The following is a 93,278-nucleotide window of genomic DNA, read 5'->3' as shown; positions in this document are numbered from 1 at the left end:
TTTTTTATTTTTCTTAAACTTTTTCTTCCAATTTGATAGCTGGCAACATTTATTTGTTTTTGTTAAAGAAGTTCCCATAGCCAAAAATACAAACATTTAATTTTAGAAATGTCATATGAGATGGATATAATTATTAAAAAAAGGAAGCAAGTAACGAGAAATTAACTTATGACTTCTTTACTTTTAGGAAGATGGTGGCTGATATTTTTGAAGTCAGTTGGTTCAGCTAAACAAGTTTATCTTATTGTTACCTTAACTAAAGCAAGAAAAACTATCAATCCAACCTTTTCTTTGGCTTATCAAAATGATAATTTCACCACTTTAATGATTAAATTTAATCGGAAAACACTAAAATTTTACAAAGAGAAACCAATCTACACTCTTGACGAAAACGATTTTTTAGGATAAAATAATAAACGTTGTGGCGGTATAGCCAAGTGGTAAGGCACGGCTCTGCAAAAGCTTGATCGTCGGTTCAAATCCGTCTACCGCCTTTCAGTACCTGACTTATCAGGAATTAACCGAATGAAAAGCCCGTAAAGTCGGGCTTTTTTATTTTTTTGTTCGGTTAAATTAGGTCAAATATAATGAAGTTGGTGGATGAATTTGAGGCAAACATTTTCAACAAGAGTTTATTTTTCATCAAAATAGCACAAAAAATGAGCCAAAACCAATAACTATAAAAATTGATTTCTAGCTCACTTTTTGATTATAATTCAGCAATTTGGTTTAGATTTACTTCGGCAACTGTATCATTCCCGAATAGCGAAATAATCATTTTCACTTTGTTGTTGTCAATTTCGGTGATTTTACCCGTATAATCTGCAAAAGCGCCGTCAATGATACGTACGGTATCGCCAACTTTCACATCAATATCAAATTCTTGAACGGTTTGTCCCATTGAAATCAAGATTTGGCGAATTTCCTCTTCCAAAAGCGGTGTTGGTTTAGAGCGGTTTCCATGTGAGCCGACAAAGCCTGTTACGTTTGGTGTGTTCCGTACGACGAACCATGCTTCGTCTGTCATCACCATTTCTACCAAGACGTAACCTGGGAAACGATTTTCTTCAACTTCTTTGGTTTTTCCGTTTTTCTCCACTTGTACCGTTTGCGTTGGAATTTCTACGCGCAAAATATTTTCCAACATATTATAGGTTTGTGCACGTTGTAAAAGATTTTCTTTTACTTTATTTTCATACCCTGAGTATGTCTGCAAGACAAACCAGCCTTTATCAAAACTGTCCATGAGTTCTTCCTTTCCTAAATAAAAAAGCCTGTGGGCTTCGGTTTCTTTCTAGCCCTATTATACCATAAAAATAGCCAATGCAACCTTTTAACTGCTATTTTTTACAATAAAAACCTACTTGACAAATAGCAAGCAGGTTAAAAATTAAAAGATATTTAACAATCGTACTAAACCTCTTGTAACAAAGAGATCGAAAAGATAAATAATAACAACAAAGAAAGCGGTGTATTCCATGACTGAGATAAAATCTATCCAGCTTTGCTTTCTAGTTGGCCAAGTTGTATCTTTTAACACTTGAAATGTATCTCTGATGAATTTCACAACTTTCTCCTATCTAGTTTCTTTATGAATTGTATATTTACTGCAATGTTTACAATATTTATTTACTTCCAGACGTTTTGGTTTTGGCGTACTACTCAATTTGATTGAATAGTTTCTCGATCCACAAACCGTACACGCCAGACTCGCTTTTTTTAGTGCCATAACGCCTCCATCTTGTTTATTATATCAAGAAAGCCCATTTTTGACAAGTCTATTGGAACCAACTCTTAACCGTGTCCCAAAAATTCTGTGCTTTTTCAGGAATCTTAGCATCGTCAATTGCTTTCTTAGCTTGGTCAACCAAATTCTTAGCTTTATCTTGCACATCTTTCAAGACATCTGAACGATTGTCACTTTGATTCGTAGTGTTATTTGTACCACTCGTATCAACCGGTGCAATACCATTTTTTGCATAGGCATTTTCATCACCGAACTTCGTACCCTTTGTATACGGTAAGATACTATTTGCCACACTTCGGAAAATAGCTGAAGCTTCATTGGCACTTGTGCCTGTCAGATAATGATTTTCATCTGTCTTTGGAAAACCTAACCACTGACTGATAACCACATCTGGCGTGTAACCAATAACCCATTGGTCTCCTGATAAATCTGGGTTAAAGTCAGTCTCTGTCGTCCCTGTCTTCCCAGCCATGTCATAGCCGTAAGGAGCTGCATAAACACCTGTACCATTGGTAAATGTTCCCAGCATCATACTAGTCATTTTTTCTGTTGTTGAGCGGTTGAGCACTCGGGTCGAGGTGGATTTATGAGTTTTAACGACTTGTCCACTAGCATTTTCAATTTTGGTAATCAAATGAGCATCATTCATAACACCATTATTTGCAAAAGTCGAGTAGGCTTGTGCCATTTGTAGCGGATTGGTTGTTACGCCACTACCGAGAGCCACCCCAAGAGTCTGATCCACTTTATCCATATTCAAGCCAAATTTTTTACCATATTCAAAAACTTTTTTCAGTCCCAATTCATTAGCAGCAGCAACCGCTGGAATATTTAAGGATTGCGCTAAAGCCTGATACATTGGCACAGTCGGACTGGATTGAATCCCAGCATAGTTATTCACGGTGTAATTTCCATACGTTGTTGTACTATTATCCAATTCTTTATTGATGGACCAACCTGCTGCAACTGCAGGGCTGTAAACCGCCAAGGGCTTAATGGTAGAGCCCGGACTTCTTGAAGATTGTGTGGCATAGTTAAAACTTCTAAAACCAGCACTGGTACTATTGATTTGGCCGACAAGAGCACGAACACTACCTGTCTTTGGATCAAGTGCTACACTTCCTGATTGAGCTCGTGTACCATCTGCTGCTTGTGGAAATAAATCTTTACGGTCATAAATGACTTGCATGCTAGCTTGGTAATTTTGATCGAGCTCTGTGTAAATGCGATAGCCGTTATTGACAATATCAGCTTCTGTTAAGCCATAATCTCGCACTGCTTCATTGATAACCGCATCAAAGTAAGACGGATAACGATAATCTGCCGATTTTCCTGTATAAGTATCTACCAGTTGACTACCTAAACCATTTGCTGCTGCTTGGTTTGCAGTATTTTGATTGATATAACCTGCTGCTACCATATTTTGTAAAACGGTATTGCGTCGATTCGTTGCGTTTTTTATAGAAGCAAGCGGATTATATAGTTCCGGTCCTTTGAGCATTCCTGCTAAAGTAGCAGATTGGTCGAGGGTCAACTGACTGGCAGATACGCCGAAGTACTTTTTAGAGGCATCTTCTACACCCCACACACCATTCCCAAAGTAAGAATTGTTGAGGTACATAGTGAGAATCTGATTCTTACTATATTTCTTGGTTAACTCTAAGGCGAGGAAAAATTCCTTTGCTTTCCGCTCAATAGTCTGATCTTGAGACAAGTAAGCATTTTTGGCTAATTGCTGCGTAATGGTGGATCCACCACCCGAACGTCCCACTGTCAAAATCGCCATGATAAAACGACTATAGTTAATCCCACTATTTTTATAAAAAGAACGGTCTTCTGTCGCAATGACAGCATGTTGCAAATTCGGACTAATCTGGGACAACTCTACGTAAGTTCCCTTTTGCCCTGACAAACTTCCAGCTTTTTTGCCGTCCTTATCATAAATAGCTGTTGTTGCTTTCAAAGCATTCTGCAAATCATTCACATTAGTGGATTTGGCAACATAAAAGAGATAGCCTCCTGTCACCAAACCAAAACCAAGTCCCAAAATCAAGACAATCTTCGTCAGGTGATAGCGACGCCAAAATCGACGAAATGGGTGTTGAGAAATCGGCTTTTTCCGACTTTTTCCAGACCGGCTCAAATGTGATTCGCTTTCTTCCACCTCTGTCACCTCTTGATGGTGGCGCTCAGGACTGTCCTTTTTAAAATGATTCACTACTATTTCAAATAATTCACTCAATTTTTTCATATCCCTATTCTATCACCTTCTCCATATCCAGACAAGAAAGGACCTCTTATCAAGCGTTTCGTTTAGAAAACTTTAAGAAATTGTTCAAGAGTTAGCTGACTATTTGCAATCATCTACTATTTTGTTACAATAAAATCATGCATTTTACAATTACGATTCCACAAGGTCTACCAGAGATGACAGTCAAAGAACTGCTGGAAGAACATTTTTTGATTCCACGGAAGATTCGCCATTTTTTGCGTATCAAAAAACATGTCTTCGTCAATCAAAAACCGATTAACTGGCAGAGCATTATCCACCCACATGATAAAATTACATTGATTTTTGACGAAGAAGATTATCCAGAAAAGTCTATTTTAATGGGCAAAGCTAATCTTGTGGAAGAATTATACCAAGATGAACACATCATCATTGTCAATAAACCTGAAGGTATGAAAACACATGCCAATGAACCGGCAGAGCTGGCACTTTTAAATCATGTCTCTGCTTATGTTGGAAGTACGTGCTATGTCGTTCATCGCTTGGACAAGGAAACTAGTGGGGCTGTCCTTTTTGCTAAAAATCCTTTTATCTTGCCAATCTTAAATCGGTTGCTAGAAAACAAGGAAATTTCGCGTGAATATTGGGCTTTGGTACAAGGAGTATTCCCCAAAAAACGTCAAATCTATACAGATAAAATCGGGCGTGACCGTCACGATCGGCGAAAACGGCTAGTGGATAACAAAAACGGTCAATACGCTGAAACGCAGGTCAATAAGCTCAAAGAAATTGGAAACAACACCCTTATCAAGTGTCTACTTAAAACTGGGCGAACTCATCAAATCCGTGTACACCTTGCTCATCATGGGCATCCTATCGTTGGCGATCCATTGTACAATCCGCAAAAAGCAAAACGTCTCATGCTCCATGCTCATCGCTTAACGTTCACACATCCTTTTACGCTTGAAAAAATTAGTGTCGAAGCCAGCTCTCAGAGCTTTGAGAAAGGATTGATTTAAAAATAATGGGACTACGAACTAAAAATTGAAAATTTTTAGTTCGTAGTCCCACCCCCGCAAGAGTGCTTAAACAGTTATCAAGCTGTTTAAGGTTGTAGATGAAGAAAACGAAGTTTTCGTCAAACGTACTCTTCCGAGCTTGAAAAGCGAACAGCTTTGATACTTGCTTCGCAAGTTTTATCTGCCACCTCAAAGCAGTGCTTTGAGCAATCATAGTGGCTTGCTGTGCAAGGCTGATTTCCCGCCTTCAACAATTCAGTGAATTGTTGAAGCTACGTTATTCGTTTATTACTAATTCTAATAGAAACTGGGACACTTTTTGCCCAGCCTCATTTTTCTATGCAACAGTAACAACTTTATAAATTGTTTTAGCAAGTGCCACCTGATAATCTTCTGCACTGTGAGTGTGATCGGTCGTGACAGTAGCAACCTTTGTATCTAAATCAATTTGGACATCCGATACACCTTCTAATTTTAGGAAGTGCTCAGTGACGTGTTTTACGCAATTTTGACAAGATATATTTTCTAAAGTAACAATTTGTTTCATGATGAGCTCCTTTTATAATTTTATTTTAAAGCGCCGCAAACGTAGTGCATTGGTAACGACAGAAACAGAGCTAAAGCTCATGGCAAGGCCGGCTAGCATAGGATTAAGCAGCGGACCGCCAAATACATATAAGAGACCCATTGCGATTGGTATTCCTAAGGTATTGTAGGCAAAAGCCCAGAAAAGATTTTCTTTGATATTTTTAATCGTGGCTTGACTGAGGCGAATGGCTGTCACCACATCTAAAAGGTCGCTGTGCATCAAAACAATGTCGGCTGAGTCAATAGCCACATCCGTTCCAGAACCAATCGCAATCCCGACTTCAGCTTGCACCAGAGCAGGTGCATCATTGATCCCGTCACCCACCATGGCAACCTTTTTCCCCTGCGCTTGCAAATTCTTGACGATATCTGCTTTGCCGTCCGGAAATACTCCTGCAATGACTTGATTGACACCAGCTTCTCTTGCAATGGCTTGAGCTGTTTCCTCACGGTCCCCTGTCAGCATCACCACTTCTAAGCCCATTTTTTGCAATTCAGCAATAGCTTTACAGCTATTTTTTTTGATTTGGTCAGCGACTGCTATCAGCCCAACCAATTGTCTATCCAAAGCAACAAACATAGCCGTCTTTCCTTGATGCGATAAGAAAATCAAGTCAGAGATATATTCTCCGAGCTCGACTTGGTATTGTCTCATTAAGTTTTCATTCCCAATTAGAATTTCTTGAGCTTTTACTTGAGCTATAATCCCTTTACCTGAAATCGCTTGAAAATCTGTTACCGATGCTAATGGTATAGCTTCCGCTTTAGCGACTTCTAAAATAGCAATTGCCAGCGGATGTTCTGAATGTTGCTCACTACTTGCAAGCGAATGTAGCAATTCTTCCCGTGTGACATCACCAAAAGTCAACGCATCCGTCAAACTTGGCTTCCCTTCTGTAATCGTACCTGTCTTATCCAGAACGACAACATCTACCAAATGAGTCGCTTCAAGAGCCTGCCCCGACTTAATCAAGACGCCATTTTCAGCACCCTTCCCCGTGCCGACCATAATAGCCGTCGGAGTAGCTAGCCCAAGCGCGCAGGGACAAGCAATGACCAACACCGCAATAAAGATAGAAAGCGAGAATTGCAAACTTTCTCCCGCCAGAAAATACCACAACAAAGCTGCTAAAACTGCCAAACTCAAGACAATTGGTACAAAATAGAGCGAGATCTTATCTGCCATAGCCGCAATAGGCGCTTTCGAGCCTTGCGCTTCCTCTACCAAATGAACAATCTGAGCTAAAGTTGTGTCCGAACCGACTTTAGTTGCTTCATAGTCAATAGAACCCGTTTGATTCATAGTGGCACTGGTAATCACATCTCCGACATTTTTTTCGACAGGAACACTTTCACCTGTCATCATGGACTCATCTACATAGGTCTGTCCAGAGATAACCATACCGTCTACCGGCATACGTTCTCCCGGTTTAATCCGCACAATATCTCCAACCTTGATGTCTTCTGTATCAATTGTTACGACTTCGCCATAGCGAATAACGGTCGCTTGGTCGGGTACCAAACTCATCAAACTTTGAATCGCTTGTGAGGTTCGACCCTTGGCATTGGCTTCCAGATATTTCCCCAGTAAAACAAGAGTGATAATCACACCAACTGATTCAAAATACAACTGGTGTACAAAAGTATGATGCCCCAGTAAAACTTGAACGACCGAGTACAAACTATACAGAAAGGCTGAACTCGTTCCTACAGCAATCAAACTATCCATGTTTGGATGCCGTTTTACCAAATTCCGAAAACCACGTACATAAAAACCGCGACCAACCCAAATCGCTGGCAAAGTAAGGAAAAATTGCGCCAATACAAAGGCAATGGGATGCGTCATGTGATCTAAAAAGGAGGGTAACGGCAAGCCAATCATGCTCCCCATTGAAATATAGAGGAGTGGCACGGTCGCTCCTGCCGCAAACCAAATCTGACGCGCCATTTGGCGCACATTTTCTTGCTTTTCAGTGACTTGCTTCGCATAATCAGACTGCCTTTGTTCTCCCTTTTCTGTCGCTTGGTAGCCCGCTTCTTTCACAGCGTCTAAGACTTGCTCGCTTGCAAATCCTTCTTTTGGAAAAACTGTCAATTTTTCCGTCGCCAAGTTCACCATGGCTTCTTCTACTGTTGACAAATCGTTGACGACCATTTCAATGGTCATCGCACAAGCTGCACAGGTCATGCCGGATAATTTATACTCTTTTTTGTCTTTTTCCATTTCTTACTCCGCCATTTTCGATTGATTCGTGTCATCTTGACAATGCGCACCACAAGTACATTGACCTGGTGGACAATTGCACTGAATCGTCTCCGGCGCTTGTACCTGCTTTTCTTTTACAACATCTAGGATTCGAGACAAATCTATTTGACTGAATTGATTGCTTTCTAGTATTGAAACTACTAAATCGCCATGCTTGGTATTGCACATATTACCAAGCAAGGTACGCCAACTATTTTCCAAGTGTTCATCTTCTAAAATTAACGCATCATAGTAAAATTTCCCCTCAATCTTTTCCATTGAAATAAACTCTTTGGTTTTCAGACGATTAAGTAAGGTTTTAACAGTAGCCGGTTTCCAATCAAAATCAGCTTCTAAACGCTCCACCACCTCAGTACTTCTGCTATGAGGATACGCCCACAAAACACGCATAACTTGCCATTCTGCCTGACTAATATTTTGTTGTTCCATTTTGTTTCATCTCTTTTTTGATTACAATTGTAATTTTCGATTCTTTTATAGTTTACATCTGTAATCAGAGTTTGTCAAGCAAAAAAATCGAGAAGATTGCTCAACTCGATTTTTCTCTTTCTGTATAAAAATTTGTGGTTTTATCAATGCGCAAGCATTTCTTGAGCGATTTCTTGTCCACTTAATTTCGTTGGGTAGTAAGTTGGCCAATTTTCTAATTCGTTAAAGAGGGCTTCTTGGCTTTCACCGCCGTAGAAGATATGGAAATGCGCTGCTTTCGTTGGTGCAATATTATGGTCGCTAAACTGAACATATTTATACTTACCTGCATCTGGGTCTGTCGCTTCAAACATGAAACGCACGCCTCGGTTTCCTTTAGAGTACGTCAATGTATGCTTACCAACATATTTATAAGTATATTTCTTCTTTTGTCCGTTGACTACAAATTCCATAGTCTTATCTGTGATATTGATATGAGACACATCTGTCTTGTAGCCTTTTTCATAATACGCTTTGTACTCAGTAGCTGTCATCTTACCGCTTAATTTTGCTTTGTAATCAAAGACTTGGTCTAAAGTTCCATCTTGCAAATATGGATAAACGGATTGCCATTGACCTGCATAGTCAGACAACGTACGGTCTTTGACAGCACTATCTTCAAAGTAGCCATTTTGTACAGTCTTTGTATTTTTTTCTTTTTCAGCAGAAATTTCAGTACCAGCTTGATCTGTCGTCTTTTTCAAAGCTTTCAAGTTTGATTGCATGATGGAAATGTAGTCTGCTCCATCTTTTGTTTGCTTTTCAGTTAAACTTTCAAGCGGATTAAGCACATCTAACTTCACACCCGTTTCTTTTGCCAAAGTAGATGCCAGTGCTTGAGAAGCATTTTCTTCAAAGTAAATGTACTTGATATTGTTTTTCTTAATATATTTTGTCAATTCAGCCAAACGTGCCGCTGAAGGCTCACTATCTGGTGAAAGTCCTGAAATAGGCACTTGCTTCAAACCGTAGTCTAACGCTAAATAACGAAAGGCTGCGTGCTGTGTCACAAAGCTCTTTTGTTTGGCATTTGCCAATCCCGCTGTGTATTCCTTATCCAGAGTTTCTAATTTCTTAATGTAAGCTGCTGCGTTCTTTTGGAAAGTCGCTTTCTTATCGGGATAGCGTTTACTTAAGCTGTCACGAATATTTTCCACCATTTTAATAGCACGTTTTGGTGATAACCATACATGAGGATCGTATTCATGATGATGTCCTTCTTTACCATGATCATGATCTCCTTCCTCTTCTGTACTAGGAAGTAGCAACATCTTCCCAGTCGCCTTCACCACATTCACTTTACCTTTTTTCAAGGTTTTAAGCAATTTTGGTACCCAAGTTTCCATATTTTCATTTTCATATACAAAAGCATCTGCATCTTGAATCGTTGCAACTGCTTTGGCAGAAGGCTCGTATTCGTGCGGTTCTGTTCCTGCACCAATCAAGAGTTTGACATTGGCAGTATCGCCTGCTACTTGCTTGGTAAATTCATAAACTGGGTAAAATGTTGTGACAACATTTAATTTCCCATTTGCACTTTTTTGATTGGAACAAGCCACTAAAAAGAGACTTAGTAAGCTTGCTACTAATAGACCAATTTTCTTCATTTTTCACTCCTATTTGATAAATTTTTTTAATAGATTCACTATTAAAAATACACCGACAAAAATAATCGTAATACTTGCACTGGCTGGCGTTTCAGCATAGTAAGAAATATACAATCCAGCAATCATACCTACAAATCCAATAAAATTCGCTAATAAAATGACCGACTTGAAATTTTTCCCAAGTCGCAAAGCAATACTTGCCGGCAACACCATAATGGTCGATACCAACAGCGCACCTGCCGCTGGAATCATGAGAGCAATGGCAACACCTGTCACGATATTAAATAGAATAGACATAGTACGCACAGGTAGACCGTCCACAAAGGCTGTATCTTCATCAAAGGTCAAAATATACATTGGCCGAATGAAGAGAAAAGTCAACACAAGTACAATCGCCGCAATAACAAACAGCGAAATCACCTGCTCCGTACTAATCGTAACAATAGAACCAAACAAATATTGGTCTAGGCTCATGGAACTGGAGCTTTTGCCCCTGCTCATCACAATCAAAGCAATAGCAAGTCCTGTCGACATTAAAATGGCTGTTCCGATCTCCATGAAATCTTTGTAGATAGTGCGCAAATATTCTAGAAAAACTGCCGCAATCATCACGATAATGACTGTTGAAATTGTAGGTGAAATACCCAATACCAAGCCAAATGCAACTCCTGAAAGCGACACATGACTAAGTGTATCACTCATTAAACTTTGACGACGTAGAATTAAAAACGTTCCTAACACAGGTGAGAACAAACTCATAGCAATCACAGCCAGAAAAGCCCGTTGCATAAAATCATAAGTTAGTAAATTAAACATGGCTCACCTCCTGATCACTCTCGTGAACATTGAAGCACCGCCATGGCGAATCTTGATTTCGCACCAAATGAATATTGCGGTCCGCATATTTTCTAACTTCCTCTGGATCATGCGTAATCATCAGCACAGCCTTGCCGTGCCGATGCGCACTATGGTGCATTAAATCATAAAATTCATCCTTGCTACCAGCATCCATCCCCGTTGTCGGCTCATCCAAGACAAAAATATCCGGATCCGAAGCAAACATTCGTGCAATGACCGCCCGCTGCTTTTGCCCACCCGAAAGCGAGCCAATCCGCTTGTCTCGATGTTCCCACATGCCAACGGCGCCCAGACTGACCTTGATATGTTCTTCATCATGCGCATTCAAACGACGAAACCATCCTTTACGCGGATACCGACCTGATTTAACAAATTCATAGACGGTGCTTGGAAAACCCGCATTAAAACTAGCGATTTGCTGCGGCAGATAAGCAATCCGCAACTTCTTGCCAGCTGTATTCGTCTTAGAAATCGTCACCTTACCAAATCGAGGCTGCAAAATCCCAAGACTAGCCTTGATCAAGGTCGTTTTTGCTGCTCCATTTTCACCTGTCAAAGTCACAAACTCACCACTATCCACATAATAGTTAATATGCTCCAACACAGGCTCTTTGTCATAATAGAAGGACAAATCTTCAACTGTGATATATCTCATTTTCCGATTTCTCCTACTAAGGTTCCCAAGAATTTTTGAATGGTTGCTTGCTCATTAGGAGTGTATTGATTGGCGATTTTTTCGTAAATTTCCAATGTATGCTGATGATGCTGATGATGCTCCGCGGCAACTGGCTTCGCTAATTCTGTCAACCGATAAAAAATAACACGCGCATCTTTCTGATCCTTGAAGGGTTCTAGCAGTTCTTGTTTGATGAGCGATTTGATAGCCTTTGTTACAGCTGCCTGACTGACGTTTAAGCACTTTGCTAACTCTGAGTTTGTCAATGACTCCTCAGACAGCAACATTAAGATGTGCTCTTGGGTATTTGTCAAAGGCATTTCACTTGTACAAGAACCAATCAAAATCTCATGCTGATTCTCGGCTTTTAAAATGATTTCATTTAAGAAATGATCCATTTCATGTGCTAATTGACTCATGTTGCTCCTTTTCTGATTAACCAGTTAATTCTTTACTAGTTAAGTATATCATAAAGAAAAAAAGAGTCAAGTGAAAATTTCAGCTTCTCTCCTATCAAAAAAGGCTTGAATATCATTTCAAACCTTTATATAGCTTCTTTCGCGTTCGTTTTTTCCACGAAAATGGCTCTGAATCTTCTTTAGGATGCTTCAACCCTTCAAATCCAGTACCTTCTAAACTAGTAACTCATTTATTTGCCAAGCTTTTGATATAGTCTTTCGTTCCATCTCGGATAAATTCCTGCGGTGACGCACCATTCAACCATAACAAGTTTGTATGTGGCTGCCAAACAAAGTAATACGAAACACCCGTTTCCACCGAACGGTACTGCAAAAAATGAACACTCTTCTTACTCACCCAGCTATTTACTAATAAATAGAGCTGCTGCCGATACAACATCTTCTCACCTTTATAAAAGATTTTCAAAGAAAGAGTTGAATAATAAATCGTCTGACTCTCTGTTTTCCGAATGAGAAGGTAACTTCCTATCGGAGAATCCGTTGAATCCGTCGGAAAAATATAAGGTAAAAGGAAAAATAAAGCCGGATACAAAACAAAAATGGATAGCACACGCCACATCTCACATAAAATACTTCTCCGAAACACAAAAGTTACAACACGAGATAGACTGATAGAAGTCAGTGCTATGACTAGTACCGAAAGAACAAACTTTTTCAATACTCGCAGTACATTTCCAATCTGAATTCTCAAAGAATGAGTTCTTACCATCACCTGGGAAGCAAGCAATATCTTTTGTTGGTACAAGCCATATCGTTTTAAACATTCATCATGCGTATGATTTCCCATATAAAGAATCAACCTTGTTTGATGGAGCGTATCAGCGTAGTAAACGTGACTCTGATATGACTAAAATAAAGGGTGAAAATTTGTCTGATGGTTTTGAAGAGTAAGTTAAAAAAGTATCGTGCTAGATATAATTTAAATCAAGAAGAATTAGCAAACAATGTTGGTGCTTCTAGGCAAATGAAAAGTCTTATTGAAAGAGAAAAAATTAGACTTGTTCGGTAACTCAAAAGTGGTATACTAAAGCTATGGAAACAACATACGAAAAAGCCTTAAAATTAAACTCAGAGAATTTCAAATTGTTGATAGGTGTTAAAAAAGCGACGTTTCAACTGATGCTTGATTGTCTCACTGACGCTTATCAAGAGCAACACCGAAAAGGAGGACGCCCACGCCGTCTAAGTATGGAAGACCAACTTATCATGACCTTGCGCTACTTACGCTATTACCCCACTCAACGCTTGTTGGCACTTGATTTTGGTGTAGGTGTGGCAACTGTCAATGAGACCATTACATGGGTAGAGGACACCCTTCGTTCTTCAGGTCTCTTTGATTTAGACCACTTGGAAGCACCTAGCGCCACTGTTGCCATTGATGTCACTGAAAGTCCTATTCAACGCCCTAAAAAAACCAAAGCAAGAATTATTCTGGTAAAAAGAAAAGACATACCATAAAAACTCAAATCATGCTTGATTTGACTAGCCATCGTGCTTGTCAATTGGCTTTTTCAGATGGCCATACGCATGATTTTACCCTTTTTAAAGAGAGTATTGGCTATAGTTTGCCCCAAAATACCCTTGTTTTCGTAGATTTAGGGTATTTAGGCATCTTGAAATTTCACGAAAATACCTTTATTCCTGCTAAGCGTTCTAAACATCACCCCTTAACCCAAGAGGATAAGCAGTTGAATCGCAAGATAGCTAAAATGCGTATTGAAGTTGAGCACTTTAATGCAAAATTTAAAACCTTTCAAATCATGGCACAGCCCTATCGTAATCGTAGAAAACGGTTTGAATTAAGAGCTGAGTTGATTTGTGGCATCATCAACCACGAGATGATGTAGTTACCAAACAAGTCTAATTTTGGAATGACAGGCTAAAAACTTCCGTTGGAGGTTTTCACTCCTCAAATCAAGTCACAAGCATCTGCGTTTAATTTTCAAAGAGGGTTATTTATGAAAGGTCACGGTCATTTTAGTTCCTAATCCTAGCTGACTTTCCATCTTAATATCGGCATGATGTTGATTGACCGCATGCTTGACAATGGATAGCCCCAGGCCAGTGCCACCCAACTTCTTCGAGCGACTCTTATCAACCCGATAGAAACGCTCAAAAATACGTTCCTGCTCATCTTTGGCAATCCCAACTCCTGTATCTTGTACCGTCAGAACAATCTTGTCCTCATTCGAGGTGATACCGACAGTCACATCTCCCTTATCACGGTTATAGATAATAGCATTATCACAAAGATTATAAATCAAGGAATGAATAAGGGCATGATTACCGGTAATATAAGCTGGTTTCCCTAATAAATGCAAGTTGATATGACGTTCATTTGCCTTAGCAGATAGACTCTCTAAGACTTCCTCTGATATCTGATAGAGATTAATGGGTTCCATAGCTAACTCTTCTGACTCATCAAGATGTGACAGTTTAATAATATCTTCTACCAACTGAATCATACGTTGAGACTCACTGTGGATTTTCTCAGCGAATTGTGGAACATCTTTTTGCGCAACAACATCACTAGCCAACATTTCAGAATACCCAGAAATCAGATGCAAAGGTGTTTTCAGTTCATGAGAAACGTTTGCTGTAAATTCACGGCGCAGCTGCTCTGCCTGAAGTTGCTCTGTGACATCAAAGAAAAGAAGCGCTAAACCAGTCACCTTATCCTCAGACTGAATAGGACGCACCATAACTTTGTAATGCGAGTCATCTAATTGCAAAATCCCTTCTTGCTTGCGACCTTGAAGACCTTTTTCAAGCCAATTATTTAGTGATAGGTTACGGATAATTTGTAACATATCTTTTCCCAAACACGTTCGATCAGTCTGTAAAATATCCTGTGCTGCTTGGTTGATACTGATGATGCGACAGTTATTGTCTAACAAAATCATGCCTTCTTTAATTTTAGAAATAATGGTGTCAAATTCTGATTGACGTTGCTCTATCACAACTTCTCGCTCAGTGACTTCCTTTTGATGTCTGGCAATCCGTCTTAGAAGGGGGGAAATTTCTTCATAGGCATCATTTTCAAGTGGATGATCAAGATCCAGCCGATTCAATGGTTCCACGACACTCTTAGCAATAGAACGTGAAAGCCATAGAGAGAGGAAGAAGGCCAATACAAGAATAAGAGCTAAAGGCTGGACCATCCGAAACAAAAGCACTAAAATACTATGTCTAGTCACAGATAAACGAATAACAGTTCCATTATCCAAGCGCTGAGCAGAATAAAGAGACTGAGTGGTTAAAATTTTCGAGTAGCGAACACTCTCACCGTAACCATCTTTCAAAGCTTCTTTGATTTCTTCTCGATTAGCATGATTGTCCATGGTCTGTGCATCGGACTCATTATCATAGAGAACCTTTCCTTGATTGTCAACCCAAGTGATTCTGACATTTGACATTTTGAGCTCATTAAAATAATCTTGGCCTTCTAGAGAAACCCCTTGAGCAGCTAAGGCTGTCTCCGTCTGCAACTGCTCCTTTTGTACTTGAGTAAAATAACCATAAAGCAAGCCAACAACCATAAATAGGGTCACCAGAAGAACGCCTAGCGTGGCAAAAAAAGTTGAACGAAAGATTTTCTTAATCATCTGTTACCTCCAAACGATAACCAACGCCACGAACTGTCTTAATCAGATGACTAGCATCTCCAAGTTTCATGCGAAGGGTCCCAATATGGACATCAACTGTTCGTGTTTCTCCGATAAAGTGTTCTCCCCAAACTTTATCCAAAAGTTCCTGCCGTGTAAAAACACGGTCAGGATTTAACATCAATAAAGATAGCAGTTCAAATTCTTTCAGAGTTAATTCGATTTTTTGCCCATTTTTTCTAACCGTGTAATTTTTTGAATCCAGAGCGAGATTTTTTATTGTCAAATGAGTTTCCTGTTCCTGATTGGATGTACGTCTGAGGACTGCTTTAATGCGAGAAATCATTTCCATCATACCAAAAGGTTTAACCAAGTAGTCATCTGCGCCCAAATCTAATCCTTTGACTTTATCGAATTCTGTTCCTTTGGCAGTTGTCATGATTACTGGAATATCTTTTGTCATGCCATTTTCGCGTAGGGATTTCAAAATGGTCAATCCATCATCTATAGGCAGCATGATATCTAACAGTATAAGTTTTGGTTGCTCTTCTTCCATGGCTTTCCAAAATAGAAGGGAGTCAGGGAAACCCTGAGCCTCAAACCCTGCTGTTCGTAAAGTATAAAGCATCAGTTCTCGGATATCATCATCGTCTTCAACGCAGTAAATCATGTTTCTTCTCCATTCAGTTCACCAGTGATTGAAAAAATTACCCACTTAGCGACATTGACGGTATGGTCACCAATTCTTTCCAAATATTTGGCAATCATCAAAACATCAATAGTATATTCACCATCATTTCCAAGTTCAGCAATATGGGCAATTAAACTTGCCTTTATTGTATCAAATTCTTTGTCCACTGTGACATCTTTTTGGATAACTTTTAAAGCTAAAGCCTCATCATCATGGACAAAGGCATCCACACTGTCTGTTACCATATTGACAACGTGTTTAACCATTTGCTTGAGATGGCGAAACTCAGCTCCTTCATGAACATGACCATCACCAATAATATCAGCAATTTCAGCAGATTGTGCACCAATACGCTTCATATCATAAACCATTTTCAAGGCAGCTGAAATACGTCGCAAATCCTTGGCTACTGGCTGTTGACGAAGCAATAGTTTAAGACATTGTGATTCAATATCTCTTTCCATCTGCTCAATTTTTTGATAGGTTTTACTGACATCATTGACCAGATGCTGATCATTTTCACTGATGGGCATTAAGGATTTTGAAATGATATCTTCACATAAAGACCCCATCAAAATTAAATTGGTATTGAGTGCATGCAGTTGATTTTCAAAGGTTGAGCGTATCATCCGAATCTCCCTGTTATATAATTTTCTGTGCGTTCGTCTTGTAGCATTGAAAATAGTTGGCTTGTTTTGTTGTACTCAACAATTTCTCCCAATAGGAAGAATGCTGTCTTATCAGAAATTCGCACAGCTTGTTGCATGTTGTGGGTCACCATGACGATAGTATATTTCTTCTTGAGTTCAATAACCAAATCTTCAATTTTTGCTGTTGAAATCGGATCTAAGGCACTTGTTGGTTCATCCATGAGGAGGACGTCAGGTTCAATGGCCAAAGCTCTAGCAATGCAAAGCCGTTGCTGTTGACCACCAGACATTCCAAGAGCAGATTTATTGAGGCGATCTTTGACTTCATCCCAGATAGCGGCTTGTTTTAAGGAACGCTCCACAATTTCATCCAATTGAACTTTATTGTGAATGCCATGAGTTCGAGGCCCGAAGGCAATGTTGTCATAGATACTCATCGGAAATGGGTTTGGTTTTTGAAAAACCATACCTACTTTTTTACGAAGGACATTGATGTCCAAATCGCGATACACATCTTCTTTATCTAATGTGACCTCTCCAGTAATGCGGCAATTTTTCACCAAATCGTTCATTCGGTTAAGACTTTTCAGTAAGGTCGATTTTCCACACCCTGATGGACCAATGAAAGCTGTAATTTCATTGCTGGCAATTTCCAAATTAATGTTTTTTAAAGCCTTAAAGTCTCCATAGTAGAGATCCAAATTTTTAATTTCTATTTTATTCATCGCTTGTTTTACTTCCTAATCGTCTAGCAATCAAACCCGACACTAGATTAATGATAATAACTAATACTAAGAGAACAACTGCTGTAGCATAGGTTTGATTGACATAAAGTCCCTCTCCTGAGATGGCATACATATGCACAGCCAAAGTCCGTGACGAACTGAAAACACTCTTAGCCACTTCAGCAACCGTACCTGCCGTAAAAATCAAGGCAGCCGATTCTCCCACAATTCGCCCGATCGCTAAAATAATTCCTGAGAAAATTCCCGGCATGGCGCTAGGAAGGACAATTTTAAAAATTGTTCGAAGTTTGCCCGCTCCAAGTGCAAAAGCCCCTTCACGATAAGAGTCTGGTACCGAAAGCAAAGCTTCCTCTGTTGTTCGCATAATCAGAGGCAAAATCATGATACTAAGTGTAACAGCTCCTGACAGCAAGGAAAGTCCCATGTGAGCGAACTTAACAAAGAAAAGGGCACCAAACAGTCCATAGATGATGGAGGGAATCCCAGAGAGCGTTTCGGTTGCGATCCGAATAACACTAACAAAAGGGTTATCCCGGCGCGCATATTCTGCCAAATAAATAGAAGCCCCTATACCAATAGGTACGGCAACACTTAATGCCAATATGGTCATAAAAATCGTATTGATTAAGGCCGGTAACAGAGAGACATTCTCACTATTGTAAGTCCAAGCAAACAAACTCATGTTTAAATTGGGCAAGCCTTTAACCAGAATGTAGCCTACCGTGAAAGCAATACCTACAAAAGTTGCCAAAGCAGCCCCATAAACTAAAAAGTACAAAATTAGTGACACCAGATCCCGCCGACGTGACTGCCAATTTTGCTTGAAACTGCGGTGATTGATATTTTCCATACTCACTCCTCTTTATGTAACAACGAAAAGCTGATATTAATGATTAGGACAAATATAAAGAGAACAACAGCTGTCCCTATGAGAGCTTCTCTGTGAAGACCACTAGAGTAACCCATCTCCATAACAATATTGGTTGTCATAGTTCTGACTCCTGATGTCAAGGAATCTGGCAAGACAGCTTGGTTACCTGCAACCATGATAACTGCCATAGTTTCTCCGATTGCACGTCCAACCCCTAAAATGACAGCCGCCAAAATTCCTCGCTTCGCTGCTGGCAGTACCGCAAAAAAGATGCTACGCTCATGGGAAGCCCCCAGAGCTAAACCACCTTCATAATACGACCTGGGAACAGCACGAATAGCAGCCTCAGAAACACTGATAATAGTTGGTAAAATCATCAAACCAAGCAAAATCGAGGCGGTAAGAACCCCCATGCCAAAGCCACCGATGTTATCACGAACAAAGGGAACTAAAACAACCAAACCAAAGAAACCATAAACAACCGATGGAATTCCTGCCATGAGGTTAATAGCCGCCTTGAGTGGTCTGTAGATGACTTCAGGACAAAAAGAAGACATAAAAACTGCTGTCAAAACTCCAACGGGTACTCCAACAATAAGAGCCCCTGCTGTCACATAAAGTGAGCCTACAATCATTGGAAAAATACCAAAAAGATTATTAGCCGGTCTCCATACCGTCCCGAAAAGAAAGTTACCTAAGCCAATTTTGTGAATAGCAGGAATCCCACTCGAAAACAAAAAGAGGCAGATTAGTAGTACGGATAGAACAGAAATGCAGGCGGTAAGGAAAAATACCGCTTGCATCATTTTTTCTTTTGTATGATTCATTCATGACCCCTTAGTCTGAAAGACCGTCCCAGCTTGTTGTCTTACCTGTAAAAATAGTCTTGACTTGTTCGCTTGTTAAGCCATCAACTTTGTTATCTTTATTAACAATAACAGCAATACCATCCATCGCAATAACTGTTGAGCTGACTCCTTTAGAGGTTTCTTCATCTTTCAAATCACGTGACGCCATTCCAATATCAGCTGTTCCCTCAATAGCATTTGTGATACCAGTTGAAGAGTCGCTTTGTTGAATTTCTACTTCAACCTTAGAATTGACTTTGCTATAAGCTTCTTTTAATTTTTCCATAACTGGTGTGACAGAGCTTGATCCTGAAACGACAATCTTGCCAGAATCAACTGAAGATTTATAAGCTTTGGTATCGTCAAGTGGAATGTAACCATTTTCTTCTACGACAGCTTGACCACCAGAGCTTAAAATAAAGTTGATGAAATCTTGAGCAGCTTCACTTATCTTATCTTTGGTAACAATGTTAAATGGTCGAGAAATCTTGTAGCTTCCGGATTTAATATTGGCAACACTTGCTTCAGTACCATCAATTTTCAAAACCTTGACGGTATCATCCAAAGAACCTAGCGAAGCATAGCCGATGGCTGACTTATCTCCAGCTACTGTCGTTAGCATAACAGAGGTCGAGTTAGTAACAATGGCTTTGTCCGTTGTCAAATCAACCTTTTCACCATTTTGCTCTTCTTGGACTCCGAAAAGTTCAACAAAGGCGCCGCGCGTCCCTGAACCATCTTCACGGGAAACAACGCTGATATTACCAGATGCAGATGAAGAAGCAGACGAAGAGCCCCCGTTTGATTTACCACAAGCTGAAAGTCCCACTAGAGCCGTCAAACCAGCTAAAGCCAGTACTGAAAACAATTTACATTTTTTCATGATGTTCTCCTTTAAAATCTTTACAATGACCATTATAGAGAGCAAACATCAAATCTATTACCATACTTTTGTAAAGTTTTTGTAAAATCAGCACCAAACGCTCGCTGTTCTCACACAGTTAAATAGGCAGTTGCTTTAAAAAATGCTATAATAAATGAAGCTTTAAGAAATACCCAAAAGGCAAAATAAGGCAACGAAAATTTAACCAGAGAGTCTAAACCCTTGATACGAAAGGAATCTTAAAAATCTTATGATGAATATGCAGCAAATGATGAAGCAAGCACAAAAAATGCAAAAACAGCTAGAAAAGAAACAAGCTGAGTTGGCAGAAACAAATTTCACTGGTAAATCAGCTCAAGAGCTCGTTACCGTAACTTTCACAGGTGATAAAAAACTGGTTTCCATTGATTATAAAGAAGCTGTCGTTGATCCTGAGGATGTCGAAACCCTACAAGATATGACTGCACAAGCCATCAATGATGCACTCAGCCAAATTGACGAAGCAACTATAGTAGATTGAAATAAGATGTGAACAAATTGATTAGGAAAGTCAAATTAATGTATAGAAATATTTTAGCAACCATGGCGTACTGTTCTAGATTCAATCTACTATAAAAAAACAATGGGAGCATTTGCAGGTAAATTACCATTCTAGAAAACAAAAATGGATTGGCAGAGCCAGTCCATTTCTATTTGTCATGATATGGTTTGATTTTCATTGAGTATTAGTCCAAGGGATCTACAAACCAAATTGTAAATTGAAGAAATTCTTTTTCTTGCTCCAATCGGTAACAAAAACCTTGTTTTTCCAGAATTTGTTTGACCAAGTAAAGTCCTACCCCTGTCCCCCCATCTTCTTTAGCTCTGCTAAAATCTGGACGATAGAACGGAAGAAATAATTTGTCTAGTTCTTCCTTGTCAGGTAAATGCTCTGCTTGATTTTCAATTCGTAGATAATGCTCCGTTAAACTTACTCGGATAGCCCCTCCTTCCTTTGTATAACGAAAGGCATTATCCAAAAGATTCTTTATTGCTTTTACAAAATAAGTTGAATTAAGGCTGACCCATACTGGCTCAAGATTTACGATGAATTGGTAAGAATGGACTTTTGTAAGTGCCTCATAGGGCGTCAAATACTGCTCTATCAGTTCTTTCAAATCAACTCGCTCTTGCTTAACTTTCAAACTGAGATCCAAATTTGTGGCTTCCAAGATGGAACAAACTAACTGTGATTGCTCTTGCAAAATGTCTCGACATTTCTTCAAATAAGTCTCGTGATCTTTAAACTCTCCGACGTTATAAATCATGCCCTCTACAAGACCTAACATACTAGCAATGGGCGTTTTTAACTCGTGAGCAGTTATTCGCAAAAAATCAGCCTGCTCCTCTTCACGCGCCGCCCTTTTTACATTTTCAGCTCTTAATTCTTCAATACTTGTCAGGGTTCTGTTGCAAAGTTTTAAATCTACTATCAAATAAGGTAGAATAATAGAAAAAGATAGCAGGAGGAATGACGATGAATCATTTTAAAGGAAAGCAATTTCAGCAGGATGTGATTATTGTAGCCGTGGGCTACTATCTTCGTTATAACCTTAGCTATCGTGAAGTTCAAGAAATCTTATATGATCGTGGCATTAACGTTTCTCATACGACGATTTATCGTTGGGTGCAAGAATATGGCAAACGACTCTATCAAATTTGGAAAAAGAAAAATAAAAAATCCTTTTATTCATGGAAAATGGATGAAACGTACATCAAAATTAAAGGAAAATGGCATTATTTGTATCGAGCCATCGATGCAGATGGTTTAACCTTGGATATTTGGTTACGTAAAAAACGGGACACACAAGCAGCCTATGCTTTTCTTAAGCGGTTAGTGAAGCAGTTTGATGAACCGAAGGTTGTAGTCACAGATAAAGCCCCCTCTATTACAAGTGCCTTTAAGAAACTAAAAGAATACGGCTTTTATCAAGGGACAGAACATCGTACCATTAAATACCTGAATAATTTGATTGAACAAGACCATCGTCCAGTAAAGAGACGCAATAAATTCTATCGAAGTTTACGCACTGCCTCTACCACGATTAAAGGTATGGAAGCCATCCGAGGATTATATAAGAAAACCCGAAAAGAAGGCACTCTCTTCGGGTTTTCGGTCTGTACTGAAATCAAGGTATTATTGGGAATCCCAGCTTAAATCATAGATACCGTAAGGGATTTTATTCTTTATTTAAAACTTTGCAACAGAACCCTATCACTCTTTCTATTGTAGAATTATTTCTATTATATATTATAGCACAAACTATTAACGGTGGTTAATTTATATTTTTATAATGGTTAATATTTGGTGCTATTTAAACAATAAAATGCTTAGAATAGCTAAAATCGCAGGTCCGCCCTGAGTCAAGATGATTTTCTTGTTAGCTGTGGCTGCACCATACTCTGCTACCCCGATAACAAACAAAACAAAAACGGTCACCATTTCTAAATTATGTGACATATACAAGCTATATAGTAGGAAAAGAGCTAAAAAGGCATTGTAAATCCCTTGATTTTTAAACAAGGAAGTGACGGACGGGCGAGATATTTCTTCCTTTGTCATATTAAAGACTCGGCTGGTGCTGTCTGACTGGGTAGCGATAATTTCTAGATAAAAGATATAGAGGTGTTCCAGTGCGACAATTGTAGCTAATATAGTAGTAATGAGTGACATACATTTCTTCTTTCTAATATTTTTCTACAGTAATCTGATCTAAGCCAGATACAAGTTTTTCTAATAAAGTGCTCAGCGTCCTTTGCTCATCATCCGAGAGAACTTTTTCTATTTGCTTTTTGACATTTACATGATAGGTCGGTGGCTCATGCAAAAGCTGCTCTTTTGCAACATTCGTTACACTCACTAGAACCTCTCGTTGATTTTTGGGATTGCGGCTCCGTTGAACATAACTGCGCTCTTCTAAAAGTTTGAAATGCCGAGTTAAGGCTGCAGGATCGATTTTTAAGACCTCTTGCACAGCAACTTGACTGCATGGAGCATTGTCCAATAAAAAGGTCAGTATCTCGTACTGCGTTAAGCTGATTTCTAATTTTTGCTCAAAGAGTTGCGTGATAGCTTGATCAGTTAAATGCAATTGGTACAGCAGGTGATGAATGGCAACCATATATTCTCCTTTCTATTTTTTGTTGACTAGTCAATTATTGATAAATCAATTATAGAGTATCAAAAAAAGAAAAGTAAATATTTTGCCTTTCTTTAACAGATTATCTGTTTAATCTCTAGTAAATGGTTGATTTTGTGATTAATGTTTGGTCGGTAATCACAGAAATTGATTGATTGAATACCGCTGTTAAAAGCAACATCCACATCCAGCGTTCGATCGCCGATATAGTAAGTGCTTATCTTATCCAGCTGGTATTTCTCTACAAGATAGTTCACACCTTCTGGGTCGGGCTTTCTTGCAAATCCATGAGCAGTAGTCACAATTTCTGTAAAATAATCCAAAATCTCTAAATCCGCCAAAATTTGGTAAGCATTTTTCCCCTTGTGGGTATAGACAAACTGCTGAATATCTGCTTCCTGCGCCCAAGTAAGAATAGCCTTAGCACCATCCATGAGCTGAATGTGAGCATTTTTCTCTTGCAAACTTTGACCTCGAAAACGGTTCATCTCTTCAGCATCTAAACCTTTTTCTGCTGCGACTTTCTCCAGCAATTTCTGAACAGAATGCTGCAAAATATAAGCACGAATGACCTCTCGGTCAAAGTCTAATCCATAATGAGTATAGGTTTCTTCAATCCCCGCCAAAATTGCATCATAAGAATCCAGCAAGGTTCCGTCCAAATCCCAAATAAAAGCTTTTCTCATGTTATTTTCCTCATTTTCCGTTGATAGATAATTTGTAAAAAGACCCAGCGAAAGCCATTGTCCAAAAGGGTGGCTGTCCAAACTCCGGGCAAGCCTAATCCCAGAGTTACCCCCAGAAAGTAACCCGCCACAATGCGAATCAGCCACATACCAACCGTCGTGGCATAAAAAGGTAACTTCGCATTTCCCAATCCTTGCCAAACAGCCGTGTAGATGACTGTTCCTGCTGTCATAGGCACACCCAAAAGTGAAAAAAGAATGACCGACAAGCTAGCTGTTACAGCGCCGCTATCCTTTGTATAAAGATGTGTTAGTGGCTGTCCAAGTGCAAAAATAAGCAGAGCCACCGCTAGCATGAGTCCAAGAGATAGCCAGTAGGTCTGCTTCGTCAGCTTTCTAACTGTTTGAAAATCTGCCTGCCCCACCGCATGAGCCACTAACATAACTGTTGCAGTAGCGACTCCAAAGCCCGGCATGTAGTTAAACTGGGTCAGAACCTCTCCAATTGCATTTCCCGCAACAGCATCTGTCCCGAACTTAACGATAATAGCAATAATCACCACGTCCCCAGCCCGCATCATCAGCCGCTCTCCAGCAGCTGGCAGAGATAAACGCAACAAGTCCCAATCCAGCCTCCAACTCCAAGGCGCTAAAGGCAGAGACAATTCTTTCCATAAAATCAAAACGCCTACCAGACGGGCTAAAATGGTGCCCAGCGCCACTCCAACAATTCCCATGTGGAAAATAAAAATCGCAAGACTGGAAAAAATGACATTGAGCAGATTGCTTAAAAAACTGATATACATGGGCATGCGAGGGTTGCTAGTTGCCCGAATCAAGGAGCCTAGCGTAGTCATCAGACCCAAAAGGAGAATCGTTCCCCCGATTAAAGCCAGATAAAGACCACCTGCATTGGCGACGACAGGCTCCGTTCCCAGCCAAGCTAATATCTGGCGTCCAAAAACAAGCGAGAAAAGTCCTAGAAAGACGCTCAAAATCAGAGTTGATTTAATGGCTTCGCTAGTGTGATAAGCCAGATTGTCTCGATCTCCTTCTCCCAAACTCTTGGAAATGAGACTGGATACTGCTGCTCCCAGCGCAATAAAAATAGCTTGGTAAATCGTAATAACATTACCAGCAACCGAAACTCCTGAAATAGCCACGAGACCGAGACTCGCTACCAAATACGAGTCCACCATTCCCATTAGCATCTGCAAAAAGTTTTCGACCATGGCTGGTAGGGCAATATTTAAAATCTTTTTATAAGTGGTCATACATCATGAAACTCCTGCTTTTGATTATACACTTTTCTGGCAATATTTTGTTTACACCCTGTTGCAATCTGAAAACACTCAGTTGGCTACCAGCTGAGTGTTTGTTACAAAAATTTATTAGATTATTAAAGTCCTAAATAGCTTTCTACTGCTGCCTGCATCTGGTCAGCAGCGACAGTCGTTTTATGGCGAACTTGTGCGGTTTCTAGGTTAGCAACTGCAGAAGGCACTGCAACTCCTGAAATCTCGTGGAGTTTTGTTAAGGCTTCAAAGTCACTAAGACAACTTTGTCCCATTACAGCTTCGACTGCCACAACTGGGAATTTGTAAGGACTGGCGGTTGAAGCAATAACAGTCGTAGTCTCATCACCTGTAGCTGTCCGGTATTTTTGATAAATAGCTGAAGCGACCGCTGTGTGCGGATCTTCAATGTAATCAGACGCCTCATAAACTCGTTTGATTTCAGCTGCTGTCTCAACTTCGGTGGCATATTCTGCCGCAAAGAGTTCTAAAATAGCTGGGTCAAAATCAGTCAACTCATACTGACCATGCTGATTGAGAGACTTCATCAAATCCGCTGTCTTTTCTGCACTATTTCCTAACAGGTGGAAAAGCAAACGCTCTAAGTTTGAAGAAACTAAAATATCCATAGACGGACTAGAAGTTACCTTAAAGCTGCGCTTTTTGTCATAAACATGTGTCTTAAAGAAATCTGTTAGGACATTATTTTCATTAGAAGCACAGATCAACTTGCCCACCGGAAGACCGATTTGTTTAGCATAGTAGGCTGCCAAGATGTTGCCGAAGTTTCCAGTTGGAACAGCAAAATTAACTGCTTCGCCTGCTTGAATCTGACCAGTCTTAACCAACTGTGCATAAGCATAGACATAGTAAACAATCTGTGGCACCAAGCGCCCGATATTCATGGAGTTAGCAGAAGAAAATTGCAACTGATGTGTAGCTAAACGCTCACGAAGAGCCGCGTCATTAAACATACGTTTAACATTGGTCTGGGCGTCATCAAAATTGCCCTCAATAGCTACCACGTGAGTATTGTTCCCGATCTGAGTAGTCATCTGCAACTCCTGAACTTTGCTGACACCATCTTTAGGATAAAAGACGATAATTTCTGTTCCCGGAACATCCGCAAAGCCTGCCATAGCTGCTTTTCCAGTATCACCAGAAGTCGCTGCCAAAATGACGATTTTATTTTTCAAGCCATGTTTTTTCGCTGATGTCGTCATCAGATGCGGGAGGATAGACAAGGCCATATCCTTGAAAGCAATCGTAGCACCATGGAATAGTTCCAAATTGTATTGCCCATTCAGTTTTACCAGGGGAGCAATCTCTGGCGTGTCAAACTTGCTGTCATAGGCATTGTTAATGCAGTTATCCAGCTCTTGATCTGTAAAGTCATCTAAAAAAGCGGATAAAATCAATTTTGCAACTTCCTGATAAGAAGCGTCTTTGAGTTTTGCAAAGTCCAATTCTACCTGCGGATAAGAAATCGGCGTAAAGAGACCACCGTCCGTTGCTAACCCCTGCAAAATAGCCTGACTGGCTGTCACCGTATTGTTTGCATCACGCGTTGATTGATAAACTAAAGTCATGAATTTCCGTCCCTTTCGTGTAGTCTATTCTATTATAACATGATTTATCAGAAAATTCCCGCATTTTATGGGAAATGTGAGAGAGTGGAGTTGGAGATTTTTATTGTTTATATAGCTACCTCAAAAAAACAAACGGACGTGAGTTCATAGAATCCACCATCCGTTTTGTTTTTATTTCACCTTCATTACTCTCACTAGACTAGCGCGCTCGGCTTCTTCTAGCTTCATCTCGATATAATGAATGGTCTCTGTGAGATCTGGAATGGTTGCATACTCTAAGCCATTGACCCGACGGCGGGTCTTTTCAATCTCATCTGCCATCAGCTGGCAACTCTTTTCAATTTCTGCTAAGCGTAGGAGGTCGGGCAATAGGTTGCCCATATCCTCAATCGTCTCATCCATCTGGCTGTTAGAAGCCACATAGCTATAAACCACATCTCCCTCATCATCACCATAAGGATTATCAATATGAGCATGCATTTTTGGCACCTGCACACTCATGATATTCTCCTGTTCGATATGGAGGTTGACTTCTCGCATAGGGACAGCAAAAATCTCTTCTACCATGAGGTCACTTTCCAAGGTTTTCGCCAATACAAAATCCTGCATGTGACTAACCAGAGCTGTTTCAACTTTTTGGCGAAGGCGGTTGTTTTCGCGAACAGCTTCAATGAAACGACGCATCAGTTCATCTCGCTTATCCTTGAGAAGTTTATGACCGCGAGTAGCTGTTTTCAGGCGCTCTTTCAGGTTGTTCAGCTCCATTCGGGTTGGTTTGACATTTAAACGAGCCATTCAGATAACCTCCTTAGGCTTGCTGTTTACTTTCTGGTAAATATTGATCAATCATGTCGTCCTTGATCCGCTTAAGCTCCGTCCGTGGCAAAATAGACAACAATTCCCAGCCTAAATCCAAACTTTCTTCAATCGTCCGATTGGTATAAAAACCTTGATTGATATATTCTTTTTCAAATCGATCGGTAAATTGAACATAGAGCTTGTCGGTGTCAGATAAGGCTGATTCTCCTAATATAACCGCTAATTCTTTGGCTTGTTTGCCTTGTGCATAAGCCGCAAAGAGCTGATTCATGGTTGCTGCATGGTCTCCCCGAGTCTTTCCTTCGCCAGAACCCTTGTCTTTGAGGCGCGAAAGAGACGGCAGTACGTTAATCGGTGGACGATACCCACTGTTGTAAAGGTCACGCGACAGGATAATCTGGCCTTCGGTGATGTAACCCGTCAAATCAGGAATGGGATGAGTGATGTCATCCTCAGGCATGGTGAGAATAGGAATCTGCGTCACAGAGCCTTTCTTCCCCACCAAGCGCCCCGCCCGTTCATAAAGGGTGGAAAGATTGGTATAGAGATAGCCCGGATAACCTCGACGTCCCGGCACTTCTCGACGAGCTGCGGATACTTCGCGCAAGGCCTCGCAGTAGTTGGTCATATCTGTCATGATGACGAGAACATGCATGTCTTTTTCATAAGCCAAATATTCAGCAGCAGTCAGGGCAATCCGCGGTGTCGCAATCCGCTCAATAGCAGGATCATTGGCTAGATTGATAAAGAGGATAGAGCGGTCAATAGCTCCCGTTTCTCGCAAGTCATTCATGAAAAACTCGGCTTCTTCAAAGGTAATCCCCATGGCCGCAAAGACTACTGCAAAATTTTCTTCTGAATTGAGCACCGTAGCTTGACGAGCAATCTGGGCAGCCAATTCCTTATGGGGTAGACCCGCCCCAGAGAAAACTGGCAATTTTTGTCCTCGAACTAAGGTATTGAGGTGATCAATGGCTGAAATTCCAGTCTGGATAAACTCATCGGGATAATCTCGCGCGACTGGATTGATGGCTTGACCGTCAATATCCAAGTATTTTTCCGGCAAAATATCTGGTCCACCGTCAATAGGCTTGCCCATACCGTTGAAAATTCGTCCTACCATATCTTCTGACACTGGCAATTCAAGCGGTCTGCCGGTAAAACGAACCTTGGCTTTTTCTAGATTGATACCGCTGGAGCCTTCAAACAGCTGCACCATCGCCTTGTCTTCCTGCACTTCCAAGACCTGTCCCTGACGCTTGGTTCCGTCATGGAGCTGGATTTCCACCAGCTCATTAAAATGCACACCTTCGACTTGCTCCACAATCATCAAGGGACCGACAACTTCACTGACGGTACGGTATTCTTTAATCACGTTCATTGATTGCTCCTCCTTAGGCAAGAATATCATGCAGTTTTTCTCGAATAGCGGTATCCAAACTGCGAATTGCTTCCAACTGATCCTCTGGGATAAATTTAGAGCGGGCAATCCGATCGCGTAGCTCCACAGTACCATTCATGACTTCAGTAAAGTAAGCACCTAAATTCAAGGCACGATTGGCTTCCTCATCAAATATTAGGATATTAGTGAGCAGAGCCACTTGCTTTTTAAAGGAAGTGTAGGCATCAACCTCATCAAAAGCATTCTGCTGCAGGTAATCCTCACGAATCATCTTTGCTGTATTCATGGTGAGACGATCCCTTTCAGACAGAGAATCCAGACCAACCAGCCGCACAATTTCCTGTAGCTCACTCTCTTTTTGGAGAATGTTCATCGCCTTGGTCACTTTTTCCGACCAAGCCAACTGCTCATGCTGATCGATATATTGACCCACCTCGTCTAGATAAAGCGAGTAAGAGCTAAGCCAGTTAATCGCAGGGAAATGGCGACGTTGTGCCAACTGAGCGTCCAAGCCCCAGAAAACTTTGACAATCCGCAGAGTGTTTTGCGTGACTGGCTCAGAAATATCTCCACCCGGAGGGGAAACAGCGCCGATTGCGGTAATGCTTCCCTCACGCTCGTCACTCCCTAAGGTTTTAACCCGACCAGCTCGTTCGTAATATTCAGCAATACGGCTGCCCAGATAGGCTGGATAGCCTTCGTCGCCCGGCATTTCTTCCAAACGCCCGGACATTTCCCGCAGAGCTTCTGCCCAACGTGAGGTCGAATCTGCCATAATGGCCACAGAGTAGCCCATGTCTCGGAAGTACTCAGCAATTGTAATTCCTGTATAAATAGAAGCCTCACGCGCCGCAACTGGCATATTGGACGTGTTAGCAATCAGAACAGTTCGCTGCATGATAGACTGACCAGTTGCTGGATCAATCAACTCTGGAAATTCATTCAGTACATCGGTCATTTCATTGCCCCGCTCACCGCAACCCACATAAATCACGATATCCACATTGGCAAATTTAGCGACCTGGTGCTGAACAACGGTCTTGCCTGCTCCAAAAGGACCTGGAACAGCAGCCGCACCGCCCTTGGTCACGGGGAAAAAGGTATCAATCACTCGTTGGCCCGTCACCAAAGGCTCCTCTGGAATCAGCTTTTGAGCAAATGGGCGACCTCGGCGAACCGGCCATTTCTGCATAAGACTGCCAACAAAGATAGAGCCATCTGCCTGCTCAATCTCATAGACAGGCTGATCGACAGTATAACTCCCTGCTTCTATCTTGGTCACACGACCACTGACACCAATTGGCACTAGAATGCGGTGGACTACCAGCTCGGTTTCTTGAACCGTACCCAGAATATCTCCGGCTGTTACCTCTGCTCCAATCTCCAGACAAGGCACAAAGTTCCACTTGGTCTCACGATTCAGATGAGGCAGCTGCACTCCGCGCACCAGAAAATCACTCTGCGTCACCGCTTGAAAGCGTGCCAAAGGCCGCTGAATTCCGTCAAACATTTGCGAAATCAGCCCCGGTCCCAATTCTACCGACAACGGACTCCCCGTTGTTTCCACTGGCTCTCCTGGTCCAAGCCCAGAGGTTTCTTCATACACCTGAATGGAGGCCTCATCTCGACGCATCTCAATGATTTCCCCAATCAAGCCCAAATTGCCCACACGACAAATATCCTGAATATTCGCTTCCTGCATCCCAGAGGCGACCACCAAAGGACCCGAAACTTTTATAATCTTTCCTTGACTCACAATCTTCCTCCATTCTTTGGGAGATTTTTGCTTATTTTCTATCCTTGCCGTGAGCTTGAAACCCTTCTTAGCTATCTCTACAGCAAAAATTGATACTTCTTATTTTAAAAATCAGACAAGGCTTTTATTTGTTGCCCATTTTCATCGAAATTATCTGGGCTTAGCCATTTTTCTAAACGAATTTTGACCGCTGGCCAGTCCTTGTCAATCATGGCTAGCCAGTCAGTGTCTCGGTTACGCCCTTTATAAACAACTGCCTGACGAAAAGTGCCTTCGTAGATAAAACCAAGCCTTTCTGCTGCGTATCTTGAAGGTTGATTGAGTGCATCGCATTTCCACTCGTAGCGGCGATACTCCAGCTCCTCAAAAACGTAGCGTGCCAACAGATATTGGGCTTCTGTCGCCAGTCTGGTTCGTTTCAATTGGGGCGAATAGGTCACAGACCCTACCTCAATGACACGGCTACCACGATTGATTCTCATTAGAGCAAAAGTGCCCAATGCCTTGCCACTCTCCTTGTCTACAATGGCATAGTAAAAACGATCCTGAGCTGTCAACATCTGATCTAGCAAGGCCGACCATTCTTCCTGACTTTGAACAGGATTTTGAAAGAGATAAGTCCACATGTCAGCAGGAGAATCCGGACCATAGACTTCATACAAATCCGCCCCATGTTTGTCCTTGGACAGGCATTCAACGATAACATACCGTCCTTCTAGTCGCTCCATCTTGGGCAAATCTCCCGGTTTGAAATTCGGCAGGGCATCTCCAATGGGCTGGCCTAATTCATTTATTTTCATAAAAACCTCACAATATATCCTGTCCAACTGCTTTTTCTACGTTCTTACGAATACGTCTCTGTCCTAATCCTGTTACTCCTTTATGAGTCGGGATTAAGATAATCGCTGGCAACACTTGCTTATCATAGTAAGCCAGCGTTTCAGGGATTTCAGCAGCCATGTCTTCTGTCAAATAAATAATAGCAAAATCTTCTCGGCTCAGTCGTCGTAAAGTATTCACCACATCGGTCGCTTCGGTGACTGGAAAAGTCTGAAAACCAATCAGGCGAAAAGGCAGAATGGCATCGCGGTTCCCCACCACACCAATTTTATAAGTTTTACTGGCCATAAATCGGTCTCATCCTTTCTTTGATGATCTCTACTGGAAGCTGGTTCGTCAAACCAGTCAAAATAAGTCGAAGATTCTTCACTTCCAACTCTTTTCCAAATAAATAACGAACCAGCAGAAGCGGACCACTTGTTTCAAATCGCCCTTGCTCTAAGAGCTTAAACTGAACCAAGTCTGCTAGATACTCCAGTTCAAGATTTGTCAGTTTACCCGAACGCAGTTTTTCTTCATAAATGCTTAGTTCTGCGTCAAATTCTAGTGGATTAACTTTGGAAAACCAGCTAGCGAGATGACCTTTTTCTGCCAATTCAATCCACTCCGCATTCGTCAAAGTGCCTTCATCAGATAAGAGTTGCGTCATAAAACTGTGCGGTTTTTGGTGCCGAATCGCTCGCTGCACCGTTACTGCATTATAAAAATCAATCGTCAACTCCACCAGTTGCTTGAGCCGCTCGTCTTCAAATGTAGACTCCAAGCTTTTTAAGTGCTTGAAATAAGCCAGATCCATTCCAATTTCCAGAACGCGTACATCTTGATAATCTTGATATTCCGCCCAAGTCGCCGCCATTTCATCCGCCATCAATTTAGGACAATGTTCAGCAGAAAAGGTGGCAACCAAATGCTCCAAAATATCTAAAGGATAAGGTCCAACAGAAATCAACAGATGCTTTAAATTCAAACCTGTCGCCTTGTGCTTAAGCAATACCTTAAGATTGTGATAAGTATATTTGAGCGTAAAAAACTCCACCAAAGCAGATTCTGGACTAACTTCAAAAGCCCAAGCATACTCTGCAAACAAATGTTTCATGAGAAACCTCTCAATCGCATTTAAGTCTGTTAGTTGCTCATAATCCAGATTATAAACCGTTCCTTCCAAAGCCGTTGACCGACTTTCAGAAGTCGAAGCTCGCAATAACTGCTCGTATTGCGCTAGGCTTAAAAAGCTATTCTCATGAATGCTAATTTCTGTATTCACTTGAGCGAAGGTCTTTTCATTCATAGAACGCCTCCTTAGTCTGCTTCATCTTGGAAAATCGTCTGAGCAAGCTGATAACTCTCCTCCTGCCACAAAGAATCTACTAAATTGCGATAGAGGTAATTATCGTCAATATTGCCTCGCGAAAGGAGAAAACCTGCTTCTCCATTCACAGGAGAGGAAGCCAATCTTACGTGCGGATAGCGCTCTAACAATCGTTCCAATTGTCCAGCCGAATATTTAACCAATGTCCGTGAGCCAATTGTCAAAACAAGCTCTTCTTGCGGATACTTTTTTAAGACCTGCTCCAAGAAAGCCTGCTCCTGCTCGATCGACCAAACCGTCATTTGCTCATAAGCCCCCGCAAATAATTCTTTCAAAATCCCTTCCTTAGTCGCCAAAGTAGACTGACGTTTTTCATTTTCAAGCTGCTGCACTTCACGCTGTACCTGACGATTGATCGCCTTTATTTCTTGCTCACGCTGTTGCAGTTTTTCTTGTTTCAACCGTGCTTCTTGCTCTTTGGCTTCACGCTCAATAGATTCTTTCGCATCGGCTAATAGCTGCCGCCCATTTTCATGCGCTTGCTCCAAAACCGAATCCCTCAAATGAGATTCAAATTCCATATCTGCCTCCTTCTATGAAATCTTGTTTCAAGACATTGAACCTGTCTCATTTTACATTCAAAACCATCAAAAGAGATACAACAAAGGCAAGGATAGCATAAGTTTCTACCATGGCAGCAAGGATAACCCCTTTCATGACATCTTCAGGTCGCTTTGCCAAAATCTGCATGCCAGCGGTTGCTACATTTCCTTGGTATTTAGCAGAATAATAACCAACGATTCCGATTGGAAGTGCGGCAAAAAAGAGGGCTAGACCTGTTTGAAGAGCCATCTCAGGTTGAATTTTAAAGAAAATCAAAATCCCGATAACAAAACCATACAAACCTTGCGTACCTGGCAAAAGTTGCAAAATCAAAGCACTGACGAATTTCTCAGGTTGCTCTTTTAACAGGGCTGCTGCAGCCTGACCGGTTGTTCCGACATTACGTGCAGAGCCAATACCGCTGAGGAAAATCGTAAAAACCACACCGAGTGCTGCGAAAAAAGCACCACCATAAGTTGAAAAATAAGATGAAAAAGCTTGCATGAATAAACTCCATTTCTAATAGTAAACATTATTTATTTGGTAATTTTGTCAATGACATAAAACTTCTAGCTGAGCTGCTAAAATAATTTCGCTGTGTTATTTTTTGTAGCGGACATATTTTTCTGCCGGCTTCAAAGGTTTAAACGCTTTTCCGCCACCGTCATAGAATTTCCCAAAAAACTCAACAAAAATCAAACGCGCTCCGTGCACATAGCCCGACAAAAAGGAGAGAAACATGTTGATACCGTGGAGGGCGAGAAACAACACAATCCCAATACTAAAGCGAGCAAAAGGCGGAAAGAGACTAACAATTAAGTTAAAGGCTGAGCCAATGCTCGCACCAGCAAGCCCCAAAGCCATAAGTCGCGTAAAGCTCACCAAGTCTCCCACATAGCTACTGATATTGTATAGATTAAACAGTGCAGGACCCAAGCCTTTCAAACTTTTAGCGCTGATAATAGAAACCAGTACAATGCCCACAGCATTTACAGTAGCCAGCCATTCTCCGATAAAGCCGACCATAGCAAGATCTGGGAACAGTCGCCCCGCTGCTAGCAAAGCCAACCCGATGAGAATCAACATCCAAGCAAAACCCGAATTATAGGCTGCCGCATAATCCTTCATGCGGATATTCTTTTTACCACTGAGGAAAAGTCCTGTCATGACTGTCACAAAGCCAATCACGACCGAAATAATCAAAATAGTGATCACATCTGTGCTGGTATCAATGAGCGCAAAAGGCAATTTGAAGCCAAAGAAAGAACCATAAATCACTCCCCAGAGTGCAACGCCGATTCCTAAAATTCTAAAAAAACGTAAATTCTTTGCTAGACTTGGCTTGACATGTAAAGCCTTCAAAGCCCAAGTCGTTCCGCCAAAAAGCAACAAACCATAGCCAATATCAGCCGCCATCATGCCAAAAAAGATAAAGTAGAAGACCGAAACAACGGGCGTTGGATCTTTATCTTCGTATTTCGGCAGCGAGTACATTTCTGTCACCAGCTCAAATGGCTCAATCAGAGCATTATTTTTAAGTTTTATCGGGACTCGCTGTCTATCAGCTGCCGCCATTTCATGAATTTGAAGCAAGACAGCCCCACCAAATTGTTGCGCAAGACCCATTTTCAAATCTTCTATCTGCTCTTGCTCAATCCAGCCCTCTAAAGCAACCAAATTCTGTGTACTAGCAAGAGCTTCCTTGCTTTCTTGACGAGAAGTTAAATTCAATACATAATCCAACTGACACTTGAGTTGTTTTAATTCTTCATTTGAAGACGCCAATTGTATTTTTGTTGAAGTTATGAGTGCTTCTTGCTCTTTTATCGTCGCTTGTAATGCTACCAAACGCTCCTTTGGCAATTCCTCAAAAGCATATTCAAACAGCTTGAAACCAAGTTCTGTCAAAACTGCTTGGGTTTCTTTAGCAACTTCTGCTTTACATAACACAAGGATTCCTTTTTCTGTACTGCTAGTAAAAATCTCTCGAACTTCCAGATTAGGATAATCCTGCAATCGAATATTGAACTGATTGTTTCCACTGGTTGGAATGGTTCCCACAAACGCACGAAAATGTTTAAATTGCTTAAATGCTACTGGAGTAACGTCTAAGCTTGCCCATTTTTCCAACTCCGCTACTTCCGACTGAGCCGTTTCTTTGACTTCTTGTGCTCTTGCCAACACTTGAAATTGTTGCTGAATCGCCACAAGAAACGCTTCTTCGTCACGCGCTTGCCCCACCTGTTCTAAACTGACAAAGCTTGTTTCCAACGGAGCTTCCTTCAATGTTTCCAGCATTTTTTTCTTAGGAACAAATGCTTGCAGGTTTTCAATCATACGTGCGAGTTTTTCCTGCCGCCGAGTCAAAGCTTGAAGGTGTTCCGAAAAAGATGTATCAGGATTCCACACTAACTCTTTCTCAAAAGCACCTTTCCAGGTCTCTTTTGTTTGTAAATCCTGAATTTCAACCGATTGGAGATTTTGCAGATAGGAAAGGATTTCATCCAACAATTCTCTTGGCAACAGCAGCGACAACTCCTGCATTTGACTAATTGCCATATTTTTCTACCACCCTGTCTACAATCATTTGCAGTAACGCCTCTTTTTTATTTGACAAAGCTGCTTGGACTTTTTCTTCGTTCTCTTGTTTCGTTTTTTCCAAGTCTTGTGTCAAGCTAGCAATCTCTTTTTCAGATTGTTCCTTTAACTCAATAAGCAACTGTTGTTTTTCTTCATCATAGGCTCGCCCTAGCTGCTTCAAATCCCTAGCAGCTTGGTCTTGCAACTCCCGAATCTGATGTTGATAACCAGCTAGCACTTCATCTGCTGCTCGCTCAATTTCTTGCATTTGCTCAAGAGTAGCGTTCGTCATATCTTGCACCTCCTTTGTATTATACAATGGCTGTAACGTTTACTTGTGTAAATTATAACACATTTTCAAACCATTCGTCACAGAGTTTTATTCCTTTTCTGCGCTTAATTGAAATCATTTCACCGTGTGCTATTTATCAAGCTACCCAGCGTCTTATTTTGTAAAACTATGTTATAATACAAATAGGTTTTTCAAAACATTTGTTCTATATCACTACAAGTAAAGAGAGTACATCTATGAAAAATACGCGACATATTATGGCGAGAATCGAAAGCCATTTTGACAGCATGACCGACTTAGAAAAGCGGATTGCAAACTACTTTTTAAATCCTTCTAGTATCTACGACGACCTTTCTTCGCAAAAAGTTGCGCAAACTCTTTACATCTCCCAGGCGGCACTTACTCGCTTTGCAAAAAAATGTGGATTTAAAGGTTACAGAGAGTTTAATTTTCAATATATTCATCAATTGCAAAATAATGTAGAAGAAACCAACCACTTACAACACGATGTGTCCCGTAGAGTTTTGCGAAATTATACTCAAATTCGACAACAGACAGAGGAATTGATTGATGAAGAAAAACTGTTGCGTGTGGTGCAGTTTATCGAAGAAGCGGATCGAGTGTATTTTTTTGGTATTGGTAGTTCAGGGTTGGTAGCTCGTGATATGAAACTGCGCTTCATGCGGCTTGGGGTCATCTGCGAAGCTTTGACAGATCAAGACGGCTTTGCTTGGACGACCAGTATTTTAGACAAAAATTGCTTGGTGATTGGTTTCTCTTTATCAGGACAAACCCAATCTATCATCAATAGTCTGATGGATGCCAAAGCAATGGGAGCTAAAACTGTATTGGTAACAGGCCAATCAGACAAAGTTGACCAACAATTTACGGAAATCATTCCTGTTGCCATTCAAAGCAAACCAGAGTATATTTTGCGCATCTCAGCTCAATTTTCTATGTTGCTGGTGATTGACTTACTCTATGCCTTTTTCCTTGAAATTGATCGGGAGAAAAAAGAAAAAATCTTCAACAGCTATTGGGAAAATAAAAAATTAAATGGTTACTACCAACGACATAAATAACAAAAGAGCAAGTTGAGTTCAGATTTTCCTGAGAACCTCGCTTGCTCTTTTTATCTATTGTTGTTTATTTTTAAAATGATAATAGGCACCAAACATTCCTGCTGTATTTTGATAGTAAGCGAAAGCGAGCTTGGTTTTTTTAGCGATACTTGGTACCAAGCAGGCTTTCATAGCAGCCTCAATTCGAGGACGAAGAACGGCCTCTTGCTCCATAATGCCGCCACCTAAAATCACCACTTCTGGATTAACCACATAACAGATATTAGCAATCCCTTGTCCCAGATAGTTGACCATGCGGTCAATACCTTGGATACAGCGTACATTTCCTTCTGTTGCTTCCTTGAAAATGCGCCTTCCATTCCACATAGTAGGTTCTTCGTCGTGAAGTTCTGCTACATAATTGACCAAGGCCGTCGTTGAAGCCACATCTTGGAATGCACCATCTGATAGATACACATAACCGACTTCACAGGCTGAATTACTAAAACCGTGAAAAACCTGACCATCCACCAGCAAACAGCCACCGATACCCGTCCCAATCGTCAAACAAATCGCAATACTCGCTCCCTTGCCGCTGCCTGACATGACTTCCGACAGACCAGCACAATTGACATCATTTTCAATTTCACAAGGAATGGAAAATGCTTCTTCCAACACTTTCTTGAACTGAGTACCTGCATAGTTCGGAATCTGAGGGCCAGCATAAAAGATTTCTCCTTTATCTGGATCGACCATTCCAGCTGAGGAAATACAAATCCCAGCAACCGAAGTCTGCTCTAAATAACTTGCTACAATCCCCTTCACCTTGCGCAAAATTTCTGGACCGCCCTTATGGGCCTCTGTTGGTATTTCATGCGCTTCCAGCAAGGTGTCGGTATTATCAATCAGACCATATTTGATATTTGTTCCACCAATATCAATGGCAATGTATTTTCCCATAATCCACCTCTTTTTCTATGATAGGAATGTTTTCTTAGCTGCACGAATCAAACGCGCCGCTTCTTCTACAATCGGACGATCCGCGCCTGTCACTGGTGTTAATGGAGAACGGACAGAACCAATGTTTAGATTTTCATTGATTTTCAAGACTTCCTTGATGACAGAATACATATTTCCATAAGCAGCAGTTAATTTTCCGATAATAGTGTTGATGGTAAATTGTAATTCTTTTGCTCTCTCCAATTCTTTGTCGGCAATCAATTGGTTGAGCTTTAAGAAAAGTTCTGGCATAGCCCCATATGTTCCGCCGATACCTGCTCTTGCTCCCATCAGGCGGCCGCCTAAAAATTGCTCATCTGGCCCATTAAAGACGAGGTGGTCTTCCCCACCAAGTGCTGCAAAGGTTTGAATGTCTTGGACAGGCATGGAAGAATTCTTCACGCCAATCACACGTTCATTTTTGAGCATTTCTGTATATAAACTTGGCGTTAGAGCTACACCTGCCAACTGCGGAATATTGTAGATCACAAAGTCTGTATGTGGGGCAGCTGCGCTAATATCGTTCCAATATTGAGCAATCGAGTATTCTGGCAAACGAAAATAAATCGGTGGTATGGTCGCAATAGCGTCCACTCCCAAGCTTTCTGCATGGCGCGCTAACTCCATACTATCCTTGGTGTTGTTGCAAGCGACGTGAGCAATAATAGTTAATTTCCCTTTTGCCACTGCCATTACTTCTTCCAAAATTAATTTTCTATCAGCAACACTTTGGTAGATACATTCACCAGATGAACCATTGACATACAATCCTTGAACTCCTTTGACGAGAAAATATTCTACCAAAGCTCGCACGCGCTCTGGACTAATCTCGCCTTGATCATCATAGCAAGCATAGAAGGCCGGAATGACCCCTTCATATTTTTTTAAATCTCTCATATTTTATTCTCCAAGTTAATTGGTTTTATCGTTTATACTTATTAAAAATAGTTTCCATAATAGGCAATTGCAAAAACCCTAAGGCTGCAAAGCCAACTAATACAAAAAGAGTAAAGCCCAGTAGCAATACAAATCCTGAACTAGAGAGTAAAAAGACAATTACAGCTAATAAGGCTATCATCAAAAAGAACCACAGAAAATGCAAACTCACCATGATCAGTCCTGTTTGTAAGAGATCTTTTACCGTCATTTCAAACTTAGCTGCCAAAGGATAGACACATAAAAATAGCAAACTAGCAAAAATGATGACGCCGATACAGGTTGCTTTTAACATGTGAAACGGCATGGTTTCCTGCCTCCAAAAAAGCAGGAGGTCAAATAGACTGATTCCTACAATCAGCAGCTCTAGCAAACTAAGTTTTAAACCGACCTTCCAATTTTTCCTAAATGCTTGTACATACGTTGCTGTGACTTTTACACGACGTGCACCCTTGATTGCAAACAAGGTCTGATATAGACTAACTTTTGCAATGCCAATCGTGACAATCGGCAGACAAGACAAAAGAAAGATGAGGTTCACAGTCACCAAATCTAATATTTTCTCACATATTTTCATAAAGAAATTATCTGTATCAAATATACTTCGTATTAACTGAGAACCTCTCTTTTCCATGGTTCTACCTCCTAATCAATTAGTTTAATCATTGAGCAAAACTTTTACGACACATTTTTTGACCTTATCACCTTTAGCAGCAAATCTATTGGGCTGATGTGGTTCGTTGGGCAAAAATGCAGCAAAATTCTGCTTGTCCAAATAAAGTGGATAGAGCTGCTCACAAATCACAAACCCAATATCCTTCTTTTTATCATACGATTCTCTTACTTCTTTTACTCTTGTGCCATATTGAATGACTTCATGCCCTTCCAAGAGAAAATGCAAATCCAGATAAGCTTGATGAAATTCACATTCATCTGTCACTTCGGAACTCAATTCATTTTCCTGCACAAACAGAAAGGATTTTTCTCCGTCAATCTCATACCGTCCCAACTCACAATCGTTTAAATCGTGAGTCAGGAGATAATCAATGGCACAATCCAAATTCTCATAGATACCTTTGTAGTGGGCGAGATTTTCCAATTCATCGAAAATCATTTGGTCAGCCTCCTTATCCTTTCACAGCTCCCATAGTAATACCTTGCGTGAAGGATTTTTGGAAGACAAGAAAGACGGTTACAATCGGAACAGCTGCCATAGCAGCACCAGCCATAATCAAACCGTAGTTGGTCGCCATTTCCGCCTGCATCGTTGCTACCCCTAGTGAAATCGTTAGATTCTGCCGCGATGTCAGCATGACCAATTGCATAAAGTAATCATTCCATGTATTGATAAAGGTAAAAATGGCAAGGGCAGCAAAACCTGGTTTTACAATTGGAAAAGCTACATTCCAAAAAGTCCGAATTTCACCACAGCCATCAATCTTAGCAGATTCCAACAATTCCGTTGGGATATTTTCACTAAATTGCTTCATGAGGAAAACCCCAAAAGGCCAACCGACAAGAGGCAAAATAACTGCAGCTAGTGTATCATGAATTCCCATAAAATTGACAATACGAACCAGAGGAACCAGCACAACTTGCTTAGGCAGAGCCATGGCAGCGATAAAAGTTGCAAAAAGGATTCGTTGACCATAAAAGCGTTTCTTCGCTAAAACATAACCTGCTAAGGAAGATGTGATACAAACCAAAAACATCGTTGCTAGTGAAATAAAGACACTATTCCACATCCATTGCAGGGCTGGGTTTTGCACCATCAGCTGTTGGAAATTTTCTAATGTTGGCATCTTAGGCCACCATTGAGGTGGAATGACAATCGTATCTGGCTGCGATTTGAAAGCCCCTGTTAAAATCCAATAGAAAGGAAAAACAAAGAGAACGGTCAACACCAAGAGAATAATCGTTGAAATTACCGTAAAGGCACTCATTTTTTTCTGTTTCATCTTGTCTCTCCTTTCTTTAATATTCGACGTCATTTCCAAGAATCTTGAATTGTGCAAAGCTAATCAAAGCAATCATGACAGCTAAAAATACCCCCATGGTATTGGCATAACCATATTCAGATAACTTGAAGGCTTTTTCATACAGGTAATACATCAATGTACTGGTTGAATAGTTTGGCCCTCCAGATGTCAATAGCTGAATCAAGGCAAAACATTGGAAAGAATTGATTGTTGTAATGATCGCAATATACAGAGTTGTTGGCAAAAGACTTGACCATTTAATCTTCCAGAAAACTTGCAGTTCTGTCGCTCCATCAACACGCGCAGCTTCTACCAATGAATTGTCAATATTTCCCATAGCAGCAATATAGAGAATAATAGGCTGCCCGACAGAAGTTGTCAGCAAAATCACAATAATCGCCATCAACGCCCAATGCTTATCACCCAGCCAAGAAATATTCTGGTTGATAACATGACCTGATTTCAGTACGAAATTCAAAATCCCTGACAGTGGGTCGTAAATCCATTTCCATACAACCGTTACAGCTACACTCCCTGTCACCACTGGCAGGAAGAAGACGAACCGATAAAATGACCGTGCAATCGCATTCTGACTATAGGTTTGAGAAGCCACAAACAAAGAGAACAACACAACAATTGGTACCGAACCAATAACAATAATCACCGTATTAATGAGAGATTTAATAAAGACTGGATCTTTAAACATTCGTGAGTAATTGTCCAATCCAACGAATGAAAAGGATGTCATAGAATAATTAAAGAAACTCGTTACAAATCCCATCACCATCGGTGCCAATACAAAGACAATAAAGAATAATAGAACTGGTGCCAAAAAAGCATAGGAAATCACCGTTTCTCTCATTCTTATTTTATTCACTTTCACATTCAACACCTCATTTAGCTAGAGGAGATACTGACCTCCTCTTTTTGATAAAAAATTCCCTTTTCCTATTTTATGAAACCAACAACAGAAAAAGGGAAATCGTTACATTATTTATTTTTTACTTTTTTTAATGGTTTCATTTGCTTTTTCTGTAAAGGTCTTCAAAGCAGATTCAACTTTTTCATCGCCATTTGAAACAGATTGCAACATTGGGAACCAGAGTGTTCTCATTTCTGCAAATCCATCAATCGTGTTGTAATATGGTGAATAATATTTTGTCCAAGTGTTGATTGTTTCCATCCGTTTGTCATTATATAATTTTCCAAATGAGGAACGGACTGGGAAGGCACCTGTACGAACAACATTTTTTGGCCCCCACTTTTTATCATCCGCAATAAATTTAACAAACTTTTTAGCAGCTTCTACTTTCTTTTTATCTTTATTGTTAAAGATGCCAAAGCCATTTACAAGGTATTCCAAAGCTGGTTTGCCATTGTCTGACGGGAATGGTACTTCAACAACTTCAACGCCACTTGCCTTCAACAATTTTGCTTGGATACCATTTTGCGCAGGTGCCCAAAGAACAGTATAAGAAGTTTGCCCATTCGCAAAGTTTTGAATATCTGCTCCACCATCGAATTGAGAGCCGTTTGTCATCAAACCATCTTTAATCCAGCTCACTACTTTGTTCAAACCTTTGACAAAGTTTGGACTGTCCGTTGTATATTTTGTCACCTTATCATCTGTTACAGAACCACCATAAAGATTTGAAATGAAAGCACGTGTACCTTGGTCACCACCTTGACCATTACTGAAGAGTGAGCCAGGAGTATACCCTTTAGCTTTCAATGCTTTTAATACTTTTTCAAAGTCAGCAGTTGTCCAGCCCTCTTTAACAAGGTCTAACACACCAGCTTCTTTCAGCATTTTCTTGTTCAATGCCATATAAAATGGCGCAGAGCTAATTGGATACATATAGGCTTTGTCACCAGTTTTGCTGGCCTGAATGATTTGATTGTTGTTAACATCTTTGACGAAGTCATCAGTAAAGAGATCATTCAATTCTGCCAATTTACCATTTTTACCATATTGAATAATCCGTCCTGGTGCGTCAAACAGCACATCTGGCGCTGTTCCTGCTTCAATAGCTGTTGTGATTTTTTCTGGACCAGATTTGAAGTCAATAGTTTCTAATTTCACTTTAATATCTGGATTAGCTTTTTCAAATGCTTTGATAATTTCTTTTTCATACGTACCAACACCATCGCTGGCCTTTTTTTGCGTGAAGACTGGGAAAGCCCACCAAGTAATCTCTGTCTTGCCAGAGGAATTTCCTGAATCAGCTGATTTGTTTGAACCACCTGAATTTCCACATGCTGCCAAAGATAAAATTGCAGCTCCTGCAACTAACGAACAAAGTATTTTCTTCATCCTCATATTGTTTCTCCTTTTATTGTCATCCTTTTTAGGATAAAATTGTTCCTACTTTTCACTTACTGCTGCAACAAAACGCTCTGTGATTTCTTTGGGACGCGTAATGGCACCACCCACTACAATTCCTCTAACACCTAGGTCATGAATGGTTTTGGCTTCACTCGGATAATGGATTTTTCCTTCCGCAATGACATCCAAACCTGCATCACATAAATTTTTTACTAAGTCAAAATTCGGTCCCTCGCATTGCAAACTATAAGAGGTGTAACCTGACAATGTTGTACCCACAAAATCCACACCTGCTTCTGCTGCAGCCACACCCTCTTCAAAGATACTCACATCTGCCATGAGCAATTGATGAGGATATTTTTCCTTCACTTGCTTGATAAAATCCGCAATCTTTAAACCGTCAAAACGTTCCCGCTTTGTACAATCAAAAGCAATTACTTCAATATCCAGAGATGCTAGTTCATCAATTTCTCGCATCGTTGCGGTAATAAATGGCTCTTGAGGTGGATAATCTCGCTTGATAATGCCGATGATTGGCAGCGAAGTAACCTCTTTAATTTCCTTAATATCCCGAACACTATTAGCTCGAATGCCAACAGCTCCTCCTTGTTCAGCCGCTTTTACCAAAAGGGGAATAACTCCACCTGCTTCAGTATATAGCGGTTCGTGTGGCAAGGCTTGACAGGAAACAATGATGCCATCTTTTATTTTGGCAATCAGCTCGTCTTTTGTCATTTGTGCCATAGGTAGCCTTCTCCTTTGCTATTGTAGATCAATCTTTAAAGCGCTTTCAATCTCACGGTACTATTATAGCTGTTTTTCTAAACGCTTTCAATAACATCCGATATTTAGGTTCTAATTTCTGATAATGCTCACTTTTCTCTTAAATCTTGAAAGTAGTTTCAGAGAGATAATCATTTTAACATGATACTATCATTATCGCACATTGCCTCTGAGGCACGCAAAAGACTACATCTCTGCGAGCGCTATCTACCACATCGTCACAAGCTTTCCCCCAAGAATTTTCCAGAATGGAGACCTTATAATAGAATTAGCAAGGGGGAACGCTTTTTTCAGGAGTATCAGCCAGAGTCGCTTTTGAATAAAAGTTTAAAAGTTTCTCAGTGCTGGTGTTCTTTGCGATATTGTCCTGGCGTCCGTCTAAATTTCTTTTTAAAAAGTCCGTTGAAGTGTTTTATAATATTTTATGCCACGCGACTCCTCACAAAAGATTATCAGTCAATATTTGCCAATTTTATTTTACGAACGAACCAGAGGTAGGGGACATATTGGGCAAGCATAAAAATTGAAAACGTAAATAAGCTACCGAAAATTTCATCGGTAGCTTATTTTTATGATAAATCAGTGCTTAAAACAATTCTTTGTAAAGAGCAATCGTTTCTTCTAGGGTTGGCATAAATGGATTTCCTGGTGCACAAGCATCAATGAGTGCATTTTTAGAAAGGTATTCAAAGTCAAATTCCTCTTCTTTAATGTCCAGTTCTGTCAATTTTTTCGGAATACCCACAGTTGCTGATAATTTTTCAATTTCAGAAATGGCATAATCAGCGCATTCTTTATCACTTTTGCCTTCCGTATGGAGACCAAGAGCTTTTGCAACATTTCGGAATGCTTCTGGCACACGTTTTGCATTTTCACGCTCTACAACCGGTAAAAGCATGGCACAACAAACACCGTGAGGAAGATTGTAAACTGCTCCAAGTTGATGAGCCATAGAATGTACATAACCTAGCCCAGCATTATTAAAGGCCATACCACCTAGGAAAATCGCATTAACCATCGCTTCGCGTGCTTCAATGTCATGGCCATTTTCAACAGCACGTGGCAAAAATTCTTTAATTAACTCAATTGCACCAATAGATAATTTTTTCGTTACATTGTATGCACCTGGTGTTACCAAAGCTTCAACCGCATGTGTAAGGGCATCCATACCCGTTGCAGCCGTCAAAGCTTTTGGTTTTGAAATCATCAATTCTGGATCATTTACTGACAGGAGTGCAAGGCTATTCTTGTCAACCATAACCATTTTCACTTTACGCTCTTCATCAGTAATAACATAGTTAATCGTGATTTCAGCTGATGTTCCTGCTGTCGTATTGATTGCTACAACCGGCAAGCCTTTTTCCTTTGATTTGTGAACACCTTCGTAATCTTGCGGACGCCCACCATTCGTTGCAAGAATTGAAATACTACTTGCAGCATCTTGCGGCGAACCACCACCAAGTGAAATAATAAAATCACAATTATTATCTCGCAAAACAGCTAAACCATCTTCAACATTTTTAACAGTTGGATTCGGATCAACATCACTAAAAACGACATACTCAATGCCTTCCTTATCAAGTGGTGCAGTTACCTTAGGTAAAATGTCACTACTTGCAATATAATGGTCTGTCACCAAGAGAGCTTTCTTATACCCCAACTCTTTGATATGACCACCTATTTCATTAATCACACCACAACCAATAAGATTAACTGATGGAACATAAAATACTGACATTATATGTCCTCCTTATTTTTTATAAATATCATCTATTTTAGAAACCGCTTACACAGCTATATTATAACACTCATAATGCTTTTTGCAACATCAACTTTTCATTATTTTAGTATCAAATTTACAGATTCAAAACTTATCAGTCTATTATGATATTTTAAGGCAAAGAGAAGTATAAGATTTTCTGTATACACAATGACATCGTCCCTATCAAATACCAACAATTGAAACATGACCGCCCTCCTTTTTTCACAACTAGTTTACAGGAAAACGCATACAATATTAAGCGAGAGAAAGGACACTCTCTCCAAATAGAAAAATCTCCCTACAAAAGCAGGGAGATAGTTACTGATAAACTGATTTATGTCTAAAAATCTGAATACATTGTCTGTACAATGACGAACGATTCAAATTAGAACAAACTTTACTGTCTATTTACGATGTCCTGGACGTTCTGCATAGCCATAGTAGGCATCAGCCATAATTTCTTCCATGTCAGTAACTATTGGCAAGCGTGGATTTGCTGGTGAACATTGGTCTTCATAAGCAAGAACGGCAATATCATGTAAGCTATCTTTCCAAGTTTTTTCATCAATACCTTGATCTTTAAAGTTCATCTTGATACCAACCGCTACACCAAGGTCATAAACAGCTTTGGCATACGCTTCAACCGCTTCTTCTGGTGTTGAGCAAGGAAGACCTAGCATACGAGCAATATCTTGGAATTTTTCATCAGCTTTCCAGTAATTGTACTTAGGCCATGTTGTAGTTTTAGATGGACGAGTTCCATTGTAACGGATAACATAAGGAAGTAAAATAGCATTTGTACGTCCGTGAATGGTGTGGTGAACAGCACCAATCTTATGCGCCATTGAGTGACTCATCCCAAGAAAGGCATTTGCAAAGGCCATACCAGCCATTGTAGAGGCATTGTGCATCTTTTCACGGGCTTCTGGGTCAGCCGTTTTTACAGATTTTTCCAAGTATTTGAAGACTAACTTGATAGTTTGAAGAGCAATACCATCTGTATAGTCATTGGCAAAGTTAGAAGTATAAGCTTCAGTTGCGTGTGTCAAGACATCCATACCTGTGTCAGCAGCAATAAATGCTGGAACAGATTCTACCAAAGCAGGATCAACAATTGCAATGGTTGGTGTCAATGCATAGTCAGTGATAGGGTATTTACGATTATTTGCCTTATCAGAGATAACTGCAAACGGTGTTACTTCTGAACCTGTACCAGATGTTGTTGGAATACCAATATACTGTGCTTTCTTACCAAGTGATGGGAATTTGAAGGCACGTTTGCGGATATCCATGAATTTTTGAACGAGGTCACCAAAGTCAACGTCTGGCTGTTCATAGAACATCCACATACCTTTAGCCGCATCCATTGGTGAGCCACCACCAAGGGCAATGATAGTGTCTGGTTCAAACGAGCGCATTACTTCAACACCACGACGAACTGTTGTGATATCTGGATCTGGTTCAACATCTGAAAAGACTTGAATCGTGACTTTGTTTTTACGAAGATTCAACTGGTCAATCACACGTTGTACAAAACCTAGTTTTTCAATTGATTTATCGGTAACAATCATGACACGTTCGATACCTTCGCAAGTTTGAAGGTATTGGATTGAGTTACGTTCGAAGTAGATTTTTGAAGGAACTTTAAACCATTGCATATTATTTCTACGTTTTCCTACTTTCTTGATGTTAAGAAGGTTGATAGCTGATACGTTATCACCAACTGAGTTGTGTCCGTATGAACCACATCCAAGTGTTAATGATGGAATGAAGGCGTTGTATACATCACCGATACCACCAAAGGTAGATGGAGAGTTCCAGATAATACGCATTGCTTTTATTTCCGTACCGAAACGTTTTGCAAGAGCTTCGTCTTTTGTATGGATAGCAGCTGAGTGTCCTAGACCATTAAATTCAACCATTTGACGAGCTTTTTTAAGTCCATCTTCAGTATCTTCAGCTTTCAAAACTGCAATAACAGGTGATAATTTTTCACGAGTCAATGGTTCTTTAATTCCAACTTCTGCACATTCAGCGGCCAAGATATTCGTACCTTCTGGTACTTTGAATCCTGCTTGCTCAGCAATCCACGTAGCTGGTTTACCAACAATATTTGGGTTCAATTTTGCACCAGCGCAGTTCTTGCTGTTAGCTTTTGCACCAAAACAGAATTCTTCCAAAAGCGCTTTTTCTTTCTTGTTGACAAAGTAAGTATGGTAAGATTTGAATTCTTCTACAAATTCATCATAGATTTCTTTATCAATGATCACGGCTTGCTCAGATGCACAGACCATACCATTATCAAATGATTTGGACATCACGATATCATGTGCTGCTTGGCGGATATTTGCTGATTTTTCAACGTAAGCTGGAACGTTACCAGCACCAACTCCAAGAGCAGGTTTGCCGCATGAATAGGCAGCTTTTACCATGGCGTTCCCACCAGTCGCAAGGATTGTTGCAATCCCTTCGTGGTTCATCAAAGCTGTTGTTGCTTCCATAGATGACTGTGTAATCCATTGAACACAGTTTTCAGGTGCACCTGCTGCAATCGCTGCATCACGTACGATTTGTGCCGCATGAGCAGAAGATTCTTGAGCAGATGGGTGGAAAGCAAAGATAATTGGATTCCGCGTTTTCAACGAAATCAATGATTTAAAAATCGCTGTTGAAGTTGGGTTGGTCGTTGGAGTGATTCCGCAGATTACTCCGACCGGTTCAGCAATTTTCGTTAAACCTGTAATAGGATCATCTTCAATCACACCAACAGTTTTAACACCACGCATATTGTTAACAACATGTTCGCAGGCAAAAAGGTTTTTTGTTGCTTTGTCTTCAAAGACACCGCGACCTGTTTCTTTAACAGCATGTTCTGCTAAGATACCATGTGCATCAAGAGCAGCAACTGAAGCTTTTGCAACAATGTAGTCTACTTGTTCTTGATTTAATTTTCTCATTTCTTCCAGAGCAACTAGCCCTTTTTGAACGAGTTCGTCAACATGCTTTTCAGCAGCTAACTTTTTTTCTTCGGGAGTTAATGTTTTTTTATCAGCCATGTGTTCCTCCAATGGTTTTTAGGATTTTTATAAACCCTTTGTTAAATTTTTCACAAGATTATTATACCTTATTTTTTTTCTCTTGTAAACAGTTTCATGCAAACTTCACAAACTTTTTCTTTTATATTGTGAAGTTATTTCAAAACATGAGTTTTCTATTATATTTAAAAACATTGTTTGTGAATTTTAAAACATAAAATTATATATTTCACATACTTTTTCAAGATTTCCTAAAACAAAAGTTATGTAAAAAAGAGCATTTTTGCCATGTATTCCTCCACCCTCGTTCTACCCTACTATCCTTTTTACAGTACACAAAAGTCATGAATCGCAAAGCAATCCATGACTTCTAATTATTTACTACTATTTCTTCACCGTTCCTTTTTTCACAGCTTCATCAATGGCTTGTTTAACGGTTTGTGCATAGAGCTCACCGCCCTTGGTGATTGTTGTTGTCTCCGAGCCAAAGTGCACATAGTCAGTTCCGTACCAAATTTCTGGGTGTTCGATAGCAGTTTGATACCAATCCGCTACAAATACATAATCGTATTTTTTCGCCAATTCCAACTCATACTGACGTGTTTTGACTGCCAAGCTAGAAGCGTTATGTGCTGTGCGACCATCATACGGCGTCACTAAAACCAAACGATGTCCTTTTGGTAATTTCTCAATAAATTGATTGAGCAAACTTTCGTAGTTATCAACCGTATTGGTTCCCAAGGCTAAGACGACTGTCTCCAGAAGCACCTTGTTTGAAATATCAGTTTGATAGACTTGCAAGCCCGATTCTAAGTTTCGACTGACCGCTGCATCCACTTGAATTCCCGGCATAGCCTGCTTGAGCCATTCACTTGCTCGCAAAGCTACCGAATCTCCGATAACGGTCGTACCCTTTGCTACATTGTATTGACTGGCACTCACATTATCAGCTTGGGTACGAGTGATCTGCATTTTACTGTCAGCTTGATTTAACCCATTGACGAGCAAATTTTCTTCAAAAGCACCAATTTTCGGAGCAGTCACAATCATGACCAAAGCGACCAGTGTTAATGGAATCAAACTATAAAATACAGGTGTTGTGATTTGCTTGATGTCCATCTTCAAGCCAAATACTTTTGGCTCTCTACCTGCTAATGTCGGCTCCAATAGATAGAAAGAGAAAGCCGCCAAAGCAAAAGAAAGCACGGTTGTTAATAGAACTGCCCATCCATTGCTCATCAATTGGGAAAAGATGATGTAAAACGGCCAATGGAACAAATACACACCATAGCTCGTATCTGCAATAAATGTGATAACGGGCGGCTCATCAACATGTGGCGTCTTCTCATGGAGCACACGTGTTGCCAAAATCATCACCACCGAAAATACCGTTGCAAGAAGAAAACCAAACAGATAAGTCAATAAATTATCAAATCTCAGGAGGAACGTTAATAACAGCAAAGCTGCAAAACTACCACCAAGTAGATAAAAGGTCTTTTTCAAATCAAGCGCCTGCTCCATTTTACGAAAAGGTGCTCCCAAATCACTCACACCCGAAAGTGTCGCTAAAATACTTCCTGCAAAAAACGGGAAGATATGCGTGAAACTTGAAAAGTAAATCACAGAAAAGTTTGAAGAGAAGAAACTTCTGACAAACATAGAGAGAAAACTAATCAAGAACAAAGCAGATGATAAAAGAAAGATAATACCACGAAATTGCCCAATGGTTTTACTTTTCTTCGCTAAATACCATGTTGCCAAGCCCCACAAGATATAGTAGTGCATCTCCAAAGCCAAGCTCCATGTGTGCACAAAGAGATGTTGGATAAATTGACTCTCGTAATTTCCACCAGACAAAATTTCATAAAAATTTGTCACAAAGCCGAGCACAGCAGCGATTTGCGTCCCAATACCAGCCACAAAATCCTTCCGAATCAACAGGGTAAAGGGCATGACAATCAAAATCATAAAGACAAGCGGTGGCACAATCCGATAAAAGCGACGTCTCAAGAATCCTTTAACATCAATGTCTTTGTCTCTGGCAAATTCATCAATCAAGAGAGATGTAATCAAAAAGCCTGAGAAAGTGAAGAAAATATCCACACCAATAAAACCGCCAGGAAAAGCTTTCTGGAAGAAATGGTAGAGCAGGACTAGAAGTAACCCTGTAATCCTCACTAATGAAAACCATTTAACGCGCATTTTGATAAATCCCCTGTTTAAACTTTCCCTTGTAGACAACATTATTTTCTGTTGTTAATTTGCCTTGACCATCTGCTTGACCATTTACAAAATTTCCTTCATACTTCCAGCCAGCTTTAGCTGTAAAAGTTCCTTTCCCATTGAAAGTTCCATTTTTAAAATAGCCTTTATAAACATCACCATTCTTAAAAGTCAATGTTCCTTGACCATTCATTTTACCACGGACGAGACTGCCATTATATTTGATTGTTCCTTTATCCAAGGTCAATGCCCCTTGACTGGGAATACCTGATGTAAAAGCCACCATCGCTGATAGGACAATAACCGTTACTGCTAGCAATTCCAAGTTATGCCTTGTAAGATAAATTTTGTACTTTTCGTAAAATTCTTTTAATGCGTCCATTCTCTCCACTAATCTTCGCTCTTTATGCGCTCAATCCATTTCTGACAGCCTGCCAAGACAAGCTGATAAGTTTCATCAAAATCACCTGTGTACCAAGGATCTGGCACACTTCTCTCTTCAAATTGAAATACTTTCTCCAGATATTTTCCCGGTGCGATTTTCCTCAAATCTTGAAAATTGGATTCGTCCATTCCTATAATATAATCAAAGTCTACAAAATCCTGCTGTGAAATTTGTTGAGAAGTTTTGCTTTGGTCGTAAGGAATGGCATATTTCTTAAAAATCGCCTGCGTTCCCGAATGGATTGGATTACCATGCTCCCAATCAGAAGTCGCACGACTTTCAACATAAACACCATCTGTCAAATCTTTCATCACAAATTCTGCCATTGGACTGCGACAGATATTTCCCAAGCAAACAAACACAATTTTTTTCATAGCATAGACCTCTTTACTATTATAACAAAATCTAAAAAAATAGGAATTTAAACCCCTGAGAATTTTTGAATTCTTTTAAAAACACAAAAGCCGCCGATTGGGCGACTCTTATAGGGAGATTATTATGAAAAAGAAAAGTTTTTAGGAGTTCAAGTTAAGCTCTTCTCAACTTGTGATTATAGTATACCGATATTGACTTAAATTTTTCTTAAAGATTTTACTATTTTTGAGAAATTTTAAAGAAATTCAATTTGAAGATTGTTCCACTTCTTCTGCCAATTCTTTTTGCTCAGTCGTTGTTCATAAAGAGCTTTTCTCGCTGGATCTGTTAAGAAATGCGGAGTCGGCTGAACACGAAAATGGAGAATGTCGTCTAAGCCATAAGGCGCAAAGAGTTCCAGCTGTCTATTATCCAACAAACGTAAACCCACAGCTGTACAGCGCTCTGGATATTTACTCATGGCATCTTGCGAGCTAGTATAAGATTGGGTATTTGGACTGTAGATATGCATATAGACTTGATTATTGACTTCCCAATGGTAATGTGGAAATTCTCGCTTGAGTCGATTTTCAATATTGAGCGTTTCCTCGTAAGAAATATCTGGGTCAAAGAAGATTACATCCACATCCGTCTCCGTATCAAAGCCGGGCTTGTCCGACAGAATATTCCAGATGACATTTCGTACTGAACCAGCACAAAGCCAGCTGTCTTTCAATTGCAAGTCATAGATAATCTGTAAGATAGTCATCATATCTCGGTCTGATGAAAACGCATGTAAAATCTCTTTTTCAGATAGCATGTTATTTCTCCAAATATTCATAACCCAAATGCTCGTAAGCCTTACGGGTTGCCACGCGCCCTGTTCGAGTTCGCATAACAAAGCCTTTCTGGATCAAATAAGGCTCATACATATCTTCGACCGTTTCTTGCTCTTCTGCGATATTGATAGACAGAGTCCCCAGACCAACTGGCCCGCCACCATACACTTCAATCATGGTCTTGAGAATCTTCTGATCCACATAATCTAGACCTTCCTGATCCACATCCAGCATCGTCAGGGCTTGATCAGTAATTTGGTCATCAATTAGTCCGTTGCCCATAATCTGAGCAAAATCTCGTACACGTTTAAGAAGCCGATTGGCAATCCGAGGCGTGCCTCGGCTACGCAGAGCTAATTCTTCAGCTGCTTCATGCGTAATCTCCATTTCAAAGATGTCTGCCGTCCGCTCCACAATCTCCGTCAAATCTGCTTCTGCATAATATTCCATGTGACCAGTAATGCCAAAACGAGCCCGTAAAGGATTGGACAGCATACCAGCTCTGGTCGTAGCGCCAATCAAGGTAAACGGTGGCAAATCCAAGTGAACACTACGACCGGTCTCGCCAGAGCCAATCATAATATCAATGTAAAAGTCCTCCATAGCGCTATAGAGCACCTCTTCAACAGACATAGGCAAGCGGTGAATCTCATCAATAAAGAGAACATCTCCCGGCTCCAAATCGTTCAAGATTGCCACCAAATCGCCCGCTTTCTCAACAACTGGACCCGAAGTTTGCTTGAGATTGACTCCCAGTTCATTGGCAATGACAAAAGCCATAGTGGTTTTTCCCAACCCTGGAGGTCCAAAAAGCAACGTGTGATCTAGCGCTTCATCTCGCATTTTAGCTGCCTCAATGAAAATTTTCAGCTGATTTTTGACCTTGTCTTGCCCAATATATTCTTGTAAATACTGGGGACGCAATGTGCGCTCTACGAGCTCCTCGTCTCCCATCAATTCATTATCCAAAATTCTACTCATAAATACTATTATAGCAAAAAATCAGGTTGGTAAGCTGGTTTAACCTTAGATTTTACAAATAGAAATCGAAGGGAATGAGATTATGATGATATTTGATGATACTAAATGTCTTAATCAAAAACGACAGAAAAATGTACTGCCGTTTTTAATATTCATTTTCATTTGCTTGTTGCATGATAAATGGTTGTGCTGGTAAAAACCTCACCTGCTTTCAAGATAACATCAGCCTTCAGGTCGCTGTGAATGGCATCTGGTAGGGCTTGGGTTTCAAGAGCCAAGCCATTGTGTTGAATCATGGATTGTCCATTTAAAATGACTGTATCATCTACAAAGTTTGCTGAGTAAGTCACTAGGCATGGCGCACTTGTTTTAAATGTCAAAAGGCGACCGGATTTAGGATCGTACAAGGAACCTGCTTCTTTCTCTCCTTTTTTCAATGCAAACGGATGATCCAAGCCAGACACAATCTGAATCTGCTCATCTTGATTGGCAAAAATATCCTTAAAAGCTACACCTTTTATTAGATCTTTGACAAACCCCCGCTCTGAATCTGGCATTTTAGCAGGCACGCCGTCCGGTGCGATTGGAAATACACCTAAGGTATTCAACTGCAAGATACAGTTATCAATTGGTTGGCTGAAATCACCTGATAAGTTGAAGTAACTGTGATTGGTTGGATTGACCAAGGTATCTTTGTCCGTCTGAACTTGGTAAGAAATCTCTAACTCACCTAGTTCCGTTAAAGTATAAGAAACCCAGACTTTCAGATTTCCCGGAAAACCACCCGTTCCATCTGCACGTTCGGTATAGAAAGTGACGCCTTCATTTGTGACTTCCTCAACTTGAAAAATAGCACTATCCCAGCCAGTAGAACCGCTATGATTGCAATTTTCTGCGTTGTTGACTTCTAACTGATAGGTTTCGCCATTTAGCTCAAACTGTGCTTTTGCAATCCGTCCTGCAACCGGTCCGACGCTTGCACCATATTTAGGGCTGTTGCCTACATAGGCATCAAAATGATTAAACCCCACCACGATATTTGCAAATTCATGATTTTTGTCCGGAGTGGCATACTCTAAGACAGTCGCACCATAAGTCATGACTTTCAAACGATAGCCCAAATCATTTTCAAATGTATAAGAGACAATATTTTGCCCTTGAAATGTTCCAAAAATAGCTTCTTGATAAGATTTCATACAACTTTCCTTGTTTTTATTACAAATTTAGGTTTGCCTATTTTAAATTTTTAGTTTTTCCGTCCACGAAACAGCTGTTTCACGTAAAACACGATTCAAGTCTTCAATATTTTGACGCCCCGCTTCATCTAGCCAAGCTTTAGCTGCATCTGTTCCTTGATCTGCAAAGACCGTAACTGCGTCTTTCCAAGTCGCACGTCCGCAAAGGACACCGTTAAATTGAGAACCCGCTTCATGCGCCACTTTGAGCGTTTTCTGGAAAAGCTCTACGCTAACTCCAGCACTCAGGAAAATAAAGGGCAGATGAGTTGCATCAGACTGCTCTTTGAAAAATGTCTTGGCTTCTGCGAGGTTGTAGACAGCTTCAACTCCGCCTTTCGTAAACCCTTCGACAAAATTCATATTGACCGGTACTTCCACTTTCAAAACATCAACATTGTAGCGCGGATTTGAAAAGAGTTTCATGGCTTCATTGACCTTTTGCGGTTTTACTTTCGCATAATCTGCATCTACTACATTATCACGCTTTGCATCATACGTCAATATTTCAAGGAAATAAGGAATGTTTTCTGCCACACATTCACTTCCTACGCGCTCTACCCAGGCTTGCTTGATGTCGTTGATTTCAGGCTTATCATCTACATCATAGTAAATCAAAACCTTGACCGCATCAGCGCCCAACTCTTTCATGCGTTTGGCTGACCAATTTGGTAGCAAGTCTGGCAAGCGACCTTCTGTTGTCGCATCATAGCCTGTTTTTTCATAAGCAACAATAAGACCGCATTCTGGCGCACGTAATTTGGTAGCAGGTACACCGAATTCTGGATCCAAAAGGATAGAAGTAGCATACGGAGTCAACTGACTGGAAATCAATTGTTTAAATTCAATGAGCGCTTCATTTCCTGATACAGCATGTGCGCCACTTGCCAGCATTTTTTTCAACGAACCTCTCTGGTCAATCGCCAAAGCCCCAATAATGCCATTTTCATATGAAAGATTCTTTAAGTGTGCTAATTTTTCGTGACTAATCTTTAATTTTTCCATGGGTTCCTTCCTATTCTTTATCAAATGAGTGAATGATGACGCCTTGTACAACACGGTTGACGGTGCCTGTCGGAGACGGTGTGTCTGGACGATTGTTCACTTTGAGGGCTGTCAACAAGGCAAATAATTGACCATAAACAATATAAAGGAATACGCGATAAACATCATCTGCTAGCTGTTGACTAGAAAAAATGACTTGTTCAACATTTTCCAAATCTTCTTTTTGATCTGTCAATAGAATCACCTTGCGGGCAATCTCATCTCCGGCTACTTCTCGTACTAAGTCAAGGTCGTATAATTTGGTGTAGGAATCTGTCGAGCCAAACACCACAACGACCGTTTCTTCATTCACTAACGATTTTGGACCGTGACGGAATCCGACTGGGCTTTCATACATCGTCGCCACTTGTCCTGCGGTCAATTCCAAAATTTTCAGCTGGGCTTCATGCGCTAAGCCAAAGAAAGGACCTGCTCCCAGATAAATGACACGATTGTAATCCAAGGAAACCATCTTTTGAATGGCTTCTGCCGAGTCTAACATTTCTTGGCTCAAGGCTATCAAAGTAGAAACTTTTTCGGCTTTTGCAGCTAAATCTGCTTTGTCAAAGACGAGCAAGGCTGTCAACATCATAGACGTAAAGCTAGAAGTCATGGCAAAGCCAACATCATTTGACGGTGCAGGTTGGAGCAAGAGCAAATTGCGTTCGTCACCGTGTGCTTGCTGGGCTAATTTACCTTCTTCGGCACATGTAATCGTGATTTGGTAAAGTTCCTCAACTATGTCTTTTGCCAAGTCAACTGCCGCAACACTCTCTGGTGAATTGCCGCTACGAGCAAAGGAAACCAAAATGGTCGTCACTTCCTTGTGCAGATAAGCAAGCGGATTAGCGACAATATCTGTCGTTGCAATGGCATTAAAGTTCCACTTGCGTTCATCGTAAATCTTTCTGAAATAAGGCAAAAGGGTATCTCCGACATAGGCTGATGTCCCAGCCCCTGTCAAAATAACCTTGATATAATCATACTTTTCATCAATATTATTCAGAAAAACAGCAATCTCATCAGCTTGCACTTTATAATTTTCAAAAGCCGTCTGCCAAACTTGCGGCTGTTGATAGATTTCCCGTGTGGTGATTTCCGCACCTAATTCAATTAAGTCTTCCTTTGTATAATCTAGCATGGGTCTCCTTTCTGCTTTGCAATGCTAACTAAAAGAAAGGGAGCGGGAAAATGATGATTTTAAAGAAATCCATTTTCTTGCCCCAGCCCCCTTAGTTATACAGATTGCTCATTGGAGCAATTCAAGCAAGGACGTGTTTTTCAGCGACTATTAGCTGGACACTCCTTTATTCATCTTCGTCATCGTTCATTTCTGCTAATACATCATTGACTTTCACGATGTATTTGTTCGCTTTTTCGATATATTTTGCTTCTACGCCAATCAGGGCAGAATTGATAAATTCAATCACCATTGGCATATTCATCCCTGCATAAAGTTCAATTTGGAGTCCTTCCAAAATCAGACGGCTAACGACATTGCAAGGTGTTCCACCAAGCAGGTCGGCAAAGACGATATAATCATCTAAATCTTTTACAGTCGCTAAAAATTTAGCCGTAAAGTCGTCTATTCCTTCTTTCGGAAGTAAGGGAACTGTATGAACGAAGTCCAGTGGCCCCATAATCATTTCGGTGCTTTTTTTCAATTCTTCACAAAAGCGACCGTGACTGACCAATACAAGTTGTTTTGTCATTTATAGAGAAGCTCCTTTTAAACACCTAAGATTGGTGTATGAGTAAAGTGTGAAAATGCAGAAACACCAATTGCAATAATAATCACGATAAAGATTGCCTTTGTTGAATTCATGCCTTTCTTACCAAGCAGCCAATAAACAAAACCTGTAAACAATGCTGGCACCAAACGTGGGAAGATTTTATCCAATGTTTCTTGAAGATTGAAGGTGACACCACCGAAGCTTTGTGTATAGGTAAACTTAAAGTTAATCATCGTAGCAATCAAGGCCGCCACCATGAAAACACCAAGAACTGTTGCAGCATCTGTGATGGCAGACAATTTGTCCTGCATGGTTGTAACTAATTTCACCCCTTCTTTGTGGGCAAACTCTAATTGTTTCCAACGGAAGACATTGATTGCGATTGTCACAGCTATCCAAAGGAAAATTCCAAGAGGATTGCCTTCAACAGCAAGTCCAGCAGCCAGACCACCCATAATAGCAGGAATAGTAGAACCAAAAATCGCATCGCCAATCGCGGCAAATGGCCCCATTAAACCAGTTTTAATCCCTGTAACGGTATCTTTAGCCGCAACTCCTTCATTTTCTTCAAGTGCTAGGTCAATCCCTGTTACTAAAGTATGGAAAAAGTTAGATGTGTTGAAGAATTGCGTATGTGTCCGCATCATTTCTTTTAATTCTGGCGTACCGTCTCCATATATCTTGCGCAATTGCGGCAAAATCATATAAAGATAGCCTGACGCTTGCATACGCTCGTAGTTCCAACCCCATTGGAAAGTAAAGAGACTACGACGGTTGATTTGTTTAAAATCTTCTTTTGTTAATTTGTAATTAGAGTTCGTCATCGTCAATTTCCCCACTTTCTGATTGTTCTGCAGCAACAGTCACCATTTGTTTATTAGTTGCATTTTTATAATTGATTGTTGCCAAGGCAAAGCCAATAATCGCAATTCCAATCATTGGTAGGCCTTCAAATTTTGCACCACCAAGAGCTGTGGCGATTTGTTTGACAGCTCCTGAAGCAGCTGCCAATGTTGAAATATAATCAAAAACAACTTTCAACATAGCTGTAATGGCAAAACCTAAACCAAGATAATGAAGATTTTTCTTGACTGGAAGGTAACGAAGCAAAATTGCAAAACCGACACCAGGAAGCATTTTACCTGCAAGAATCAATCCGTCTGCAATCCATTGTGCATTATTGGCAAGCCAGTCTGAGAAGGCTTTTACAGCGTCTCCACCGAGCCACAAAGCCAGAAATACTGGAAGGGCACGTGAAAGTCCCCATGGAATAGCACCTAATAAGTAATTGCGTTCAATGCCTTTATAGTCAAATTTTTCAACCGCTGCATCAATACGATGTGCAAAGTAAGTCGTAGAGAACCGTCCAAGGACGTCTGTATAAACTAGCAAGGCTGCTACCGGAACGGCAATAGCTGAAATAGCGAGTTCTGATTTCATACCTGTTGCCACAGAGAATGCTGTTGCAAGAACCGCACCAGAAGTTGCATCAATCCGAGAGGCACCACCGAATGTACCAACCCCAAGCACAACGAGTTGGAGACTACCACCAATAAACAAACCAGTCTTCAAATCTCCCATGACCAGACCAGTGATAAAACCTGCAAAAACAGGGGAGCCAGCTGATGAGTTAATCGTCAACTCATCCAAAATTTGATACGCTGAATACAGCGTCAGTAAGAGAATTTGCCACCATTGTATCATAACAATGACCTCCTAAATTTATTTCAATAATGTCATAAAGTCTTCAACTGGATCATTTGGAACCATTTGAGCTGTTATTGTCACACCTTTTTCATGCAACTTGTTAAATACTACCACGTCTTCATCTACCACGTTAATTGAGCGTGTGATAGAACGCGTTTCAGATGTCTGCGACATATTGCCCACATTGAGCGTTTCGATTGGCACGCCTGCTTCTACTAATTTCAAAAAGCGGTCTGGCTTTCTCGCAACAATGAGCAGGCGTTGGCTATCATATTTGCCGGCTAGAATATTTTCTGCTGCTTTTGCAACTGGTAAAACACTCAATTTCACACCAGCTGGTGTCGCCAATTTCAAGCCGCTTTTTTCAATAGCATTTTCTGCTACTTCATCATCTACTACCATGATACGTGAGATGTTTAATTTTGTAGTCCAAAGATTGGCTACTTGCCCATGGATCAAACGTCCATCAATCCGATTCCCTACAATTGTCATAATTTTGCCCCCTTTATTGTTTTAAATGTAGGTTTGTGAACTAAATGAATAAATTCGCTGTATTTCCCTTCAGTTTCAAAAATAATGATACGATTTTTTCCGATAGTTAAGAGACCATGTGGAATATACAGCGATAAGGTCGGTCCGACATCCCAGAAGCGACCGATATTGACACCATTGACAAAGACGATTCCTTTGCCAAAGTGGGTCAACTCCAGATAAGTATCTTTAAGCGCTTTCAATTCAACGTCAAACGCATAGAAAGCTGGCTGATTTTCATGCCATTCTTTCGTAAAATCAATTTTTTCTGGATTTTTCAACTCTAATGGATACTGTTTCCAATGGAGCATAAAATGAAGATCTTTGCAAACTCCTGTGCGAATACCTTTATGCTGGCTTTCTGTCAAAAGTTTATGCCCATAGTTAACACGCCCCATGTTCTCCATCAAAATATCCAATAGATGTGTTGACTGTTTCTGCTGCGAAACTAAGATGTCTTCACCAATTTCTGTCTGGTACTGAGTTTTGATACGGTTTCCATCTACAAAAAGTTGCATCCGATCACGCCCATTGATGACACGAATCCGTTCCTCGTCCGCATCCCATTCCGCTTCTGTACGATAGAGTAGATAGCCAACATTTTGTCCCAGCTCCTCCATGTTCATAGGGTACAGACTTTCGATTGGCTGCGCTACATCTTCTAAGGTTTCAAATAAACTAACTTTCTCACTAAGCGGAATATCCTTTAACTCAAACGATTCTTTTACCAAAGGTTCCATTTGTGGATATTCTGGATAATATTTTTTTAACATTCGCTGAATAGCAAAGTATTTAGGCGTTGGGGTTCCTTGTTCATCAAGGAGAGCTTCATAATCATAAGACGTCACTTGTGGCAGGTCAATGCTTCCTCGCGCTGAACAGCCATTCATGAAACCAAAATTTGTCCCCCCATGAAACATATAAAGATTGATACTGCCTTGTTGCAAAACTTCGTGAACCGCTTCAGCCAACTCTTCTGGATCTCGTGTGATGACCGGCTCCTTCCAACGATTGAACCAACCGTCCCAAAATTCCATACACATGAGCGGCCACTTCTTGCCATGTTCATCAAAGAATTCCTGCATCTGCGCGAAATTTTCTTTTGCTTTGGAGCCAAAGTTCCCCGTTACAAACACATCATCCTCAATAAGCGTCCCTGCCCGCAAAGTGCCTCGCCAAGGTCCGTCTGACGTAAAGAGCGGACAAGTCACACCTCGCTCTAGCATCATATCTCGAACAACTCTCAAATATTCCTTATCTTCGCCATACGAGCCATATTCATTTTCGACCTGCATCATGAGAATGTTGCCGCCATTTTCCAAAAGATGCGGGACTAAGCGCGGAAGCAATTCATCATAATAGCTAGCAACTGCGGCAAAATAAGCAGGGTCAGAAGAACGAATTCTCATCTCCTCCTTCAAAAGCCAAGCCGGCAAACCACCGAATTCCCATTCTGCACAAATATAAGGTGACGGACGAAGCAAGGCATACAAGCCTAAATCTTGAGCAATTTGAAGAAATTTCTCCAAATCCAAGATCCCCTCAAAGCAAAACTGCCCTTTCTGAGGTTCATGAACGTTCCAAGGAATGTAGGTTTCTACCGTATTAAAGCCCAGAGCTTTCAAATTATAAAGCGAATGATACCAATCATCTGGCTGAATCCGAAAATAATGAATGGCACCAGACAATATTTTAAAAGGCTGTTGATTCAGATAAAATTCTTCTTTAATCTCAAATCTTGCCAAACCATTTCCTTCTTTCACATAACATTTTTGTAATCGGTTACATAGGTTAATATAATATATTTTGTATGAAATGTCAATAGTTTTTGAAAAATTTAACCATTTTAAGAAAAATTATGGTAAAATTTTTTATGAGAGGGAAGCGAAAGAGAGGTGAATAACATGGCAATCCCTAAATACCAATACATAAAAGACGAACTCAAAAGCAAGATTATCTCAGGTCAATTTGAAAACGGAGATAAATTTTATACAGAAGCTGAGCTAATCACAATGTACGATGTGAGTTCTATTACTGTTGTCAGAGCTTTAAATGAGCTAGCAAAAGACGGATATATCATTCGCCAGCAAGGAAAAGGAACATTTGTGTCGCGCGCGCGTAAGCACAAACTCGTTGAATTTTCTGACGTTGAGATATTTCCCACCCAAAATGATCAAGTGACCGTTTTATCAATCGAGCGCGGAAACGACTTGAAATTTCTTGATAAGTTAGATTTGAAGGGACACCAATTTTACTATAAAATCGAGAGACTTCGTAAAGCAAAAGATACCCCTTACATCTATCATCAATCCTATATCCCAGAGCAATATATCAACGCAAATTATCCAAATCTTGAATATTACAGCTCTATCTACAACCGCTTCAAACAAGACTATCATATTCACATGAATGACGAGCATTTTGAAGAAACAAATGAAATAATCTTCCCGACACCAGAAGCTGTTGCAACATTACTGGACATTGACACAAACTTCCCGACCGTCTTCCAAGTAAAAACAACACAGTTAGAAAGTACAGGACAAATTTTAGAGTATAGCGAAGCCTACAAACGTGGCGACTTCTTTAAAATCAAGTTCGTGTCACGCAGTGGAAATCACTAATTATTTTTATGTAAGAAGCTGGGACAAAGTGCTCAGCTTCCTTTGTTTATATATAATCAGAATTATAAGACGCAGTGGTTTGAAGAAGCTCTATTGGCTTTAGTTAATGTAGAGTTTCCCATGCACAATTGATTAGGCACTTTAGTGCCAATCAATCACTGCTGAGTGGACTCTAATACGTTGATAAATCAACTTTTACAGCCCTACTCAACCGTGCGGAGGTGGGACGATGAAATCAAGTTTCTACGAAACTACTGATTTCTGTCCCACTCTCTTTTTTATATCTTGGCATCATTATAACCCATCTATACCAATTTGAAAAGAATTTTGCTTTGTTTTTTATTTGTCAACTTTTTATCATTGTTATGAAAAAAACAAGATGTGCTGTCATCTTGTTTTTCTCTTATTTATTAAAATTCTCAATTTCTTTAGTAGTCATATTTGCCTTGATCTGCAGTACTTTTTCTTCTGTAAGACCAGTAAATTTCCCAAAATAAGGAACAAATTTTATCTTATATGCCTCACGAAAAGCAACTAACTCTGGCGTCTTTTTCTCACTATCTAAATAATAAAAAGATTTTGTTTTGGCTCGTTGCAGTTGTTTCACAAATCGCCTACAGTGTGGACAAGTTCCTCGCCCAATGTAGAGATAAAAATTTTCACTCTGAGCCTGCTTTTCTTTGAGTTCAGGCACCGTTATCTGGTGAAATTTCGCTACAATAGTTTGATACTCTTTTTGTTCATCTATTCGCTCAGCTGGATCTAGCAAAACTGAATGGCAGGTAACTATTCCGAAAATCAAAAACACTCCAAGTAATTTCAGCCAATGCTTCTTTGCCATCTCTATCCTCGCTATTCTATACAGCTATTATAAAAAATTCAGACAAGAAGCACAAGAAAAGACAAAAAAAGTAGGCCGAAACCTACTTTTGACTAGTTTTAAATGATACCCAAAATGATATTGTAGAGCAAAGCCCCTACGACACCGCCGACAATTGGACCTAGGACTGGAATCCAAGCATAGGACCAGTCAGAATCCCCTTTATTTGCGATTGGTAAAAGAGCATGCATGATACGCGGTCCCAAATCCCGTGCAGGATTGATCGCATAGCCTGTCGTTGGTCCAAGTGAGAAACCGACTGCAAAAATAACTGTTCCTACGATGATTGGACCCAAACCAGCGGCAACTTTATTTGGACCAATTGCCATAATCGTGATGACAAGAATGGCCGTTCCCAGCGCTTCTCCTAAAAAGTTAGAAGCTGTATGGCGAATGGCTGGTCCCGTTGAAAAGCTGGCTAAAATCAAGGCTGAATCTTTCGTTTCAGCCCAATGAGGGTAATAGTGAAGCCATAGAACAAAAGCCGCAGCCATGGCACCCAGCATTTGTGCAAGAATGAACGGAAAAACCTGTCCCCAACTAATCGCTCCAATAGAAGCCATTGCGAATGTGACCGCTGGATTCAAGTGAGCTGGGCTGAAAAATCCAGATACATAAACCGCCACTGTACAAGCAATCCCCCAGCCTAAAACGATAGAAACCCAGCCAGTTCCTTCCTCCTTCGTCTTGCTCAAAACATTCCCAGCAACAACCCCATCACCAAGCAATACTAGGATAAAGGTCCCTAAAAATTCACCGAGATACTGAATCATAATCCGCCTCCTTTATTTCTTAATCTCCAATTCTTTCAATTGTTCTTGGATAGTTACCAAATCTGCACCAGCTTGCAAGAGAGCAGCTGCAGTATAAGCCCCTTCAACAATGGGAACATTATTGATGATGATGTCCTTATCTGAAAAATCTGCCACCAGCTCCAGATTCATGCGAGCCGATCCAAGATCAAAGAAAGCTAAAATCTTCTCCGCTTTGTTGGCTTCCACAACCGTTTGAACTTGTTCAAAACTTGTGCCAATGCCGCCATCTTCTGTACCGCCCACATAGGTCAGCACAATGTCTTTAGCAACTTCTGAAATTAAATCCACAAGGCCTTGAGCAATCCATTTTGAATGAGAAACGATGACAATCCCAACTTCTGTCATGCTTTTTCCTCCACTTCTAGCAAGGCTTCAAAAAGTAAGCCTGATGAATACGAACCGGGGTCAATATGTCCGATAGAGCGCTCTCCAACATAAGAAGCCCGACCCTTCGTTGCTTTCATATCTTTCGTCGCTTCAACCAAAGTATGAATGGTTTCTTTAGTCAACTCTCCTTTTTGAAGAGCCATCACCACACCATCCCAGACATCTACCATCGTTTTTTCACCGACGCTTGCTTTCCCACGCTTTTGAATCATATCAAGCCCTGCTTGAACAGCATCTGCCAAGCTAGCAGCTTCTTTTTCAGCCTTCATTATTCCCATGAAAGCTGAGCCGTAAAGAGGTCCAGAAGCCCCACCGACCTTGCTGAGCAATTGCATGGAGACAACTTGAAAGACTTCTGCTGAATTGGTAAAATCTTTTCCTTCCAGATTTTCAACGACAGCGGCCATACCACGCGCCATATTGCCACCGTGGTCTCCGTCACCAATGGGCGTATCTAACTCTGACAGATAGTCTTTGTTGGCTTGAATTTTTTCGTTAAAGAGAAGCATCCATTTCTTTGCTAATGCTGCATCCATATCATACCTCCTACCAAGCAATCGTTGCAACAGGACTGTTCAAAGCTTCTAGCCAGTCTTCACGTTCCAATTTGATAAAGGTCAGAGAAATGCCTGCCATGTCAATAGATGTCATGTAGTTTCCTAATTTCTTGTAAACAACTTCCAGACCTGCTGCTGCGAGAATTCCAGCCACATCGTTGGCAAAGACGTATTGTTCCATGAGCGGTGTTGCCCCCATGCCATTGATAAGGATTCCGATTTTATCTCCTGCTTTGAGTTCAAAAGAGTCTTTCAATTTTGCCACTAATTCTTGTGCCAAGTCTTTAGACGGCTGCATTTTTTCTTTGCGATAGCCGGGTTCTCCATGAATGCCGATGCCAAATTCAATTTCATCATCAGCAAGCACAAAGCCAGGTTTCCCAACTTCAGGAACGGTTGCTCCACTGAGAGCCAGCCCAACCGTATGAATCTGAGGCACCAATTCGTCAGCCAAGGCCTTGATTTCACTCAGTGATTTTCCAGACCGTGCAGCATTTCCCAAAATCTTATGAACCAAAATGGTACCAGCAACTCCACGGCGACCTTGCGTATAAAGGCTGTCCTCAACAGCAATATCGTCATCGACAACAACACTTGCCACCTCGATTCCTTCCATTTCTGCCATATCCTGTGCCATTTCAAAGTTCATGATGTCGCCAGAATAATTCTTGATAACCATGAACACACCTGCGCCTTCGTCTGCTTCTTTGATTGCCTGCAAGACTTGGTCAGGAGTTGGGGAAGTAAAGACCGCTCCGCAAATCGCAGCTGACAACATACCGTCGCCCACAAAGCCAGCATGAGCGGGCTCATGACCGCTACCGCCACCTGAAATAATCGCTACCTTGCCAGATTTTTCGCTATTTCTAGCAATGATGTCAAAGCCTTCTACACGATGCACCAAATCACTGTGGATATAAGCCAGCCCGTCTAGCATTTCGTCCACAACAGCCGTTGGTTGATTGATAATTTTTTTCATGAGTTTCTCCTTTGCTTTATGTTTCTTATTTTTATTGTAAAATTCTTTGCTCCATTTTGGAACGGACAAAATCAAAAATTTGTCCCTCTTTTTAGTTTTCCTATTGCATCATTCATGATAAACTAAGAATAGAACTAAAAAGACTGAGGAGGGAAGATGGCAACATCCTTAATCACGAAAAAAAGGATTGCCAAATCCTTTAAAAAATTAATGACCGAACAAGCTTTTGAAAAAATCTCTGTTCGACAAATTATGGAAGACGCCGGTATTCGCAGGCAAACGTTTTACAATCATTTTCTGGATAAGTACGAATTATTAGAATGGATTTTTCAGACGGAGTTGCGAGAGCAAGTAACGGATAATCTGGAATATATCTCTGGCTATCAGCTGCTGCAAGAACTGCTACACTATTTTAGCGTTAATAAGAGTTTTTATGCACAATTATTTGACATTGTTGACCAAAATGACTTTTCTTCTTATTTTCAAACCTACTGCCAACAACTTGTAGCCAAACTCGTCAGAGAATATCATTCCCGTCCTTTCCATTCTGAAATGGAGTATCATTTTTTCATTCATTATCACAGTCAAGCGCTTGCGAATGCTATCAAACATCTGCTGGATTTATCTGAGCAAGATTACCAGCAACAGGCGCAACTTTTAACACAACTAATCAAAACAGCTATAGAAAATTAAGGCAAGTATATGGTTCACATTATCAATTCAATTCATTCAAGCATTCAGCAAAACATCAATGCAATTACCCGCATGTATCCTCACCTTTCACAGCTGAAACAACTGCCCGTCATTTATCATAATCAGCACGATTCTTCTGTCGTGCCCATTATTTCGGGTGGCGGCAGCGGTCATGAACCAGCTCATTTTGGCTATGTGGGCGATGGTATGTTAACCGCTGCTATTAGTGGCCCCATTTTTGTGCCACCTTGTGCGGAGCATATTTTAGAAACCATTCGTTTTCTGCATCAAGGCAAGGGCGTTTTTGTCATTATTAAAAACTTCGATGCTGATATTAAAGAATTTTCCCAAGCCATTTATCAAGCGCGCAAGGAAGGAATTCCAGTCAAATACATCATTTCCCATGATGATATTTCAGTCGAAAAAAGCAACTTCCAAATCCGCCACCGCGGAGTTGCAGGAACGATTCTGTTACATAAAATCCTCGGGCAAGCTGCCAAAGAAGGGACTGGTCTAGATGAATTGGAAAAGCTCGCTCTTTCTCTGTCCACCTCCATTGCGACACTAGGAGTCGCAACAAAATCTGCCACCTTACCAAGCAAGCAGCTGCCTATCTTTGATTTGCCCCAAGGTCAAATTTCCTACGGAATTGGAATCCATGGAGAGCCCGGTTATCGGATGGTTCCGTTTGAATCTTCCGAACTGCTCGCTGTGGAGCTTATCAACAAAATCAAAATGAAATTCAAATGGCAAGAAGGACAAGAGTTTATTCTCCTCATCAATAACTTAGGCGGTACTTCAAAATTGGAAGAACTCGTTTTCACAGATGACATTCTTCAACTGTTAGATATAGAAGGCTTGAAACTGCCCTTTGTCAAAACAGGTCACCTCATCACAAGCCTAGATATGGCAGGACTTTCTGTTACCCTCTGCCATGTTTCTGACAGCTCCTGGCTAAAAGCCTTAGAAACCCCAACCAATGCTTTTGCTTGGTGAGAGAGCAAAAATCCAGAGAGTGGGAGTCTGTCCCACTCTCTGGATTTTTAATTTTATATTAATCCAAACCTATACGGTGGAAAATATCATCTACGCGCTTGGTGTAGTAAACTGGATCAAAAATGTCGTTAATTTCCTCTGGTGTTAAACGAGAGGTCACAGCTTCATCAGCTTCTAGTAGCGGACGAAAATCTGTTTGATTGTCCCAAGAATAAGCCGTCTTTGGCTGTACTAAATCATAAGCCTCTTCACGTGTCATGCCTTTTTCAATCAAGCTCAGCATGACGCGCTGGCTGTAAATAAGACCAAAAGTTGAGTTCATATTGCGGCGCATATTTTCAGGGAAAACAGTCAGATTCTTAACGATATCGCCAAAGCGGTTGAGCATGTAATCAATCAGAATCGTCGTATCAGGTGTAATAATACGCTCTGCTGAAGAATGGGAGATATCACGTTCATGCCAGAGCGACACGTTTTCATAAGCCGTCACCATGTGACCGCGAATCACACGGGCAAGCCCTGTCATATTTTCAGAACCGATTGGGTTGCGTTTGTGAGGCATGGCAGAGCTGCCCTTTTGCCCCTTGGCAAAGAACTCTTCCACTTCACGCTGTTCGGATTTTTGCAAACCGCGGATTTCAGTCGCCATGCGCTCGATTGATGTGGCAATGCTGGCTAGCACGGCAAAATATTCAGCATGCAAATCACGCGGTAAGACTTGAGTCGAAATTTCCTGAGCACGAATGCCTAACTTATCACAGACATATTTTTCCACAAATGGCGGAATGTTGGCAAAGTTCCCAACAGCACCAGAGATTTTCCCAGCTTCTACACCAGCGGCAGCATGTTCAAAACGCTCAATGTTGCGCTTCATTTCACTGTACCAAGTCGCGAGCTTCAGACCGAAAGTCGTAGGCTCCGCATGAACCCCGTGAGTACGCCCCATCATGATGGTGAACTTATGCTCACGCGCCTTGTCCGCTATGATGTTAAGGAAATGATCCAAATCTTTGCGAATGATGTCGTTTGCTTGCTTGTAGAGATAACCATAGGCTGTGTCCACCACATCAGTAGACGTCAAGCCGTAGTGAACCCACTTGCGCTCTTCGCCAAGCGTTTCAGATACTGCACGAGTAAAGGCCACCACATCGTGGCGAGTCTCCTGCTCAATTTCCAAAATGCGGTCAATATCAAAGTCCGCATTAGCACGGATTTTAGCCACATCTTCCTTAGGAATCTCACCCAGCTCAGACCAAGCCTCATCAGCTAAGATTTCCACCTCCAGCCAAGCCCGGTACTTGTTTTCCTCACTCCAAATGTTCGCCATCTCAGGGCGTGAATAACGGTTGATCATTGTTTTTTATTTTCCTTTCTTTATCTATCCTTCTAAAGTTAGTTCAAGTCCTTTTACTCAAACCTACTCTCTTTTTCTTTTGTATTTCTTTTAATCCTAAAATTTTAGCTAATGTAACTTCAACATCCCAGTCTTTACTTAAATTCAACACAACCTCATTATCAATATTTTTCTCTTTACGAAACATATCTAATACGTCACCTTCAAAAACATAAATATGGTGTTACAGAATATTCAATTTCACAATTATAATTAAGATTATACTTACTCTTATACTATAAAACACTTCTTTATCATCAACATTTAAACTGCTATAAGAAGGTTTTATAACGTTAGGATGGTCTAACTTTTCAACATTTTCAATTTCTTGTTTATATCTTTTTGCTCTTTCCTTATTCTGCTCTTTAATAATTTTTATAGCGTACTTTTTTTGTTTCTTAAATGCTTCACATACAATTCCTTCTCCACCCTCAGAAATTTTTTCAAGATTATCATATCCAAGTTTGGAGAATTTTTCTTTCAACTCTGTTAATTTTATCACAAAAATCTCTCCCTCACTCAAACTCCTCTTTCCCTATCTCCACCGACGGATAATGGGACAGCTGGTTCAAGTCTGTATCCAGCGGCAGATCATAGATTGTTAGGTAGTCTGCTGGGTAATGGGCTTGCAGCTCTTCATATTTGGCTTGGATTTTGTCAGCGTCTTTGCTGGCAAAGAGCACTTCGACAATCCCTGCTTCTCCATTTTCAATAAAGGCGTGAACAATGATTTGAATCATAACAAACTCCTCTAAAAATCTATTCCCTCACCTAGTTCTCTCACCTCATCTGGCTCTTCACTAAACACAGTCACATGTCCCATCTTGCGGTTGTGCTTCGCTTCCATTTTACCATACAGGTGGAGGTGGGCGCTAGGATGTTCTGCGACGTACTGCGCAGCTTTTTCCATGTGCTGGCCAAGGATATTGAGCATGACAGCTGGGGCATGAAGGGGCACTTCTGGCAGGGGCTGACCCAAAATACCCAAGATATGAGTATCAAACTGTGAGAAATCACAGGCTTCGATAGAATAATGCCCTGAATTATGCGGGCGCGGTGCGATTTCATTGACCAAAATCTGGTTGCCAGCTACAAACATCTCTATACATAGTGTACCAGAAAGTTGGACTTCTGTGGCAATTTTTCTTGCCATTTGCAGGGCCCTGTCCGCTAAATCTTGGGAAATCCGCGCTGGGACAATCGTTTTAGAAAGGATATTGTTGCGGTGGATATTTTCCTGAACAGGGAAAAGGGTCAAATCCGTGCCATTTCCAGACACAATAACCGATATTTCCATGGTGAAGGGGACAAAATCCTCTAGCACACAAAGAGTCTTGTCTGCTAAATCACGCGCAGTCGCTAAACTCTCCTCGTCTCTAATGACCACCTGACCGTGACCGTCATATCCGCCTGTTGCTGTTTTCAGCACGCGCTTAGTCGAAAAGTCATAGCCTGTAAGATCTGCCGATGAGCGGATAATTCGATAGGGAGCCAAATCCACACCAGTACTTGAGAGAAATTCTTTCTCGTGTACTCGGTTTTGAGAGATACGTAGCAACCTTGTTCCTTGTGGCAAATATGCCAAATCAGCTACCGCATCTAAGCTGTCTGCATCCACATTTTCAAACTCATAAGTCAGGACATCACAGCGCTCAGCCAATTGACGAAGAGCCGCCACATCATCATAAGGCGCAACGATGACTTCACTGACACGAGCAGCTGGACAATTAGCAGCTGGATCTAGCGTAATGACTTTGTGGCCTCGGTAGATTGCAGCAATCGCCATCATTTGTCCTAATTGACCACCACCGATAATTCCAATCGTTTTAGTTGAGTTCATTGCTAGACTCCTCAGCAATTTTTCCTTGTTTTTCTGCAAAGTCAGCCAGTGCTTGGGCAATTGGGGCATCTTCAACAGACAGCAAGCGCAAAGCAAAGAGCGCTGCATTGGTTGCACCTGCTTCGCCGATAGCCATCGTTGCCACAGGCACACCGCCAGGCATTTGCACAATAGAGTAGAGCGAATCCACTCCGCTCAATGCACGAGATTTTATAGGCACACCGATAACCGGCAACGTTGTTTTAGCCGCTACCATACCAGGCAGGTGAGCCGCCCCGCCAGCACCTGCAATGATAACCTTAATACCATGTGCGCGTGCTTCCTCAGCATATCGGAACATAAGGTCTGGTGTTCGGTGGGCAGAGACCACCTTTTTTTCATAAGCAACACCGAAGTCCTCAAGAACTTGGGCTGCTTTTTTCATCGTTTCCCAGTCGGATTTGGAACCCATGATGATAGAAATAATTGGTTGCATAATTTCTCCTTTTTCAAGCCTGCCTTAGACTGTAGAGGCGTCGTGAACTTTCTTGCGTGTGATGCTACGCTTTTCTTCTCATCTTTTCTTAAAAGCCGAGGAAAAGCTAACATCCCATCTAAAAAATCTTCTTAACTAGGTTTGTAGACCTTTGAGCTACCAACTTTCCTAAAAGACCACTGCCCTCTATTTTTCGACTAGAAAAATGACCATCGTAAATCTGGTTGACACCACAAGAGGGACTTCGGGACTGAAGAATAGCCAAGTCAATGTTTTTTTCAGCTAAACTAGACAATGTGTGATCAATTCCTACTTGAAATTCTTTATCATAAAAATTCCCATTGACATCACATGGCCGCCCTTTTAAAATCTCTACTGGCTCTCTTGGAACTGGTAAGCGGCCCGCAACTTCTGGGCACACTACTAAGACATCTTTATCCGCAACAAAGTCAATAACAGCTTGATTATAATTATTGCCTCCATTGTACTTGCAATTTTCTCCAAGCAAACAGGCACTAACTAGTATACATTTTTTATTTTTCAAGAGCCTTGCTCCCAATATCAGTTCTGTAGAACAGTCCAGTCGTGTCTTGTTTGTCGAGTTGGGTGTAAATTTTTTCCTGCGCAGCTGAAACGCTGTCAGATGTGGTGACTAACATATAGACTCGGCCGCCATTGGACAGCAGTGCTTTGCCATTTTCACCAAACTTAGCGCCTGCATAGTAGGTGATGATATCACCGTCGGTCTTTTCTGGCAGAACCACACCTTTTTCGTAGCCAAGTGGATAACCTTCAGAAGCCACCACAACGCCCAATGTCACACCGCTGTCCGCCCAGGTCATATCTGGCTCCTTGCCCTCCAAAATGTCCGCGATGTTTTGCGCAAAATCAGAGGTTAGGCGCGACAGAATGACCTGCGTCTCTGGATCACCAAAGCGAGCATTGAACTCAATGACCTTGGGACCGTCCGCAGTCAGAATCAAACCAGCATAAAGAACACCGATATAAGGTCGCCCTTCTTTAATCATCCCCTCCAGCACTGGTTTGACAATGGTGTCAACTGCAGTTTCAACCACGCTTGCTGGCAAATGTGGTACGGACGCATAAGCACCCATACCGCCTGTATTAGGACCCTTGTCACCGTCATAAGCACGTTTGTGGTCCTGAGCTATTGGCATGATGTAAAACTTATCACTATTAACAAAGGCAAAAAGAGAAAACTCTTCTCCTTCAAGAAATTCTTCAATAACTACGCGCGCACCAGAATCGCCGAATTTATTGTCCAGCAACATTTCGTGCGCTGCTTCAACCGCTTCTTCCACCGTTTCAGCGACTACCACACCTTTCCCCAAGGCTAAGCCGTCCGCCTTCACCACGATTGGAGCGCCCTCTTTTTCGATATAGGCTTTGGCGGCTTCAAAGTCTGAAAAAGTTTCATAGCGTGCTGTCGGCACACCGTATTTTTTCATGATTGACTTGGCAAAGTCCTTTGACCACTCCAGTTCCGCAGCCAATCGAGTCGGTCCAAAAGCCTTGAGACCGGCGGCTTCAAAATCATCAACGATACCTGCAGCTAAAGCGTCATCTGGACCAATGAAAGTCCAAGCAATATCATTTTCTTTGACAAAGTCAATCAGCGCTGCATGCTCAGAAATCCCAATCGGAACCAACTTAAGACCGTCGAAGGTCATCCCGTCATTTCCGGGAGCAACAAAGACCTGCTCCACCTGCGGTGACTCCAACAACTTCTTAGCAATCGCATGCTCGCGACCACCCGAACCAACAACTAAAAGTTTCATGATTGACCTCTTTGCGAATTATTTATAACAATTATACCATAAATGTTCGTTTATACTTTTATTTATCGTAAAATATTTTGATAATAACGAAATCCCATTACCATTTCTAATTTTTCAATTCAGTTTTCAATTTTTTCATCTTTTCCCGAATAATCTAAATGGAACTATCCAAATTATTTATTCAAAGGAGATTTATGAAGAAATACAGTCAATTATTTTTACTATCTAACACTATTTTGGGCGTTTTTTCTGCTCAACTAACTGCTCAAGCCTCGGAAGCAGATAATGCTCAAAAAAGCTCAAATCCAGCAATTCTTGCTAGCAACATTACCGTCAATGTTTCTGGAAATACAGCTTCTATTAACTACACACGCTCACAGACACAAGTTCCTTACACCATTTACCACGCTGTTTGGTCTGATGAAAATGGGCAAGACGATATCAAATGGTATTCTGCGCCTCAGACACCCACTACAGCTATTGATTTGCGTCAGCATACTGGTTATGGAACCTTTCATGTTCACACTTATATCAATATCAATGGAAAAATGGTTGGTTTAAACGGAACGACTTTCAAAGTAGAAAAACCAGCTAGCGGCACGGTTTCTACAACCGTTTTAGGAAAGACTGCTCAAATATCCTTTACTCGAAACAAAGATCAAACAAATGCCAATATTTTACACGCTGTTTGCTCTGACGAAAAAGGACAAGATGACATCAAGTGGTATACGGCAGGGCAAGACACAACAGAAATTGACTTATCCAATCATAAAGGATACGGTGTTTACCATGTTCATACTTATGAAAGTAAAAACGGAAAGATGATTGGATTAAATGACACCACTTTTAACCTTGAAAAACCAAATCCTTCTATCCAGACTAGCTTTCCTGAGCCTGGTATCATGGATATTCAGATCAAAAATGTTCCTAAAACAATCTACAAACTAACTGTTCCGGCTTGGTCTGACCGCAACGGACAGGATGATCTTCAATGGTATGCAGCTACTAAAAATCCTGATGGAAGCTACAATGTTAGAGTTGAGCTAAAAAAACACAACTATGACATAGGAACTTATCATATTCATCTTTACGGAGAAAGCTATGTCAAACCAGAGTTTACTGGCTTAGCTGGAATCACTGCCCAAGTTGATGCTGATAAATTGCCTTCTGAAGAAGAGCAAAAACCATTCTTCTCTGTTGAAAATATCAATCAAGAACAAGGGACTTATACCGTCAAAGTTAGTGAAACTTCAAAGTCCAAGCCGATTCAATCCGTCCGAGTACCTATTTGGAGCACGAGCAATCAAAGCAATATCAAGTGGTATGCAGCCACTAATCACGGTGATGGAACCTTTACGACAAGCTTTGATATTCGCAATCATCAAGTTTTTTCCGGAACATACACCAATCATATTTATGTGAAATATAAAGACGGTAGCGAGCATAGTTATGCAACGGATTCGGTTGCTATGTCCGCAGAAAAAATTAAAACCAAAGTATCTGTCGCTAAACGCTCAACTTATCTTTATGAGGTGACGGTGACAGATGCTTACGGCGATGGCAAGATTAGCCTACCGACTTGGTCTGAAGTCAACGGCCAAGATGATATTCAGTGGTACACCGCTACTAAAGCTGGAAATGGAATTTACAAATTCACAGTTGATACGCAAAAACACACTGGCAGTGGCCTTTTCCATACACATGTTTACCGCAATCTCAACGGTCAAATAATTGGACTAACAGGTACGAGCTATCAAGTAGAGAAGCCTGCTATCTCTTTCCAACCAAATTATGCCGCAGCAACGACTTATCCAAAAGGGCAATGCACTTGGGGCGCCAAAGCTCTTGCACCTTGGGCTGGCAATTACTGGGGCAATGGTGGTGATTGGGCTGCTAGCGCCAGACGAGCTGGTTTTAAAACCGGTACAGCTCCACAAGTAGGGGCTATTATTTGTTGGACAGACGGTGGTTACGGTCACGTTGGAGTTGTTACTCACGTTGCCTCAAACACACGCATTCAGATTCAAGAGGCCAACTACGCTGGAAAACAGTATATTGGCAACTTCCGCGGCTGGTTCAATCCTCATGTAGTTGGACAAGGAGCAGTTAGTTACATTTATCCAAAATAAGTCCCTCTGAACAACTTAAAAAACCTTGGAAAATCAATCCAAGGTTTTTATACTATTCTCAATGTCTAAAATGCCGTACGCCTGTAAACACCATGGCAATGCCGTATTTATCAGCCATATCGATAGATTCTTGGTCACGGACGGACCCACCAGGTTGGATGATTGCTTTCACACCTGCAGCAGCAATTTCTTCAACATTATCCGCAAATGGAAAGAAAGCATCACTAGCAAGAACCGCACCGTCAAGACGGTCTTTGGCTTGGTCAAGAGCGATACGAACAGAAGCTACACGGTTTGTTTGACCAGGACCAACACCCAATGTCATATGGCCATTTGTTACGATGATACCGTTTGATTTCACGTATTTGATAGCTTTCCAAGCAAATTCAAGTGCTGCTTTTTCTTGGTCAGTTGGTTGACGTTTTGTCACAACTTTCCAATCAGCTGGATTTTCTTTGACAACATCTTGGTTTTGAACCAACAGCCCACCAACAACACCCGTGTATTCTTTTTCAACTTGGCTAGCTTCTTGAGCTTCAAATGTCAATTGAAGAATACGCAAATTTTTCTTCTTAGTTGTCAAGATTTCAAGGGCTTCTTCTGAATAACTTGGTGCAATGATGATTTCAAGGAAGATAGCGTGCATTTTCTTAGCTGTTGCGGCGTCAACTTCACGATTCAGCACAACAATACCACCAAAGATTGAAACTGGGTCTGATTCATAAGCGTAGTCCCAAGCTGTTTCAATATCATCAGCTTGTCCGATACCACACGGATTCATGTGTTTAAGGGCAACAACAGTAGGACGGTCTTTGAAATCACGGATAATGCGGATTGCAGCGTCAGCGTCACGGATGTTGTTAAATGACAATTCTTTACCATTCAATTGTTTAGCAGAAGCAATTGAGTAATCTGTTGGCAAAGCTTTTTGGTAGAAATCAGCGTCTTGTTGAGGGTTTTCACCATAGCGCATTGGTTGTTTCAAATCGTAAGTGATTGTGAGTTTTTCAGGTTTTGTTTCACCAACTTGTTTTGTGAAATATTCTGCAATTAAAGCGTCATAAGCTGCTGTATGACGGAAAACTTTTGCTGCCAGGCGCCTACGAGTTTCAAAGTTTGTTTCACCATTAGCTGACAATTCATCCAAAACAACAGCATAATCAGCTGGGTCAACGACAACTGTAACACTAGCATGGTTTTTAGCAGCAGAGCGAAGCATGGAAGGACCACCGATATCAATATTTTCAACCGCATCAGCGTAAGTCACATCTGATTTCAGAATAGTTTCTTTGAATGGGTAAAGGTTAACCACAACAAGGTCAATCAATTCAATGTGGTTATCTTTTGCGGCTTGAAGATGACTGTCAAGATCGCGACGAGCCAAAAGGCCGCCGTGAATATTTGGATGAAGTGTTTTCACACGACCGTCCATCATTTCTGGGAAGCCCGTTACATCATCAATGGCGATAGTATCAACGCCTGCTTTATCAAGCGTAACTTTTGTTCCGCCAGTTGAGATAATATCCCAACCAAGTTTTTTTAATTCTTGAGCAAATTCAACAATGCCCGCTTTGTCTGAAACACTGATTAGTGCACGTTTTGTCATTTCAGTCCTACTTTCTACTTCTTTTTGTAAAATATAAACCACTAAATAGCAATACTGGCAATAAGCCCGATAGAATAAGCCAAGCAAAGGCGTAACGGATTTTCAAGATTACCAAATAAGTACATTTACTATAAAGGCAACGACAATAAAAGTTAATACAAACACCAAAATCTTTTTTATCATCATAATCTCATTATAAGGCAGCATACTAATAGCTAACTACGCTATCAAATACACGGACTACTTTTTCTTAACTCTTAAGCTCTCCAAAACATCTGGATAGAGTTTATACTCTGCTTCATGAATGCGAGCTTCAAAACTGTAAATGGTATCATCAGCCAGACGAGGCACACGAACTTGTTTAATCACTTTTCCCGTGTCAACACCATTGTCAACCCAGTGAATGGTAACACCAGATTGGTCAACACCTGCTTCCCAAGCATCATCAATACCATGAGCCCCTGGAAATTCTGGAAGATAAGCTGGGTGAATATTGATGATACGACCTTCGTAAGCTGCTAGCAAAGTCGGACCAACAATCTTCATATAACCAGCTAGGCAAACCACATCAATATCATATTTTTCAAGCAAAGTAACAATAGCTTCTTCGTAAGCTGCTTTATTATCAAACTCTTTGAGTTCAAAAGCATGAGCTGTCACACCGAGTTTTTCTGCACGTTCTAAGACATATGCATCTCGGTGGTCTGAAAAGACAAATTCAACTGGAAATTGCTCCGCAATGACTTGAAAATTTGACCCATTACCACTCGCAAAAACGGCAATTTTTTTGCTCATTATTTCATCACCACACTTGCATCAGCTTTTTTGACGATACGCCCAAGTTCGTAAACTGGCTCATCAAGTAATTCTTTCACGCGCTCAACCTTATTAGGACTAACTGCCAACATAAGACCAATACCCATGTTGAAGATTTCAAACATTTCTTCGTGTTTGATGCTACCATATTTTTCAAGAGCTTTGAAAATTGGAAGAACCGGAACTTTATCCTCTTCGATTTCAGCAGCTAAATCATCCGCAAACATCCGTGGAACATTTTCAACGAAGCCGCCACCAGTAATGTGAGCAATACCGTTAACCAATTCTTCTTTGATAAGCGGAAGCACCGCTTTGACATAGATACGTGTTGGTTCAAGCAGCACTTCTTTCAATTTTTTGCCTTCAAGTTCTGGAAGCACTTCTTCACCTGTGTAATCAGCAAAGACACGACGGACAAGCGAATAACCGTTTGAGTGAATACCGCTGGAAGCAAGTCCAAGAAGAACATCACCATCAGAAACTTTTGACCCGTCAATGATTTGGTTTTTTTCAGCGACACCAACCGCAAAACCAGCTAAATCATAGTCGTCTTCACCATACATACCAGGCATCTCAGCCGTTTCGCCACCGATAAGAGCTGCACCAGATTGAACACAACCTTCCGCAACACCTGCAACGACTTGTTCAAGCTTTGCAGGTTCATTTTTACCCGTAGCAATGTAATCTAGGAAGTAAAGCGGCTCTGCCCCAGCTGCAATGATGTCATTGACACACATGGCAACACAGTCTTGACCGATTGTATCGTGTTTATCATATTTGATGGCAAGCATGAGTTTTGTTCCCACACCATCAGTTCCTGAAATCAAAACAGGTTCTTTCACGTCGAGCTGAGACAAGTCAAACATCCCACCAAAACCGCCAAGAGCGCCCATGACGCCAAGACGTTCGGTGCGCGCAACGTGTTTTTTGATACGTGCAACAACTTCATAACCCGCTTCAACATCAACACCAGATTGAGCATAAGCATTTTTGTTTTCTGTCATTTTCTTTCCTTTCTTTGGAAATAGCAGAGCTGTCCTCTAACTTGATCTGCTTTTCTAACTCAATTCGAAGTCCATGATGTTGCCAGGCAGAAACACCTAAAATGACAGCTACTAACATTGGTAACCAAGCTTTTGAAAAGCCATGTTGAAACCAATTCCAGATGCCACTACCAAGACCAATAAGCACCAAGACGATTTCAGCGAAGACGAAACGCTTCAGCCTTGAAAGAATTTTTGTCACTACTATTTCTTCACATTTTCAATATAAAAGCTTGTCTTTTCCTCTAAACTTCGAAGGTACTCTTCTTCATAATCATAAAGAGGGGTAGGGTAATTCCCATCAAAGTAAGCAACGCAAAGCCCACCATTTGGTGCATCAGTTTCAAGACCAATTGAGTCAATCAAACCGTCAATTGACAAGTAAGTCAAGCTATCAGCACCAATAATCTCACAAACTTCATCTTTGGTATGATTAGCTGAAATCAATTCACGGCGATTTTGAATATCGATACCGTAGAAACATGGGTATTTCAATTCTGGACTACCGATTGCCACATGAACTTCTGTTGCACCAGCTTCACGAAGCAAACGAACGATACGGCGTGATGTTGTTCCACGTACGATAGAATCATCAATCATAACTACGCGCTTACCTTTAACAACACCAGATACGGCTGAGAGCTTCATGCGAACACCTTGCTCACGCAAATCTTGTGTCGGTTGAATGAAAGTACGTTGTGTGTACTGATTTTTCACCAAGCCCATTTCATTTGGGAGACCTGATTCTTCAGCAAATCCCATTGCTGCTGAAAGTGATGAATTCGGCACCCCAACAACGATATCTGCTTCATGCTGGAATTCCTGTGCCAGACGCTTTCCCATATTTTTACGGGCGGTGTGGACATTAACACCGTAAATATCACTGTCAGGCCGTGCAAAATACACGTATTCCATCGAGCAAATGGCAAGCTGAGTGTCCGTCGTGTAGGTATCGTACCGAATGCCATTGTCATCAATGATAACAAGTTCTCCTGGTTTTACATCACGAACCCATTTAGCACCAACCACTTCAAAGGCACACGTTTCACTTGATACCACCCAAGCACCATTTGCCATTTGCCCAATTGACAAGGGACGAAAACCATTTGGGTCAAGCGCAGCAATCAACTTATCTTCTGTCATCAAAAGGTAAGCAAAGCCACCTTTGACAGTGTTCAATGCCTCCCTTACTTTTCCGAGAAATTCTGGATTATGACTGCGACGAATTAAATGCATTAGAATTTCAGTATCAGACGAAGCATTAAAAATCGCTCCTTGGTCCTCCAGTTCTTTTTTCAGTGACAAAGCATTTGTCAGATTTCCATTATGACAAAGGCCAAACTGTTCATCTGTAAAATTGTAAAGAAATGGCTGAATGTTGTTAATAGAAGCCGAGCCTGCTGTCGCATAGCGAACATGTCCAATTGCAGCATGCCCAGTCAATTTTTCCAAATCGGCAGGATTTTTAAATACTTCTGAAAGTAGACCTGTATTACGGTACTGAAGAAGTTTGCCCTTATCGTTTGTCACGATACCAGCACCTTCCTGACCGCGGTGTTGAAGACTATGGAGTCCAAAATAAGTCACTTGAGCAGCTTGAGGATGTCCCCAAATCCCAAAAACTCCACATTCTTCATTAAGAGATTTCACTTCGTATGTCATTTTTACCTCGATACAAAGGCCATTAAGCATCTAATCAAAATAGAAGAAATCCTGTTTTTCTAAGTTCTTTTTGATACATTGCTTAGCCCGTGTTCAGTACAGCATATCAACTGCTGTGCTTGATTATTCCCCTGTAAAGTATTTCACAGCGCTACGGAACAAGTGTTGGTCTTTATTTCCTGGGATATTTTGGAAAAGACCGTCTTCCCAGCGTTCTGAATGTCCCATTTTACCAATGATTTGACCGTTCTTGCTGGTAATCCCTTCAATCGCATTAATAGAGCCGTTTGGATTGTATTTAGAATCCATGCTTGGTTTGCCATCAAAATCCACGTATTGGCTGAAGATTTGTCCGTTGTCACGGAGTTCTGCAAATTCCTCTTCCGTCACGACAAATTTCCCTTCACCATGTGATACTGGAATAGCATGAATATCACCAACTTTGACACCAAGAAGCCATGGTGAATTGGTATTGGCAATACGTGTCTCAACCATTTTCGCCACATGTTGGTTAGCATCATTGTGGAAAAGTGTCGGGCTTGTTTCAGTCGCATCTTCAAAGTTACCGTATGGAAGCAGTCCTGATTTCACAAGTGCTTGGAATCCATTACAGATGCCGATGATAAGGCCACCTTTTTCAATAAAGCTGTCAATAGCTGCGCGAACTTTTTGGTTCAACAAGATGTTGACAATGAATTTAGCCGAACCGTCTGGTTCATCAGCAGCCGAGAAACCTCCTGTAAAGAAAATAATATTTGCTTTACAGATGTTGTCAACCATTGTGTCAACTGAAGTCTCAATGGCTGCCTCATCAAGTGTTACGAACGGAACCAAATTCACTTTTGCTCCAGCTTGTTCAAAGGCTTTTGCTGAATCATATTCTGAATTTGTACCAGGAAAGACTGGAATGTAAACAAGTGGCTCTGCTACTTTCTTACTTGTTTTAATCACTGCATCTGAAGCAACTGCTGGAACATCTTCAAGTTTAGTACTTTGTTCAAATTCAGTTGGGTAAACATCTTCGAGTTTGCTTTCAAAGGCTGACAAAAGTTTATCGCCCGCAAGGTTGACACCGTTGACAGTAAGTGTAAAGTCAGCTGTAGTTTCACCTATTTTGTTAACTTCAACAATTTCTTCAGTAGATGTAAAGATAAAGCCACCGAGTTGTGCTATCAAACTAGTCTCAAGCTCTGTCAATTCTACTTTAGCACCGATATGGTTACCAAAAGCAGCAAGTGCCAAACTTTCCACCACACCACCGTATTTAACAGCTGAAGCTGATGTGATAGGATGTGCTTTTTGAATCGCTTCAAATTTAGCAAAGTTAGCTTTAATCAAGTCAAAATCAATCTCTTGTGAAATAGCTTGCCCTGGAATGTAGTAAATGTATTCACCAGCTGTTTTAAATTCTGGCGAAAGAACATTACGACTATCAGCTGTTGTCACACCAAAGGCAACCAATGTTGGTGGTACTGTCAATTCTTCAAAGGTACCAGACATTGAATCTTTACCACCGATTGATGGTAAACCAAGTTGGATTTGTGCCTCGATCGAACCAAGCAGAGCAGCTACTGGCTGACCAAAACGATCCGCTTGTTTATCCATGCGTTCAAAGTATTCTTGGTAAGAGAAACGCGCACGAGACCAATCAGCACCTGTTGCTACCAAGCGAGCTGTTGCTTCAATAACAGCGTAAGCTGCACCATGATAAGGTGACCACTCTGCAATATAAGGATTGAATCCCTGTGCCATGACAGAAGCTGTCGTTGTGACACCGTTTTGAACAGGAAGTTTTTGAACTGAACTTTCTGTTGGTGTGATTTGATAACGACCACCAATCGGATGGTTAACCGTTGAACGACCAACAGAACTATCAAAGATAGTTTGCAAACCTTTTTGACTAGCGTGGTTAAGGTCATACAGAACTTTCACTATGTCTGCTTCAAGTGTTACTGCTGATGTTGTACGCACCTCAGGAAGGGCAACATCCTTATCCACAACATTAGCATCAACCACCACGCGCACACCGTTAGTATCAAGGAAGGCACGTTCCAAGTCAACGATGGTTTCACCATTCCAAGTCATGACAAGGTTTGGTTTTTCAGTAACAGTCGCGACAACAACTGCATCAATGTTCTCTTTATGACATGCTGCAATAAAGGCGTCCACATAACTTGGACGAACAACAACAGCCATGCGTTCTTGTGACTCAGAAATGGCAATTTCGGTACCGTTAAGACCTTGGTATTTTAGTGGCACTTTGTCCAAGTCAATTTCAAGACCATCTGCCAATTCACCAATAGCCACACAGACGCCGCCAGCACCAAAGTCATTTGATTTCTTGATGAGACGAGTGACATTGCCATTGCGGAAAAGACGTTGAATCTTCCGTTCTTCAATGGCATTCCCTTTTTGAACTTCTGCGCCAGCTGTTTCAACAGATTCAACGGTTTGAACCTTAGATGATCCTGTGGCTCCACCGACACCGTCACGGCCTGTTTTACCACCGAGAAGAATAACCACATCACCAGCTTCTGGTTTTTCACGCACGACATTTTCTTTTGGTGCTGCACCGACAACAGCACCTAGCTCCATACGCTTAGCAACGAAGCCTGGATGGAAGTACTCTTTGACATAGGTAGTCGCAAGTCCTATTTGATTCCCATATGAAGAATAACCATGTGCCGCTGTCTTAGAAATCACTTGCTGCGGCAATTTGCCGGCACGCGTCTCAGCAATCGGTGTTGTAATATCACCAGCACCTGAAATACGCATTGCTTGATAAACATAAGAACGTCCTGACAATGGGTCGCGGATTGCACCACCGATACACGTTGCGGCACCACCAAATGGTTCAATTTCTGTTGGGTGATTGTGTGTTTCATTCTTGAACATCAAAAGCCATGGTTCTTTAACACCGTTCACATCAACTTCGATTTCAACCGAACAAGCATTGATCTCGTCTGACACTTCCATATCGTCCAAACGACCATTCGTACGTTCATAACGACAAAAGATTGTCGCCATGTCCATCAATGTTTGTGGCTTTTCAGAACGTCCAAGTTCAGCACGCATAGCAATATATTTATCATAAGTTGTCTGTAATTGTTTTTGGAATTTAGACGCTGAGAAATCAATATGTTTAAGCTCAGTTTCGAAAGTTGTGTGGCGGCAATGGTCTGACCAATAAGTATCCAAAACTTTCAATTCTGTTTCCGTTGGCACGCGCCCAATTGATTTGAAGTACTCTTGGATAAAGACAAGGTCATCAACTTCCATCGCCAAACCTTGTTCAGCTTTATAATCAGCAAATTCTGCCACTGTATAAGTCTTGAAGAAATCAAGATTTGGAATCGTTTTGTCCGACTCTGAAAATGCTTGCGATGCAATTCCTGTCGTAATATCTTTAAAACGAGAATCTACTGGATTAAGTAAATAATTTTTTACCGTATCAAGTTCAGCAGTATCAATATCCTTGTTAACAAGATAAAGTTGAGCCGTATTAACTGTTACATCATTACTGCTGCCAAGAAGAAGCAATGCTTCTTGTGATGACGCTGCACGTTGGTCAAATTGACCTGGAAGTGATTCAATAGCAAAGAAAGCATAGTTAGAAAGTTCAGCAACCACATCACTCTCAGCCAAAATATTATCCGTTACTTGTTCAGAAAAAATGTGTTTTTCAGCACGTTCGAAAAGCGAATCTGCTAAATAAAAAACATCGTAAACTTGAATAATGCGTAAATCAGTTAAACTTGTTAATTGAAGATTGTGTTTGAGTTCTTTAACAAGCGCCTGAGCCTTAATGTTAAAATTTGATTTTTTCTCAACGAAAATTCGTTTATTCATTTTTTACCCTTTTTAGAATTCTTCTTTCTACTTAATTAGAAATCACAGTTTTTAGTTAAGCCCTTTGAGTTTTTCAAGGACAACTTCGTAAACATCTGTCAAACTACCTAAATCACGACGGAAAACATCTTTATCCATGTGATGACCTTCAGCATCCCAAAGACGGCAGTTATCTGGTGAAAATTCATCCGCAAGAATAATTTTGCCATCTTTGTCTTTACCAAATTCCAATTTGAAATCAATCAAATTAAGACCAATTTGGCTAAACCAATCTTTCAAAAGGTCATTAATACGACGTGTTTCTGCTTTGATATAAGCAATATCTTCACCACTTGCAATGCCAAGGAATTTTACGTGCTCATCATTGATAAATGGGTCATCCAAATCATCATTTTTGTAGTAAAATTCAACGATTGGAGTATCTAATTTAATTCCTTCCTCTACCCCAAAACGTTTTGAGAATGAGCCTGCAGTGACATTACGCAAAACAACTTCAAGTGGAATGATATCCACCTTTTTATTCAATTGTTCGGTTTCTGACAATTGTTTAACAAAGTGAGTTGTCACACCTGCTTCATTCAATTTCGTAAAAATGAAAGATGAGATTTGATTATTAAGAACGCCTTTACCTTTAATCGTCTCTTTACGAGCACCATTAAGCATGGTCGCTTGGTCTTTGTAATGTGCAATAATAAGATTTTCATCATCTGTCAAAAATAAATCTTTAGCTTTTCCCGAATATAACAAATCACTTGTCATTTCAATATTCGCCTTTCACATTTTTCTGACTTAAGTCTATCATATTCAAAAAGGATTTTCAAGAAAATACCGTACAATATTCGCAAACATCAAAAAAACAGCTGGGGTTTCAGCTGTTTTCTCATATTTTCTTTATTTAGTCAATAAAAAGTTCGTTTTTATGCTTCCTTCAAATTTTTCTGCACACAAGCGATAACATCACTCACATTCTTCAACTCATCTATATCTTCGTCTGAAATTTCAATACCAAATTCATCTTCCACAGTTAGAATAAATTCCATCAAATCAACAGAATCTGCTTGTAAGTCATCTTTCAAACTAAGTGTTTGAGAAACTTGAAATCCCTCACCACGACTTTCCTGAATAATTTCTACGATTCTTTCGTAAATTTCTTGTTCTGTCATTCTGCCCCTCCCGAAAATTCATTTACTGCTTTTCCTACAACATCCGTTTCCAACATTGTACAAATTTGACGAATCGTGCTATAAACTGCTTTTGCATCGCTCGCTCCATGTGTTTTCACAACAGGTGCTTTTACTCCAAATAAAACAGCACCGCCTACATCAGAATAATTTAAACTACTCTTCAAAGACTTTAGACTGTCTTTCAGCAACACTGCACCTAGTTTTGCTTTCCAGCCACCGTTCAAAATGGATTTCTTGAGCTGACTCATAATTCCCATGGCTGTTCCCTCCATGGATTTTAACACAGCATTACCTGTAAATCCGTCCGCTACCACAACGTCTGCTACATGATCCATTAAATCACGCGCTTCCACATTTCCAATGAAATTTAGCGAGGAGTCCGCTACTAACAAATCATACACTTCCTTACGAAGCGAATCACCCTTGCTCGCTTCCGTCCCATTGTTTAAAAGCCCTACGCGTGGTTGTTTGATTCCACGGACATTTTCAGCATAAAATGACCCTAAAATAGCATACTGATGTAAATGATGAGCTGTATTTTCCGCATTAGCCCCCAAATCCAACATATCAAAGCCTTTGCCATCTGTCGTTGGTAATGTGGACATCAAACCTGGACGATCAATATTCTTGATACGTCCGACGATGAAGAATCCCGCAGCCAAAAGCGCTCCCGTATTTCCAGCAGAAAGTACCGCATCTGCTTCTCCGTCCTTTACTGCCTTTGCTGCCAGCACCATACTAGCATTTTTCTTCTTGCGAATTGCTTTAGTTGGCTCATCATCTGAATTGATTTTTTCATCTGTATGAACAATACGAACCCGCTCAGCTACTGTTAAATACTGCTTGATTTTTGCTTCATCTCCATAAAGAATGACTTCAATATCCGAAAAATCGTTCAGTGCTTGATTGACTCCCTCTACAATAGATTGTGGAGCATAATCGCCACCCATGGCATCAATCGCTATTTTTTTCATTTCGACTCCTTATTCTTTAAAATTTCTCCCCAGTCTCCCAGAGAATCAATAAATTTTTTTGGCTTTAGATGAATCCCAACATATTCTTCATAAATTTGATCAATCACTTTTCGTAATTGTCGTTTTAACTCAGGATTCAAAGAAATGGTCTCCAATTCACTATATTGAATCGCTTGAAATTGGTCTAATAAGTAAGGAATGTTGGGATCCAAATGACTCCGTCTCTCGTCTTTGTTGTAATGTTCCGAGCATAAAACGCCGTTATAAGTAAAAGAAAAATCAAACGGCAATCCTACTCGGTGGCAAAAGCAGCATTCATGGAAATTCAAATAAATTCCAAAACGTGACAAAATTTGAATTTCAAAAATATTGGTCAGCACCTCATAATCCAAGCCCTGCTCCATCAATTCCAACGTTTTTTGCAAAAAAGCAAAGAGAGCCGAATCTATTTTATTATCCTGAATACTGGCGTCTGCCAGAGCTACCACATAAGTTGCATAAGCCATTGTAAACAAATCATGATTGATATGCTGGAAAGTCGTAACCTCTTGATAATCATCGATATAACTCAAACCGTCATCATTTATTTTCATCAAAAAATCGGCCACTACCAATGGTTGGACAACCGGATTCAACTTAGAATTTCTAGCATGTTTCACGAAAAACATTCGCTTACCAGCTTGCTCTGTGAAAATTTTGACCAGTTTATCATTTTCTCGGAAATTACGATTATAGAGAACCAAACCTTTACTTGTGATGGATTTCAGCATACTCCTCCATATATTCCTCAAGCCGCTTCATAGCTTTTTTTATCGTATCCATGCTGGCCGCATAAGAAAGACGTACATAACCTTCCCCATACTGACCAAAAGCAGCACCAGGAATGAAAGCAACTGCTTTTTTTTGTGCAAAATCCTTCAAAAAAGCAAAAGAATCTTGATTATAGCCAGCTGGAATTTTGGCAAAAATGTAAAATGCACCATCTGGCTTGATAATCTTAAAGCCCAATTCTGTCATTTTTTCGATAATGTAATCGCGACGCTCAATATATTCCCTTTTCATTGGCTCTGCATCGTCTTTACCCGCTGTCAATGCCTCCACTCCTGCAAATTGAGCCATCGTGTTTGCGGCTGTCACCAAATATTGGTGACTTTTAATCAATTGAGCCGTAAAAGCAGCTGGGGCAAAGGTGAAACCTAGACGCCAGCCTGTCATCGCATGCGATTTAGACAAACCATTAATCACAATCGTTTGCTCTGGTAAAAATTCTGCAATAGATACATGTGGTTGCTCGGTATAAGTCAGCTCAGAGTACACTTCATCGCAAACAACAAAGACGTCATACTTTTTCAATACATCGGCTAACGCAGCCATTTGTTCTCGTGAATAAGTTACTCCTGTCGGATTAGCTGGATAATTCAAAATCACCGCTTTAAGCTGATTACCTTGCTTCAAGATAGCCTTTTCCAGCATTTCAGGTGTTAAAACAAAGTCATTTTCTGTGGTATCAATCTCGACAATTTCTGCTCCCACAAGATTCACAATTGGTTCATATCCTGGATAAGCAGGTGCAGGCAAAAGTACCTTGTCTCCTTCTTCTAAGATAGCTGTCAACGTAGCAGATAAAGCTTCGGTTGCCCCAATTGTCACTAAAATTTCTGTTTCAGGATCATAAGAAAGATTGTATTTTTCGTTTACAAATTGACTGGCTGCCTGACGCAATTCTAACAACCCACTCATGCCCGTATAATGACTCTCGTTTGCATCAATTGCCGCTTTCGCAGCTTCTTTTACATGATCTGGAGTTGTAAAATCAGGCTCTCCCAATGTCAAACGAAGAACTCCAGAAATGCTCGAAATAGATTGATCAAATTGCCGAATCAAAGAAACTTCAATTTTATCTAAATTTTTGTTAAAACGTTTCGTCAAATCCATATTTTACCTCCAAAATCTGATAGAACTATTATACTATAAAACCTAAGTCATAGCAAAAATATCATAATATTGAGAAAATTCATCACTTATCATCTGATTGAAGCAAAAGAATCACTCCAGCTATTAGAGTGATTCCTATCTAGATGTTCTTACATTAAAGAGCCGTTAAAGTTTCAAATAATGGCGAAAGAGGACGTTTTTCATGGATACGTACAATCGCCTCTGCCAAAAGATGAGCAATTGAAATTTGTTCAATTTTATCAATTAAACGTTCTTCCGACAAATAAATTGTATCTAACACGACCAATTTTTTAATCGCTGATTTTTGAATATTATCCATAGCAGGGCCCGAAAGTACTGGATGAGTACAGCTTGCATAAACTTCTACCGCACCTGCATCAGCAAGTGCATCAGCAGCATGGCAAATTGTCCCAGCTGTATCAATCATATCGTCAATTAAAATACAAGTTTTGCCTTCTACTTTACCGATGATATTCATCACTTCACTCGTATTCATCTTATCTACACTACGACGCTTATCAATAATAGCAATCGGTGTTTTCAAAAATTCAGCTAATTTACGAGCGCGCGTCACACCACCGTGGTCAGGGCTAACAACTACATAATCGCTACCTGTCATCCCACGACGTTCAAAATAATCCGCAATGAGAGGAGCCCCCATAAGATGATCTACTGGAATATCAAAAAATCCTTGAATTTGAGCCGCATGTAAATCAATTGTCAGCAAACGATCAACACCAGCCACTTGCAACATATTTGCAACTAATTTTGAAGTAATTGGCTCACGAGCACGTGCCTTTCGGTCTTGACGAGCATAGCCATAATAAGGCATTACAACATTGATTGATTCAGCACTTGCACGCTTTAAAGCATCCACCATGATTAAAATTTCCATCAAATTATCATTGACGGGCGAGCTCGTTGACTGCAAGATAAAAACATGTTTTCCGCGGATAGATTCTTCGATATTTACTTGAATCTCCCCATCAGAAAATTGACGCACAGTTGACTTTCCAAGCTCCATACCAATCTCTTGAGCAACACGTTTAGCCAGTTCCTGGTTAGATGAAAGAGCAAAAAGCTTTAAATCAGAAAACGACATGATTTCCTCCAGTATATATTCGTTTCTTTGTAAATCAGTTACAAATTTCTCCACTTAACATTGTAACCCTTTTTAGTGAATTTTTCAATTAAAAATAAAAAACGCAAGATGCGCTTTTTATTTTTATATTCATTAATTTGGATAGATGTAAGTAAATGAACCTTGTCCTGCAACAGCTGGATTGAACCAACCACGATAATTTCCAATAGCTTGATTACCTGCATAATTTGCTTCAGATACTTGAATACTTGTAGCTGATTGAACAGCTGTTACAACAGCAACGTGTCCATAACCACCATCGTTCCATGAAATGATCGCACCTACTTGAGGTGTTGAACCTGTACGGAAACCAGCTGCAGCCGCACTTGCTGCCCATTGAGCCCCATTGCCCCAATAATCACCAGCCCACGGAGCTAATGTTTTTGCTCCCCATGTACATTGACCAACTGGATAAGTTGAAGCAGATGAACTATATGTAGGACGGCTCACAGTTCTAGTAGTAGTTGTTGCTGCTACACCACTATTGTTGTTTACAGCTTGTACTTGTGCTGCCAAACTTGTATTAGCAGAAGAAGCTACAGCTTGTTCTTGCGCCACTTGTTGTGCTTTATAAGCTGCTTCTTGTGCTGCTGCCTCTTCAGCTGCCTTTTGTGCCGCTGCTTTTTGTGCCAACAATGAGTTCTTTTCACCTTCAGCAGTTGCTTTTTCCGCAGCAAGATTCAACTGCGCTGCTTTTAGTTCAGCTTGCTTAGTAGACAATGTTTTTGCATCATTTGCAAGTGTTTGTTGATTTGCGATAACAGTATTTATCGCTTCATTATTTGCTACTTGTTTTTCAGAAATAGCTTTTTTATCTTGCTTTTGTTGTTCCAACATTTTATTGTTTGCTGAAACAATTTCACTCATCGCAGAAACACGTGAAATAGCTTCTGTAATCGATTTTGAATTTACAATTGTATTGATATAGCTTGTAGCTGTACCGCTCGTTTGAGCACTACGTGCTTGATTAGCCAATGATTCATTACGCGCTACAATATTCTTAGACAACGTTTCGATTTCAGCCGATAATTTTGTTGATTCAGCTTGAAGTTTTTCGTTTTCAGCTTTCAATTTTTCTTGTTGAGATTGAATAGATGAAACTTGAGCTTGAATTTGATCTACTTGAGCTTGAGCTGATTTTTGTTGATCATTCAAACTATTAATTTTACTATCTTGTGCAGCAATCTTGTCATCAGTAGAATCTGCATGTACATTTACAAGAGATACTCCCTGTGCAAGAACCATTGTACTTAATAAAATTGATGTAAGTAATTTTTTCTTCATAAACGATTATACTCCTATTCAATAAGACAATTATAAGTATAACAAAAAAAGGCGCTGAGTATGTTACGCCTTTATTACATTTCTATTGCCAATTCATCATAAAATCTTATCATAAATATATCTTCTCCAAAATTGGTTGAAGCAACAAAAAGAATAGTAAATTTGAGACCATTGTCGGAGCAATTGTATAAACGACAAAATCTGCAAAAGACATTTGAACTAGATGGGTAACATTTGCCAAAGCGAATGTAGCCACCTCAAAGAAAAATACTAAAATGGCAACTGTAAAAAAACGACTAACTCGATTAGACATCAAAACAGAATTATATTTACTAATAACAATCCCCGCTAAAGGCAACAATAGTGTCGAAATGCCGATAACATGAAAATAATACGCATCATACAATAAACCAATTAACAGCAACATGGTAAAATTAGTATTTTCTGAAAGATTTATCGAAATATACAAAATAAAGATAAGCAAAAGATGACTTAGTAAGTGGATATTATTTGGAAATAAATTAGTCAAAAGATTTGAAAGATGGCCATCTACTAACATCACAACAAATAAAACCAAAAAGGGTAAAATGTAGCTTTTAAAAAATTTCATATCAATTTCCTACTAATGTCACCACACGAATATCTGATAAATCCGTACTTGGTTTTACAAAGACTTCTTTTGTTAAATGGTCCGATTTTTCAGTAACAGAAAGGACTGTTCCAACCGGAATATTAGGAATGTTGTACGTTCCTAAACCACTGGTCACAACTTTCTCACCTTTTTTAATGGCATCCGAACTATTTAACTGACTGATAATAAAAGCAGATTTTTCTTTACTGTAGCCAACAATCACACCATAAATTGTACTTGTCTCCGTTTGAATTCTTACTGAAATATTATCAACATTTTTATTATTTGTTAAAAGATTTACTTGGCTAGAATGAGAAGCGACATCTTTCACACTACCAATCAAGCCACCGTTTGCCACCGCTAGCATTGTATTTTGAATTCCATTTTGACGACCAGCATTGACAGTTAATTCAGATAACCAAGAAACCGGCATACGCATAATAACATCAGATGAAACCGTTTTTTTTGACTCATAAAGATTTTTCATTTCTAATAGCTGTCTTAATTGAGCATTTTCATCTTTTAATGAAGCTGAATCAGCAGATTGTTCTTCTGCTTTAAATAAAGCTTTTTTTAATTGCTTGTTTTCTTTATATGTCCGTGATAAATCAGTCAAATCTGATTTAACATCCACCAAAAAATTAAATGGTTTTGAAATAATATTATCCAAAATAGAAACAACATTAGAAGTTGCATTCACCACACCTAAAGAACGAGTAGTAACCAAAAGTACAGAAGTTATTATTATCAAAACAGCAGTCATAATAAGAAATTTGGATTTTTTCATATGATTCACTCTACTCCAAAATAGATACAATATCTATCACACAAGATTCACAGATAACAGAAAAGGAGATAGCTATCGCTACACTCCTTACATACGGAGAATGGGGGATTCGAACCCCCGCGCCAGTTACCCGACCTAACGATTTAGCAAACCGTCCTCTTCAGCCTCTTGAGTAATTCTCCAAAAATTATTATGGGCACGAGTGGACTCGAACCACCGACCTCAC

95 protein-coding genes, 2 tRNA genes and 1 pseudogene are annotated in these 93,278 nt (G+C 40.5%); 11 read left to right on the top strand and 87 right to left on the bottom strand.

Annotated features, from left to right (window positions below; genetic code table 11):
• Positions 1-168: 168 nt before the first annotated feature.
• Together HMPREF2574_RS07505 and HMPREF2574_RS07500 are read left to right on the top strand one after the other, a co-directional pair.
• The gene (locus tag HMPREF2574_RS07505; protein WP_022526394.1) at positions 169-408 is read left to right on the top strand and encodes a hypothetical protein; all 240 of its coding nucleotides are present in this window, start codon (positions 169-171) and stop codon (positions 406-408) included.
• Positions 409-423: 15 nt separating this feature from the next.
• Positions 424-494 (top strand) — tRNA-Cys (locus tag HMPREF2574_RS07500).
• A 215-nt stretch (positions 495-709) separates the two neighbouring features.
• On the opposite strand, the gene nusG is transcribed toward HMPREF2574_RS07500, so the two are convergent.
• From nusG to pbp2a, 4 genes are all read right to left on the bottom strand, one after another.
• A complete protein-coding gene (gene nusG, locus HMPREF2574_RS07495; protein ID WP_003027329.1) occupies positions 710-1,246 on the bottom strand; it encodes a transcription termination/antitermination protein NusG in 537 nt (178 codons plus the stop codon).
• A gap of 144 nt (positions 1,247-1,390) precedes the next feature.
• Positions 1,391-1,567 (bottom strand): preprotein translocase subunit SecE, encoded by a 177-nt coding sequence (secE, locus tag HMPREF2574_RS07490; RefSeq protein ID WP_003071100.1) that lies wholly within the window; start codon positions 1,565-1,567, stop codon positions 1,391-1,393.
• Positions 1,568-1,576: 9 nt separating this feature from the next.
• Complete coding sequence (rpmG, locus tag HMPREF2574_RS10245) at positions 1,577-1,729, bottom strand: 50S ribosomal protein L33 (protein WP_003074882.1); 153 nt, start codon at positions 1,727-1,729, stop codon at positions 1,577-1,579.
• A gap of 49 nt (positions 1,730-1,778) precedes the next feature.
• On the bottom strand, positions 1,779-3,998 hold the full coding sequence (pbp2a, locus tag HMPREF2574_RS07485) for a penicillin-binding protein PBP2A (RefSeq protein ID WP_070812386.1): 2,220 nt from the start codon (positions 3,996-3,998) through the stop codon (positions 1,779-1,781).
• A 137-nt stretch (positions 3,999-4,135) separates the two neighbouring features.
• Here pbp2a and HMPREF2574_RS07480 point away from each other — a divergent pair, with 137 nt between their 5' ends.
• Positions 4,136-4,996, top strand: coding sequence for an RluA family pseudouridine synthase (locus HMPREF2574_RS07480; protein WP_070812385.1), 861 nt, complete (start codon positions 4,136-4,138; stop codon positions 4,994-4,996).
• Positions 4,997-5,333: 337 nt separating this feature from the next.
• On the opposite strand, the gene HMPREF2574_RS07475 is transcribed toward HMPREF2574_RS07480, so the two are convergent.
• The 8 genes from HMPREF2574_RS07475 to HMPREF2574_RS10455 form a co-directional block, all read right to left on the bottom strand.
• The gene (locus HMPREF2574_RS07475) at positions 5,334-5,543 is read right to left on the bottom strand and encodes a heavy-metal-associated domain-containing protein (protein ID WP_024051462.1); all 210 of its coding nucleotides are present in this window, start codon (positions 5,541-5,543) and stop codon (positions 5,334-5,336) included.
• 12 nt (positions 5,544-5,555) lie between these two features.
• Positions 5,556-7,808: a heavy metal translocating P-type ATPase gene (locus HMPREF2574_RS07470; protein WP_070654333.1), complete on the bottom strand. Its 2,253-nt coding sequence runs from the start codon at positions 7,806-7,808 to the stop codon at positions 5,556-5,558.
• 3 nt (positions 7,809-7,811) lie between these two features.
• Positions 7,812-8,279 (bottom strand): CopY/TcrY family copper transport repressor, encoded by a 468-nt coding sequence (locus HMPREF2574_RS07465; RefSeq protein ID WP_024051464.1) that lies wholly within the window; start codon positions 8,277-8,279, stop codon positions 7,812-7,814.
• Between the two features lie 143 nt (positions 8,280-8,422).
• Positions 8,423-9,925, bottom strand: a complete 1,503-nt coding sequence (locus HMPREF2574_RS07460) for a zinc ABC transporter substrate-binding protein AdcA (RefSeq protein WP_070654332.1) — start codon at positions 9,923-9,925, stop codon at positions 8,423-8,425.
• A 9-nt stretch (positions 9,926-9,934) separates the two neighbouring features.
• Positions 9,935-10,741, bottom strand: a complete 807-nt coding sequence (locus HMPREF2574_RS07455) for a metal ABC transporter permease (protein ID WP_024051466.1) — start codon at positions 10,739-10,741, stop codon at positions 9,935-9,937.
• Complete coding sequence (locus HMPREF2574_RS07450; protein ID WP_024051467.1) at positions 10,734-11,438, bottom strand: metal ABC transporter ATP-binding protein; 705 nt, start codon at positions 11,436-11,438, stop codon at positions 10,734-10,736. Before HMPREF2574_RS07450 ends, HMPREF2574_RS07455 begins: the two co-directional genes overlap by 8 nt.
• Positions 11,435-11,878 carry a zinc-dependent MarR family transcriptional regulator gene (locus tag HMPREF2574_RS07445; protein WP_024051468.1) on the bottom strand — a complete coding sequence of 148 codons (444 nt, stop codon included), beginning with the start codon at positions 11,876-11,878 and terminating at the stop codon, positions 11,435-11,437. Before HMPREF2574_RS07445 ends, HMPREF2574_RS07450 begins: the two co-directional genes overlap by 4 nt.
• 226 nt (positions 11,879-12,104) lie before the next feature.
• The gene (locus HMPREF2574_RS10455) at positions 12,105-12,725 is read right to left on the bottom strand and encodes a hypothetical protein (protein WP_024051469.1); all 621 of its coding nucleotides are present in this window, start codon (positions 12,723-12,725) and stop codon (positions 12,105-12,107) included.
• A 245-nt stretch (positions 12,726-12,970) separates the two neighbouring features.
• On the opposite strand from HMPREF2574_RS10455, the pseudogene HMPREF2574_RS10450 reads away from it, so the two are divergent.
• Positions 12,971-13,785, top strand: a pseudogene (locus HMPREF2574_RS10450) (IS5 family transposase).
• 105 nt (positions 13,786-13,890) lie between these two features.
• Here the strand turns inward: HMPREF2574_RS10450 and HMPREF2574_RS07425 are convergent.
• From HMPREF2574_RS07425 to HMPREF2574_RS07395, 7 genes are read right to left on the bottom strand one after another with little or no spacing between them, the layout of a single operon-like run.
• Positions 13,891-15,543 (bottom strand): ATP-binding protein, encoded by a 1,653-nt coding sequence (locus tag HMPREF2574_RS07425; protein ID WP_070241486.1) that lies wholly within the window; start codon positions 15,541-15,543, stop codon positions 13,891-13,893.
• Positions 15,536-16,213, bottom strand: coding sequence for a winged helix-turn-helix domain-containing protein (locus tag HMPREF2574_RS07420; RefSeq protein WP_024052984.1), 678 nt, complete (start codon positions 16,211-16,213; stop codon positions 15,536-15,538). The genes HMPREF2574_RS07425 and HMPREF2574_RS07420 overlap by 8 nt, the downstream gene beginning before the upstream one ends.
• The gene (phoU, locus tag HMPREF2574_RS07415; protein WP_024052985.1) at positions 16,210-16,863 is read right to left on the bottom strand and encodes a phosphate signaling complex protein PhoU; all 654 of its coding nucleotides are present in this window, start codon (positions 16,861-16,863) and stop codon (positions 16,210-16,212) included. The genes HMPREF2574_RS07420 and phoU overlap by 4 nt, the downstream gene beginning before the upstream one ends.
• Positions 16,860-17,609 (bottom strand): phosphate ABC transporter ATP-binding protein PstB, encoded by a 750-nt coding sequence (gene pstB / locus HMPREF2574_RS07410; protein WP_070812383.1) that lies wholly within the window; start codon positions 17,607-17,609, stop codon positions 16,860-16,862. The genes phoU and pstB overlap by 4 nt, the downstream gene beginning before the upstream one ends.
• Entirely contained in the window at positions 17,602-18,480 is an 879-nt protein-coding gene (gene pstA / locus HMPREF2574_RS07405; protein ID WP_024052986.1) for a phosphate ABC transporter permease PstA, read from the bottom strand. Before pstA ends, pstB begins: the two co-directional genes overlap by 8 nt.
• Positions 18,481-18,482: 2 nt before the next feature.
• A complete protein-coding gene (gene pstC / locus HMPREF2574_RS07400; protein ID WP_024052987.1) occupies positions 18,483-19,328 on the bottom strand; it encodes a phosphate ABC transporter permease subunit PstC in 846 nt (281 codons plus the stop codon).
• 10 nt (positions 19,329-19,338) lie between these two features.
• On the bottom strand, positions 19,339-20,232 hold the full coding sequence (locus HMPREF2574_RS07395; RefSeq protein ID WP_024052988.1) for a substrate-binding domain-containing protein: 894 nt from the start codon (positions 20,230-20,232) through the stop codon (positions 19,339-19,341).
• Positions 20,233-20,482: 250 nt separating this feature from the next.
• Between HMPREF2574_RS07395 and HMPREF2574_RS07390 the strand changes: the two genes are divergently transcribed.
• The gene (locus HMPREF2574_RS07390; RefSeq protein ID WP_024052989.1) at positions 20,483-20,752 is read left to right on the top strand and encodes a YbaB/EbfC family nucleoid-associated protein; all 270 of its coding nucleotides are present in this window, start codon (positions 20,483-20,485) and stop codon (positions 20,750-20,752) included.
• 205 nt (positions 20,753-20,957) lie between these two features.
• On the opposite strand, the gene HMPREF2574_RS07385 is transcribed toward HMPREF2574_RS07390, so the two are convergent.
• Entirely contained in the window at positions 20,958-21,707 is a 750-nt protein-coding gene (locus tag HMPREF2574_RS07385) for a sensor histidine kinase (RefSeq protein ID WP_257374277.1), read from the bottom strand.
• Positions 21,708-21,748: 41 nt separating this feature from the next.
• Between HMPREF2574_RS07385 and HMPREF2574_RS07380 the strand changes: the two genes are divergently transcribed.
• Positions 21,749-22,429, top strand: a complete 681-nt coding sequence (locus HMPREF2574_RS07380; RefSeq protein WP_014293938.1) for an IS6-like element IS1216 family transposase — start codon at positions 21,749-21,751, stop codon at positions 22,427-22,429.
• Positions 22,430-22,582: 153 nt separating this feature from the next.
• On the opposite strand, the gene HMPREF2574_RS07375 is transcribed toward HMPREF2574_RS07380, so the two are convergent.
• The 15 genes from HMPREF2574_RS07375 to HMPREF2574_RS07305 form a co-directional block, all read right to left on the bottom strand.
• A complete protein-coding gene (locus HMPREF2574_RS07375; protein ID WP_070812382.1) occupies positions 22,583-22,945 on the bottom strand; it encodes a DUF1304 domain-containing protein in 363 nt (120 codons plus the stop codon).
• A gap of 13 nt (positions 22,946-22,958) precedes the next feature.
• Positions 22,959-23,393, bottom strand: coding sequence for a MarR family winged helix-turn-helix transcriptional regulator (locus HMPREF2574_RS07370; protein WP_024052854.1), 435 nt, complete (start codon positions 23,391-23,393; stop codon positions 22,959-22,961).
• Between the two features lie 92 nt (positions 23,394-23,485).
• Positions 23,486-24,097, bottom strand: coding sequence for an HAD-IA family hydrolase (locus HMPREF2574_RS07365; RefSeq protein ID WP_070812381.1), 612 nt, complete (start codon positions 24,095-24,097; stop codon positions 23,486-23,488).
• Complete coding sequence (locus HMPREF2574_RS07360; protein WP_070584517.1) at positions 24,094-25,371, bottom strand: MATE family efflux transporter; 1,278 nt, start codon at positions 25,369-25,371, stop codon at positions 24,094-24,096. Before HMPREF2574_RS07360 ends, HMPREF2574_RS07365 begins: the two co-directional genes overlap by 4 nt.
• Before the next feature lie 125 nt (positions 25,372-25,496).
• Complete coding sequence (gene thrC / locus HMPREF2574_RS07355) at positions 25,497-26,981, bottom strand: threonine synthase (protein WP_070241480.1); 1,485 nt, start codon at positions 26,979-26,981, stop codon at positions 25,497-25,499.
• 171 nt (positions 26,982-27,152) lie between these two features.
• On the bottom strand, positions 27,153-27,776 hold the full coding sequence (locus tag HMPREF2574_RS07350; protein ID WP_024052858.1) for a V-type ATP synthase subunit D: 624 nt from the start codon (positions 27,774-27,776) through the stop codon (positions 27,153-27,155).
• Positions 27,777-27,789: 13 nt separating this feature from the next.
• A complete protein-coding gene (locus HMPREF2574_RS07345; RefSeq protein WP_022526413.1) occupies positions 27,790-29,181 on the bottom strand; it encodes a V-type ATP synthase subunit B in 1,392 nt (463 codons plus the stop codon).
• Between the two features lie 13 nt (positions 29,182-29,194).
• Complete coding sequence (locus tag HMPREF2574_RS07340) at positions 29,195-30,958, bottom strand: V-type ATP synthase subunit A (protein ID WP_024052859.1); 1,764 nt, start codon at positions 30,956-30,958, stop codon at positions 29,195-29,197.
• Between the two features lie 104 nt (positions 30,959-31,062).
• Positions 31,063-31,758, bottom strand: coding sequence for a GNAT family N-acetyltransferase (locus tag HMPREF2574_RS07335; RefSeq protein WP_070584522.1), 696 nt, complete (start codon positions 31,756-31,758; stop codon positions 31,063-31,065).
• A 7-nt stretch (positions 31,759-31,765) separates the two neighbouring features.
• Positions 31,766-32,086, bottom strand: coding sequence for a V-type ATP synthase subunit F (locus tag HMPREF2574_RS07330; protein ID WP_003028571.1), 321 nt, complete (start codon positions 32,084-32,086; stop codon positions 31,766-31,768).
• Positions 32,076-33,086, bottom strand: coding sequence for a V-type ATPase subunit (locus HMPREF2574_RS07325; protein WP_024052861.1), 1,011 nt, complete (start codon positions 33,084-33,086; stop codon positions 32,076-32,078). The genes HMPREF2574_RS07330 and HMPREF2574_RS07325 overlap by 11 nt, the downstream gene beginning before the upstream one ends.
• An 11-nt stretch (positions 33,087-33,097) precedes the next feature.
• Positions 33,098-33,688, bottom strand: coding sequence for a V-type sodium ATP synthase subunit E family protein (locus HMPREF2574_RS07320; RefSeq protein ID WP_024052862.1), 591 nt, complete (start codon positions 33,686-33,688; stop codon positions 33,098-33,100).
• Between the two features lie 46 nt (positions 33,689-33,734).
• On the bottom strand, positions 33,735-34,214 hold the full coding sequence (locus HMPREF2574_RS07315) for a V-type ATP synthase subunit K (protein WP_024052863.1): 480 nt from the start codon (positions 34,212-34,214) through the stop codon (positions 33,735-33,737).
• Positions 34,215-34,310: 96 nt separating this feature from the next.
• On the bottom strand, positions 34,311-36,269 hold the full coding sequence (locus tag HMPREF2574_RS07310) for a V-type ATP synthase subunit I (RefSeq protein ID WP_070812380.1): 1,959 nt from the start codon (positions 36,267-36,269) through the stop codon (positions 34,311-34,313).
• Positions 36,259-36,582 carry a hypothetical protein gene (locus tag HMPREF2574_RS07305; RefSeq protein ID WP_003027241.1) on the bottom strand — a complete coding sequence of 108 codons (324 nt, stop codon included), beginning with the start codon at positions 36,580-36,582 and terminating at the stop codon, positions 36,259-36,261. The genes HMPREF2574_RS07310 and HMPREF2574_RS07305 overlap by 11 nt, the downstream gene beginning before the upstream one ends.
• Before the next feature lie 236 nt (positions 36,583-36,818).
• Between HMPREF2574_RS07305 and HMPREF2574_RS07300 the strand changes: the two genes are divergently transcribed.
• The gene (locus HMPREF2574_RS07300; protein WP_070241475.1) at positions 36,819-37,664 is read left to right on the top strand and encodes a MurR/RpiR family transcriptional regulator; all 846 of its coding nucleotides are present in this window, start codon (positions 36,819-36,821) and stop codon (positions 37,662-37,664) included.
• A 54-nt stretch (positions 37,665-37,718) separates the two neighbouring features.
• On the opposite strand, the gene HMPREF2574_RS07295 is transcribed toward HMPREF2574_RS07300, so the two are convergent.
• From HMPREF2574_RS07295 to HMPREF2574_RS07185, 23 genes are all read right to left on the bottom strand, one after another.
• Entirely contained in the window at positions 37,719-38,603 is an 885-nt protein-coding gene (locus HMPREF2574_RS07295) for an ROK family protein (protein WP_024052866.1), read from the bottom strand.
• A gap of 15 nt (positions 38,604-38,618) precedes the next feature.
• Complete coding sequence (locus tag HMPREF2574_RS07290) at positions 38,619-39,539, bottom strand: dihydrodipicolinate synthase family protein (protein ID WP_024052867.1); 921 nt, start codon at positions 39,537-39,539, stop codon at positions 38,619-38,621.
• Between the two features lie 25 nt (positions 39,540-39,564).
• On the bottom strand, positions 39,565-40,212 hold the full coding sequence (locus HMPREF2574_RS07285) for a YesL family protein (protein WP_070812379.1): 648 nt from the start codon (positions 40,210-40,212) through the stop codon (positions 39,565-39,567).
• A gap of 24 nt (positions 40,213-40,236) precedes the next feature.
• Positions 40,237-40,692 (bottom strand): NanQ anomerase/TabA/YiaL family protein, encoded by a 456-nt coding sequence (locus HMPREF2574_RS07280; RefSeq protein ID WP_022526425.1) that lies wholly within the window; start codon positions 40,690-40,692, stop codon positions 40,237-40,239.
• Positions 40,693-40,705: 13 nt separating this feature from the next.
• On the bottom strand, positions 40,706-41,536 hold the full coding sequence (locus HMPREF2574_RS07275; protein WP_003027230.1) for a carbohydrate ABC transporter permease: 831 nt from the start codon (positions 41,534-41,536) through the stop codon (positions 40,706-40,708).
• 16 nt (positions 41,537-41,552) lie between these two features.
• A complete protein-coding gene (locus HMPREF2574_RS07270) occupies positions 41,553-42,440 on the bottom strand; it encodes a carbohydrate ABC transporter permease (RefSeq protein WP_024052868.1) in 888 nt (295 codons plus the stop codon).
• A gap of 111 nt (positions 42,441-42,551) precedes the next feature.
• Positions 42,552-43,877 carry an ABC transporter substrate-binding protein gene (locus HMPREF2574_RS07265; protein WP_070812378.1) on the bottom strand — a complete coding sequence of 442 codons (1,326 nt, stop codon included), beginning with the start codon at positions 43,875-43,877 and terminating at the stop codon, positions 42,552-42,554.
• Positions 43,878-43,922: 45 nt separating this feature from the next.
• Positions 43,923-44,627 carry an N-acetylmannosamine-6-phosphate 2-epimerase gene (locus HMPREF2574_RS07260; protein WP_070584532.1) on the bottom strand — a complete coding sequence of 235 codons (705 nt, stop codon included), beginning with the start codon at positions 44,625-44,627 and terminating at the stop codon, positions 43,923-43,925.
• 625 nt (positions 44,628-45,252) lie between these two features.
• Positions 45,253-46,404, bottom strand: coding sequence for an iron-containing alcohol dehydrogenase (locus HMPREF2574_RS07255; protein ID WP_070812377.1), 1,152 nt, complete (start codon positions 46,402-46,404; stop codon positions 45,253-45,255).
• 428 nt (positions 46,405-46,832) lie between these two features.
• On the bottom strand, positions 46,833-49,484 hold the full coding sequence (gene adhE / locus HMPREF2574_RS07250; RefSeq protein WP_024052873.1) for a bifunctional acetaldehyde-CoA/alcohol dehydrogenase: 2,652 nt from the start codon (positions 49,482-49,484) through the stop codon (positions 46,833-46,835).
• Positions 49,485-49,847: 363 nt separating this feature from the next.
• Complete coding sequence (locus tag HMPREF2574_RS07245; RefSeq protein WP_024052874.1) at positions 49,848-51,665, bottom strand: acyltransferase family protein; 1,818 nt, start codon at positions 51,663-51,665, stop codon at positions 49,848-49,850.
• On the bottom strand, positions 51,655-52,068 hold the full coding sequence (locus HMPREF2574_RS07240; RefSeq protein WP_024052875.1) for an MORN repeat-containing protein: 414 nt from the start codon (positions 52,066-52,068) through the stop codon (positions 51,655-51,657). The genes HMPREF2574_RS07245 and HMPREF2574_RS07240 overlap by 11 nt, the downstream gene beginning before the upstream one ends.
• 8 nt (positions 52,069-52,076) lie before the next feature.
• Positions 52,077-52,505 carry a low molecular weight protein-tyrosine-phosphatase gene (locus HMPREF2574_RS07235; protein ID WP_070584536.1) on the bottom strand — a complete coding sequence of 143 codons (429 nt, stop codon included), beginning with the start codon at positions 52,503-52,505 and terminating at the stop codon, positions 52,077-52,079.
• 236 nt (positions 52,506-52,741) lie between these two features.
• Entirely contained in the window at positions 52,742-53,305 is a 564-nt protein-coding gene (locus HMPREF2574_RS07230; protein WP_024052877.1) for a nucleotidyltransferase family protein, read from the bottom strand.
• Between the two features lies 1 nt (position 53,306).
• The gene (gene ruvB, locus HMPREF2574_RS07225) at positions 53,307-54,305 is read right to left on the bottom strand and encodes a Holliday junction branch migration DNA helicase RuvB (protein WP_024052878.1); all 999 of its coding nucleotides are present in this window, start codon (positions 54,303-54,305) and stop codon (positions 53,307-53,309) included.
• A gap of 158 nt (positions 54,306-54,463) precedes the next feature.
• Positions 54,464-55,501, bottom strand: a complete 1,038-nt coding sequence (locus HMPREF2574_RS07220; protein ID WP_024052879.1) for an aldose epimerase family protein — start codon at positions 55,499-55,501, stop codon at positions 54,464-54,466.
• 42 nt (positions 55,502-55,543) lie between these two features.
• Positions 55,544-56,545 carry a tagatose-bisphosphate aldolase gene (lacD, locus tag HMPREF2574_RS07215; RefSeq protein ID WP_024052880.1) on the bottom strand — a complete coding sequence of 334 codons (1,002 nt, stop codon included), beginning with the start codon at positions 56,543-56,545 and terminating at the stop codon, positions 55,544-55,546.
• 10 nt (positions 56,546-56,555) lie between these two features.
• Positions 56,556-57,725, bottom strand: a complete 1,170-nt coding sequence (locus HMPREF2574_RS07210; RefSeq protein WP_024052881.1) for an SIS domain-containing protein — start codon at positions 57,723-57,725, stop codon at positions 56,556-56,558.
• 166 nt (positions 57,726-57,891) lie between these two features.
• On the bottom strand, positions 57,892-58,296 hold the full coding sequence (locus HMPREF2574_RS07205; RefSeq protein WP_024052882.1) for a PTS sugar transporter subunit IIA: 405 nt from the start codon (positions 58,294-58,296) through the stop codon (positions 57,892-57,894).
• 17 nt (positions 58,297-58,313) lie between these two features.
• On the bottom strand, positions 58,314-59,141 hold the full coding sequence (locus HMPREF2574_RS07200) for a PTS system mannose/fructose/sorbose family transporter subunit IID (protein ID WP_003036938.1): 828 nt from the start codon (positions 59,139-59,141) through the stop codon (positions 58,314-58,316).
• Positions 59,128-60,021: a PTS mannose/fructose/sorbose/N-acetylgalactosamine transporter subunit IIC gene (locus tag HMPREF2574_RS07195; RefSeq protein WP_024052883.1), complete on the bottom strand. Its 894-nt coding sequence runs from the start codon at positions 60,019-60,021 to the stop codon at positions 59,128-59,130. The genes HMPREF2574_RS07200 and HMPREF2574_RS07195 overlap by 14 nt, the downstream gene beginning before the upstream one ends.
• An 18-nt stretch (positions 60,022-60,039) precedes the next feature.
• The gene (locus HMPREF2574_RS07190) at positions 60,040-60,516 is read right to left on the bottom strand and encodes a PTS sugar transporter subunit IIB (protein WP_024052884.1); all 477 of its coding nucleotides are present in this window, start codon (positions 60,514-60,516) and stop codon (positions 60,040-60,042) included.
• Positions 60,513-62,300 (bottom strand): glycoside hydrolase family 35 protein, encoded by a 1,788-nt coding sequence (locus HMPREF2574_RS07185; RefSeq protein ID WP_042754161.1) that lies wholly within the window; start codon positions 62,298-62,300, stop codon positions 60,513-60,515. The genes HMPREF2574_RS07190 and HMPREF2574_RS07185 overlap by 4 nt, the downstream gene beginning before the upstream one ends.
• Before the next feature lie 159 nt (positions 62,301-62,459).
• Between HMPREF2574_RS07185 and HMPREF2574_RS07180 the strand changes: the two genes are divergently transcribed.
• Positions 62,460-63,176 (top strand): GntR family transcriptional regulator, encoded by a 717-nt coding sequence (locus HMPREF2574_RS07180; RefSeq protein ID WP_003032072.1) that lies wholly within the window; start codon positions 62,460-62,462, stop codon positions 63,174-63,176.
• A 403-nt stretch (positions 63,177-63,579) separates the two neighbouring features.
• On the opposite strand, the gene HMPREF2574_RS07175 is transcribed toward HMPREF2574_RS07180, so the two are convergent.
• The 5 genes from HMPREF2574_RS07175 to dhaK form a co-directional block, all read right to left on the bottom strand.
• Complete coding sequence (locus HMPREF2574_RS07175; RefSeq protein WP_024052886.1) at positions 63,580-64,017, bottom strand: DUF6568 family protein; 438 nt, start codon at positions 64,015-64,017, stop codon at positions 63,580-63,582.
• Positions 64,018-64,115: 98 nt separating this feature from the next.
• Positions 64,116-64,829 carry an MIP/aquaporin family protein gene (locus HMPREF2574_RS07170; protein ID WP_070584543.1) on the bottom strand — a complete coding sequence of 238 codons (714 nt, stop codon included), beginning with the start codon at positions 64,827-64,829 and terminating at the stop codon, positions 64,116-64,118.
• Between the two features lie 12 nt (positions 64,830-64,841).
• Positions 64,842-65,216 (bottom strand): dihydroxyacetone kinase phosphoryl donor subunit DhaM, encoded by a 375-nt coding sequence (dhaM, locus tag HMPREF2574_RS07165; RefSeq protein ID WP_070241464.1) that lies wholly within the window; start codon positions 65,214-65,216, stop codon positions 64,842-64,844.
• Entirely contained in the window at positions 65,213-65,794 is a 582-nt protein-coding gene (dhaL, locus tag HMPREF2574_RS07160) for a dihydroxyacetone kinase subunit DhaL (RefSeq protein WP_024052889.1), read from the bottom strand. Before dhaL ends, dhaM begins: the two co-directional genes overlap by 4 nt.
• A 10-nt stretch (positions 65,795-65,804) precedes the next feature.
• Entirely contained in the window at positions 65,805-66,794 is a 990-nt protein-coding gene (gene dhaK / locus HMPREF2574_RS07155) for a dihydroxyacetone kinase subunit DhaK (protein WP_024052890.1), read from the bottom strand.
• 156 nt (positions 66,795-66,950) lie between these two features.
• On the opposite strand from dhaK, the gene dhaS reads away from it, so the two are divergent.
• Together dhaS and dhaQ are read left to right on the top strand one after the other, a co-directional pair.
• Entirely contained in the window at positions 66,951-67,487 is a 537-nt protein-coding gene (dhaS, locus tag HMPREF2574_RS07150; protein ID WP_024052891.1) for a dihydroxyacetone kinase transcriptional activator DhaS, read from the top strand.
• 9 nt (positions 67,488-67,496) lie between these two features.
• Positions 67,497-68,483, top strand: a complete 987-nt coding sequence (dhaQ, locus tag HMPREF2574_RS07145; RefSeq protein WP_024052892.1) for a DhaKLM operon coactivator DhaQ — start codon at positions 67,497-67,499, stop codon at positions 68,481-68,483.
• A gap of 58 nt (positions 68,484-68,541) precedes the next feature.
• On the opposite strand, the gene purB is transcribed toward dhaQ, so the two are convergent.
• The 8 genes from purB to purD all read right to left on the bottom strand — a co-directional run bounded on the left by purB (position 68,542) and on the right by purD (position 73,990).
• Positions 68,542-69,837 (bottom strand): adenylosuccinate lyase, encoded by a 1,296-nt coding sequence (gene purB, locus HMPREF2574_RS07140; protein WP_070812376.1) that lies wholly within the window; start codon positions 69,835-69,837, stop codon positions 68,542-68,544.
• A gap of 43 nt (positions 69,838-69,880) precedes the next feature.
• Positions 69,881-70,024, bottom strand: coding sequence for a hypothetical protein (locus HMPREF2574_RS10575; protein WP_024052894.1), 144 nt, complete (start codon positions 70,022-70,024; stop codon positions 69,881-69,883).
• 36 nt (positions 70,025-70,060) lie between these two features.
• Positions 70,061-70,378, bottom strand: a complete 318-nt coding sequence (locus tag HMPREF2574_RS07135; protein ID WP_180363990.1) for a protein kinase domain-containing protein — start codon at positions 70,376-70,378, stop codon at positions 70,061-70,063.
• A 13-nt stretch (positions 70,379-70,391) separates the two neighbouring features.
• Positions 70,392-70,616 (bottom strand): hypothetical protein, encoded by a 225-nt coding sequence (locus tag HMPREF2574_RS07130; protein ID WP_024052895.1) that lies wholly within the window; start codon positions 70,614-70,616, stop codon positions 70,392-70,394.
• Between the two features lie 11 nt (positions 70,617-70,627).
• On the bottom strand, positions 70,628-71,716 hold the full coding sequence (purK, locus tag HMPREF2574_RS07125; RefSeq protein WP_024052896.1) for a 5-(carboxyamino)imidazole ribonucleotide synthase: 1,089 nt from the start codon (positions 71,714-71,716) through the stop codon (positions 70,628-70,630).
• Positions 71,703-72,191, bottom strand: a complete 489-nt coding sequence (purE, locus tag HMPREF2574_RS07120) for a 5-(carboxyamino)imidazole ribonucleotide mutase (RefSeq protein WP_003037056.1) — start codon at positions 72,189-72,191, stop codon at positions 71,703-71,705. Before purE ends, purK begins: the two co-directional genes overlap by 14 nt.
• Positions 72,192-72,309: 118 nt before the next feature.
• On the bottom strand, positions 72,310-72,735 hold the full coding sequence (locus HMPREF2574_RS07115; protein ID WP_070812374.1) for a 2-thiouracil desulfurase family protein: 426 nt from the start codon (positions 72,733-72,735) through the stop codon (positions 72,310-72,312).
• Positions 72,725-73,990, bottom strand: a complete 1,266-nt coding sequence (purD, locus tag HMPREF2574_RS07110) for a phosphoribosylamine--glycine ligase (protein WP_070812373.1) — start codon at positions 73,988-73,990, stop codon at positions 72,725-72,727. Before purD ends, HMPREF2574_RS07115 begins: the two co-directional genes overlap by 11 nt.
• Before the next feature lie 194 nt (positions 73,991-74,184).
• Between purD and HMPREF2574_RS07105 the strand changes: the two genes are divergently transcribed.
• Positions 74,185-76,119 (top strand): GBS Bsp-like repeat-containing protein, encoded by a 1,935-nt coding sequence (locus HMPREF2574_RS07105; protein WP_070812372.1) that lies wholly within the window; start codon positions 74,185-74,187, stop codon positions 76,117-76,119.
• A gap of 58 nt (positions 76,120-76,177) precedes the next feature.
• On the opposite strand, the gene purH is transcribed toward HMPREF2574_RS07105, so the two are convergent.
• The 16 genes from purH to HMPREF2574_RS07025 form a co-directional block, all read right to left on the bottom strand.
• Entirely contained in the window at positions 76,178-77,725 is a 1,548-nt protein-coding gene (gene purH / locus HMPREF2574_RS07100) for a bifunctional phosphoribosylaminoimidazolecarboxamide formyltransferase/IMP cyclohydrolase (RefSeq protein ID WP_024052900.1), read from the bottom strand.
• A gap of 240 nt (positions 77,726-77,965) precedes the next feature.
• Positions 77,966-78,520 carry a phosphoribosylglycinamide formyltransferase gene (gene purN / locus HMPREF2574_RS07095; protein ID WP_070812371.1) on the bottom strand — a complete coding sequence of 185 codons (555 nt, stop codon included), beginning with the start codon at positions 78,518-78,520 and terminating at the stop codon, positions 77,966-77,968.
• Entirely contained in the window at positions 78,520-79,545 is a 1,026-nt protein-coding gene (gene purM / locus HMPREF2574_RS07090) for a phosphoribosylformylglycinamidine cyclo-ligase (RefSeq protein WP_070812370.1), read from the bottom strand. Before purM ends, purN begins: the two co-directional genes overlap by 1 nt.
• Entirely contained in the window at positions 79,505-79,786 is a 282-nt protein-coding gene (locus HMPREF2574_RS07085) for a hypothetical protein (RefSeq protein ID WP_024052903.1), read from the bottom strand. The genes purM and HMPREF2574_RS07085 overlap by 41 nt, the downstream gene beginning before the upstream one ends.
• 2 nt (positions 79,787-79,788) lie before the next feature.
• Positions 79,789-81,246, bottom strand: coding sequence for an amidophosphoribosyltransferase (purF, locus tag HMPREF2574_RS07080; protein ID WP_024052904.1), 1,458 nt, complete (start codon positions 81,244-81,246; stop codon positions 79,789-79,791).
• A gap of 123 nt (positions 81,247-81,369) precedes the next feature.
• Positions 81,370-85,095, bottom strand: coding sequence for a phosphoribosylformylglycinamidine synthase (locus HMPREF2574_RS07075; RefSeq protein ID WP_070812369.1), 3,726 nt, complete (start codon positions 85,093-85,095; stop codon positions 81,370-81,372).
• A gap of 51 nt (positions 85,096-85,146) precedes the next feature.
• Positions 85,147-85,854: a phosphoribosylaminoimidazolesuccinocarboxamide synthase gene (gene purC, locus HMPREF2574_RS07070; protein ID WP_024052906.1), complete on the bottom strand. Its 708-nt coding sequence runs from the start codon at positions 85,852-85,854 to the stop codon at positions 85,147-85,149.
• 158 nt (positions 85,855-86,012) lie between these two features.
• A complete protein-coding gene (locus HMPREF2574_RS07065) occupies positions 86,013-86,258 on the bottom strand; it encodes an acyl carrier protein (RefSeq protein WP_024052907.1) in 246 nt (81 codons plus the stop codon).
• Positions 86,255-87,253, bottom strand: a complete 999-nt coding sequence (gene plsX / locus HMPREF2574_RS07060) for a phosphate acyltransferase PlsX (RefSeq protein WP_070241458.1) — start codon at positions 87,251-87,253, stop codon at positions 86,255-86,257. The genes HMPREF2574_RS07065 and plsX overlap by 4 nt, the downstream gene beginning before the upstream one ends.
• On the bottom strand, positions 87,250-88,023 hold the full coding sequence (gene recO / locus HMPREF2574_RS07055) for a DNA repair protein RecO (RefSeq protein ID WP_024052909.1): 774 nt from the start codon (positions 88,021-88,023) through the stop codon (positions 87,250-87,252). Before recO ends, plsX begins: the two co-directional genes overlap by 4 nt.
• Positions 88,001-89,188 carry a pyridoxal phosphate-dependent aminotransferase gene (locus tag HMPREF2574_RS07050; protein ID WP_070812368.1) on the bottom strand — a complete coding sequence of 396 codons (1,188 nt, stop codon included), beginning with the start codon at positions 89,186-89,188 and terminating at the stop codon, positions 88,001-88,003. Before HMPREF2574_RS07050 ends, recO begins: the two co-directional genes overlap by 23 nt.
• Positions 89,189-89,342: 154 nt before the next feature.
• A complete protein-coding gene (locus tag HMPREF2574_RS07045; protein WP_070812367.1) occupies positions 89,343-90,311 on the bottom strand; it encodes a ribose-phosphate diphosphokinase in 969 nt (322 codons plus the stop codon).
• Positions 90,312-90,443: 132 nt separating this feature from the next.
• The gene (pcsB, locus tag HMPREF2574_RS07040; protein WP_024052912.1) at positions 90,444-91,634 is read right to left on the bottom strand and encodes a peptidoglycan hydrolase PcsB; all 1,191 of its coding nucleotides are present in this window, start codon (positions 91,632-91,634) and stop codon (positions 90,444-90,446) included.
• A gap of 109 nt (positions 91,635-91,743) precedes the next feature.
• Positions 91,744-92,244, bottom strand: a complete 501-nt coding sequence (gene mreD / locus HMPREF2574_RS07035) for a rod shape-determining protein MreD (RefSeq protein ID WP_024052913.1) — start codon at positions 92,242-92,244, stop codon at positions 91,744-91,746.
• Between the two features lies 1 nt (position 92,245).
• The gene (mreC, locus tag HMPREF2574_RS07030; RefSeq protein ID WP_024052914.1) at positions 92,246-93,052 is read right to left on the bottom strand and encodes a rod shape-determining protein MreC; all 807 of its coding nucleotides are present in this window, start codon (positions 93,050-93,052) and stop codon (positions 92,246-92,248) included.
• A gap of 94 nt (positions 93,053-93,146) precedes the next feature.
• A tRNA-Ser gene (locus HMPREF2574_RS07025) sits at positions 93,147-93,234 on the bottom strand.
• Between the last annotated feature and the right edge of the window lie 44 nt (positions 93,235-93,278).

Source organism: Streptococcus sp. HMSC034E12 (assembly GCF_001835915.1).
GTDB classification, from domain to species: Bacteria; Bacillota; Bacilli; order Lactobacillales; family Streptococcaceae; genus Streptococcus; species Streptococcus vaginalis.
This window is presented reverse-complemented; position numbering and strand designations above follow the sequence as displayed.

Bases quoted from the DNA above. Each gene is read 5' to 3' on its own strand.
- pcsB (WP_024052912.1), bottom strand. From the start codon at position 91,634: ATGAAGAAAAAATTACTTACATCAATTTTATTAAGTACAATGGTTCTT.
- purM (WP_070812370.1), bottom strand. From the start codon at position 79,545: ATGACAGAAAACAAAAATGCTTATGCTCAATCTGGTGTTGATGTTGAA.
- HMPREF2574_RS07235 (WP_070584536.1), bottom strand. From the start codon at position 52,505: ATGAAAAAAATTGTGTTTGTTTGCTTGGGAAATATCTGTCGCAGTCCA.
- HMPREF2574_RS07445 (WP_024051468.1), bottom strand. From the start codon at position 11,878: ATGAGTCAATTAGCACATGAAATGGATCATTTCTTAAATGAAATCATT.
- HMPREF2574_RS07365 (WP_070812381.1), bottom strand. From the start codon at position 24,097: ATGAGAAAAGCTTTTATTTGGGATTTGGACGGAACCTTGCTGGATTCT.
- purB (WP_070812376.1), bottom strand. From the start codon at position 69,837: ATGATCAACCGTTATTCACGCCCTGAGATGGCGAACATTTGGAGTGAG.
- HMPREF2574_RS07285 (WP_070812379.1), bottom strand. From the start codon at position 40,212: ATGGAAAAGAGAGGTTCTCAGTTAATACGAAGTATATTTGATACAGAT.
- HMPREF2574_RS07345 (WP_022526413.1), bottom strand. From the start codon at position 29,181: ATGAACGTGATTAAAGAATACCGTACCGTCAGTGAAGTTGTCGGTCCC.
- pstC (WP_024052987.1), bottom strand. From the start codon at position 19,328: ATGAATCATACAAAAGAAAAAATGATGCAAGCGGTATTTTTCCTTACC.
- HMPREF2574_RS07480 (WP_070812385.1), top strand. From the start codon at position 4,136: ATGCATTTTACAATTACGATTCCACAAGGTCTACCAGAGATGACAGTC.
- HMPREF2574_RS10575 (WP_024052894.1), bottom strand. From the start codon at position 70,024: ATGTTTCGTAAAGAGAAAAATATTGATAATGAGGTTGTGTTGAATTTA.
- purF (WP_024052904.1), bottom strand. From the start codon at position 81,246: ATGACATACGAAGTGAAATCTCTTAATGAAGAATGTGGAGTTTTTGGG.
- HMPREF2574_RS07075 (WP_070812369.1), bottom strand. From the start codon at position 85,095: ATGAATAAACGAATTTTCGTTGAGAAAAAATCAAATTTTAACATTAAG.
- plsX (WP_070241458.1), bottom strand. From the start codon at position 87,253: ATGAAAAAAATAGCGATTGATGCCATGGGTGGCGATTATGCTCCACAA.
- HMPREF2574_RS07300 (WP_070241475.1), top strand. From the start codon at position 36,819: ATGAAAAATACGCGACATATTATGGCGAGAATCGAAAGCCATTTTGAC.
- HMPREF2574_RS10455 (WP_024051469.1), bottom strand. From the start codon at position 12,725: ATGGGAAATCATACGCATGATGAATGTTTAAAACGATATGGCTTGTAC.
- pstB (WP_070812383.1), bottom strand. From the start codon at position 17,609: ATGAATAAAATAGAAATTAAAAATTTGGATCTCTACTATGGAGACTTT.
- nusG (WP_003027329.1), bottom strand. From the start codon at position 1,246: ATGGACAGTTTTGATAAAGGCTGGTTTGTCTTGCAGACATACTCAGGG.
- HMPREF2574_RS07175 (WP_024052886.1), bottom strand. From the start codon at position 64,017: ATGGCAAAGAAGCATTGGCTGAAATTACTTGGAGTGTTTTTGATTTTC.
- pbp2a (WP_070812386.1), bottom strand. From the start codon at position 3,998: ATGAAAAAATTGAGTGAATTATTTGAAATAGTAGTGAATCATTTTAAA.
- phoU (WP_024052985.1), bottom strand. From the start codon at position 16,863: ATGATACGCTCAACCTTTGAAAATCAACTGCATGCACTCAATACCAAT.
- purK (WP_024052896.1), bottom strand. From the start codon at position 71,716: ATGAACTCAACTAAAACGATTGGAATTATCGGTGGTGGTCAATTAGGA.
- HMPREF2574_RS07200 (WP_003036938.1), bottom strand. From the start codon at position 59,141: ATGACGAACTCTAATTACAAATTAACAAAAGAAGATTTTAAACAAATC.
- HMPREF2574_RS07395 (WP_024052988.1), bottom strand. From the start codon at position 20,232: ATGAAAAAATGTAAATTGTTTTCAGTACTGGCTTTAGCTGGTTTGACG.
- ruvB (WP_024052878.1), bottom strand. From the start codon at position 54,305: ATGAGTAGAATTTTGGATAATGAATTGATGGGAGACGAGGAGCTCGTA.
- HMPREF2574_RS07240 (WP_024052875.1), bottom strand. From the start codon at position 52,068: ATGGACGCATTAAAAGAATTTTACGAAAAGTACAAAATTTATCTTACA.
- HMPREF2574_RS07245 (WP_024052874.1), bottom strand. From the start codon at position 51,665: ATGCGCGTTAAATGGTTTTCATTAGTGAGGATTACAGGGTTACTTCTA.
- HMPREF2574_RS07505 (WP_022526394.1), top strand. From the start codon at position 169: ATGACTTCTTTACTTTTAGGAAGATGGTGGCTGATATTTTTGAAGTCA.
- HMPREF2574_RS07460 (WP_070654332.1), bottom strand. From the start codon at position 9,925: ATGAAGAAAATTGGTCTATTAGTAGCAAGCTTACTAAGTCTCTTTTTA.
- pstA (WP_024052986.1), bottom strand. From the start codon at position 18,480: ATGGAAAATATCAATCACCGCAGTTTCAAGCAAAATTGGCAGTCACGT.
- HMPREF2574_RS07370 (WP_024052854.1), bottom strand. From the start codon at position 23,393: ATGGTTGCCATTCATCACCTGCTGTACCAATTGCATTTAACTGATCAA.
- HMPREF2574_RS07130 (WP_024052895.1), bottom strand. From the start codon at position 70,616: ATGATTCAAATCATTGTTCACGCCTTTATTGAAAATGGAGAAGCAGGG.
- purC (WP_024052906.1), bottom strand. From the start codon at position 85,854: ATGACAAGTGATTTGTTATATTCGGGAAAAGCTAAAGATTTATTTTTG.
- mreD (WP_024052913.1), bottom strand. From the start codon at position 92,244: ATGAAATTTTTTAAAAGCTACATTTTACCCTTTTTGGTTTTATTTGTT.
- thrC (WP_070241480.1), bottom strand. From the start codon at position 26,981: ATGACTTTAGTTTATCAATCAACGCGTGATGCAAACAATACGGTGACA.
- HMPREF2574_RS07360 (WP_070584517.1), bottom strand. From the start codon at position 25,371: ATGACCACTTATAAAAAGATTTTAAATATTGCCCTACCAGCCATGGTC.
- dhaS (WP_024052891.1), top strand. From the start codon at position 66,951: ATGGCAACATCCTTAATCACGAAAAAAAGGATTGCCAAATCCTTTAAA.
- HMPREF2574_RS07190 (WP_024052884.1), bottom strand. From the start codon at position 60,516: ATGACAATTGTAGGGAATCGGATTGATGGACGTTTGATCCATGGGCAA.
- HMPREF2574_RS07425 (WP_070241486.1), bottom strand. From the start codon at position 15,543: ATGATTAAGAAAATCTTTCGTTCAACTTTTTTTGCCACGCTAGGCGTT.
- HMPREF2574_RS07475 (WP_024051462.1), bottom strand. From the start codon at position 5,543: ATGAAACAAATTGTTACTTTAGAAAATATATCTTGTCAAAATTGCGTA.
- HMPREF2574_RS07470 (WP_070654333.1), bottom strand. From the start codon at position 7,808: ATGGAAAAAGACAAAAAAGAGTATAAATTATCCGGCATGACCTGTGCA.
- HMPREF2574_RS07320 (WP_024052862.1), bottom strand. From the start codon at position 33,688: ATGGAATTTGAATCTCATTTGAGGGATTCGGTTTTGGAGCAAGCGCAT.
- HMPREF2574_RS07105 (WP_070812372.1), top strand. From the start codon at position 74,185: ATGAAGAAATACAGTCAATTATTTTTACTATCTAACACTATTTTGGGC.
- lacD (WP_024052880.1), bottom strand. From the start codon at position 56,545: ATGGAAAAATTAAAGATTAGTCACGAAAAATTAGCACACTTAAAGAAT.
- HMPREF2574_RS07280 (WP_022526425.1), bottom strand. From the start codon at position 40,692: ATGATTTTCGATGAATTGGAAAATCTCGCCCACTACAAAGGTATCTAT.
- HMPREF2574_RS07275 (WP_003027230.1), bottom strand. From the start codon at position 41,536: ATGAAACAGAAAAAAATGAGTGCCTTTACGGTAATTTCAACGATTATT.
- HMPREF2574_RS07305 (WP_003027241.1), bottom strand. From the start codon at position 36,582: ATGACGAACGCTACTCTTGAGCAAATGCAAGAAATTGAGCGAGCAGCA.
- HMPREF2574_RS07295 (WP_024052866.1), bottom strand. From the start codon at position 38,603: ATGGGAAAATACATTGCCATTGATATTGGTGGAACAAATATCAAATAT.
- purH (WP_024052900.1), bottom strand. From the start codon at position 77,725: ATGACAAAACGTGCACTAATCAGTGTTTCAGACAAAGCGGGCATTGTT.
- purD (WP_070812373.1), bottom strand. From the start codon at position 73,990: ATGAAACTTTTAGTTGTTGGTTCGGGTGGTCGCGAGCATGCGATTGCT.
- HMPREF2574_RS07325 (WP_024052861.1), bottom strand. From the start codon at position 33,086: ATGAATGAAAAGACCTTCGCTCAAGTGAATACAGAAATTAGCATTCAT.
- dhaM (WP_070241464.1), bottom strand. From the start codon at position 65,216: ATGACAGAAGTTGGGATTGTCATCGTTTCTCATTCAAAATGGATTGCT.
- HMPREF2574_RS07180 (WP_003032072.1), top strand. From the start codon at position 62,460: ATGGCAATCCCTAAATACCAATACATAAAAGACGAACTCAAAAGCAAG.
- HMPREF2574_RS07265 (WP_070812378.1), bottom strand. From the start codon at position 43,877: ATGAGGATGAAGAAAATACTTTGTTCGTTAGTTGCAGGAGCTGCAATT.
- HMPREF2574_RS07420 (WP_024052984.1), bottom strand. From the start codon at position 16,213: ATGATTTACTGCGTTGAAGACGATGATGATATCCGAGAACTGATGCTT.
- HMPREF2574_RS07195 (WP_024052883.1), bottom strand. From the start codon at position 60,021: ATGATACAATGGTGGCAAATTCTCTTACTGACGCTGTATTCAGCGTAT.
- mreC (WP_024052914.1), bottom strand. From the start codon at position 93,052: ATGAAAAAATCCAAATTTCTTATTATGACTGCTGTTTTGATAATAATA.
- HMPREF2574_RS07375 (WP_070812382.1), bottom strand. From the start codon at position 22,945: ATGTCACTCATTACTACTATATTAGCTACAATTGTCGCACTGGAACAC.
- HMPREF2574_RS07335 (WP_070584522.1), bottom strand. From the start codon at position 31,758: ATGAAAATAAATGAATTAGGCCAGCCCATTGGAGATGCCCTGCCGAAT.
- HMPREF2574_RS07065 (WP_024052907.1), bottom strand. From the start codon at position 86,258: ATGACAGAACAAGAAATTTACGAAAGAATCGTAGAAATTATTCAGGAA.
- HMPREF2574_RS07390 (WP_024052989.1), top strand. From the start codon at position 20,483: ATGATGAATATGCAGCAAATGATGAAGCAAGCACAAAAAATGCAAAAA.
- dhaL (WP_024052889.1), bottom strand. From the start codon at position 65,794: ATGGATGCAGCATTAGCAAAGAAATGGATGCTTCTCTTTAACGAAAAA.
- HMPREF2574_RS07290 (WP_024052867.1), bottom strand. From the start codon at position 39,539: ATGAGAGATTTAAAAAAATATGAAGGGGTCATTCCGGCCTTCTATGCT.
- adhE (WP_024052873.1), bottom strand. From the start codon at position 49,484: ATGGCTGATAAAAAAACATTAACTCCCGAAGAAAAAAAGTTAGCTGCT.
- dhaK (WP_024052890.1), bottom strand. From the start codon at position 66,794: ATGAAAAAAATTATCAATCAACCAACGGCTGTTGTGGACGAAATGCTA.
- dhaQ (WP_024052892.1), top strand. From the start codon at position 67,497: ATGGTTCACATTATCAATTCAATTCATTCAAGCATTCAGCAAAACATC.
- HMPREF2574_RS07260 (WP_070584532.1), bottom strand. From the start codon at position 44,627: ATGGCACAAATGACAAAAGACGAGCTGATTGCCAAAATAAAAGATGGC.
- HMPREF2574_RS07205 (WP_024052882.1), bottom strand. From the start codon at position 58,296: ATGACAAAACAACTTGTATTGGTCAGTCACGGTCGCTTTTGTGAAGAA.
- HMPREF2574_RS07050 (WP_070812368.1), bottom strand. From the start codon at position 89,188: ATGGATTTGACGAAACGTTTTAACAAAAATTTAGATAAAATTGAAGTT.
- HMPREF2574_RS07465 (WP_024051464.1), bottom strand. From the start codon at position 8,279: ATGGAACAACAAAATATTAGTCAGGCAGAATGGCAAGTTATGCGTGTT.
- HMPREF2574_RS07045 (WP_070812367.1), bottom strand. From the start codon at position 90,311: ATGTCGTTTTCTGATTTAAAGCTTTTTGCTCTTTCATCTAACCAGGAA.
- HMPREF2574_RS07310 (WP_070812380.1), bottom strand. From the start codon at position 36,269: ATGGCAATTAGTCAAATGCAGGAGTTGTCGCTGCTGTTGCCAAGAGAA.
- HMPREF2574_RS07210 (WP_024052881.1), bottom strand. From the start codon at position 57,725: ATGCTAGATTATACAAAGGAAGACTTAATTGAATTAGGTGCGGAAATC.
- HMPREF2574_RS07220 (WP_024052879.1), bottom strand. From the start codon at position 55,501: ATGAAATCTTATCAAGAAGCTATTTTTGGAACATTTCAAGGGCAAAAT.
- HMPREF2574_RS07230 (WP_024052877.1), bottom strand. From the start codon at position 53,305: ATGCTATCTGAAAAAGAGATTTTACATGCGTTTTCATCAGACCGAGAT.
- recO (WP_024052909.1), bottom strand. From the start codon at position 88,023: ATGCTGAAATCCATCACAAGTAAAGGTTTGGTTCTCTATAATCGTAAT.
- HMPREF2574_RS07380 (WP_014293938.1), top strand. From the start codon at position 21,749: ATGAATCATTTTAAAGGAAAGCAATTTCAGCAGGATGTGATTATTGTA.
- purE (WP_003037056.1), bottom strand. From the start codon at position 72,191: ATGCAACCAATTATTTCTATCATCATGGGTTCCAAATCCGACTGGGAA.
- HMPREF2574_RS07330 (WP_003028571.1), bottom strand. From the start codon at position 32,086: ATGGCCAGTAAAACTTATAAAATTGGTGTGGTGGGGAACCGCGATGCC.
- HMPREF2574_RS07350 (WP_024052858.1), bottom strand. From the start codon at position 27,776: ATGGCTCGTTTAAATGTCAAACCAACCCGAATGGAGCTGAACAACCTG.
- rpmG (WP_003074882.1), bottom strand. From the start codon at position 1,729: ATGGCACTAAAAAAAGCGAGTCTGGCGTGTACGGTTTGTGGATCGAGA.
- HMPREF2574_RS07315 (WP_024052863.1), bottom strand. From the start codon at position 34,214: ATGCAAGCTTTTTCATCTTATTTTTCAACTTATGGTGGTGCTTTTTTC.
- HMPREF2574_RS07455 (WP_024051466.1), bottom strand. From the start codon at position 10,741: ATGTTTAATTTACTAACTTATGATTTTATGCAACGGGCTTTTCTGGCT.
- HMPREF2574_RS07255 (WP_070812377.1), bottom strand. From the start codon at position 46,404: ATGTCAGTATTTTATGTTCCATCAGTTAATCTTATTGGTTGTGGTGTG.
- HMPREF2574_RS07170 (WP_070584543.1), bottom strand. From the start codon at position 64,829: ATGATTCAGTATCTCGGTGAATTTTTAGGGACCTTTATCCTAGTATTG.
- HMPREF2574_RS07450 (WP_024051467.1), bottom strand. From the start codon at position 11,438: ATGAGATATATCACAGTTGAAGATTTGTCCTTCTATTATGACAAAGAG.
- purN (WP_070812371.1), bottom strand. From the start codon at position 78,520: ATGAGCAAAAAAATTGCCGTTTTTGCGAGTGGTAATGGGTCAAATTTT.